We start from the raw sequence: 115,343 nt of genomic DNA on the forward strand, positions 1-115,343 counted from the left end.
ACCTACACAGAGGCAGAGCTCAAACGTATGGGCAACACAAGAGAGTGGATGGAGCAAGTAACGGAAGATAAAAAGTTGGAGCTTGAACGCATACGCGAAACGGTTCCTTCAGGGGGGCAGTTTCTCTATATCGACAATACGGAGCATTTGAATTTCACCGACGTACAGTTCATTTCTCCGATATTTAATTTGCTGGGTATTACAGGAAAGATTTCGCCCGAAAGAGCGGACTCCGTGATCAATGCCTATATGCTTGATTTCTTCGGTAGGTATCTGAAGAATCAAGGCGGAACTTTAATCGATGGATCAAATAGCCGCTATCCGGAGGCGAAGTTCGTAACCTCGCTTTTGGAAAAATAATCACTTTATTCAACAAGCCCGAGTTCTTCATATACTTTGAAAGAAACTACTCCGTTGGGCGCAAGATGGCGGTCCCTTTGGAACTTTTTGAGTGCTATAGTGGTATCCGAGCGAAACTTGCCATTACTTATTCCTGTAAAATACCCAGCGCTTTTCAATCGGGATTGGATCAATTGAACGTCTCCGCCAACGTCACCCTCCGCCAGGGTTCTTGGGTCATGATCAGGATCACCCAGGACATGACCGTAGATCGTTACCTTTGTACCGATCGGGACCATATTGAATAATTCCATGACGTCACTGTTGCGCATACGAATACAACCGTGACTGAGGTGCTGCCCAATTGAATACGGCCTGTTCGTCCCATGTATGCCATAAGTTCCCCAAGGGACGTTCAATCCCAACCATCGCGGCCCGAACGCAGGGCCCCAGTTCTTTCCTTTATACACAATTTGGTATTCCCCAATGGGTGTGGGAGTGGATGGATTCCCGACGGCGACCCTATATTTCTTAATGTTGCGGTCTTTCGTCCGTACTACTAAAAGGTGATCCGAAGGATAAACTTCGACAGAGAGACCCCCCTGATCTGCCACTATGGGCAGTGTGGGCTCGGCAAATGTGAGTTTGGTCTCAAATGAAACCAATGTAAGTAAAATTAAAATGGAGTAGAGAGGGGAGGAGAATAGGAATCGTTTCATTAATTTGAACTCTTTTCCGTTAGCGTAGTTTTGGCTATTGTGTGACAACGGAATCCATTTTATACGACAAAAGATAAACACTTCATTTAACATGATTTCATAATGTATTTGTGAAAATTTGTTGACATAAAGCGCCGCCCTTCTGTAGAATAAAAAGCTGAGTAATTAACTCGGCTTTTTGTTAGACAGAAAGGATGATCTCTCTTCTTATGTTTCTGCGCTCACTGGTGATATGCAGCTATTTGGCAATTATATATTGCGCATCCAATCAAATTCCGTCGCTAAAGATGGTATTTTTTCCGACACTCGGCGCATTCAGTTTCTTGTTTATACACCGTGTAGGTCCTATTAAAGATATAGGAAGGATTATAATAGGTGCGATTATTGCGGCAACACTAGGCAGCCTATTTTATGCAATCGATACGGGGGTAGTTTCATTTTTTGCCACTGCGATTATTACAATCTCGCTTATAAAGTTATTCCGATGGAACGCCGCTCCAATCTTAGCCGTGTCATTGATTCCCTACTTCTCCCATCCAGTTTCAATATGGGCGTTACCCGCTGCTGTTATGGCTTCTCTGATCGGTCTGGTACTAACTCTTTGGTTCATCGGTAAGATAGAACAGTTGGCCTGGATTACAAAACTAGACCCAACCCTGCGTAAAATAACGTCGGTATTAGGGTTAACGGATAGACGCCAGCCAGTTACTGGGATGACACAGGAATCAAGGAATTAGCTTGTGTTCATACATAAATCTAATATTCAACAGCAATAAATGAACATATTGTAGAAGAAGCCGTTCCTTATAGGATCGGCTTTTTTAATTAAATCTTGGTTGCAAAGTTGCACTCTACATCAACGAAGGAAACCCGACCTTGCTGATGGTAAATCTATGAAGTGATCAGTAACCCCTCGTAACGTGCTGATTTCCCCAATGTCATATTCGTTCTCGCCTAGCAAATGATTTAAGAGTTATTCTGAATCTACTCCCGTTTTCGTCGGAGTGTTCTAGCTCCAGTTGCCCACCCATCATCTCGGCCAGATGCCTCGCGATGGAGAGTCCGAGCCCTGAGCCGCCTTGGTTGCGATTACGCGAAGATTCTACTCGATAGAACCGTTCAAAAATGAGATCTCTCTGGTGAGCACGAATGCCTATACCCGTGTCCTTCACACGCACTACCAAGTTCTCGGCCTCCGAAGTTATAAGAATGTTGACGTCACCGCCCTGTCGGTTGTAGCGAACTGCATTCTCGATCACATTATGAAAAACATGGAACCATAGATGTCGACTGCCGACCACGTTGTCCATAGGTTGTTGCAAAAGGACATCCAGCCGTATAGAAACCCCAAGCGTTCGTGAGATCGGTTTAATTTCCACTATGATATCATGCAGCAACTGCCGCAAATCGAAAGTCTCGTCATCTCCCGGGGCATATCTGCCGTCCGACAAAAGAAGCAAGTCCTCAACAAGCGATTCCAGACGGCTTAACATGCGATCCGCAGCAAGTCGGAAGTCTTCCCGATCTCCAGGATCATCCGGAGATAGAACAAGCACATCCAGCTGCGTTCTCAGTATGGCCAACGGAGTTCGCAACTCGTGCGACGCATCGCCAATGAATCGGCTCTGTTGACGGAATGCAGCCTCCAACCGATCGAGCATAGAGTTGAATGACAGGGCGAGGTCGCGCAGTTCTTCTTCCCATTCTTCCAAACGTAACCGGGTATGAAGGGTGCGGCTATCGATTCCGGCAACAGCTTCGCTCATTTCGCGAACAGGTCTTAAAGCAAGCCCTGAGACCCAATACGAGCTAACCATCCCCGCAATTACAGTGAAAGCAAAGCTGAACAGCATGTTCGACAAGGTCGGAGTGGAGTGAGAAAAGATAGCAAGCAAGCCGGCAAAAATCAAACATAACATCATAAGAACGGAGGTGGTGTAGAGCGCTAATCGAGTACGCAAAGAAAGGCGGTATCTCTTCATTCGAAGCACACCGCCTCAACATAAGCCCCCGAATGCAGACGATATCCCTCACCTTGAACCGTTATGATATAGGGTTCCGTATGCTCGGCAAGTCTTCCGCTGGCAAGCTTCCGTCGTAATGAATTTATATGAACACGTACGGTCGTAGTAAACGGGTCGGCATGGGCATCCCAGATGTGCTCAAGTAAAGTTTCCGCTGATATCGTTGCCTCTGCGTTCAATAACAGATATTCCAAGATCGCAAATTCCTTGCGGGTCAGCGGCAAGTACCTCCCCGCTTGCATGACAGTTCGAGCAGCCGAGTCCAGTAACAGATCCCGATAAGCAAGGCGAGAAACCTTAAGTGGAGTTTCCCGCCGAAGTTGCACGCGAATCCGGGCCAACAACTCGTGGTAATGAAAGGGCTTTCTGATATAATCGTCTGCTCCTATGTCAAGCCCATTGATCATGTTATGTGACCCGTGACGAGCAGTTAACATGACGATAGAAAGACGGGGTTGTGATTGGCGGAGTCTCTTGCAGACCTCAACGCCATCCATTACAGGAAGATTAAGATCCAGCAGCACAAGATTATAGCGATTCGCTTCCGCCATCTCCCACCCGGCCGCGCCATCCTCTGCGATATCCACTGCATATCCTTCCCGGCGCAAGCCCTTGGCCAGCGCCTGCGCCATATCTACTTCATCCTCTACCAGTAAAATCCGTATCATCACCACCCCCTTGTCGAGCAATTTGAATGTTATTTCTATTTTAGCAGGCTGGATGACTTCTTAATAGGGATACTACAGGTCGCTGTACGAAGCTTGCGGAATCCATACCATGTTCCACCCCCCCAGACAAGCGTCACCACCACGCCAGCGAGGACAAGATGCTCCCGAAGCATTATGCCCATTGCCGAACCCCCAAGCAAGCTGAGTCCCAGAGTTAGGGTAAATGGCAAGTGGCATGGACATATGAGAAAAGAAACTGCAATCCAGAGAATACCTTTGCGCTTCTGCTGCACTACTTGATGCTCCATTGTAAATAACTCCCTTCATGTGTACTATAAGGCGTTCGATAGATCTTTGATTGAATTCACTAGTCTAGAGCATGTCCTTTATGACCTTTTCTTACGAACGAAATAAATAATTCCTGCAACCAGCACAATCACAGCACCTACGCAATAAATAATGGGGTTCATGTTGTCGCCTCCTTCTTCGATTCGGATAGTTTCATTGTACGAAAGGAGATGTTAAAAGTTCGTTAAGTCCCCATGCTGTGACGGCGGCGGAAAATGTAGGACATGTAGTAGCCGAGCAGGGAGAAAATATAGTCGTTCATCTCACATTAGAACGCCAGTTAGTTTTCTTCTATTTACAAATAGATTTCTCCTATTATCCATAAACATCCAGTTAAGGTATTCTGTTAAATATAAATAGTTTACTAAGTTGATAGGAATTGTAAGGAAAAGCTATCAACTAAGTTATAAGGGATTCAATCCTTTATAATACATGTTCTTAAAATCAATAGGAGGTGCAAGAAGAATGGCAGAGCTTAGCTGTCTTGTATGCAAGTCAGACATTGAGGTAGAAGAACGTGCAACCACGGGAGAAATTGTGGAGTGCGACTCCTGCGGCCAGGAGCACGAAGTCCAGGTTGAAGCGAGCCGTGTCACCATCGCTTTGGCTCCCGAAATCGAAGAAACTTGGGGAGAGTAGGTATTAATCCATGGAGAACTCTAGCTCCATTCTAATGTGTGTCACGAAGCTAAGGGAAGAAGAGAAGCTTATTGTAGAACATCTTCGCCAGCTCGGCATCCGTGTTCAAGTGAATTTGGACTCCATGGATTTGCCCATTGGAGAAGATGACGTCTCGACATACGGACAGGCCCTCATTCGGTGCCTGTCTCAGAAAAATGCGCTCAGCCGCGCTCAGTTACTGGAGCTTGCCGGATTTGAGACGTTAAATTCGGCCAAAGCTATCACCATTTGCACGAATAAAATCCATCAGGCGATTGTGTTTGAGAGACAAGGTATTCCTCAGCCTCGTTATCAAGTTGCATTCACACCCGCGAAGCTGTACGACGCGCTTTCTAGCTTCGGAAATTTATGCGTCATCAAGCCCGCTACCTCCTCATGGGGTCGGGGAATAGCCAGGATAACGGGCAAGGAGTGCCTAGATGGATGGATCGCCGCGAGGGAGTCGATCGATCCGAGCCACCAATCTTTTCCCGTCCTCGTGCAGGAATACGTGGAGAAAGGCGATTACGACATTCGTGTCGTCATTGTCGGGCGCAAGCCGATCGCTGCTTTTCGCCGGGTATCAGCCGAAAATTGGAAGACGAATACGCATCTGGGCGCGGAAATTGAACCCATCGAGATCAACGCCGAGATTGCTGCAATTTGTGGGGATTTGGTCACCGTATTAGGTGAAGGTATTTACGGCGCTGATTTATTTTTCGATTACCAACAGCTTCGTTATGTCGTATGCGAAGTGAATCAGAATCCGGAATTCGCAAAATCATGGAAGGTGCATGGCGTTGATGTCGCCTATCATATCGCCAAGTACGTGAAGGAGAAGATTGACAGAACAAATAAGGTAAACCTTACGGTTAATTCATAGTATGTGGGGAGGAACAATAGCGGATGGGAGACACCATAACGAAACCAGCGGCTCCAATTGAGAAGGAGCACTATTTTTCATTATCATTTGTTTTGTCCAGAGTGTTGAACTCGGGCGTCATTATGAGCATCGAAAAAAACGACCAAGAGTTAAAAGGACTGGCCAAGACGATAGCCAAGCTTACGAATACCAAATATGTTTCTCTATTTAATAGCTTTACGGGAGCGGTGCATGGAGCATTCTGGGGGCAGGACATCGGCTACGGTATGGCCGCACGTCTCGAACATGCCAGCGAGCAGGAAAGGAAGTTTGCGAAATGGCTGGGTATCCAGCTCAGTGCGGATTCCTATTCGGGAATCGCTTACTCCAAGATAGTGATTGATAGTCATAATCTTCACCGGTTAGAGCAAGAGGCACGGAGCATCGGTACGCAGTCGCCCGTCCTTGTCCTCGATTTCACGGGACTTGGCTTTGGCCCGGTTGCTGCAGTCGCGTCGAATGACGAGCTCATCTGGAAGAAGGCCGAGCGGCTCAAAATATTCGGAGCCTTCGATCTGCAGACGATGTGGACGCAGGAGGAGAGCGAGCCAGAGCTTCAGCCCGCTGTGCAATTCAACTATAGGCTGAGCCCGCTCGTGGCGGCCTGCATTAAGATTTCGTTATTAAGGAGGAATTCATCCTCATGAGAACTGACTTTATCCGCAAACCGCTGGATCTGCCCAATGAGGAATCGGTCTGGTCTGGGCTCGCTGTAGACGGAGGACCGGCCATCATTCCCGAAGATGTCCGCAGGACTAACTTTCCCATCATCACCAAAGAAGACGTTATTCAAATGTTTGTCTCCATTCAACAGGACGGAGAAAGCGTCGTTGAGGAGTTCCAGGAAGCGTACCGCAGCTACGTGGGCGCTAACTACGCGATCGCCACGTCCAGCGGCACATCGAGTCTGCACTTAGCTCTTGTCGGAGTTGGCGTGGAGCCGGGCGATGAGGTCATTGTACCGGCCTTCACATTTATCGCGACTGCTCAAGCGGTCGTTGCTGCCAAAGCGATTCCGATATTCGTGGATATCGATCCCGTCACGTATTGCCTGGATCCTTCAAAGGTGGAGCAGGCCATCACCAGCAAGACGAAAGCCATCATGCCCGTTCATGTGCACGGCTTACCTGCCGATCTGCATGCCTTGCGCCAACTGGCGGACAAACATTCGCTGCGGCTAGTCGAAGATGCTTCACATGCCCATTCCGCCTCCATTGACGGCCGCGTAGCCGGCTCGATCGGAGATGGCGCGGGACAGAGTCTGATGGCCGACAAGAACTTCCCTGTTGGGGGTGAAGGAGGAATTGCGTTCTTCCGGGAGAAGGAAGACTACCAGCGTGCGCTCACGTTCTTGAATGAATCAGGCATCGATTATCGTATGTCCTGGATCGCCGCGGCGTTTGGAATAAGCCAGTTGGACCGGCTGCCTTATTACGATGCGATCCGTGCGCGTAACGCCGATTATTTGACGAATGCACTTAAGGAGACGAAGCTCTTCAGCGGACCGTTCGTCCCGGAAGGCTATAAGCACAGCTACAATATGTACCGAGTTAAGCTGTCACCGGAACAGCTTGGGCTTGGAGATCTGGAGGATTACCGGGTCAAGCATGCGGTAGAGCAGCTGATTCATGCGGAGGGTGTCTTCGCGAGAGAATGGCAGAACGTACCGATTCCCGGCCATCTTCCGTTCAAGAACAGAAGAGGCTTTGGCAACGGCTATCCGTTCTCGCTGTCGGATCGGGAAGATTTCGGCTACGATCTGAACCGGTTCCCCGTAACGTTGAACATGCTTCGCAGCACGCTCACCATCTGCAGGGAGCTTCGGACGCCGATCGAATACGAGCGGATTCAGGCTTACGCTTTGGCATTCAAGAAGGTCGACGCGAACCCGGACAAGATACGCGAACTCGCGGAACGAAGCGGCGACCTCAAAGTCGTCTACGAAAGAGATGCGAGGTTAGGATGAGCGGCGCGGCTCAATTGAAGAAAGTAGCCATTCTAGGCGGCAGCGGGTTCACAGGTGCCGAGTTGTACAGGCTGCTCCGTAGGCATCCCGGCTTCGAGGTGACATTTATTTCATCCGAGTCCAATGCCGGCCTGTCAGTGGACAAATATTACACGGCTTCGATCCATAGGAAGAAGCCAGGGGGACTCAAGTTCAGCCGGGTCTCTGAGCTGGATGGGCATTACGATGCGGTGTTCTCATGCCTGCCAACGGGTGAATTGCCGAAGCTTATCGGTCAGCTTGCCGAGCACGCGGACTACATCTTTAACGTGAGTGGCGATTATCGGATTAAGGACACCGCATTGTTGCAGCGTTATTATCCGGAGACGCTGAAGCATGACTTTGAAGGTGGATGGCATTATTTCGTGCCCGAATTCAGCGAGATTGACCGGAGCAAGAAGGTTGTGAATTTGCCGGGATGCATGGCGGTGGCAACGATCTATACTTTGTATCCCCTCGTAGCGCATGACCTGATTGAGGAACGTGTTATTACGGACGCCAAGACGGGCTCAAGCGGTGGAGGTAAGTCGACGAGCGAGCATCATGCCGAACGCACGAATAACTTCCGGGCATACAAAGTTCACGGCCACCGGCACAAGCCGGAGATCGAACAGGCGCTGACCTACCATTTGGCACGCACGGTCGATCTTCAATTTTCGGTATACAGTCTTGATTTACCACGGGGTATTATGGCGACCTCATATTCCTTGCTCAAGGAGGGCGTTACCGCGGTCGATGTGCGAAAAGCATTCTATAGCACATATGCGTCCAAGCCGTTCCTTCATTTTATCCCTGCCGGCAACGGCACCCCTATGATCAAGACGGTAAACGGGACGAATTACGCGGAGATTGGAGCTTATGTGGAAGGCAGAAACTGCGTGTCCTTGGCGACGATCGATAACCTGCTTAAAGGAGCGGCAGGACAAGCTATCCAGGCGGCCAATCTGTATTTCGGATTCCCTGAGGAAGAAGGACTGCCTCAAGAAGGCGAAGGAGCGTGGCCATAATGAGCAGAGGCAGTCTATACGTTATTAAGCTTGGCAGCAGCACCATCGTCAATTATCCTCGCATCTTCGAGGAGATTGGACGTATCTCACGAAGAGGGAACCAAGTGCTGCTCATCGCAGGCGGAGCGGAAGCGATTCGCCGGAAATACGAAGACCTATCGCGGCCGATGCCCTTCCTAACGCTGCCATCCGGTGACGAAGTGCGCTATTGCTCCCCGGAGGAATTGCCCTATATCCGCGACGCCTATTATGAGAATATTTTGGCTCCGGTCCGGGAGCGATTGAAGGAACAAGGGCTCAGCACGTTCGCGCAGCTTGGCGGCGACAACGGGCTTGTGCTCGGTAGGAAGGCGAAACCGATCAAGGCGATTCAAGGTGAGAAAACCGTGATCGTCCGGGATTCATTCTTCGGACAATATACGGGCAGCCATTCTTCGTTCCTGCAAGATGCACTGAATCATTTCGATGTTGTATGCTTGACGCCTCCAATCTGGGATCCTGAACTCTCATCGTATATTAATATCGATGCCGATGTTTTGGCGGCAGAGCTTGCCGTAGAACTCGAAGCGCATCATCTGCGCTTCGTGACTGGCACGGCGGGGCTGCTGCAGGATTTAGAAGATGAAACCTCGACCATTCCGGATGTATACGGGGACGAAGAACTCCAATCTGTCCAGGGACGCATGAAGCAGAAGGTAAGAGCGGCAAGGCTGGCCGCCGAACGCGGAATTTGCGACGTGAATATATCGGGTCCGCATTCGCTGGAGCACGGCGGCCGAACGTGGTTCTGGCAAGGAGAGCGCGGTCCAGCCGCCTTCGAGCTGCTGAACAAGGTTACTCGCATACCCTCCGTTTCCCAAGACGAACACGAGCTTGCCCGGTTCTTGCTTGAGGAGATCCAAGATCCATTGGTGACCGGCCATGTTGACGATGCCGGCAACATCGTGTTCCGCAAAGGCACCGGTCCACACACGCTGCTGCTCCTGGGCCATCTCGACACGGTGCCTTACGTGTGGCCGGTTCGATCGAACGCTGAAGGTCTTGCCGGACGAGGCGTCGTGGACGCCAAAGGCTGCTTCGTCAATTTCGTCCATATGCTGAGGGAAGCGGATGTGCCAGAGAACGGTTCGCTGCTCGTCATCGGCGCTGTGGAGGAAGAGATCTCGTCTTCCAAAGGCGCCTACTTCATCCGGGACCACTACCAGGCGGACGCGGTCATCATCGGCGAACCGAGCGGCGATGACAGCTTGACTCTAGGGTATTACGGATTGTTCAAGCTTCGGATAACCATTAGGCGAGCCCAAGAGCATACGGCGGCGAAAGATACCGTGAGCGCCATTGACGAGTTATATCAAGTCGCGGCCGACATCCGCGGTAGAGTGAGGGATATCGATCCGCAGAGCTTGTCGTCCTTAATCGATATCGAGCATAGTAACGAACGCGGTTATATCACGGTTACCGCCATCTTAAATTTCAGAATATCGCCTGAAGCCGGCAGCGGCTATAAGGACAAAGTCGATCTTTCCTTCGGTGATGCGATTAATGTCGAGGTGCTTCGCGCGACTCCGGGTTATGCTAATCCGCGTTCGGATACGCTGGTGAAAGCTTTTGTCCGAAGCTTCGCCAAGCAGGGAAAGTCGATCCGCTACTTGAAGAAGCGGGGAACGAGTGACATGAACACGCTGGCGTCGGCTTGGTCTACCGTTCCAATGGTAGCTTATGGCCCGGGCGATTCCAGCCTGGATCATACGAACGACGAGTATTTGCACTACGCGGAAGTAGAATCTTCGAGAGCCATTCTGAGAGAAGCCGTTAATGAATGGTTCCGACTACGAACGGAGGATTAGATGGAACAGTCGATATCTGTGTTCAGGGAGCAGGAATTTGCGATTCCGTTACCAACCGATCTGGCCGATCTAGCGAGAGAAGCGAGGAAGCTAATCATCGACATGGCGGCCACGCCAACAGGCTGCCACATTGGAGGGAGTCTATCAGCTATCGATCTGCTAGTCACAGCTTTGGCGAAATACGGGCATGACGAGCATAGCACCGTCATCTTAAGCAAAGGGCATGCGGCGGCGGCCCTATATGCAGCGCTGTACGTTCACGGAAAGTTACCCTCCAATCCGGCGGAGAGCTACGGCAGGCAAGGCTCGCTCTATACGGGGCACCCGAACCATAAGCTGCCGGGTATCCCTTTTGCAACGGGGAGCCTGGGGCATGGCGTCGCTTACGCAGCGGGCTGGGCTCTGGCACAACAGCTGCAGGGAACCAGGGGACTCGGCATCGTGATCGGCGGGGACGGTGAGCTGCAGGAAGGTTTGATCTGGGAAACAGCTCAAATCGTACAGGCGAGGTCGCTTTCGAATTTCATCTATATCGTTGATTGCAACGGCGGGCAGAACGACGGGTACGTCGAAGATATTTCGCCGATCCGCAATCTGAGAGAGCGCTTTGAGGCGTTCGGGTTCGCGGTTCGGGAGATTGATGGACACCGGCATGATGCTATCTTCAACGCTCTCACACCGGACAGCGAGAAGCCGCTTGCCGTTCTAGCCCTGACGGTCAAAGGAAAAGGCGTTGCCGCGCTTGAGGGAAATCCGGATGCCCATTACGCCAAAATCCCTGCCAATCTGGCGAAAAGATGGAAGGTGACTCTATCATGACTACGTTGTTGTCAGGGCGGGATGCGTACAAAGACGAGCTCGCCAAGCTCGCGGAGACCGAACAACGAATTATTTGCCTTGAGGCGGATCTAGGGGGAAAAAACCATCCTTTTCAGATCCGTCATCCGAAACGGTTTGTTAATCTTGGCATCGCGGAACTAGCGGGCGTTGATATCGCGGCCGGACTTGCTGAAGCGGGGTATGTCCCGTTCATCTCGACCTTCGCCGCATTCGCGGCATTGCGCGCATCGGAGAGCGTGAAGCTGTCGATGGGCTATATGGCGAAAAATGTGAAACTCGTCGCTCCGTACGGCGGCGTGTCCGGCGGATGGTTCGGAACAACGCATCATGCCCTCGAGGACATCGCGGTCATCCAGTCCTTCCAAAATATCCGGATTGCCTGTCCGCATGGGGAAGAGGAGACAAGGAGAGTTATCCGCGAAGCGGCTGCATCCTCGGAACCATATTATATTCGTCTATCTCGCAATGATGCGTTCGATAGCATGCCGCGCTCTTCGGATATATCTTGCAAGGACCTGCTTGTGGAAGAGAGGGAAAAGGATTTCCGGGCTAGACTGTGCCTGATTTCAGTCGGGGAACAAGCAACGGAACTGTGCAAGACGCTAACTGAGGAATACGAAGATGTCGCGCACGCTCATGCATGTTACATCGATAGTCAAAGTTTGAAAGCTTACGTAGAGCCATTAAAAGCGTTAGCCGATCGTTTCCTCGTCGTCGAGGAGCATCGGGCAACCGGCGGAACCGCGTCCTATCTGGCATTATTAATGCCCGAGCACTCGGTATATTCCCATGACAGCGGAGAACAGTGGCCGACTTATGGGGGGACGCATGCGGAAGTGCTTGCCGATTTAGGTTTTGGCTTGGAGCCACTGCGTGAGCAAATCGTGTCTCTATTAGGAGGTCCGAATGGTATTTAGCGTGTTAAAGACTAACAGGTTTCGAAACTATTTTATCTCGGACATCATATCTGGCTTCGGCGTTGGCATGAGCACGATCGGGGCCAATTGGTATCTAATGGACCGGACGGGTTCGATAACCGCTGTTGGGCTAATGCTTTCACTTAACGTGATTGCCGGATTTCTTATATCAGCGTTCGCGGGGACGTTCGTCGATAAGTGGAACCGGAAGACGATTCTGCTGTGGGCGAACGTTGTAAGAGCTGCCGCTCTTCTGCTGATTGCCAGCGCCTTCTTTGGAACCGGATTCCATGTCGAATATTTGTACGCCTTTGCCGTGGTGAACGGCATGGGATGGGCGCTCTACATGTCGGCTTCGCGCAGCCTCGTGCAGGAGTTGTTGCCTGAGAATGAGCTGATCCAGGGCAATTCCTTAATTGAGATCAGCCTGCAGGTCGGCATGTTCATGGCTGGGGGGCTATCCGGCTTCCTATACAAATATATCGGCTTTGAAGCGATCCTGTTGTTGAATGCAGCCGCTTTTCTCGTGAGCAGCCTCTTTCTTAGCCGGATCTCCTATTCGGCCTTGGCAGCCGAGGAAGCGGAGGCCTCATTTTTTGAATCGTTTAAGGCCGGCATTGGGTACTTGGCGAAGAGGCCTTCTGTATTCGTATTGGGCATCGTGTCCATCATCCCACTTGTGTCGACAATGGTGTTCAATGTGGTACTGCCGGGTTATGTCAGCACGTCGGTTCGAGGAGACTCCGTCGTATTCGGGCTGTCGGATATGTGCTACGGATTAGGAGGCTTGCTATCCGGTTTCGTGGCTGCTCCACTAGCGAGAAAGCTGACGCAGCATGGGACGATTCTGATTATTTTCCTTGTATCTGTGTTGAATCTCGTGGCCATTGCCTTTAATTCAACCGTTATTCTACTTTATATCGGAAGCGTACTCATCGGTCTAACGAATTCCTCGCTGCGCATTCTGATCACAACTGCACTCATGGAGTCGGTCTCAAAATCGTATATGGGGCGAGCGACTTCAGTATGGATGGGCATTTCCTTGCTGCTGCAGACCGTCTCGGCCACGGGACTAGGCGTTGTCATCGACCGATACTCGCCAGGACTCGGCTTTATTCTCATGGCAGGCTTGATGTTCGTTGGACTCATCGTTTATTACATTCTGAACAGCCAGTCGCCGCAGAAACAAACGATAGAGGCATAATTTCTCTTTAATAATAAATGTAAGGAGTGAATAACATGTCTACGGTTAAAACGGTTGCGTTTGTCGAGCCGAGCTTTTATGGCGTCAGCTTCGCCAAAGCAGCCTACGAACAGGGGCATCAGGTCATATCGATCGTGTCGTCCAAGGACAATCCGGAAAAATACGGGTATGAAGGCATCTACCATGACCTCATTATTGCGGATATAAGGGACGAGGATTCGCTCTTCCAGGCGATAGCCGAATCGCCCTATGCGGGTAAGCTGGATGCGCTTATTCCGGCTACGGATTACGCTTCCCACTTGACGGCGAAAGTCGCGCAGCGGCTGGGTCTGCGGAGTGTGCCGTATGAGGCGGCGCTAAAATCGCGGAACAAGGATCTCGCTAGGGAAGCTTTTGCTGAACACGGCGTGCCAAGCGCGGAATTCCGCAAAGTAAAAACATTCGAAGAAGCGGCCAAAGCGGCTGACGAGATCGGATATCCCGTAGTCCTAAAGCCAACCAATTGCGCCAGCAGCCAAAATGTCTATTTTATTAACGACGAGGCGGAGCTGCAGAGGGCCATGGACGTCATTGTTGATTTCAAAGTAACGTATATGGATTTCAAAGTGCGAGAGGAGTATTTGGTCGAACAATATTTACAGGGACCGGAATTCAGTGTGGAGTTGTTCCTGCAGGGAGGCGATCCATTATTCGCGGCTGTGACCGAAAAGTTAACGACACCTCTGCCATATTTCGTGGAAACGCTCCATACGCTGCCATCTCCGTCATATACCGACCGACAGGAAGATATCATCAGAACGGCGGTCGATGCTCTTAAAGCAATCGGGCTTACGAATGGACCTAGTCATGTCGAGGTAAAGCTTACGGCGTCCGGTCCTCGAATTATCGAAGTGAACGGCAGACCTGGTGGGGATAACATTTCATCGGATCTGCTAGTGCTGGCTTTCGGGATCGATATTTTTGAAGCGACGGTTAATTATTATCTGGATCGTCCGGTCGAGATTGAGAAGAAGCATGTCCGGGCGGCATCAATCGCTTACGTCACCGCGGAGCGTGATGGCGTGCTCGAACGGATTGAAGGATTCGAGCTGCTGCCAGAGCATCCGGCTGTCGTACGCGCGCATGTCTCAGCGGTGCCCGGCGATCATATTGCCCACGCCAAGAGCTCAGATGACCGGCTCGCTTATTTCATCGTCGCAGGCGATACACCGCAAGAAGCCAAGCAAACAGCGCTTTCCTTGCTTGAAGGTTTGAATGTTGTCTATCGGAATCAAGCGGTGATCGCTTAGCTTAAGGAAGAAGTTTGTAATTAATTTTAAAATACAGAAGGTGAGAACTTACTTATGGGAATAGCCGTAATTTACGGAAGCTCGAGAAGAAATGGCAACTCAGAACAGCTAGCCAAGCGGTTAACGGAAGGATTCGAAACCGATCATATTTATTTGGCCGATTACCAAATTGAGCCGATTAAGGATTACCGTCATACCGATAAAGAACCGTATCCTGAAGACGATTACCGGGCGGTCATTGATCGGGTGCTGGCCAAGGACAAGCTTGTGTTCGCAACGCCCATCTATTGGTATGGGGCATCCGGGCTTACAAAAACGTTCATTGACCGCTGGTCGCAGTCCCTCCGGGAAGACAGGGACGGTTTTCTTGCGAAGCTTGGGGGCAAATCAGCATGGGTGATCGGCATCGGTGATGACGAGCCACATCTTAAGGGAATTCCGCTGGTCCAGCAATTTCAGTACATTTTTGATTTTACGGGCACGAAGTATGAAGGATATATATTAGGCAGGGCAAATCGGCCGGGCGACATCCTGGAAGATGAAGATGCTTTGGCCGCTGTGGAGCAAATTCGGAAAAAGTGGCACGCGGAGCATCGGTTAACGGCTGAGCATTAATAACGGCAAGCAAAAGCAGAAAGGTTTCACTAGATCGCGTGGCCGCTGAGAAAATTCTTGTCCTAAGTAAAGGTACAGACCTTCAAGAAAATTGAAGAGGGCTGTACTTTTTTTGTTCTTTAACATTTATGGCTGTATAAATGATTACATATATTTTCTTTTAAGAGAAAAGAATGGTTTGACAAGATAATCTCGCCCTGTTATTCTCTTATCGTAAACATTACGATTAAGAAATGGAGACAATTCATAATCACAATAGTGTAAAAACTAATGGTGATTAGTCATTTTACGCTCCAATATCGTAATTATTACGATTAATTCGAAAGGGCTGATGTAATGAAACAAGAAATCGATTTTGTGAAAGTTAACCCCACACAGAATATGACCATTCTTGTTATATCAAGTCATCCTATGGACGAGAGCATTCCCATTGCCTCACGATTAATGTCCTACGATAGCGTGCATGCCGAACAAGTAGGTTTTATTCGAAAGCCGAGTAAACAAGGCGCTGATGCGAAACTGCATATGGCAGCAGGAGAATTTTGCGGTAACGCGTGTATGGCGGCATCAACTTATTTGGCTATCGAAAAGGGAGTTCAACCTGACACAAAATTAGACATTTTATTAGAAAGCTCAGGGTCTGATCATTTAATCGCTTGCCAGGTGAGTAAAGTAAATGATCAATATGCTTGTCAGGTAACAATGCCTCTTCCTAATCAGATCGTACAAAGATCCATTCAGTACGAGGGGGAAGATTTGAGCATTGCGATCGTTAAGTACGATAACTTTTTCCATATCGTTATTGAGGTTGAATTATTCAGTCCGGCATGCAGGAAGAGAGCTGAAGGGCTTGCAAGGCTATTAGGTATAACATTAGGGTCTAACTTGATCGGGGTTATGTTGTTTGAACCGAAATCTAATATGATGGCCCCGCTCATTTATCTTCCGGACCTGGATAGTATGGTTTGGGAAAAGGGTTGTGGGTCCGGCACAGCCTCGGTAGGTGCCTATTTATCTTGGAAAAAGAAGAGTGCCGTAACTGTTCGAATTGCACAGCCTGGCGGTACGATTCTCGTTAACGCAGAATATAGCCAACATAAGGTAACCAACCTTATTGTCGAAGGGATGGTAGGGATCGTTGCAAAAGGAAAAGCCTATATTGAGATGGGAGGGTGTGAAGGAAGTGCAAACAGTTACCCAGCTTCAGCAACACTTGTGTGAATTTCATAAAAGGTTCTCCGAACTTGCTACTACATACGAAGGAATTCTACCCAACAGCTTGGAATTAGAGGAGACCCTTAACGAATATTCCGACTTCATTATCAATGAAAGCAATCATATCGAGTGGGAGGAGTGGGAGAAACAACAAGCCTCCTCGGAGTACACCAATCTTCTGGATGAGTTAAGAATAAAATCGGCTCTATGCGTGACGTTGATGGAAAAGTATCGTGGGCGAAGATTATTAAGCGGCCAGACGGACAGCACCGAATACTTCCGTAATATTGAATCCAGCATTAGAGAAGAACTCGGAGGGTTCCGAGTTCAATCAGACTCCAAGGTTTTGTTAGTAGGTTCTGGTTCGTTTCCGATGACTCCACTTTACATAGCGAAGCAAACCGGTGCCGAGGTGATAGGCATAGATATTGATGACGAGGCAATCGACTTGGGTAGAAAAGTTATCAATAAGCTTGGGAAAGGATTGAAAATCAAGCTGGAAAACAAATTCATCGAGCAGCTTGAAGACATTAGGGGAGTGTCACATATCATCTTCAGTTCAACAGTTGCCATGAAATATGATCTGCTTAATCAATTACATCCCCTGACCAATGAGCAAGTGGTCGTGGCAATGAGATATGGTAATCAACTGAAATCCATATTCAACTATCCGAAGCAGGAAACGGATCCCAGGAAGTGGGAACTTACCGATACGATCATTCACCCCAAGCATGTATTCGATGTCGCCATATACAAGAAAGCATTAACTAGTACAAGGGCTGGTGAGCTGAATGGGTGAATTCAAGCGTGTATTAGTTCTAGGTACGGGACCCGTCAGCATTCAAATGAGCATTTTGTTCAAGAACTATTTAAAAAGCTACGTTGGGATCGCAGGCAGGGAATCGGTTCATTCTGCTGCTCTATTCTCTGCATTGAATGAGAACAATCAATTCATTCAGGCTTTCGTTCAAAATGAACAGCATCGGCTTATGGAGGGCAGATGTCAAATTGATCAAGTCTTTCATGGTTATTCAGGTATAACAGGAGAATGGGATACGTTAATCATGGGGGTTACGACAGATGCTTACATCGAGATTATGGGAAAAATCAATGAAAAGATTCTAGAAAAGGTTAAATGTATCGTATTAATCTCACCTACTCTCGGTTCAAACAATATGGTGAGACATTACTTAAAAGAAAAGAAATTCGATATTGAGGTGGTCAGCTTCTCCACATACCTGGGTGATACGCGCTGGATGGATGGCACACCGTCCAATCAAGTGATGACAACCGGGGTCAAGAAGAAGCTATATGCTGGCTCCTCGTTCTCCTCATCCGCCAATATGAGGATACTTAGCGAATTATATGCCCAGTTGGGGATTGGGCTGAATGTCATGAATTCGCCAATTGAGGCAGAATCGAGGAACATTTCCCTGTATGTACACCCGCCTCTGTTCATGAATGAATTTTCGTTGAGCGTTGTTTTTAGGGATGAAGATTCGAAGAAATACGTGTATAAGCTTTATCCCGAAGGACCTATTACCATGCAACTCATAAGGGATATGCGTTCTTATTGGGAAGAGATTTCACTCGTTCTGGATAAGATGAACGTGATCCCCGTCAACCTGCTCAAATTTATGACGGATGATAATTATCCAGTACTACCTGGGAGCTTATCCCGCCATAGTATTGATCATTTCACCAGCTTTCCTCCTATTCACCAAGAATATTTATTGTATGTTCGATACGCCTCGTTATTAATAGATCCTTTCTCTCAACCGGATCAAGAAGGAAGATATTTCGATTTCTCCGCCGTCCCAATCAGGCAGATTTATGTGAACAAGGAAGGGAAATGGGATATTCCACGCATGCCCAAGGAGGATTATTACCGTGTGAAAATGATTCAAGGCATGGGAAGGATGACAGGAACTAGCACTCCAACACTCGATAAATTTATAGCTACCTATGAAAGTAAAATTGCAAGCAGTTTGCTGAACTTTAAGAATCAGCAGTTATCAGAAGCATTTAGAGTCCAAAGCTTTGAAGAGGATTGGCTTCGGATCGGCGAAGAAATTATAGACAAGTAAACGGGAGGAACCCTCATGTTAAACAAAAAATTTATTTCATTAGCGCTGTTGTTAGCCATAGCTCTGGCCGGCTGCAGCTCTAACAGCAGTGATAGATCTGATAATACGAATACGAAGAAGGCTGGCGAGCCGACTCAGGAGCTGGTTTATGCGACAGCCAAGGATATCAATGATATGAACCCACATCTTTACCAAGGATCGATGCCCGCTCAGGGAATGGTATATGAATCCCTGGTTGAGAATACGGCAGACGGGATTAAACCCGCGTTGGCGGAATCATGGGAAATTTCGAAGGATGGGAAAACCTACACTTTCCATCTCAGAAAAAACGTAACTTTCCATGACGGTGCTCCCTTTAATGCGCAAGCCGTAAAGAAAAACATCGATGCCGTACAGAATAACGCATCGAAACATACCTGGATTAAGCTGTCTTCTAAGCTCGCAGTAACGAAAGTTATGGATGAGCATACCGTACAGTTGGTATTATCCGAGCCTTACTATCCGACCTTACTTGAACTGTCCATGACTAGACCCTACGTCTTCCTATCTCCAAACGATTTTAGGAATGGCCAGACAAAAAATGGCGTTAACGGTTATCATGGCACAGGTCCTTACAAATTAACGGAGCATAAGACCGATCAATATGCGATTTTTGAAGCGAACGAGAATTATTGGAAAGGCGCTCCACGTATAAAGAAAATAACGGCAAAGGTGCTTCCGACAGGAGAAACGACTTATTTAGCCCTGCAAAAAGGCGAAGTCAACTTTGTGTTTACAGACGATCGGGGAACGGACAGTGTAGATGTCGAAGCTATGAATACACTGGCCGATAGTGGAAAATATCAGATTGTCCGAAGCGAGCCGATGAATACGAAAATGATCGTTGCCAATAGCAGCAGATCGGTAAGCCCTGTAGCTGATAAAGCTGTTCGTGAGGCCATCTGGTATTCGATTGATAGAGGAACAATTAGCAAGGAACTCTTCAATGGAAAGGAGTCTCCTGCGGAAAGTTTGTTCTCCTCTAATGTCCATTATGCGAATGTCGACTTGAAGAAGAGAGGATATAACTTGGAAGAAGCCAAGAAGCTGCTAGATCATGCCGGCTGGATTTTGAACAAAGGAGACGAGATCAGGAAGAAAGACAATCATGAATTAAAAATAAGTCTCTACTATGACGTCAACTCCTCCTCACAGAAAGCAGAAGCAGAAATGCTTCAGAACACGTTAACGAACATAGGTATCCATTTGGAGTTGTTTGGTGAGGAATCCACTTCAGTCGCAAAAAGAAGAGCAACGGGGGATTATGATTTACTGTTAAATCAAACCTGGGGTCTTGCCTACGATCCGCAAAGCACGATTGCCTCCTTTACCTCCCAAGCGGCATACTACCATACAACTAGCGGAGTCACGAAAGCCGATGAGCTCTACAAAAAAATCGATGAAGTTATGATCATCTCTAATGAAGAGACACTCAGGTCTCTATATAAGGATATTCTAACGATCGTACATGATGAGGCCGTCTTTATTCCGATTACCAACGGTAGCGTGACGATTATCGCCCCGTCAAATTTAAAGGGTATTTCCTTCAAGCATACGCAATTCGAGCTTCCGTTCGAGAAGATGTATTTTGAATAAAATGAGTAGGTATATTCTCAGAAGATCTTTACTCGCAATTCCACTATTGCTCGTTATTTCTTTTATAACGTTTGTTCTAAATATTCTTTCCCCTATGGATCCGGCTGAGGTTGTGCTTCACGCGCAAGGCGTTCCCCAAATTACGGAAGATTTGCTGGCAGAGACAAGAACGGCTCTTGGAATGGATCAACCGCTATTTATTCGATATTTGAATTGGATGCTCTCGTGTTTGCAGCTGGATTTCGGCAACTCGTATGTCACGGGCAAGCCGGTGTGGTCCATGCTTGGGCCCGCATTCTTGAATTCGCTTAAGCTCACCGTCATTTCAGCCGTTACGGTTATCGTACTTTCCATTGGTCTTGGTATCATTTGCGCGCTGACAGAAGGGAGATGGGTAGACAAGTCGATTAGAGGGATTGCCTTTTTCCTGACTTCCATGCCTTCCTATTTGCTTGCAGCCCTTTTAGTCTGGTACTTCTCTGTTAAACTCGACTGGCTTCCCACAAACGGGATAGACTCCGTTCAAAGTTATATTTTACCCGTTAGCGTCATCACAATAAGCTACGCGGGAATCTATTTCCGGATTGTCAGAAGCTCAATGCTTAATCATTTGAATGAGGATTATGTTCTATACGGTAGAGCCTGCGGGTTGCCCGAAATCCGAATCACGATGCGCCTTTTGAGAAATTCTTTACAGGTAGCTGTCTCTATCTTTTTCATGGCCATTCCAATTATTCTGGGGAGCACGGTCGTTATAGAGAATCTATTTGCTTGGCCCGGTCTAGGCATGCTTAGCGTCAAAAGCATTCTAAGCAGAGACTTCTCAATCATCCAAGCGTACGTGCTTGTATTGGCGGCGGCCTTTATTGCAGTCAACACTTTTTCGGACGTGATCAATACATTGTTAAATCCTAAATTAAGGGAAGATTCCTAATGAACCGAATCCATTATCTTTTTAAAGACAGGCTGGCTTTATTCTCTTTCCTCCTTATAACAACTACTTTATTAGTTGGGATATTCGCGCCATGGGTAGCCCCAAACGATCCGCAAGAGGTTCATATGAATCTGAGGTTCGCCTCTGTGTCCTGGAAATATCTGCTTGGCAATGATCACTTAGGACGCTGTGTTCTATCACGATTAATATACGGAATCAGGCCAAGCGTGCTCTGGGTACTGATTACGCTCGCGATCTCGGTAGGAATTGGCGCGGTGGTGGGCTTTGTAGCAGGGTATTTCAAAGAAAAAACCGATGCTTTTCTAATGAGGATCTGCGATATCATGTTTTCTTTTCCGGGATATGTCATGACCCTGGCGATTATCGGTGTACTCGGTGTAGGGATTGAGAATATTCTTCTTGCCTTTGTGCTGATAAAGTGGGCTTGGTTTGCACGTATCATTCGTACATCGGTTATACAGCACTCTAATGCAGAATATGTAAAGTTCTCCAAGGCTCTCGGTACAAGCAGCTTCAAAATTATGCGGATGCATATCCTACCCGTAACACTACCCGACATCATAGTAACGTCCAGCAGTTCCTTTAGTTCCATGGTGCTGCAAATATCAGGTTTTTCTTTTCTTGGATTAGGGGTTCAAGCGCCCCATGCGGAATGGGGGATGATGTTGAATGAAGCTAGACAAGTTATGTTCTCAAGACCCGAAGTCATGTTGGCACCCGGGATAACAACCATTATTTTCGTATCCGCCGTCAATTTCTTTACCGATGCCCTTCAAATTGCATTGGATCCTAAACTAACGCCCATTGGGAGAGAGCACAGAAAAGGACTAAAGCAGAGAGCAAATCTGCATAGGGGAGAGGTGGCGTAAGTCGAACATGAGCATTCTACTGATATCGAAATTACGAATTTGGGATGGCAGCACCGGAAAGGTAATCATTCCGGCTATTTCATTCGAGCTTAACTCGGGAAGCTGCTTGGCTATCGTTGGCGAAAGCGGCAGCGGCAAGTCCCTAACATGCAGAGCGATATTGAGATTAAACCAAAGGAACATTCGCCAATCCGGCGAGATTGTATTTCAAGGTGAACGTATAGATCGGTTAGCAGAAAATGAAATGAGGCGAAGAAGAGGAAAGCAGCTTTACATGATTCCTCAGAACGGAATGCGTGCCTTCGATCCAACAAGTGTAATCGGCGTTCATTTAAGGGATACGCTGGTTCACCATTTTGGCTGGAACCGAAGTGAAATCGTTGAGAAAATGAAGTTGGCCATGCAAAGCGTAAGACTTAAGGACCCCGTTGGAATCATGAACAAGTATCCTCATCAGATGTCAGGGGGAATGCTTCAGCGGGTTATGATCAGTTTGGCTATCGTATTAGAACCGGACATTATCATCGCGGATGAACCAACATCAGCCTTGGATACCGTCTCCAAATATGAGGTGATAGAACAGTTCTGTCGATTAAGAGAGAAGATGGGATGCTCCATGATTTTTGTTTCCCATGATTTAGGTGTTGTCAGAAAGATAGCTGATGAGATTGTTGTAATGAGAGACGGCAACATTGTCGAACGTGGAGAAGCATCGGTTTTGTTCGCTAAACCCCAGCATGAATATACCCGGCATTTAGTAGCTTCGCATGCAGGGATTCATGAACATTTCAATAGAGTAATAGGAGGGCCTGCCTATGTTAGTCGTTGATCAGGTCAATAAATACTACAGAAAAGGCGGTATGTTCTCTCGCGAAAGGCAGCAAGTTCTAAATAACATTAACTTTCAATACAACCTAGGCGAATGCCTGGGTATCATTGGGGAAAGCGGTTGTGGCAAGTCCACGCTAGGCAGACTGCTGCTTGGAATTGAGAAGCCCGAGAGCGGGTCTATCTTGTTGCACGGCGAGGAGCTAGTAAAGAAAGGTACTGGAAAAGTAGCGATGAGCGCTGTTTTTCAGGATTATACCTCATCGATAAATCCATTTTTCACAGTTGAACAGGCCATAATGGAAGCTTTAAATATGAAACCAGGCAAGCGAAAGTTAAAGGCAAGCAAGGTCGATTATTACTTGCAGCATGTAGGTTTGGAGCTGTCTTGCCGCAATAAATATCCGCATGAGTTATCTGGAGGCCAAGTTCAGAGAGTGTGCATAGCAAGAGCGATCGCGACGGAGTCTCCCTGTATTCTTCTGGATGAAGCAATTAGTTCCCTGGATGGATCGGTGCAGATACAAATCCTGGAACTACTCAAAAAACTAAAGGATAGGGACAAGCTCGGTTATATATTTATAACCCATGATATCCAGTCAGCAGCTTATCTATGTAATAGAGTCATGATTATGAGAAACGGTGAAATTGAAGAAATAGTTAATATCGAACACTTAAAGGATGTTCAATCCCCGTATGCCAGGAAGATGTTAGAGATGATTATGGCTTAACGCGGTATTACTGGGAGGAGGATAAGGATTGAAAGGTGCTTTAGCTTGGCCATTTATGCGACTATATCTACTAACCCTTTTGTATTTCAGCGCAAATTCTATACTTAACGTTTATATCCCCTTAAAGGGAGATTCTTTAGGAGCCAGCAATACCGAAATCGGAATCATCATGGGAGCTTACTTATTTACAACAATGTTGTTCCGGCCGTGGGCAGGTTACATGATTCAACGAAAAGGTCCTGTTCCGGTGCTGCGAGCAATTATCGCTATTAACGGACTGGCACTTCTTTTATATACTTTTACCGGCATGGAGGGCTATTTTTTCGCAAGAGTGATGCAGGGGGGATGTACGGCTTTCTTCTCGATGGCTTTACAATTGGGCATTATCGATGCTTTGTCGGACAAGGAACGCTCGCAAGGAATATCTCTGTATTCTTTATTTGCTACCATTCCCAATATAATTGGACCCTTAATAGCAATAGGAATTTGGCAGTCCGGGGAAATGAATTTTTTTGCCATTGCGATGCTTACCGTCGTAATATTTACGACAATTGCTGGCTTTAGCATTCGAATAGACCACTCTAAACCTTCGACACCCGGAACAGAATTGCAGAGGCAATCGTTTTTACAATCTTTTAGTAAGCTGTATAAGAACCCTGATTTATTCAGATGCAGCCTCCTTATGTTACTCGCATCCCTGGTATTTGGAGCTATGTCCACCTTTCTTCCTCTATATGCCGCAGAAATTCCTGATAGCAACGCAGCGATCTACCTCTCCATCCAGGCATGCACACTTGTGGCAGCAAGATTTTTTCTACGTAAAAAGATCCCTTCGAATGGAAAATGGCATTCTGGATATGTCATGACGATCATGCTATTTATAGCTCTTTCATCGCTTAGTATCAGCTTAAGCGGTTATGTCTGGGGAGGGCTCGTCTTGTTTTATTTTAGTTCGTGTTTATTGGGAATCGCTCAAGGTCTGCTATACCCCACGTTAACGACCTATCTATCCTTCGTACTTCCACAACAAGGTCGTAATGTTCTTCTGGGTTTATTCATTGCAACGGCGGATTTGGGAGTTTCTATGGGAGGAGCTATTATGGGCCCGGTAGCGGATATTACCTCTTATTCCGTTATGTATTTGATTTGTGCCTTTCTCGGCATAGTTACTACAGCACTTGCCTATGATCGCCGGGAAATTGTTGTGCTTAGAAATTCAAATATGGAATAATGTAATGGGAACTAAAAGAGGAAAATAATTCTATAAATGCGAAATGAGTTGAAAAATATGGACATAAGAAACTTCTCAAAAGCAGACTTACATTTATGTGTTGACCTATTTATTAGTGTGTTCAACCAGGAACCATGGAATGATGAATGGTCTAGAGAATATGCCGAGCAGTACTTAAATGACTATATTAAAGCTTCTGGCTTTAGGGGTTACATTGCTGAAGATGCAGCTGGTATTAAAGGGTTTATTGTTGGAGTTCGCAAGAAATGGTGGAGCGGGGATGAATTCTTTATAAATGAAATGTGTGTGGATACCACTTGTCAAAGAAGTGGGGTTGGGACACAACTGATAAATTATTTGCAAGAGAATATGAAATCAGAAGGCATTGATCGCATAACCTTGCTAACCAATAGAGGGATAGCAGCAGAACAATTTTATAAGAAGAATGGCTTTATTGAAATAGAAAGATTGATATTTATGAATAAGGAGTTATGAGTAGATTTCTACCAATTTGTCCTATATTGTAGTTAATATACATATCCCTCATGAACAAAGGAGAACTGTTGAAAATGAGAAAACTTGTTCTATTCTTGCACGCATCGCTAGACGGTTTTGTAGAAGGACCGAACGGTGAAATGGACATTGGCTGGGTTGCCTACGATGCTGATTTAGAGAAACACGCGAAAGAAATTCTGAGTACTGCCGACACTGTCATTTGGGGACGCGGAACTTATCAGATGATGCACAGTTACTGGCCGTCTGTACCTTCGGACCCATCAGCTTCGCAGCATGAAAGGGATCATGCCGAGTGGATCGAAAAGACAACCAAAATCGTTTTCTCCACGACGCTGGAGAAAGTCGAATGGAACAACTCCAGACTGGTGAAAGAAGATGTAGAGGAAGAGATTAAGAAGCTCAAACAGCAGCCAGGCAAGGATATGGTCATTCTGGGCAGCCCTAGGCTCGCACACTACCTGATGCAGCTTGATTTAATAGATGAGTATAAAATTACCGTATCTCCCGTCCTGATCGGCAGCGGATTGCCATTATTCCAAGGTATCAAGGAGAAGATCAGTCTTAAACTTATCGACAATAAGACGTTTGATTCTGGAGCCATTGGCCTCGTGTACCAGACGGTTAGATGACCTTGTCTCAATCCATCAATTTATTTCTGGAGGATATTTATGAACCAACGCTTTCGAATTACGAGATCCATGCAGCCAAAAGCTGGTGTTCAAGGGATTACATTGGAGGAATGCCAAGCTTACTTCTCATCTAAAGCTAATTTTGCTTACCAGACGGTGCTGACCGTGAAGGGGAAGGAGAGCACCATGTCTATAGATGGGGATTTCTTTATGTGGAAACATGGAGAGGCTCTCATTCCATTCAGACACTATATGGGGGATTTGTATGTAGCCGTCTCCCATCAAGAAATCGTGCCCCTCATGATGGAAATTGCAACTGATCTTCGGGCAGATATGGTAGAAGGGTAATGGGCTATTTCGGAAGTTTCATGTGACAATATACTAACTTAATGCTGCGCAGCTGTGCGGCTTTTTGTGTTGTTAAAGAGAGAATATGGGTAAAGATTATTTAGGAGAAGCCCCGTTTTAACGGGCTTATTCTATATACTCCCGTGGTCCAAGGGAAATACGAGTCACTTTGAAGGGCGTTGTTGTTCTGTTGACAGTAGAATTTCAACGTAATATATTTAGCCAGCTAAATATTATTCGTGACTACTGAGGAGAAATATTAATGACAGATACGGTGGACTGCGATATTCGCCAGTCGTTAGATCGAATTTCCTCCCAAATGCGTCGAGATTATAGCGAGTCTCTTAGGGAACTTAATATTTATGTTGGCCAAGAGAATTTACTTTACCGCTTGTGGTTAGGCGATGGGGTTACACAGATGCAACTGTGTGAACACCTAAAATGCGAGCCACCTACGGTAACCAATATGGTTAAATCCCTTGAGCAGAACGGATTTATTTACCGTGAACGTGATACACATGATGCAAGGATTATGCGAATTTTTCTAACTGACAAAGGTAAGGAACTTGAGAAACCAGTGGAAATCAAGTGGAAGCAGCAGCAAGAAAAACTACTGGATTCCATTTTACCCGAAGAGCGATTATTATTAAGGCGGCTTTTGAAGCAAATAGAGAGCAACTTATTATAAAGTTTCTCTCACCTATATACTTAGCAGGCTAATATTTAGCCCGCTAAGTATACATCGAGTATTTATCGCAATAATCGATTATTTCATATACGAGGAGATATAGAAATGAAAAGGCAATACAATACGCGTGCTATTATGGCATCACTGCTGATCTGCGGTTTTGTTGGCATGTTTAGTGAGACCGCTCTAAACATAGCCATGACTAATATAATGGAAGTGTTCCAAATTTCGGCTGCAACCGCACAGTGGTTAACAACCGGGTTCTTGCTGACTCTTGGTATTATAATGCCCATAAGCGGGTTGCTGCTACAGATGTTTACGACGAGACAGCTGTTCACAGGTTCACTTATAAGCTTAATTACAGGTACTCTCATTGCAGCGCTCGCATTTAATTTTGAGATGTTGATGTTCGCTCGAGTTTTACAAGCGACAGGTATGGCATTATTGCTGCCACTTATGTTCAACACCATCCTTGTCATATACCCACCGGAAAAGCGAGGGGCGGCGATGGGGTTCGTCGGGCTAGTTATCATGTTCGCTCCAGCGACCGGACCGACCGTAGGCGGTTTATTGATAGAATTTCTATCATGGCATTACATTTTCTGGTTCTCACTGCCACTTTTGGTCATAGGGCTATTGATAGGGCTGAAGTATTTGGAGAACGTTACGGATGTCACAAAGCCTCGGATAGATTTACTATCTGTATTTTTATCAACGGTCGGCTTCGGAGGGGTGGTCTTTGGCTTCAGTAAGGCGGGCGAGGGGGCTGAGGGTTGGACCAGTATGGGTGTGATCACGCCAATCGTCGTTGGGCTCGTTGCTCTAGTATTATTCATATTACGGCAAAACTTTATGAACGATCCTATGATGAATATGAGTGTTTTCAAGTATCCAATGTACGTCGTGGGACTGCTTCTGGTACTGTCATGTATGTTGATTATTATGTCGAGTATGATTATTCTGCCGATGTTTTTGCAGACCGGAGCAAGATTGTCCGTCTTCACCGCGGGACTCATGCTTTTGCCTGGCAGTGCGCTGAATGGAATCCTCTCGCCACGAATGGGAAGCTTGTTCGATAAATATGGGCCAAAATGGCTCGTTATTCCCGGACTCGTAATCGTATCAGCCATGTTATGGTTCTTTACTTCCCTATCACCGGCTTCTTCAGTGGCCTTTATCGTGGCCTTGCATATCGGGCTCATGGTTGGGGTAGGTATGATTTGGATGCCTGCTCAAACGAATGCGCTAAATCAATTGCCACCGGAATTATACCCGCATGGTACGGCGGTTATGAATACATTGCAGCAAGTTATAGGCGCGATTGGAACAGCGGTCGCAATTAGTATTCTTACTAGTGGTATGGAGAGATACTTGCATGGTTCCTCCTCTCCGACCAAGCAGACAGAAATTGCAAATGCGATGACGGCTGGATCTCAAAATGTGTTCCTATTTTCGATGATTATCGCATTGATTGGCTTAGTTATGGCGTTCTTCATCCGTCGTGTCGTAGTAAATGGCGAGACGAGGAAATCAATACATTAATATAAAATACGGCAGACGACCAGCTTTGGTTGTGCCTGCAAACAGCCGAGCGGTAGACTTGACATTAAATGTCCAGTCTACCGCTCCTTTATTTATGCTGCTTGTCTAATGACACAAAGTTACCAACATGCACGTCGGCAAGACCTTACTAGGGAAAATATGTCATAGACGTGCTACTTGAATAAATAATACATAGGGTGAAACTTCTCATCACATACTACAACGTGAGGAAACAGTGGTTTTCTCAAACCGTTCGAGTAGTTACCGATTCTCGCGACATGGGGAGGTGTAAGGTGATGAAGAATAAAAATGCGAAACATAGCTCTAAGCAGGTAGGGAAGAAAAATGGCGTTCCAAATCTAGATGCGGAATTTGCTTCAGAAACAGGCGCTATTGTTGCTGGTGCAAATGCTAAAGCCCCTAAAGGAGCGTCCCAAAAGACGAACCAATAGGCTGCCTGAAATTTTGTTAGGTTAGGAGCAGCTGCTATTTTGTCAGCAGAAAGAGTATAAGACCACTGAAGATAGTGGTCTTTTTTATGTGTGAGGCTTTCAAAATATCAGATTGAGGCTGCCCGCTTCATTGCATATAATGAAGGTACAACCCTTCGGGGGAGATCGTTAAGGGAGGCCGTAATGCACGAGACCGTATTTGACGAAACATTATTTGCAAGCTTGAAGCCGGGCTTAACCTCGTTCTGTTACCGAATGCTAGGCTCCATGGACGATGCGGACGATGCGGTTCAGGAGACGAGTATTCGGGTCTGGCAGAGCTGGAGCACGTTCAGACAAGATTCCTCGTTCAAAACTTGGGTCTATCGGATTGCCTCCAACCTGTGCTTGGATAAGCTGAGACAATCCAAACGCCGTGCGCTTCCCGTTGACTTGCAGGGCCCGGCCGTCGCCATCGCCACGCCGCGCGAAACATTGCCGGACTCTGCCTGGATCTGGCCGTCTCCCGACTTTGGGGGTAATCCGGAGGATCGGCTCGTCCGCAGAGATACCCTTCAATTGTGCTTCATCGCTCTCCTGCAGACCTTGCCTCCGCGGCAGCGCGCGGTACTCATCTTGAAGGATGTATTTGAATGGTCCTCCAAGCAGATCGCTGAGATGCTTTCGATATCGCCGGCAGCTGTGAACAGCGCCTTGCAAAGAGCCCGAGAGACGATGGGCCGGGCGCAGCTTCGCTCGGATGAGCTCAGCAGCATGGACGTTCAACCGGAACAGGAGCTGCTGTCCCGGTATGTGGAGGCTTTCGAGAAGTTCGATATTTCTGCGCTCGTCGCGTTATTCCACGAGGAAGGCTGCATGTCGATGCCACCCTTCGAGATGTGGATCCGCGGCAAAGAAGATTTGTCCGCCTTCTTTTCGCTTACTCGCTGGCATTGCGAAGGTTCGCGATTTGTACCCGTTAAGGTGAATGGCGGTTACCCGGCGCTTGCCCAGTACATGCTGGACAAAGACGGTTCTGGTCTGGTACCCTGGGGCATCCATGTCATCGTAACCAAAGAAAATCAAATCCTGCACGTTCAAAACTTCATTCATACGCCATTATTTTCCCGATTTGGGCTGCCTGAGCGAATGGACCGATGAATTTCGTCATTGGCTTACGTCTATATTATTGAGAACAACCAAATGACGAATATCATGAGAGAGGTGTCTATTTAAAATGGAAACGAATCACCCGACGAAAGTAACCGTGCAAGCTGTTATTCAATCCCCTGTCGAGAAGGTATGGCGCTATTGGACCGAGCCGGATCACATCACGAAGTGGAATCAAGCATCCGAGGACTGGCATGCGCCGAGAGCCGAGAACGATCTACGGGTCGGCGGCAAGTTTCAGACACGTATGGAAGCGAAGGATGGCAGCATGGGCTTTGATTTTGGCGGCGTCTACGATGTCGTGAAACATCATGAGGCGATCGGCTACACCATGGAAGACGGAAGAAGAGTGGATATTTCTTTCATCGATCTAGGGAATGAGACGAAGGTCATTGAAACGTTCGACGCGGAAAGCTCAAATCCCGTCGAGTTCCAGCAAGCAGGCTGGCAAGCCATCATGGACAATTTCAAATCCTATACCGAACAAAACTAATCATAGCGAAGAAGACGCCGGGGAAGATGCCCGGCGTCTATCTTTTTGATCCCTAGTACGAATGTGCTCTCCGTTAGCGTTAACCTTGTGTTGCATCCATGTTCATGTAATTAATAGCCCACAGATGGCCGTCCAGGTCCACAAAGCCCCAATGATACATGGAACCATGATCTTCAGGTTCAGCATGCAATTTCCCGCCCAAAGAGACCGCGGTATTCACGATTTCATCAACCTTTTCCCTGCTCTCAAAGGCCAATGCGATCGTCATCTGAGCATACTTGCTCGTATCGACGGACTCCCTCTCCGTGAGCGTATTAAAGAATGCATGATTGATCAGCATGACCTGCAGGTTGTCGCCGATTACAATAGCTACCGTATTCTCACTGTCAGGGAATTGTGGGTTGAGTTCGAATCCGAGTCCGGTGAAGAACGCTTTCGATTGTTCTACGTTTTTTACAGGAAGGTTTAAACTTGTGAATGTGGACGTTAATGCCATCTTCAAAACACCTCTTCGTCAAATTAGTTTGTGTTCATTATGCCTTCTTTTATATAGACGACAGCCAATCCGGAAATTCATCGGTCTTATGGATTCGGAAGCGTAAATTTTGAAAAGTAACTTGATATTGAGTTTGGATTTCGGAAACTATGAAAATTAAATGTTGGGTTGGGACACAATATATATCGATGCACGATGATAAATTACTTCTTGCTTTAACAAGACCGATTTGTGTAAAGATGAACGGCATTCGGTAGCTGTAGCTTGGTGCTACTACCCAAAAAGAGCGATGTTGCGAGAAGCCAGCGTGCGGTTAATGGTGGCATAGATGATTTTTCGTCCGTATGAGAAGGTTGAGTTATTCATAATATCCTTCAGTAGATTTTCTCAAAGTTTTGAATTGATCCGTATCATGCCCGAACCACACTTGGGAATTCGTGCGGGCAGCCAAAGTGCGAATTTTCTCTACTGTGTTTCGATAGCCGATCAAATCATAAATAATACCAGGCGGCTTGACCGGAGGACCAAAACTTTCCGCGGTGTATATGGCATCGGAAGCTAAAATAATTCCACCGGTTTCTGGCATTTCGATCTGGAGACCTAACATTCCCCAAGCATGACCGCTTCCGAAATTCAAGATTTTGATACCATCCACCAGATCCAAATTGTCTTCTCCCGGTTTGATCGTTTTCCATTGCAGCTGGTTTTTGATCCATGCATCAATATCAGCCCATACATAGGCTCCTTCTTTTTCATTGCGGGCGTAGGTCTGCAGTGCTCCATTAAACTCATTCTCATGGACGATAATGGTCGCGTTCGTGAACAATTCGAGGCATCCTGCATGGTCTAGATGCAAGTGGGAGGCAACAACATACTTGATTTCCTCGGGTCTAACCTTAAGCTGCTCCAATCGGTTATGCAGGTAACATTCCTCGCTTGCCACCCATGGAGACGACAGTTGGGTCGATTGTGCCCAGCGCCCTTGAACGCCCATTGAGTTTGGGTTGCAGGCTGTATCAAACAAGATTTTCCCCTCAGGATGATCAATCAATACCGTATAAATTGGAAACTCCACAAATTGTGTCTGGGCATTCGGGTTATTAATTGTTGCTGGATTATGCATGGAGATGATCCAATTTTTATCCATGCTCATTCGACCGTTATCCAATACATATAGCTTGGGATGCATTTTTATAATATTTGTCATGTTTTTTACCTACCCATCGTAGTAATCCAGTGCAAGGTAACCCTTTTCGGGAGCGCATTTTCTTGCTCTTGGAAGACTCGGATTCGCCCTTAAGAGGTTTCTTTGCTATGGCAGATTAAGCTTAAGCTGCTCAGTACTGGTATAGACATACAGTAATACAAAAAATAGAATGATATAAGTAGGCACTTTAAAGTGTCCTGGAAACTTCATAGTGCATAGGAGGGGAATTGTTTGGCGCATTCATCTACAACTAAACAATCTGATATTTCGTTATCCAATTGCGGCTATAGCAAAGTTCTTGACATTATCTCTAACAAGTGGTCAGCACTTGTTATATATGCCATGGAAGACGGTAAAATCAGATATGGAGAAATGCTTCGGAGGGTTGCGGGGGTTTCTAAAAAAATGCTTACCCAGACGGTACGCAAGCTAGAACGTGATGGAGTGGTTCAACGACATATTACTCCTACTGTACCTCTAAGTGTCGAGTATTCACTAACAATATTAGGGGAAACATTGCTTCAGCCGATGAAAGAGTTAAGGCAGTGGGGAAGAGAAAATTACACTCAAGTTGTAGAGGCGCGAGTTAAGTATGACTCTGCTTATACTCCTGGTTCACATGAAACCGGCAGCATAAATTGATGAACTTTAGGGTACATGAAATATCACGTCGATCCGAAATACCTGGGTTTAATGTTAATTTTCCAGCGGATCTTAGAACGAATGAGTTAACTTCATTTTATGATGAATTAGTTCATATGTATGGAAAGATGTCAGGCTCTGCGTCATTAGTTGGACTAGAAAGCAATGTGGATATACGTGTATAAATGGATAAGTCAAGAAACTTGACTGAAAAACTTGACTTACATTCCCTAGCGGAGATGGTGCAACATTAGAATTAACCCAGTCTCATTTAAACAAGATGGAATAACAAGATATGATTGGAGTTTTTATAAATACCCTGCCCAGATTGAATACTTAAGCTATGAAGACGACGAAGGATGGACAATGAAATCGATTGTGAATGATAAAGATGAGATAGATTTTATATTTCAACAGATGAAAAAATATAAAGAAGACATTCGCTCTCATTCAGAGTTTGACATTCGTAAAGACAGAGGTAAGAAAAAATCAGTCGTTATTAGACGTCTGGATGGTACGGGAACGATCATGTTCCAGTTTAGTTATTACGAAAATGGTAAATTCGCTGATTTAGGAAATGGTGTTGAATTTGTTCGATTATCTGATCACTTAGTTGAACTTTTACATGAAAGAATCCACTGAAGGCGGGGGGAATCGTTCTATGCTGTTCCGCGATCCCGATGGCAACTTTCTTAACATCAGTGAGCCAGTGACTGAGGATGCAATTAAACGGATTAGAGGTAGACCTTAACGAGTAGTAAAGCGAATTATAAGTCATCCCGGGCGGGAAATGTTAGCTCAATACAATAGCGACAGTCAATTTTGTCGTCCTTGGCTGTCGCTGTTTCTTTTTCAAATTTAGTCTAAAACATACCCAGCTTTCAATCTTCAACTTTAGAAAACTGAGATTTAAAGAATTCCTTAAATGTCATAGGTTTTCGGCCAATCAGACGTTCAAGATCCCCGGATGTCTCCGAAAATTCTCCAGTGTTGACTCCTCGCACCCAGCCTAATAAGAAATCAGTCATGAATACAGGCAAGCCATTCGCTACCATAGAGTCTATATACTCTTTTTCGCTAACTGCCTCATAAGGGATATTCATCTCACTAATCTCCGAGAGGGCTTCAGCGATGTCTGCAAAAGAGCTTCCCTCGCTGCCACTTAGAGTGTATGACTTATTTTCGTGCCCGTGTTGAGTGAGAACGGCTACGTTAGCTGCCGCTAAATCATCCAGAGATGCAGCGGCAACTTTGCCGGAACCTTCTGGTACTCGCACGCCGGATTTAAGCGCATCTCCGAAATACATATGCATGACTTCAAGATACGGTGGATTCCGCAGAATGGTATAAGCTAGTCCGGATGCTTTAAGCGTTTGTTCAGCAAATAAGTCTGACATCGACACTTCGGGCACAATAAGATTTGAATTTTCTCTTCGTATGATCGACGTGAAGATCACTTGTTTAACCCCAGCCTGCTTTGCAGCTGCAATGACATTGAAATGTTGCGTATTACGGTCGGTAAATGCTTGCGCGGAGATAAGCATGACTTTGTCAACACCATTAAAAGCTCGCAAAAGGGAGTTATAATCAAAATAGTCGCCCTGATGGGCCTCTACACCTTCTTTAACAAATCTTTCGATTTTTTCGGATTGCGGATCACGTACCAATACAGCGACCTGATTTGCAGGAATCTTTTTAAGAAGAAGGTTTAGTGTCCTGCTGCCAAGATTACCCGTTGCTCCAGTAATAAGTATTTTACCCATATTAGTAACCCCTTTGAACTTGTATTGATAAACCAGTTGCAATATAGAATAACGTTATCAAACAGTGTATTGATCCAGCAGATTTAAATTCAATCCGGCGAGTGGTCCTCCCATTTGTTGCAGAAGACCGCCCTGGCTCAAGGATCCAAGATCAATACAGGCAAAGCCAATCTTGTCCCAAATTTCTTTCAAGACTTGTTTTACCTGGATGTCGTCACCGGACATGAACAGGACAGTCTTCGGCTTCTCTTCCGTGTAATCTTAATCCATTCCATCGGAACACTATTAAAAGCTTTAATTACATGAGCACCCGGAGCATATTGGGCTATGATTTCACTTGAATTCTTTCCTGACCATTCACCAAGTAGAGGTTCCGTATTTTCAAAACGGTTGGTAGCATCAATAAGAACGCGGCCTGTCCAGTCAGGAACCATTGACAAAGCAGCAGGCATTTGCGCCCACGTCACGCATAATATCTTTGATTTTCTTCATGGCCACAAGTCTTATTATGTTCCATCTATAACTTTTAAAATAGTACGTACTTTTGGGTTACATAGTAACTAAAATGTGATAATTGTGATGAAGTGCAGAATAAATGGGTCAATGAAAGTACTCTATTCTACATTTAATCTCCGATATTCATCCTTGCTCAAGTTCTTCTCTGCATAATTTTGGCCCCAATCACAAAGAGCTCGCAAAGTGGGTTCAAGTGACATACCCATTTCTGATATTGAATATTCCACTTTTGGTGGTACCTGATTGTACATTTTTCTTATAATCAAATTAGCACTCTCCAATTCCCGTAACGACTGGACTAACATTTTCTGAGATATTGTGGGTATGAGCCTTTTCAATTCACCGGTCCGTTTAGGACCTTTTATTAAATAATACAGAATAAGAGGCCTCCACTTCCCGCCAATGACATTTAAAGTGATTTCCAGATCACAATAAAAAGTTTTCAATAAAAAAACACTACCCTTCATTTAATTTCCATTAATATAATACATGATAAATCTATTACTTGTTGATCTAAGGGAAACGATAGTTGAATAAAGGAAGTTAACGAGGCTGCTGTCGTAGGACAAGAACATGAGCCTTTAGATACGTATCCTACAACTGTATATCTTGGAGTCATAGAACGGTACCGAGTAAAATTTGAGAATAATTAAGAAGAGGATAGAGGGGGATTATCGTACCAAAGAATCTTCCAAGTGAAGGAATTCATTGAACGAGCACAACAAGATGCTGAATCAATCAAAGGAGCTTCTAACTAGCAGAAGCTCCTTTTTTTCATGCCAAGCCAGAAGAGAGACACCAGGTTACCAAAAGATGAATCATTCAGTTAAAAATTAAAGTAATGAGGTTTGCTTCTATAACCTTCTTTTCTTATGATGGAAATAGAGAAAATCTGCTAAAAATGGTTCGGTTGTACGTGTGATGTTTAGTAGGTTACAAGTTCTCTTATGCATGGATTCGTATATCTATTTAGGAGGTTTCTGCATGGTGAAAGTACAAGAACGTCGGCATCTAGTCTTGATTGGCAACGGGATGGCGGGCATCAACACGGTGGAGCAGATATTAAAACTGGCGCCCAGCACCTACAGGATCACCGTATTTGGAAGCGAGCCTTATCCCAACTACAATCGTATTCAGTTATCGTATGTGCTAGAGAAGAGTAAAGCAGTAGAAGACATCATTCTGAACGACTGGGATTGGTACTTAGAGAACGGAATAGAACTCTATACGGGCACGACGGTAACGCATATTGATACGGAACAGAAAATCGTGAAGGCAGACAATGGGATGGAAGTTCCCTATGACACCCTCATCATTGCAACCGGTTCAACCCCGTTTATACTTCCTGTTCCAGGAGCGGATAAAGAAGGAATTGTAGGTTTCAGAGATATCGCAGATTGCCAGAACATGCTACATGCAGCAGATCAGTACAAGAAGGCTGCTGTTATTGGCGGTGGCTTGCTAGGACTCGAGGCGGCCAAAGGGCTGCTTAAACTTGGGATGGATGTGACAGTGGTCCATCTGTTCGAAGAGATTATGGAACGTCAGCTCGATCATACCGCCTCACTGATGCTTCAGGCAGAGCTGGAAAGCCAGGGTCTGAAATTTGCTACCGGCAAACAGACTGAGGAGTTTCTGGGAGATGATCGGGTCAGCGGTATTCGGTTCTCAGACGGAACAACGCTAGATGCAGAATTCGTAGTCATGGCAGTGGGGATCAGGCCAAACACGGCATTAGCCAAGGAAAGCGGCATTGAGGTAAATCGCGGGATTCTTGTGGATGATTTCATGCGTACTTCAGTACCGGATATCTATGCGGTAGGGGAGTGTAACGAGCATCGCGGTATTAGCTATGGGCTCGTAGCTCCGCTATTTGAGCAGGGGGCTGTACTTGCTAAGCATCTATGTGGAGTGGATACGAAGCCGTATGAAGGATCTGTAGTATCTACTCAACTCAAAATATCTGGCGTAGACGTGTTCTCCGCTGGTGAATTTATGGATGCGGAAGGGCTGTCTATTGTGCGGGTGCATGATGACTGGCGGCGTATTTACAAAAAAGTGCTGCTGCGCAACGGACGGATTGTCGGCGGTGTCCTGGTTGGAGACGGAAAGGAATCCTCCAGGCTGCAGCAGTGGATTCGAACAGGCACCGTAATGACAGAAGCCATTCATAATGCGATTGTGGGACAAGCTTCGGCCGAAACAGTGAATACAGTCGCAGATCTGGCGGATGAGGAAATCGTATGTGGTTGTAATGGGGTAACGAAAAAGCACATTGTGGATGCCATTAACGAAAAAGGATTAACCACGGTGGAAGAGATCAAGGTAGCAACAAGTGCTTCGCGTTCTTGTGGAGGCTGCCGGCCTGTTGTAGAGCAGATTCTTCAATACGTGCTTGGGGACAAATATGATTCAGCGGCGGCAAAACAGGAAGCCATCTGTACCTGTACCACACTGAGCAGAGATGAGGTCGTGACAGCGATCAAGGAAAAGGGGCTGATCACCTCCAAGGAGGTAAGGTATGCGCTGGAATGGGATAACCCGGAGGGCTGCTCCAAATGTCGTCCTGCGCTGAACTACTATTTGGGTATGATCTGGCCGGCTGAGCATGTGGACGAGAAGGACTCACGTTTTGTGAATGAACGGATGCATGCGAACATCCAGAAGGACGGAACTTTTGGCGTTGTGCCGCGGATGTACGGCGGAGTAACCACACCGGAGGATCTCAGACTCATTGCCGATATTGCCGTGAAATACAACATCAAGCTCGTTAAGGTAACCGGTGGTCAGCGGCTTGACCTGCTTGGGGTCAAGAAGGAGGACCTGCCGAAGATCTGGCAAGACCTTGGCATGCCGTCCGGATATGCGTATGCGAAGGCGCTGCGTACGGTGAAGACCTGCGTGGGATCACAGTTCTGCCGTTTTGGCACGAAAGATTCGATGGGTATGGGAATCATACTGGAGAAGAAGTTCGAGCGGTTAGATATGCCAGCCAAGTTCAAGCTTGCTGTTAACGGCTGTCCGCGTAACTGTGCGGAATCATCAACCAAGGATATCGGCATCGTCGGCAATGAGGGCGCTTGGGAGATCTACGTTGGTGGTAATGGCGGGATTAAGGCCCGGCTTGCTGAACTGCTGTGCAAGGTGCGAACAGATGAAGAGCTTCTTGAGATTGTCTCCGCATTCATGCAGCATTACCGGGAGACAGGCAAGTATCTGGAGCGAACCTCGGAATGGATCGAAAGGAGGGGACTTAAATCCGTCACCGAAGCCGTAGTCAATGATCTGGATAACCGCAGGGCTTTGGCTGAGCGTATGGAGGTCGCTTTGGCGCAGGTGAAGGAACCTTGGAGTGAAATCCTGAATAATTCAAATTTAAGGGAACGGATGTTTGAAGAGATCAGTGTCTCTACGAAACAGGACTAGTAATTAGGAAGGGGTTGCAAGATGGAACCGATAGTAGACGGAAATGAATACACATATTACCTGGTTGGCCATGTAGATGATTTCACGGAGAGACTGGGACGGGTTGTCCACTTGGGTAAGGAAGAGATTGCGGTATTCAAGACAACGGACGGACAAATCTATGCACTTGAAAATAAAAGCCCTGGGCCGCGTGGAGGCACCATTGCAGAAGGAATTATATCCGGGCAAGTCCTGTTCGACCCGATCTGTGACTGGCAAATTTCGTTGGCGGATGGTCATGTGCTTGATCCTGATACGGGACAGGTCCGGACATATCCGGTTGATGTTCTCGGAGATGAAGTGCGAATTGGATTATTTAAGAATGAAGGAGGGGAGTTCCATGAGTAAAGACCTTCAGAACAAGAAAATTGTCATTGCCGGGTCGCGGAAAACGGAAGAAATGAGTGAAATTATTGAACGAAGAGGCGGGGTCCCCCTTGTCCGGTCACTTCAGGGATTAACGTACTCGGATCCGGTTGAAGTGGAAGAGGATGTAAAGCGTTTTATCCAGCAGGGAGCAGACTGGTTTATTTTCACGACAGGGATTGGATTTGAAGCTATGATTCAAGCTGCGGAGAGGCTTAATGCTGTCTCTGATTTCGAAGAGAGATTGAAAGAAACCAAGATTGCCTGCCGCGGTTACAAAACAAACGCTTTTCTCAAGAAATCTGGTATTCATCCGGTCGTCTGTGATGACGATGGAACGATTGCCAGTATGATCGAAAAGCTTGAGGTGTTCGATTTTAACGATCAGAAGGTGTGGATTCAGCTTCATGGCGAGTTATCGTCGGAGTTATATCAGTTTATCAAAAACAAGGGTGGCATGGATGTTCAGGCCATACTGCCTTATCATTATCAAGCCCCTGAACAGCAGACCCTTGCATCGATTCTGAATGAACTGATTCAGCGGGAAGTGGATGCCGTCTGCTTCACGACGAGAGTTCAAGTCGGATATTTATTTGATTATGCAAGAGAACATGGACATGAAGAAGAGCTGAAATCCGTCTTTGAAAAGGATGTACTGGCTGCCGCTGTCGGCAAAGTAACGGCTGAAGCCCTTCGAGATCGAGGGATAAGCCGGATTATCGTGCCGGAGAAAGAACGAATGGGTGCTTTAATCGTGGAGATCGCGCAATACTATGAAGGTGTAGAGGGCCAATAACATGGTCCATAGAAAGTCGCTAATTTTTAGCGGCTTTTTTGTTTTATCGGTACAAGTTCTTGTCCCATGCATCTTTATCATAGGCGCAGCCAATCATTATCATAAGAAATTTGGAATTGTTTGGTAATCTCAACTCGATTACGATATAAATGTAGCAAGGCTACATAATATATATTAGAGGAGAGATGCAGCATGGCAAAAGGAGTATTTTATCACGCGGGTTGTCCGGTATGTGTAGAGGCAGAGCAGGTATTTCTAGAATACCTAGATCCGACGAAGGTAGCGGTAGAGGTCGTACATCTGGGCACAGACCGTTCCCGGATCGAGGAGGCAGAGCAGGCTGGGGTGAAATCTGTTCCGGCAATCGTGATCAATCAGGTAGTATACCACATCAATTACGGTGCGAGCTTGGACGATGTAAAAGGAAGCTAACTAAGGGGAAGAGGCTGCCCAGTGCGGCTTCTTTTCGCTTTTGCCAAAGTTCGTATGCCCGTACGAGAGGTGTGATGCCGGATGTTCTTCCATGCAGCCGACCGGGAGAAGCAACCCTCAGCCCGGGTGAGTATGACTCTATTTCGCGTAAGCCAATCTGTGAAGAAAATTACCCAGATGGAAAGCGATGCGGTGGGGTTAAGTCCGGTACAGGTGCATGCGCTGCTCTTTGCGGGTCAAACCAGAGAGGACATGGCTACGGTTGGTCATTTCGCCAGGGCGATTGGCGCAAGCCATGTCACCGCTGTGAAGATCGTGAATGGGCTGGTGGTGAAGGGATTGCTCGACAAGCTGCAGCACCCGGGTGATCGTCGGAGCACGATCATTCGCTTGACAGCGGCAGGCAAGCAGCAAGTGGAGGCACTGGAACGATGGGGGGAAGCGCTAGAGCGTACGATCGCTTCGTTACCTGCGGAAGCACTTTCTATGCTGGAATTGGGGCTGGGAGCGGTCATTACAGCCTTACAGCGGGAGGGCTACCTGACGGTCGCGGAACCATGCAGAGGCTGCGTTAACTTTAGGCCGAACACTGGAAGCGATGATAAGCCGCACTACTGCACTGCGCTGCAAAATTACTTGTCCCACGAAGCCTCTTTGAAGGAGTGTCCGGAGCACCAATCGCCGACTGACTAGTCTCTATAAGCGGTGACGAATCTTTCCAGGAAGACCCTGCTCGCCGCGCATAAAAACTTGTGCTTCCGGTATACCATCCCTACCTCAAGCTGGAAACCGTCTTGCTCTAAAGGAATGGCGGTAACTCTACTATAATGACTTTCTTGCAACAGACTGGAAGGTACGATGGCCAAACCCAAGCCCTCGCGCACCATGGCTAAAATTCCTTCGAGGCTGTCTATCTCCAAAGCTGGGGAGATTCTGGTCTCTGATGACTCACAAGCCTTTAGGATGACACGGCGAAGGAAGGGCTCTGCCGGTAGTAAGCACGGGAAGCTGGCTATAGCACTAAGGGGAGGGGCATCCACGTTCGCTAACGGGTGCTGCAAGGGAGTAATCAGTACAAGGCGTTCGGTGTAAAGCGGAATGCACTCGAGCTGATCCCGCTGGGCATGCTCCGGCTGAAGATAACAGAGCCCGACATCGATAAGATTCTGAAGCACGGCATCATAAATTTCTTCGCTTAATAGGTTGCGTACAGTCACTTTGATCGATGGGAACTCCCGGTGAAAAGCCATAAGCACACTCGGAAGTTTTGCTGTGGCAAGCGTGGACAGGGCACCGATATCCATTGAGCCCCTTTGCAGTCCTTGCAGTGAACGAATGGCGACTCTTGCTTGCTGAAGTTCATGCATAATATGATAGCAATGCTGCAAAAGGATCGCTCCCGCTTCGGTGAGAGCGGTCTTTTTGCCAATACGGTCAAAGAGTGAAGTACCGAATTCGTCCTCAAGCAGCCGGATTTGCTGGCTGAGCGACGGTTGTGTAATGCCAACTCTTTCTGCGGCGCGAGTGAAGTGCAGCTCCTCCGCAAGTGCAGTGAAATACTCCATATGTCTAAATTCCATATCTTCCCTCCAAGCGGTAATTAGTTCCATTGTAAGCTTGTAGGGTAGGGATGACAACATCTACGCTTAGATGATTTTTTTTCGGACTCGACTTGAACTGACTGCATTGAAAATTACTTATTAAGGACAGTAATGAAGAACCACCGGGTGAAGAATTCCCACCTATTTGTCCTTGTGCATAGGCTTATATCGAGTGGGTTAAATCCCTTTTTATTAGGCAGATTACACTGAATTGATATGTTATAATTTGGATTAAAGGACCGATATAAGGGCTGTAATGCATGTAATCTGCACAATGAGTTTAAGACTTTTTGAGGAGTTGATTAAAATGAACAGGCGCCTACTTCAAATCGCTACAGCAGTCCTAGCTTGCGTGCCTACGGCCACTGGCCTGTTGGCCATGACTGGTCTAGATGATCCACTTTACAATACGCTGCATTTACCGCGGGACGCTTCCCTCGACAGCAACCTGCGATTTTACGCCGGAGTCTGGCTTGGGCTAGGTGCAGCCGCCTTCTGGCTGCTTCCACGAATCGAACGCGAAACGGTGTTATTTCGCTTCCTATGGCTGATGATTTTCATCGGCGGCATTGGGCGTCTAATATCGCTGGCGCTGGCTGGTATGCCGCTCCCACCCTATATTGGCTTTACTATTCTAGAAGTAATAGGAGCGCCTCTGTTCATCTGGTGGCAGTCACGAGTAGCCCAGGCCGCAATCAAAAGTTGAATGGAATTGATCATTGTAAAAATTTAAAGTTAAAGATAAATATTGAGGTGGAAATTATGGGGATTTGTGCGGATGTTTTAATAGTCGTCGATTTACAGAATGGTGTTTGTTACAGCAAAGAGCATTTGTTTGGATTAGAAAAATTACTTACTAAAGTAAATGAAAGAATCTCCTTGTACAGAAAGCTGCATAAACCAATTGTTTTTGTTCAACACTGTGATGAGGAATTAGTACCTGGAGAAGAACAGTGGGCTATTAATGCTAAACTCGATGTTCAAACCCAAGACTTTTTGGTAAATAAAATACATGCAAACTCTTTTTACAGAACAAACTTAAAAGAAATTTTAGATCAATTAAATGTACATAGTATAGAATTTTGTGGTGCCCAAACTGAATACTGTATGGATGCTACTATTAAATTTGCTCATGGACTGGGTTACAAAAACCTTATGATAAAACACGCAACCTCCACATTAAATAATTCATCTATGTCTGCAAAAGAGACTATTAATTTTTACGAAAATATGTGGAATCATAGATATGTAGAGTTCATATAAGATAAAAACCAAAATGAACGCTAATAGCTGACGAAATCCCAAGATGGGAAAACGATATCACTCACTTAGGGAGAGGGCTATGCTCGAGTTCCAATATAGTACCGGTTGTCGAATTGGGGAAGTTGTAAAAATAGACAGCGAGGACTTGAAGTGGGAGAACTGTTCTGCGATTGCGACTACGCTGTTATATGTTCAACTCCGTGGGGAACGCCGGCGAGAACTATACCGTGTGATCAACAAGCTTTATCTTTCCATCGGAATCTCTCTTTGCATATGGAATGAGGCGGCTTCTTCGAACATAAAGTGTGAAGTAAGGAAGGAGAGCTGACTTATGGAAATCAAAATAAAACATAGCGTGGCCGGGGCTGCAGTTGCTTTTATAGCGCTTAATGTATATTTGATCAAGACATTGAAGAAGACTACGGGTACCCTGGGTGAAGTGGATAAAACCTTGGCTGAAGTAAGGGGGACGCTGGGCGGATTGTCTGAAGAGGCCAAACACCTCATCCGCAATGCCAATCAAATTACAGTCGATGTGAAGGGGAAGATAAATGCGGTTGATCCTCTGCTGGAGACAGCTTATGATGTGGGGGAAGTCATCCATCAAGTCACGGATTCGGTACTGGGGAACAACGATACATCTGAGATAAGATCGACTTCACCCGTTTACAGCACCTCTCCTAATCTACATTTAAAGGTGAAGTAGGATCTGAAATAACGATTTACAAATTATGGAATAGTGTGTATCATTAACTATTATTATGGAGAGGAGGCCGATGAAGATGATGAATCCAATAGGTGCATATTCTATCTCTCATCGACCTCACCCGGAATACCTGCCGGATATTTAAGTACCTGAAATAGCACTTGGATGTTTAAGCGACTAAACAAAACACTTGGCATGAACCACAGGACTAAACCTTATGACTTTAACAATCCTCAAGATGTGATTCAATCAATATCTATGATAACCGCTGAGTCTTTCGACTTGACTCATTATTGGGGTACAATTTCAACGTAAATGAAGAATTCGACGAGAGTTTGGAATATTACTATCCAGCTGCTTGGATGATATATTCGCTTACAAGTAAAACGTGTTTACCGCGATAGTTGTGTCGAGGGACAAGAACTTGATCCCATTTCCATTGAAAGTCGCTAAATTAGCGGCTTTTTTGTTTTTCAGTACAAGTTTTTGTCCCGAGTCAAGGACAAGAAGATGGTCCGATTACCGATTAGATATTTATTTAACTACTTGTCACTACTCTAATTCGTTAAGCTAACGGGCAGGATAGTTTAATTGAACACATCTTTTATATATCGAAATCAATTGATTTCGATTAGAATAAGATCAAATTACATTTGGAGTGTGATCGAGGGACTATTGAGAAGAATATTACAGAAGTTCAAAAATGGCCCTAGGAGAACCCTCAAAAAAGTCACTTTGAAACATTTCTAGTAGGAGCGTGTAAAATGAATTTAAAAGAAAAGTTGATATTAATAAAAGAAAATGGCTACCAAGCACCTCCCGATACATACCAGTTGATACAAGAAATGATAAATAACATCGGTACTTTGGATGCGGGGCTACGTGATGAGCTAATTTATACAACCTTATCACACTGGATTCCCGGTAATTCTCTAACTGAAAACGAGCTAGAACAACTTCTACCAGTTGTTCTGGATAATAACCATTTGCTTTTTAAGCTTGGAGAAACAAAAACAGATTCTGTCTTCACTCGATCTTTCTCTATGCTAGTCATACCGCTCCTCTTCCTGAGGCATAGAGAGTCACCATTTCTCTCAAGAGAGAAAATTCATCAGATAAAAGAGAAAGTATTTTACAATGTACAAGAAGAGCGAGATTACCGTGGGTATGACGAAGAAAAAGGCTGGGCGCATGCCATAGCTCATGCAGCAGATGCTTTAGATGATTTGGCTCAATGTTCCGAACTGGATAAAAACGACCTCATAACCATCCTCGATTTGGCATACGAAAAGATGACCATAACAGATCGGATTTACTCCGATGGTGAAGATGAGAGAATGGTAGGAACCATAATTAGTGTTTTAAAAAGAAAAATACTTAGTAAGACATATGTAGAGCAATGGATTCAAAGTTTTGGTGATGTGGAGAAAAGTTCAGAATTTCTTCCTGCCTTTAAGCAAAAAAATAATATAAAGAACTTTTAAAAAGTTTATACTTTCGAATTAAATTTTACAAAATATATGCCGATCTTTGCCCAACTATCGAGTATACATTATATAAAGTAGAAAAAGTATACTATTCCTAATTAAGAAAAAAGTGAGGGAGGAAGCACCTACACTTGCCCGTCTCCACTTCAAATGCGGTACAGGCAAAACATTAGCCCTAAGGGGATATTTTCCTTCCACACTTTCCCTGATATTTTGATTTACGGGGGTTCAGATGGACTCCTTTTTTCGCAAGATAATTTAGCATATAATCTTTTTCAAAAATTTGGTTAAAAATTGGTGATATGATTAAACTAACGGAGACGATAGTTCAATGAAAAGCGAAGGGAAATTTGCAGTGAATATTGTAAAAGAAATCAGGGCTCAAGGTCCTTATATTCGTTTTGAACTTGGACTCGAAAATTTAATAAATGAGGCGTATCGGTACGAAAGTATTCAACGCGCTAGTGCCATCTATCGTTCAATTTTCGATCCTAAAGACGATGTGATATTTATGCATCGCACCAGCTATGGTACGAATGAAAAACGAATCAGTAAGATTCGATTAAAGCGTTTCTTCCAAACGCGATTGAAGCAAATGAGATCGTGTACTTTGCCATATGAGTTTGATGAGTCGGATGATGAGATCTACACTAAAGAATGGACAGTTGAAGTTATAGCGAAAGATATCCGAATGCTGTATGTACTTGAATCCATTGAAAATGCCAACTTCATGCGTAAACCTAGCGCCGGAGGCCAGATTTACCTGTATAACAAAACAAAAGGTATTTTGTTTCATATGTATGACGATCGCGGCTGTGATGTCTACAGTTTCGACATAGGCGCTCTTTTGCCTTTATACCATTTACATCGAAAATGGATTTTGGATTATAACCGATACGAAATTGACAACCTATTCGGCGAAGGACTTGCCGGTATAATTGAAACGGATGAAGAACGAAAGATTCGATGTGAATTTAACGACAAAAAAGTAACTGATTCCGGAATTAATCTTAGGGAAGTTAATACCTGTCACATATCACATCATTTCGAGATTCCGTTCGTAAACGCCAAAGAATTTGAAAAAGAAATCGCGCTATCGTCATTTTCCATTCAGCAGATTTCCAAAATGGATGACAAAGTCAGGTTTATAGCTACCAAAACGCAAGCCTTAGCGCTTATTGATTATCAAACGCACCTCATGAGTATGTACGGTAAAAAATATGGGACTTATGCCGGTTGGAACTTTGAAAAAACATTTTGATTCAGGAAGTAGGTCTAATAAAGAATCGTTTGTTAAATACTTTGTTCATTCAACTAACTTGGAGGTTACCGTGAAAACTAATGAAGCGATGTCTACACTATTGCTTAAAACCAAACCTTCAGGGGTTAATAATAATGATGAATACGCCCATTTTGTTGAATGGGATGGCTGTATTTTGATTAGCTGTTTTGCAAGAGATTTACCGAGTAGTTTCGATAAAACAACTTACTCAGACCGTACTGAGTGAGAGACATCGATAAACCATTTGCACTTGGAGAACCTCTCTATAGCTTTAAAATTAACTGACGTATGGGAAAAGAAGAAACTCCGTCGTAACTTCCCAGGCAAAGAATTAAATATTGTAGTTACTTGTGAACTTGATGGTAAAGAAGCTGTTGCTCGTTTTTATCAGCTAAGACCGGTGGAAGTTGCCTGGGTGAATGAAGAAAATGATTTCGAAAATTATAAGCATGAAGCAATACTTCTTCTAAAGGTTCATTAACCTAACGGGGAAACAATAGTTGAATTAAACAAAGAGCAGTTTGCCTCGGCAGATTTGCTCTTTGTTTCGTTAAGCAAAAGGGTAGTAGAGTTCAAAGCACAAGAGAAAAATTATTGTTGCCATTAAATCACGATTTGGATATAATTTCTAAAAACCATCTCGATAATGAAGATAGTAGTTACAGTCAGGTGTGACTTAGCGAGTCGGGCAAAAAAGAGGGCCGATTACGGTCAAATTAGAGTGGTACCACGGGAAGTGATCTCGTCTCTATAGAGACGGGATTTTTTGTTATATAAATTTTAATGAGGGGGATTCTGCAAATGAATAACGTCGCCAACTATTATCAAATGATTGACGAAGCTTCAAGATTCTCAAGAAACTCCAGGAAAATTGAGTTTTTGACAACTAACTTTGTCTTGGAAAAGATTCTACCTCCTCATGCAAAAATATTAGACGTCGGTGCCGGCACTGGCGTTTATTCTTTTCACTACGCAGAACGACAGCACGAGGTTGTAGCTGTGGACATTACGCCGAAGCATATTAAAGCGATTAAAGAGAAGTGCCGTAAAAGTGACTTGAATATGGAAGCGTATGTTGAGAATGCCATCGATTTAATCAGATTCGGTTCCGAAACTTTTGACGCTGTGATGTGTTTCGGACCGATGTATCACTTAACGAATGCTGCTGATAGAGATCGCTGCGTTCGAGAAAGCTTACGTGTTTTAAAAAGAGGCGGACTGCTGGCTGTTGCATATATCAATAAATACTCATGCATACCGATGTTGGCTACGAGAGACCGACGATTTATACGCGATAGTGTGATTGAGAAGGTCATTAACGAAGGTGTGATCGTCGAAGGAGATGAAGACTGTTTTTGGACGGATGCTTATTTTACAAGTCCAGAGGAGATCGAGGCACTCTTAGCTGAGTTCAAAGTTACAGGTGTTGATCATGTGGGTACTGACGGGATCAGTCACACTATACAGGAATATGTTGATGCTCTGGGCGAGAAAGAGTTTGAATCGTGGATGAAGTATCATTTCCAAACATGCAGAGAGAGAAGCGTCTTAGGGATGAGTACTCACGGTTTATACATCTGTAAGAAAGAGTAAAGGTTACGGTGGTTATGAAGAAGGCTACCGATTGCCAATTAGATAAGTATCTAACTGGTCTTCCATCAAATTTGATTAAGCTAACGGGAAGGTTAACGTGGAGACAAATTTCTCACGAATTCCAGTTTATTGTAATATATAGTTATATTTATGAAAGAATGTTTTAGCGTTATGATTGGAAGAATTTAAATTGTACATACGGAGGTAATAAAGTTTGAATACTCACTACTACTTCAGTTGGTTTAATCATTTTTTTCCAGAGAAGCTGGTCCAATGTTTGCATGAGGATATTAAAGACAGAAAATCATTGGTATTGATTAGCGCTAATCCGTTTATTGATCAAGATGAGCAAGTTAACGTGGATGATACTTCTGAATGGACATGGTTGAATCAGGCTAAAATTGTTTTCGATGAATATCATTTCATTGATTATCGCATGCAGAAGGAAGATGCCCAGCAATTCATTCAACACGCTTCAGTCATTTTTCTATGCGGCGGCTACCCGGTTTTGCAGAAAGAATTTTTAATAGATTATGAATTATCGGATGTGATTAAGAACAGCAATGCCGTTATACTGGGTGCTAGTGCTGGCTCGTTAAACATGGCTGCCCAGTGGTTAAGCTTGAACGATACTGGCAATGAAGTTGAAACAACTACAATTTATGATGGTATTGGCATTGATCAATTTGCCTATGAATCTCACTCTCAACGTGACTACGCTACGTTTGTTCAAGGTTACCTGTTCCTTTTGTCTGAAGAGATTGATGTATATGCGGCAGAACAGGAAAGCACTATACGTGTAAAGGACGGCAAAATAGAAATATTGGGCCCTGTATATTTAATTTCCCACTCAAAGATTCAGAAATTGGTTGAGACGCTCTAATTAGGGTGATCAGCTACTTTGTTCAACTAACGGGCAGTGTAGTTTAATCGCTTCACGAATACCTATATATGAAAATAATAAAAATGGGGTGGGTTATATATGGCTAATGATGTTCAAGATTTTTATTGTGACGAAGTATTAAGTGGTAAAACAGAAGTACAAAAAGTTTTGGAGATGGAGAACACCTTAGCTTTTCATCATAGTCGTCCTTATTATGAAGTACATATCGTAGTGATTCCTAAAAAACACATAGCTTCACTATACGAAAATATGTGGAATCATAGATTTTTAGAGTTCATATAAGATGAAAACCAAAATGAACGCTAATAGTTGACGAAATCCCAAGATGGAAAAACGAATCCCGAAGCTCTTGATCGAAGAAGCTGTAATTCATTTTAAGATTCCTATCACTCACTTAGGGAGAGAGCTATGTTCGAGTTCCTATATAGTACCGGTTGTCGAATTGGGGAAGTTGTAAAAATAGACAGTGAGGAGTTGAAGTGGGAGAACTGTTCTGCGATTGCGACTACGCAGATATATGCTCAACTCTGTGGGGAACGGCGGCGAGAACTATACCGTGGTTATTTCTAAAGGAATTTATGAACAGCTCTCAACTAAAGGGCAGTTATGTTACATAGACCGAAACAGGAGGATGAGTGTATGGCTATTGTACGATTAGCGACATTAGACGATGTAGATGAACTTGTTGGAATGCGTTGGGATTTTTCTACGGAGGATTATGGGGTTAGTACGGTTAGTTTTGAGGAGTTTCACCAGATTTGTAGCGAGTTTTTAGTTAGAGCGATTGAAAACGGAGATTGGTATATTTGGGTGGCAGAAGTTGAAAAAAACATAGTTTCACATATGTACTTACAGTTGATACATAAAGTACCGAGACCGGGGCAAACTCGTGACCTTATTACGGATATGTTACTAATGTCTATACTCGCCCAGCTTTTAGAAGCCAAGGTTTAGGAGCCGAAATTCACATGGCAATGGAAAAATGGTCCAAAGAAAATGATGTTGAATTTCTTATTCTTTGGCCAAGTAGCACTAGTGTTCAGTTTTATACAAGAAATGGATTTGCTCGATGTGATGAAGCAATGGAAAAACATTGGTGATGACATACCAAGAAGGCATTGAAATAACGGGATAAGTTATTTGAATAAAGGAAACTGACGAGGCTGCCATGAATATATATGGCAGCCTCGTTGCGCTAACGGGCAGGTTAACCCAATAAGAATAGTTATGGAAGAGGGGAGTATGATATGCAAATTCGTAAAATGAAACCAAATGATTTGAGCCTAATCGCAAGAGTGAACATTAACACCTTTAGAGAAACACAACGAGGAATCGTTCCTGATGCGTTTATTGAAGAGTTGTCCTATGAAGGAGCCGAAGAGCGATTCCAACGAATGCTTAATAAAAATGAGCAGTTATCAACCATCTTTGTTGCAGAAGATGATGATTCGGTAATTGGATACGCCATGGGAGGTTTAGCAAGAGAGAAAGTACAGAGTTATCAAGGTGAACTATATGGAATCTATATCTTACCGAATTATCATGGCAAGGGAATTGGTCGCAGTTTAATGAGTTCGGTCGCTAATTATCTGGGAGAGGAAGATGTTCATTCTATGTTTGTCGTGGTGTTCTCGTCATCAGAAAATCAAAGTACGTGTGTAGATTCAATTGGTCCTGTTGAACTCTTAAAGAACGAAAAGCCAATAGCGGTAGCTCCCGGAGCAGTTATTAAGTTCGTTATGAATTACGAACCTCTCCCGAATAAATCTTCTGTTGAGCAATTCACCAAAGACCAACAAATAACTCAAGTAGCTGTTAATAATGATGCATTTCAGGCACCTATCCAAAAAGGAACTTATTACTATTCATTCGGCGTGTGGTGGATGGATGAGAAAAAAACGAATGTCGCTCATGGTGATGCTTTTTACAATTTTGTTTTGGAAGTTATCTAAAAGGATTCAACAAACGGAGAACGTTAGTTGATTGATCCTGGAGCAATTTGCCGCCGCGGCAGCTGCTCCTTTTGTCGGGGCAGTATGCATAATCAAATACAGTGGCCGAGGAGGAATACATTTCCTGATATGAAGAAAGGAGGGGTGTTGATGTGTTATAAAAATGTGTTGACACAAAAGTAATTAGGAACCATACTATATATATGAATAACAAGAATAAAATAATAAATGACATTGACGCTATTCCCTCACTTGCACAATCCAAGCGTCAGATTGATCGCTATAACCTAGACATAGACGCACAGGCTATACTCGTCGCATCTAGGCTAATGGCAGCGGGGGCCAAGCTTGCACATGCCTCGGAGATTCATTTCTCTAGATTCGGTTTATCAACAGGTCGATATCGTTTATTGGCAGACCTTGAAGATAACGAAGGAGAAGAGTTGCCTTCACAATTAGCGGAGCATCTAGGCGTTACACGTGCTACAGTGACAGGTCTTATCGACATTCTTGAACGAGATGGGCTAGTATCTCGGCGAGCAAGCTCAGACGATGGCCGTCAGAGATCGGTCATTTTGACGGAAGAAGGAGCGAAGAAGCTCCGTGAAATGGCTCCTGAGCATTTCGCTCGGCTGGAAGCAATGGTGGGCTTACTCAATATCGATGAGCGCAGCGTATTTCTTGACTTGCTAGGTCGAGTTACACAAGGTATCTCAGCACTTACGGGCGAACTAGGCTCGAAAGAAACCAAAGGGAAACATCAGTAATGAGTAGAATAGGCTAGTGAAGCTAGCCTATTTTTATTCTTATATAGTTAGGCAGCTAATTATATCTCACTGAAAGCAATCATTGAACTATTTCAAAGAAGAAGGGAGCAACTAAATGAACAAAATGAAATACCCGAATCAGACAGATGATGTTTACGGCATCAAGGTTGCTGGTTTCAAGAAAAAGACTTTTGTACTATGGCGTGAAGTTGTAATGGCCTATGCTGCTCCTGCCATCATGGCAGGTATCGGGGGATTGGCTACTGCCGATAGGGGTCTTCAATTAGGGGCATTGACCACAATCGGCGGTACATCGGCCTTGATGGCCTTGATGATTGGCCTTTTGTTGCGCAGCCGAGTGGGCCATATACGATGGGTCATTGGTGCACCTCACTTGGTTGTGGTAGGAGTGTTCGCATTGGCCGGGTCCTCGTTTGGCCTATTCGCCGCATGGGTGACATCTGGTTTACTAGAAATTACGATTCCGAGCAATCACTTGGCCTGGTTCGATCGTGTCTGGATTGATTTTCCGTTGTCTGGATTCATAGCAAGCACGATAGTGACATGGCGGTGGCGTCTTGCCGTCACAACTAATTTTTCATCCAAAAGGAGAAGAAAAAAATGATAGTTATTATGGGAGCAACAGGTACGATAGGCAGTGCGCTTTTAGAACGTTTGGTTGATCTTGGCGTACCCGCCAGGGCGCTGAGCAGAGAGCCTGAGAAGTTACGTGATCAGATTGGAGAAAAAGGCCGGTCGACTATCGAGGTCGCATTTGCTGATGCTTCCGACCCCGAATCCCTGCGCCGCGCGTTTACAGGAGCTAGCCAAGTCTTCCTTGCCATGACCAATAGTCCAAGACAAGTCGAATTGGAAACTTCGATCATTCAGATTGCATCCGAAGCTGGAATCAAACACATCGTAAAAATATCCAGTCCTGCCTTTGAGCAGAGCTCTCCAGTGGCAGTGGCGAGCTGGCATCAAGAGATCGAGAAAACACTGAGCGAATCGGGTCTCGCCCACACCGTGTTGCGTCCTTATGCGTTCATGCAAAACTTACTACGTCTTGCACCAACGATCACTACTCAAAATGTTTTCTATGGCTGCATGGGCGATTCACCCTGTAACTTCATTGACTGTCGCGATATCGCAGATGTTGCCGCAAAAGTTCTGACCAACCGCGAGGTATCAGGCCAAATATACACGCTTACTGGTTCGGAGATTTTCAGTTATCCCCAGATCGCGAGTAAACTATCCGCCCTTCTTAATCGGCCGATAAGCTACATCAACATGGAACCCCAAATCCTACTCCGCAATCTTATAGAGCACGGGCATATGCCTCCTTGGCTCGCGAACCACGTTGTGGAAATTCAAACCATGTCTACGGTGGTGCCAGAAAGTCCAAATGATACTGTGAAGCGCTTGCTCGGCAGAGAGCCACGCACGTTAGACGCCTTTCTGCATGAGTATTTCCGATAGAGGCGGAGTCCACCTATTTTGAAATTTGTGTCGGTGGCAGCATTTTGTTCCGATCTCAGACAAGACATTAAGCTAACGGGATACGTTAGTTGATCCAGAACAGGGAGCAGGCCGCATCGGCCTTGCTCCCATTTTCATTGAATTAATTTAATAGGATAAGGTAGAAGTGTTGTATATGGAACGATGAAAAGGGGATGAATATAATTTTGAAACTTTGACAGGACAGCTTACTGTTGTAATTACATTTGGGTTCGAGGCTTTGTAAAATGCAGCCTTTCCTTTGATATATAAGGAAAATTGATGTTTTGCTTGGTTTAGCTTAATCATTGGAGTTATTGTTTGGTTGCTCTTATTATGGATTGTCGGACGACAAGTACTTCAATACAATGGAAGTCGCATAAACTGCGGCTTTTTTATTTTTGTATAGAAGTGCTTTTCATTTGCTCAAGACTAGTACTTATATACAAAGCCAATCCTCTCCGTCTTATTTGATATAAAATAAACAGGGTTCTAGTTAATATTTTGTTAATAAGTTATTTAGAAAAATGCAATTGTCCTCATTTATAATGAATGATGAGGAAACGTTTCCCAATATGAAATAAAGGAGTTCCAAAAATGAAACTTAGTAAAAAAGGGATTACCGCACTTTCATTTACCCTTGGAGCCTGTCTTTTTGTATCGACAGCCTTCGCCGATACGCTGCTGGGATCTGGTTACGACCAGCTGAAAGGTTCTGCAAAAAACACTGCGTCCCAAATGGAGAAGGGACTGGACAGCTACACGATAGAGGCGTTGTATGCACTAAAGGATAACGGTCAAACTTTGTATGAGGAATCCAATACTAATAAATTCGATGCGCAAAAGCAGGCAAGTGAGAATACGAGTGTGACTCAAGTCTCCAGTGGCAATACAACAACGAATTACTCGTACACCGACCAAAAGCATTCGATTTGGAAAAACGGAACGGATGATAAGTATTATGTGACAGAATTTCCGGAAGATGAAGTGAGGGGAAAAATGTTCGCCAGCCCGTTCAACGCAAAGGGGGCTCCTGAGATCGAAAAAATCGTTGACGCCCTGGTGGGTAATTTGAAAGATTATGTACAGGCGGAAGAAAGGGCTGACGGCGGAAGAGTCTACTCGGGCAGTCTATCCGAGGCACAGGTTCCCGCGGTAGTGAATGCCGTTTCATCTTTTGGCATCAAGCAGATGATTAATGAGCAGGGACGCATGCAAAGGGATGCGAAAATGCCGGAAATCGAGAGCGATATTTTTGTTAAGAAGGTTGTGGGCACGGCCGCTGAGAACAAATCGGGATTACTCGAGAATGTTACTGGCGAGGTAATCTTGTCCGGTAAGGATAAAAACGGCACGCAGCATGATTTAACGTTAAATATCGTTTTGAAACTATCCAATATCGGAAATACGAAGATTACCATGCCTGACCTGACCGGAGCAAACGTAGAAAATGTAACCGATTCAGGCGGCTTTAGCAGTAAGTTTGTCGGAAAATACAAAAATAATATTATTACTGAGAAAGACGGCAAATTTATCAAAATCGGCGAGAGAAACCTTGAAATTACAAGTATGGATAAGGACAAAGTAACGGGCAAGTATCACGAAACCGTGAAACCCGGGTTTGAAGCGGAGTACGGCGACAAGTATAACTTTACCTTTGAATACAATCCTAAGCGTTCCAATTCCATGTCTACATTCACTTACACCAATTCAAAGGGTGAACAGGAAAATGGGCAGCTCTATCCGGGCGGTTCTGGAAAGATCTATCTCGAACTGAACATTAAGATGATCGACAGCAATTCGTATCAGTCCAACAACCAACAATATTATGATGGGGAATTTAGCCGTGTTTTTGAGGATTAATCGGTTAAGGGAAGCCGCTGATGCGGCTTCCTGACCATTATGGGGGAGATGTTGAAACACATGCATAAAGCTATCGAAATTACCGAACTTACCAAGGTGTATAGCAATGGCAGAGGAATCAGTAATATGAACTTAACAATAGATCAAGGTGATATTTTCGGCTTTTTGGGACCCAATGGTGCAGGAAAGACGACGGCTATGAAAGTGATGGCGGGACTAATGAGACCGGACCGAGGCGATGTGAAGATATTCGGCGCCAGTGTTATAGATGACTATGTCAATGCGATGAAGCATGTAGGCTGTATTATCGAGACAGCGGAGTCTTACCCTTATTTGTCGGCCAATGAAAACTTGAAGCTGTTTGCACGGTTCTACCCGCACGTGGATCAGAAGAGAATCGATGAATGTCTTGAAATCACCGGCTTGCTGAAATATAAAAATGAAAAATCCAGAAAGTTCTCATTAGGGATGAAGCAACGTTTGGGTGTGGCAGCTGCTATTTTGTCAAAACCCAAGCTGTTAATTTTGGACGAGCCGCTTAACGGACTTGATGTTGAGGGGATAATAGAGATGCGGAAGCTGATTAAACAACTTGTTCACGAGTCAGGTACAACCTTCTTTATCTCCAGCCATTTGATTCATGATGTGGAGTTAACCTGTACAAGAATCGGTGTTGTGTATGGGGGACAGCTTATCAATGTCGACTATACCCATAACATTCTCTCGAATTATTCTTCTCTTGAAAATTATTTCATTAGTGAGGTGGACAGGAATGGCCGGGTTTAAAGCTGCATTCATTATTGAAGCCATCAAGCTGTTGAAAAAGAAAAAAATAATTGCGGCCGCCATTTTGTCAATATTCGCAGTCGTAATTGGACAAATTGCGGTTACAGCGATTAAACATGGGCTTGGACTTCGGGTTGCAGGCAGCACCGAATTTCCGTTCTTGGTTCTATCGATTTTCAGTTATACGATATTACCTCTATTTGCTACGTTTGTGGCAATTGATATGTTTAGCGGTGAATTTTCGTCCAATACGATGAAAATAACGCTCACCAGACCTGTATCCAGGTTCGGCGTTTTTAGCGCAAAGGTTCTGAATTTAGCATTATTCATTTGTTCAAACTTAGTGTTTGTTATGATTCTCTCGTTGTTGGCCGGTTTCCTGTTTAATATGTCCTCTGTCAGCCTGTTAGGATTCGTTAGAGTTGTATTATCCTATATGGCGACGTTCTTTCCTGTCTTTGTATTTTCTCTTCTGGTTGTATTACTGTCTAATTTGCTCCGCGGGGGTTTGGCCGTTTTTTTTCTGGCAATTATTGCTTTTATCGCCTTTAACTTTTTGGATATCGTGTTCTCGAGTTATTCCAGTTTCTTTATTACGTCGATGTTCGACTGGTACACGCTCTGGATCTCCGAATCAATCAACGTGTATAAAATATTACGCCAGGTCTTAATCATGTTGGGCTGTGGTATAATGTTATTTACTGCTGGATACTACTTGTTTGATAGAAAGGATATATAGAAGGGGAAATGCATGTAACGAAACGCTTTTTCATGATGAATGCGCTGACTGTACTGCTTTCTATCGGTTTCACCGTTTTGGCTGCCTTCATTTTTGCTGCTGTGTATACCAAAGTTTTTGGCCAAGAGGTGTATGTCCATGAAATGCAAAGAGTCATTGAGGTCAGGACAGGAATCAGTGAGATCAAACGCGAAGCCATGAACTCTAAGTTCGAACAGCTTTTGGATAAGCAGTATCAGCAAGAATTGTCTGCGCGGGTTAAGTCTTTGGGCGCAAGTGCCATCCTTCTAAAAAACAGGGAGGTATTATACTCCACGAAAAAATTCAGCGAACTTGATATCGAAAGAAGCCTAATGCTAACCAGCGGTATGCCCGATCAAGATACTGTGGAGCTGGACGGCACAACTTATATGTTTGCTCGAGCGACATACAAGCTTCCGACTGGCGAAGACGGGGTTTTACTACTGTTGGCGCCCGTAACGCTGAATTCGGACTTTTACATACTGCTTGGCATTTTTGCGATCAGCTTTTTCATTTTGACTTTTCTGCTGATGAATTTTTGGGTTTCTTATCGATTCTCACGCGGGATGCTTAATCCGATCTCCAGATTGAAGGCGGCCGCCGTACGAATAAGTGAAGGCGATTTGAACTTCGGGATTGCGGAGGAAGGCGAAGATGAGGTAAGGGAGCTCTGCAGAACACTGGAACTCATGAGGGTTAAGCTGAAGGAATCGATTTATCTGCAGAACAAATATGATGAGAACCGGAATTTTTTGGTGTCAAGTATCTCACATGACTTAAAAACGCCGGTTACATCCATTATTGGTTATATTGAAGGGATTATCGATGGGGTAGCGAGGACACCGGAGAAGACGGAAGAGTATCTGGAAACGGCCCGTTCCAAGGCGGTATTGGTGAATATGATGATTGATGATCTTATTTTATATTCCAAGCTTGACTTAAAACAGCTCCCTTATCATTTTCAGAGTACGAACCTAGCCGGCTATTTCGAGGATTGCGTGTCAGAATACCAATATGAGTTTGAACAGGCGAACTTCACTTTCGAGCTTATTAATGAGCTGGTTTCGCCCGTCACGGTCTTAATCGATCGCGAAAGGTTCAAGAGGGTCATTCAAAATATTCTGGGCAATGCAGCGAAATACTTGGAAAAGGCTGACGGAAGTATTGTCATAATACTCAGGGAGACGCGGACATCCGCCATTATAGAAATCAAAGACAATGGAAAAGGGATACCGGAGAAGGATCTTCCCCATATTTTTGACAGGTTTTATCGGGTGGACCCTTCTCGAACAAATACCGATGGCAGCGGCCTCGGGCTTGCTATTGCCAAGCAGATTCTGGAAGGGCATGAGGGAGAGATTTGGGCTAGAAGTATTGTGGGAGAAGGAACCCGGATAATGATATCACTGAGAAAAGTGTAGGGCTGTGGAGGTTATGATGAAAAGGCTGCTCATTGTTGAAGATGACCAAAGCATTGCAAATCTGCAAAAGGACTACCTGGAGCTAAGCGGATACTCGGTTAGGATCGTGAACAATGGATCCGAGGGTCTCAAGGCTCTCGAGGAAGAAGAATTTGGACTTGTTATATTAGACATTATGCTTCCTGGTATAGACGGGTTCGAAGTATTAAAAACCATCCGTGAACAGGAAGATATCCCGGTGCTTCTTGTATCCGCCAGAGCAGATGAAATCTATAAAATAAACGGCCTCGGCCTCGGTGCGGATGATTACATCACCAAGCCGTTCAGCTCAGGCGAGCTGGTGGCCCGGGTTAATGCGCATCTGAATAAGTTCGAGCGGATGAAAGAACGTTTTGGTAAGAAGGAAGTGGGCACTGTTCTTAGCGTCCGGGGCCTGGAGATTCAAAAGGATTCTAGAAGGGTGTTTGTGAACGGAATTGAGGTCATGCTGACACAAAGAGAATTCGAGCTGCTCTTATTTCTTTTTCAGCATGCCAATAGGGTGTTCGATAAGGAAGAGCTTTTTGAGCGAATCTGGGGGATGGATGCAATAGGAGATGCTTCTACTGTAACGGTACATATCGCCAGAATTAGAGAGAAAATAGAGAAAACCCCTTCAAAGCCCCAATATATAGGGACGGTTTGGGGAGCAGGGTACAGATTTATGGTCTGACCGTACTCTCACTTGCTTCTGGATATTTGCCGAGTTTTGTTTTTGCCATCAAGCTGATCGGAGACGAGCTTAATTTCTTGTACGAACAATTATTTGAGAAAAATATGCTAAGAGCGTTGCCGATGTATTTGGTAAAGTTGATTTGCTTTTTTGTAGCTCCAGAATATATTACGTGCGTGAGTGAAATAAACATTAATGTATAGAAGTCGCATAAACTGCGGCTTTTTTATTTTGTGTATAGAAGAGAAGTTCTTGAGAAAGTGCTAATTATTTCCCTTCTTGTCTTGAGTGCAAGACAAGAACTTCTATACAATGCCGTATTAGGACAAGACCTTCTATACAGCCCCGAGATGAACGATACCTTATGAAGTTGCTTGTAACTTGGGTAAGGGAGTTCCTAGAATTTACGCGGCTTAGGACACATCGATCGAATTCCTATATCGACATATAAAACAATCCTATAATCGGATTTATTGACGCACGGGAGGCGCGATGATAGATTATGTTCAACTTAATGTTGACTATCCAGATGCGGATTAATGAAATTAGTGAAATGAACTCATAGTTGAGGAGGCTAGTCATGAGCAAGAAGCATATCGTGGAATGGATTGAACAAAATCAAGCAAGCTTCGACCATCTGGCCGATCAAATCTGGGCACATCCTGAGCTCGCGTATGAAGAGCGGTTCGCATCCGAAGCACAAATCGAAGTGCTGCAGGATGCAGGATTTCGCATTACTAAGGAGGTAGGAGGCATTCGAACAGCGTTCATTGCTGAAAACGGTAGCGGATCCCCAGTAATTGGGATCATTGGTGAATTCGACGCCTTGCCAGGGTTGTCGCAACGCGTAGGGGTCAAGCATGAGCCAATCGTACACAATGGAGCTGGGCATGGCTGTGGTCATAATCTGCTTGGAACTGCAGGTGTAGAGGCAGCGATCGCGATTATGGATCGACTGCTAACAGAAGGGCAATCGGGTACAGTGCGTTATTACGGATGCCCCGCTGAGGAGGTGCTGTCAGGTAAGACGTTTATGGCTCGTGATGGGGTGTTCGATGATCTGGACGCAGCTCTTACTTGGCATCCTGGTTCCTCCAATCTAGCTGTATCTGCCGGCACATCAGCGCTAACTTCTATTGAGCTCCATTTCCATGGCCGTGCTGCACACGCAGGAGCTGCTCCTCATCTGGGCAGAAGCGCACTCGATGCAGTAGAGCTTATGAATGTGGGTGCGAATTACTTACGGGAACATGTGCCTGACGGTTCCCGTATTCATTACACCATTACAGATGGAGGGATCGTACCGAATATCGTACCAGACCACGCAAGCGTGTGGTACTTTCTGCGGGGCGTGAATCGCGAGCATGTGGACGGTCTGCTTCAGCGTCTACTCAATATTGCACGAGGTGCCGCTCTAATGACGGAAACAACTGTCAAATGGGAGATTAAGGCTGGCGCCTACGATTTCAAGCCGAATGAGACGCTGAATGATCTGCTCGTGAAGCAGTGGGAGGAAGCAGGACCGCTTGCTTTTACAGAAGAGGAGTTGGAATGGGCGGTTTCGCTAACGGACAGCGTGGATTCTGCTGCGCTGCGCCAAGCTAGGATTCAACAGGAACGGCTGGGGCTTGGAGAGGAAGGACTTCTTCCAACGAGTTTCGCAACATGGAAGCCAGTTGGTGTTACGCTAGGAGGCTCGACCGATCTGGGAGATGTGTCTTGGATTACGCCTGTCGGTACCATTACAACAACATGCGCTCCGGTTGGCGTACAAGTACATACTTGGCAAGCAACGGCATCCTTCGGCTCCTCCATTGGCCGCAAAGGCATGCAGTATGCTGCAAAGCTAATCGCACTCGCTGCTTATGAACTGATTACGAACGAAGAATCATTGTCACGAGCTAAGGAGGAATTCCGCCAGGCGACGCTTCACCACAAATATGTACCTGCGATTCCGTCGGATGTTCTGCCGCCGATCACCCTATCCGAACGAGTCGAGGTCAGTCGATGACGGCGCCGCTGCTGGAGATCGATCGACTGTCAATCGGTTTCAAAACCGATAATGGGCAAGCTGTAACTGTCGTGGAGGACTTGTCTCTGACAGCAGCCGAAGGGGAGACAATCTGCATTGTCGGCGAATCGGGCAGTGGCAAGAGTGTAGCATCACAATCCATTATGCGGCTGCTAGGTGAGAATGCTTTTATACAGCAAGGCGAGATCCGATTCAAGGGTGACAATCTGTTGAATAAGTCCGAGAAGGAGCTGCGGCGTATTCGCGGCAAGGACATCGCGATCATCTTTCAAGAACCGATGGCTGCACTGAATCCGGTATTCACGGTTGGTCATCAATTGCGGGAAGCGATTAAGCTGCATTCGAAACGGAAAGGCAGAGAGGCCAAGGAATATGCGATTGACCTCCTGCGACGGGTAGGCATATCAAGGCCAGAGTCCATCATGAATGGTTACCCGCATACGTTGTCGGGCGGGATGAAACAGCGTGCCGTCATCGCAATGGCGATTGCAAGCAAGCCCCAGCTGCTAATCGCGGATGAGCCAACGACAGCATTGGATGTGACGGTGCAGGCACAAATCTTGCAGCTGCTGAAGAGGTTGCAAGAGGGAAGCGGAACGACAATTGTGCTCATTACCCATGACCTTGGCGTGGTCGCCGAGATGGCGGATAAGGTTGTCGTTATGTATGCCGGTCAGATCGTGGAGCAGGCAGATGCTGAATCATTATTCGATCGTCCGCTGCATCCCTACACACAAGGATTAATGCATGCGATGCCATCGCTTCAAAAAGCTGCAGGGGCGAACGATGAGCGGCTTCTATCCATTCCAGGAACGGTACCCGCGCTGAATCGTCTTCCGCAGGGTTGTCGGTTCCATACGCGATGTGCTTACACACAAGAATGTTGCAAACAAAGCACGCCTCCGCTTGCCGCTGCTGGAGAGAATCGGCTTGTACGCTGTTGGCTCGCAGTGCCGCCGACTGGCATCGAACAGAACGCGACGGCAGGGGGCAATGCCATATGACAACCGAAGTTGTAAACCAAGAGTCTGCCCATAACGCTCATCACGCACTACCGATTGCACGGCTGGACAATGTAAGGACGTATTACCCGATCCGAAGAGGTGTGTTCAGCCGGACAGCTGGATACGTTAGAGCGGTAGATGGCGTAACGTTAAACATTTATCCTGGCGAAACGCTTGGCCTGGTAGGTGAGTCGGGCTGTGGCAAATCGTCGATTGGCCGCACGCTTCTCCGTCTAGAGGATGTGCATGAGGGCCGGATCTGGTTCGAGCAAGAGGAGATCACTCATTTCTCTGAACGCAGGATGAAGCCGTTAAGAACGCAAATGCAATTGATATTTCAAGACCCCTATGCTTCCTTGAATCCTCGACAGCGAGTAGGAGAGCTGCTTGCAGAGCCGCTTCGAGCACACAGACTATCCGTCAATGCTGAAATTGCGGCAGAGGTCGATCGTTTACTGGAGCTTGTCGGCTTGCCCCGATCGAGCAAAGATCGGTTCCCGCACGAATTCTCAGGAGGCCAGCGGCAGCGAATTGGTATCGCACGGGCGCTATCGGTTCAGCCGAAGCTTATTGTATGCGATGAGCCCGTCTCAGCCCTCGACGTGTCGATACAAGCCCAGATTCTAAATCTGTTGCAGGACCTTCAGAAGGAGCTTGGTTTAACGTATCTGTTCATTGCGCACGGACTCGGAGCGGTCAAGTACATAAGCACGCGAATAGCGGTTATGTACCTTGGACAGATCGTTGAGCTCGGCGATAAGAATCGTCTATTCGACTCACCGAGACATCCGTATACGAAGCTGCTGCTGGATGCAAACCCTGTCTCTCATCCACGTTTGCGTGTGCGAGAGAAGGTGGTGCTTGACGGTGAGGCGCCGAATCCGGCAAGTCCCCCTAGAGGCTGCCGCTTCCATACACGTTGTCCCTACGCACAGGCGAAGTGCCGTGAGCAGGAGCCACAGCTAGACGGTAGTATTCATGCTGCAGCTTGCCATTATCCGCTCTGGTAATGATGGAGCGATAAGAAGGGAGGATTGCGAATAACGCATGCTGTTCTATTTAACTCGAAGACTGCTCATCTCATTTCCGGTGCTACTAGGCATTACGGTTATCAGCTTTATCATCATGAAGCTCGCGCCCGGTAATCCCGTCGATATGCTGATCGATCCGAATACGCCACCTGAACTGCTGGACGCGAAGAGAGAGATGCTTGGCCTGAACAGTTCCTTACCCGTCCAATATTGGCATTGGCTGAAAGGGCTTTTGCATGGACAGCTTGGCTATTCCTTCAGTTCATACGCTCCTGTTGCGGGCATGATTGGTCAGCGAATCGGACCTACGCTGCTGCTTGCCCTTACGGCATTGCTAACAGGGCTGCTTACTGCGATCCCGCTCGGTATTGCAAGTGCGGTGCGGCACAATAAAGCATTCGACCATACGATGACTGGCCTGGCATTCATCGGCTTATCGATACCACCATTTTTCCTGGGTCTAAGCTTGATCTATGTGTTCGCATTGAAGTTACATTGGCTGCCGACAGGAGGGATGAGCACGCTCGGCAGAGGGGGCGGCTTCAGCGATACATTGCATCATCTGATTCTGCCGGCCACTGTACTTGCTATCGGCATCGTCGGGAAAAAGATCCGTTATATCCGTGCAAGCATGCTGGATGTGCTTAGTCAGGAATATTTGAGAACTGCACGAGCGAAGGGCGTCAAGGAATCGATGGTGGTCTACAAGCATGCGCTGCGTAATGCACTGCTGCCGATTCTCACCGTATTCGGAACCGAAATTCCTGTTCTGTTGGGAGGAAGCATTCTAGTCGAGCAGATCTTTCAATGGCCAGGTATTGGTCAGTTGACTATGCAATCGATTCTATCGCGTGATTATCCCACATTGATGGCGCTTAATCTCGTCGCTGCGATCGTTGTCATGACCTCTAATCTCATAACCGACATTCTCTATTCGTTCGCTGATCCGCGAATCCAGTACAGATGAGGAAGGTGCTTATGCGTGTAAATGAAATGGAACCTCAGGATACTGCATTCGTGCCTGCCGATTCGTTACCTGCAGCCTACGCGCATCAGCAGCAGGATACGAGAAAGGAATGGGATACGAATGAGTTGGAATCGATACCAACTGCTGGATTGTTCCGACAGGTTGCAGGCCGGTTCATGAAGCATCGGCTTGCCGTAATTGGTCTGGTTGTTACGTTTCTTTTGTTGATAACCGGTTTGCTCGCACCCCTATTAACGCCGCATTCACCGTATGCGGTAACAACGTCTTTCTCCGCTGCGCCATCCGGCGATCATTGGCTCGGCACGGACCAAGTGGGTCGAGATGTACTGAGCCGTCTGATCATAGCTGCTCGCGTCTCATTGATCGTTGGTTTCTCGACTGTCGGCCTATATGTCTTGTTCGGCACATTGGTCGGACTAATTTCGGCCTATGTCGGCGGTTGGCTGGATATGATCGTCATGCGGGTAACAGATATGTTCATGGCTTTCCCGTTCCTGATGGTCATTCTGGTCGTCGTGAGTGCGCTCGGTGCTAGCCTGAAGACCATTATCGTAGTCTTGGCGCTGTTCTCTTGGCCTGCGGTTGCAAGACTCGTCAGAAGCAGCGTCCTATCTCTGAAGGAGCTGGATTATATTAAAGCTGGCCGTGCTCTGGGCTACAGTGCACCGCGCATTTGGTTCCGGCACCTGCTTCCGAACGCAATTGGTCCAATTATCGTCAACGCAACGTTCGGCATCGCAAGTGCGATTATGAGCGAAGCGGGTCTCAGTTTTCTCGGCATGGGTGTTCAGCCGCCTACAGCCAGCTGGGGCAATATGCTAAGTGACGCGCAATCGCTAACGGTATTGACCGACCAGCCTTGGCTGTGGGTTCCCGCAGGAACGATGCTATTAATTACGGTGCTGGCAATTAATTTCGTTGGTGACGGACTGCGTGATGCGCTCGATCCGAAGAGTTGATTTTGTTAAAAAGGTAGTCTCGCAACCGCTTCTCATTCTAATTTATCCAAGGAGGAATACCATTTGAAATCATCGTTGCGGTTCATTACATTCACGCTACTTGCTGTACTGCTAGTGCTCTTGTCGGCTTGTACTTCAGCTCAGAATTCCAGCACAGATTCAACGAAGGCTGCTGACACTACAAATACCGATAAAACCACTGCGGCATCTGTGAAAGAGAAAGTTGTTACGATCGGCATCGTGAACTCTCCGCCAACCCTTAACCAAATCAACGACCAAGGGGATTCTGCAACCCGGACGGTGCTGCCTCTTATTAACGACTCACTTCTCGATATCAATACGTCGTTTGAGTTTCTACCGAAGCTTGCCGATTCCGTAGAGACGACAGACAATCAGAACTATGTTGTAAAGCTGAATCCGAATGCCAAGTGGAATGACGACCAGCCGTTCACGACTGCCGATGTACGTTTCACGCTCCTTACGGCACTTAATCCAAAGGTAGAGAGCTCGTTTCGTCTGAGCTTCATCGATGGGACGAACGACGCTGGAAAGCTGGAAGAGGGTCAGACAGAGCTGTCGGGTCTTAAAATCGTAGATAAGCATACGTTCAAAGTGAAGACGAAGACGCCAATCGATCCGAATATTTTCAAGGAGACGTTCGCAACGAAGGTATACTTCATTCCGGAGCATGTGTTGAAAGACGTTGTTCCCGATCAGCTAGCGACGAACCCGTATTTTCAGAAACCGGAAGTTACGATCGGCGCCTTCAAGTTTGCGGACTTCAAGAAGGATCAATATACGGAGGTCGTCCGCAACGACAATTACTATCGCCCAGTCGCGAAGCTAGACAAAATTTACGTCAAGGTGCTGCCAGCGACGAATCTCATTGCACAGCTGCAGACAGGTGACATCCAGATGAACTCACTGCCGGTTGGACTCATCCCGATTACCGATTATGACAAGCTGAAAGCATTGCCGAACCTGAATGTTGACTCGAGCGGTCCATCAGAGCCAGCGGAGCTGTTCTTCAACAATAAGACGATTAATGATGTTAAAGTTCGCCAAGCGATTGCATATGCGCTGAATCGTCAGCTCATCGTCGATCAGCTGTTCAAGGGGCAAGCGGAGGTGATCGACGGAAGTGTGCCAAGCGACAACCTTTATTACAACAAGGATATTCAGCTCTTCACATACGATCCGGACAAGGCGAAGGCGCTGCTTAAGGAAGCTGGATGGGACACCAACAAGACGCTGCGGTTCCTCGTGCCTGCAGGCAACAAGATTCGCGAACAAGCATCGGACATTCTCGTTCAGAACTTGAAGGACGTAGGTATCAATGTCGAGGTGCAAAAATTCGACTTCAGCACGCTCATTCAGAAGGTAGACAAGGGAGAGTATGATCTTACGATTTTCAATCGGGATTACTACATTGAGCCTAGCAACTACTTCTCGCTGTTCAAGGGCGATAATGCAAACAACTTTATTTTCTATCATAATCCAAAGGCCGATGAGTTCATCTCGCAAGGGGCGACCGAGTCTGACCCAGCCAAACGGCACGACATCTACAATAAGCTGCAGCAAATTCTGCACGACGATCTCCCGACGCTCAGCATCTACTCGGAGAAACGACTCCAGGCAGTATCAAATGTCGTGGTAGGCGGCAAGCCGCTTAACCTAGGCGCGTTCAATAATGTAAATGAGTGGGATTTGAAAACCAATTAATCAAGGAGCGATTCCAATGAGCAAAAATCTCGTTATTGTCGGTGCAGGTCCAGGCGTTAGTGCAGCAGTGGCACGTAAATTTGGTTCGAACGGCTTCCGAGTTGTACTCGTCGCCCGTAATCCATTATCGCTGGAGGTGCTCGCGAACGAGCTTCGCGACCAATCGATTGAAGCCTACACAGTAGCAGCCGATGCATCTAAACCGGAGTCGATTTCGGAGGCGTTCCAGACGATCCGTGAGCAGCATGGAACACCAGATGTGCTGCTGTATAACGCAGCGTTTATCTCTAAAGCCGCTATCTCGACATTAGAAGAGCAGCAGCTGATCGACGAATTCAAAGTGAATGTTGTAGGAGCACTGTCGAGTGTGAAAGAGGTTATTCCAGCATTCCGCGAACGCAAAGAAGGAACGATTCTGATTACGGGCGGTGGCTTCGCACTCTCGCCAAGTCCGGATTACGCATCCTTGTCGATTGGCAAAGCTGGAGTACGCTCGCTTGCATTATCGCTTGCCCAAGAATTGCAGCCTGACAACATTTATGTTGGCACGGTTACGATTGGCGGCTATGTTACGAAAGGTACCGCTTATGATCCAGATGCAATAGCTGAGAAGTATTGGGAGCTGTATCAGAAGCGCGATCAGGCGGAATTCGTATACGCATGATGAGATAGCGCCAGCTGGATGAGAGGGGAGAGTGAACTCTGGAGCAGTGGAAACTAAATCTATAGCATCCTGTGGATCGGCTTGTTTCTTAATCATATGGCTTACACACTGTCCGTTCCGTTCTTCCCCTTATTTCTGCATTAGGAGCTTGGGATAAATAGCGGCTTTGGAGGCGTGGTCTGGCGTATCGATATCGATGTGGAGGTTGTGAAGGGCTTATAGGACTCATAGGAGGACGATGGAACTAAGCCAGTATGTATGTACTGAACAAAGGGAAACTTTAGCACAACAAGACACACAGCAGCCGGTCAAAGCCGGCTTTTTTGTGCCTGGTCGACCAGAGGAGAAACATATATTTTAAATGTGAAAAACAATAGCCTTTTAATGTATGACACTAAATGGCGAGAGACGAAAATATGGTCGCATTGAAGTCGCTATTTTAGCGGCTTTTTTATTTTATCGGTACAAGTTCTTGTCCCTAGCCAAGGACAAGAACTTGTACCGATTACCGGAATGGACAAGAATAAGTCCGATTACTGATTAGATGTTTATCTAAACGCAGCATCCAGCGACATACGATACACTCTTTAAAAATGGTACAGCCTAAGAAATTGACCCATCCGATCCAACAACGTAAATTTTTTCCGTATTATGATACGGGTGCGTGCATTGATTGAACCCCGTCTTCTTCCCCGATCGCATCGATCAGCATTTTACGCTTGGTGGGTTTACACAAAATTATTGACAGACCCTTACATCACAGGATGATGTGTTCTATCCAGAGCATGCTACAAGACCGTTTCAGCAAGTCGATACATCCCTTCCTCAATAAGCCTTTCGTCTACCTTGGCAAAGCCCAATACCCATCCTTTACGTCTACTCTCCAAACAATAGGAATGAAGCTGGTGTACCCGAACTCCGCCCTGAAGCGCCCGAAGGGTCATCGTATCCTCGTCAAACGATTCATCCGCTTCCAATAGTACATGCAAGCCGGTTTCAATCCCTTGCAACGTGAACTTGTTTCCGAGACCACTGGCGGTAATCGCCTTTTGCATGACTTCATGACGACGTCTATAAATATTTCTGGCTCGTCGCATAAGGCGCATAAAATACCCATGCTCGATGAAATGTGCAAGTGCCACTTGTTCCATGATCGGGAGGTGGCGATAGGTGAACGCTTGCACGCGAGCCAGTTGTGCAATAGCTTCGGCAGGTCCAACAATTGCGGATATGCGAATGCCCGGCATGGTCAATTTCGAGAAACTCATTAAATAGAGACAATTTTGTGGAAGTTGGCTAAATAAAGTGAGCATCGGATCTCCACGGTACCGGAATTCACTGTCATAATCATCCTCGACAATCCATGCACGTTGCTGAGCGGCTCTATGCAAAAGCTGTTGCCTGCGTGGTTCTGATAACATTACACCTACGGCACACTGATGAGCAGGGGTCACAAGTATGAGCTTCGCTTCAGCGGGCACCTTCTCTATGACAAGGCCGTGCTCATCAACAGGAACTGGAGTAACCTTCATTTGCCGGTATTTCATCGTCATCCAAGCAACGGGATAGCCTGGGTCCTCGACGGTTACGATATCTCCTTTGGTCAAAAGTGTTTGTGCGATGAGATCAATACTCTGCTGGGCTCCGGATGTTAGCAAGATTTGATCCGTTTGTACATGAATCCCGCGTTCTAGCGATAAATATCGTTGGATTTGTCGGCGTAAACGCTCAAAGCCATAAGCATCTCCGTAAAACCAGGAAGAAACATTGAATTGGGAAGAGGCATTCAAATACGATTTGCGCCACGCTTTTAACAACTGCGTATCTACAAAAGGTTGATAGGGACTAAAATCAATGACCGATTCCTGATTATCCTTACTTCTAAACCAGTGTTGGGACTGTTCGACTAGCAACGGCAGTTCAGGAAGCTGTGGCGGATCAAGCGAGGGAGCACATTTGGCAATGATCTGAATCCAATCATTAACGCGTGTCCCCCCGCGTCCTGATGTTACCGTATAACCACGGGTTAGCAGTTCATCATACACAATTTGGATGGTGGAGCGGGACACTCCCAACTGCTGAGCGAGCTCTCGAGTGGGCATCAAGAGCTGTCCTGGCTTCTAGACACCATTGGTAATATGATCGATGGCTTGACCGAGCAATTGCTGCCATAGGGGTCTTTTATCGTCCCTGTTTACTTCCAGCAATTTGATCCCCCCGTATAGAATGAAGTGAATTCATACCTCTTTTGGATTGCTTAGATACAGACATATTGGACGTATGTAACCAATCCACTTATTGATATACTAGCATAGTGTTTTTCTTCTTTGCAATGCTGTACGGTTTTCGCATTGTGAACGGTCTATGGAGATTCACCGTGAACCAATGCAGGAACGCGGTATATAGTCACATCAGCAAACTTGTTGATTAAAATCTTTGAGCGAGGTGATTTAAATGGCATCTATCGAAATTCTTTCACTAAATGTGGGCATGCCAAGGGAGGTCCAGTTTCAGCAGAAGGACGTTTCCACAGGGATATTCAAAACGGCTACAGACGAAACTTTATATCTATCTTATCTAAACTTTGAAGGGGATGGGCAAGCGGATCTTGTTCATCATGGAGGCAAGGAGAAGGCTGTATGTGTCTATCCTCACGAACATTATCCATTTTGGGAGAATGAATTGAAAAGACCGTTAGAGTGCGGCGCCTTAGGGGAAAATTTAACGATAAGAGGTTTGTTGGAAACTGATGTCTGCATAGGGGACGTATTTGAGCTTGGTAAAGCAATCGTTCAAGTTAGTCAGCCAAGACAGCCTTGTTACAAGTTGACGATCAGGCACGGTGTACCGGATATGCTCTTAAAGGTACAACAAACGGGCTACACGGGATTTTACTTCCGCGTTCTGGAAGAGGGGGTTGTCTCTAAAGACGACGGACTATCGCTTCTTCATCGTCATCCTAAGGAAATTACAGTTTCATTTGCCAATCGGATTATGCACCGAGAGAAGGATAATATCGAGGGCATCAAACAAGTCCTCGAAGTGGAAGAATTGTCCTTGAATTGGAGAAATACGTTTCTTAAACGTTTGACGGGAACAGAGACGGATTCTCGAGAAAGACTGACCGGCAACACGTAAGGCAATGAATCTGGAATGTCGTATCGGAAGTTTTGAGAGGAACAAGCAATTCGTAAGAGGAGTGATCCAATGAATCTGCAAGATCGTCTGTCCATGGTCGAACATCGCATCCGCGAAGCTTGCGAGCGATGCGGTAGAAGCGAAGAGGAGATCCAGATCATAGCTGTAACGAAATATACGACGATGAAAACCGTGGAGCAAGTATTGTTATCTGGTATAGGCCATGTCGGGGAAAGCCGTACGCAAGAAGCTCAGTCTAAATATGAGACCTTCCATCCACTAGGAACGTGGCATTTTATCGGTCATTTGCAAACTAATAAAGTAAAAGATGTTATCGGTAAATTCGAGTATATACATTCATTAGACCGCTTATCTTTAATGAAAGAAATAGAGAAGAAGGCTGCTGATTTGAATGCCGTCGTAAATTGTTTTATTCAGGTTAACGTTTCGGGGGAGAAGAGCAAACAAGGGCTTTCTCCGGAAGCTTTATTTTCATTTGCGCAGGAAGTTTCGCGGATGAAACAGATTCGAGTCGTGGGGCTGATGACGATGGCCCCGTACGAGCTTGATGCTGAAGCGACTAGACCGGTTTTTAGAGAATTGAGACGATTACGCGATGAACTTAATGCAAAAGATATTTTTTCCTATCCCGTGCAACATCTTTCTATGGGGATGTCCAATGATTTCGAAGTTGCGATCGAAGAAGGGGCTACCTGGTTGAGGCTTGGATCGGTATTAGTTGGAGAGAAATGATTCAGGGAGTGGATGGAATATGGATTTGAAATAGACTACCAATCTAAATCGATTGATCTACCGGGTATTGCTGACGAGATAGCTTATCAAAACCGCCTTTCACCAAGGCGGTTTTATTTTGGTCAATTATCAACATTAGAATTTATGGGATAACAGGACTTGAAAATCAACTTTGTTTATGGATTGCTCAATTACACCATTTTTGGATATATAGATACAAACCATAATTTGATAAACTGACGTTGTGTTTCACTAATACGCATGGGTATACAGACACAAACCCGCATTTCCTATCGAGTTATGGTGTCAGATCAGCAGCTAATATGACCTTGCTTGGTGTCGGCGGCACTTTTTGGAGACTTGTCGCAGGGTTAGCTGCCCATGTATAAGAACAACAGGAGGCGAGAATATGCACACGAACATGAATACAGGTACAGAGCGGGTAAAGAGAGGGATGGCGGAAATGCAAAAAGGCGGCGTCATCATGGACGTGATGAATGCCGAGCAGGCCAAGATTGCGGAAGCGGCCGGAGCAACAGCCGTTATGGCACTTGAGCGTGTGCCTTCCGATATCCGCACAGCTGGCGGAGTAGCCCGCATGGCTGATCCAACCATTGTGGAAGAGGTCATGAAGGTTGTATCGATACCGGTGATGGCCAAAGCTCGCATCGGACATTATGTAGAAGCCAAAGTACTCGAATCGTTAGGCGTAGATTATATTGACGAGAGCGAAGTGCTGACACCTGCAGACGAGGTGTTCCATATTAGCAAAAGCGAATTCACCGTTCCTTTTGTCTGCGGTGCCAGAGATCTTGGCGAAGCACTGCGCCGCATTCAGGAAGGAGCCGCCATGCTTCGCACGAAGGGCGAACCAGGGACAGGCAACATTGTGGAAGCGGTACGTCACATGCGCTTGATCAATGGTCAGATTCGCAAAGTGCAAGGTCTATCTAAAGACGAATTGTACCACGAAGCGAAGTTGCACGGCGTGTCATATGATCTGCTGTTGCAGGTTCACGAATCCGGCAAGCTGCCGGTTGTCAACTTTGCGGCAGGTGGGGTGGCTACGCCAGCCGATGCAGCCCTAATGATGCATCTGGGCGCGGACGGCGTCTTTGTAGGATCGGGTATTTTTAAGTCGGATAGCCCCGAAAAGTTTGCACTCGCGATTGTTGAAGCCACGACACACTACGAAGATTATGTATTACTTGCAGACGTTTCGAAAAACTTGGGAACGCCAATGAAAGGAATTGAAATATCCAGTTTGCGGGAGCATGAACGGATGCAGGAACGCGGTCAGTAACAGTGTATAAGAAAGCGGTGGTTAATCTGAAAAAGAGTTATTTATTTCCTACCTATAATAAGTTCCCGCTCACACTGGTGAGAGGACATCAAACCACCTTGTGGGATGATGAAGGGGAATCGTATTTGGACTTTATGGCTGGACTTGCCGTTTGTAATTTGGGTCATGTTCCGGAGCGGGTAAAAACACGGATTCAAGAGCAACTGGAGCAATTATGGCATGTATCCAATTTGTTTCATATCCCGATTCAGGAAGAGTTTGCCGAGAAGCTTGTGACAATCAGCTGTGCGGAACTTGTGTTTTTCTGCAATAGCGGCGCTGAGGCAAACGAAGCGGCGATCAAATGCGCTCGCCGGTATCACCAGCGCGTGCTGGGAAATAATCGCTACGAGATTATTACGTTTGAACAATCGTTCCATGGCCGTACAATGACTACTTTGACAGCAACCGGACAAGAAAAGGTTAAGGATGGGTTTCTTCCTTTGCCGGAAGGGTTTGTGCATGCTCGCTTTAACGATATTCAGAGCGTAAGAAACAGCATTACGAACAAAACGGCAGCTGTCATGCTCGAACTGGTGCAGGGAGAGAGCGGCGTTCATCTTGCCGAACCCAAATTCGTATTTGAGCTGACTAAGCTATGCAAAGAGGAAGGAATTCTTATGATCGTCGATGAAGTGCAAACCGGAATCGGGAGAACGGGAAGCCTGTTCGCCTATGAGCAGTATGGCATCGATCCGGATATGATCACACTGGCGAAGGGATTGGCCAGCGGTTTGCCGATCGGGGCGATGCTGGGGAAGGAGAAGCTAAAAGAGGCCTTTTCAGTCGGCAGCCACGCTTCCACGTTTGGCGGTTCGCCTCTTCCTATGGCAGCAGGGCTGGCAACGATTGAAATATTGCTGGAGGACGGATTGTCAAAGCAAGCGCAACAGACGGGAGCATATGCGCTGGATAAGCTGCGCAAGGAATTGAAAGCTTATCCAGTCATCCGTGCCGTTCGAGGACTAGGACTGTTGATAGGCATTGAATTTGCCGAAGCTGTTGCGCCTATCATTCAGAAGCTGCACCAGAATGGACTGCTTGTTCTAGCGGGAGGAACCCACGTCATCCGTTTTATGCCAAGCTTGTACGTAACTTTCGATGAGATCGATCAAGCGATCGACATTTTGAACAAGGTGCTGAAAGAACGTAATGGCAGCGCAAGCGGGGCTGCCATATAAGCAAGCCTCTGGCAGGGCTACTTGTGCAAAAGGATCTCTGCCAGACGCTCAATCCCTTCTTTAATGGCGGCTTCGTCAACTTTAGCGAAACCCAGTACCCAGCCTTTTCGCTTGCTTTCCAAACCATACTGGCTGAGCGGATAGATGCGGATTCCTCTTTGCAGCGCAAGGCTCGTCACGGTTACCTCGTCAAACGATGGCTCAGCTTCAAGCAGCATATGCAGCCCTGTTTCTGCGCCGCTTAACGTGAAGCGTTCGCTCAAACTTGTCGCGAAGATGGCTTTCGTCATGGCTGCGTGTCTTCGCCGGTATATATTCCGCACTTTTCTCATATGGCGCATGAAGTGACCGTGTTCGATAAAATGGGTGAGCGTTATTTGCTCCATAATCGGAAGATGACGATAGGTTAGTTCATGGATGCGAGCGAGCTGACGAATGGCTTCTTTGGGGCCAACGAGGGCCGACATCCGAATACCGGGAGCGATCATTTTGGAAAAACTCAACATATATAACGTGTTCTGAGGCCGCTGGCTGAACAAAGTGGGAAGCGGGTCGCCGCGATAGCGAAATTCACTGTCGTAATCATCCTCAACGATCCAAAATCGCTGATCCGCAGCCAAATGCAGCAATTGTTGCCTGCGAGGCTCCGACATAATAACGCCAACCGCGCACTGATGCGATGGCGTAACATACACAAGTCTGGATTCAGGGTGAATGCCGTCTACGCATAGCCCGTGCTCGTCGACCGGGACGGATACAACTTGCATACGTCGGTACTTCATCGCCATCCAGGCAGCAGGGAAGCCGGGATCTTCAACCGAAACGGTTGCTCCTTCATGCAGCAGGGATTGGGCGATTAAATCGAGGCTATGTTGTGCGCCTGAGGTCAGCAGAATTTGATCGACCTCCACATGAACGCCTCGTTCAAGCGACAAATAACGCTGAATCTGTTTTCGCAGCGGCAGATATCCATAGGCGTCACCGTAGGCCCAACTGTCCAGGTCTGTTTCTGTAGAAGCCTGCAAAAAGGATTGCCGCCAATTATTTAGAAAGTGGTCATCTAAATACGGTTCATGGGGACTGAAATCGATCTCATCTTTACCCTTTTCTTTGTTTCCGAACCAGCTATGCAAATGGCCGATGGCGGTGTTTAATAGCGGCAATTCTGGCGCAGCAGGCCCTAGGGCTGGCACCTCGTCTGCAGAATGGGGCTTATACGTCCATTCACTAACTCTTGTTCCGCCGCGGCGAGAGGTTACGGTGTATCCGCGACTGAATAGCTCCTCATACACACTTTGGATGGTTGAACGGGAAACTCCAATCAGTTGCGCGAGCTCGCGGGACGGGAGCAGCAATTCGCCAGGCGGCCATTTTCCGGTCGTAATATTGTGGATCGCTTGGTCAAGCAACTGCTGCCAAATGGGACGTTCATCATCTCGGTTCACTTTGAGCATCGGATTCACCTCCAATATTTATTTTGGAATTATGGATTGTTCAGATTAACGGTTTATGGATAGTTATTTATAATCCATTGATTGCTATACTATCATGAAAATCGTTGCTATTGCAACGCGTTGGTGGGAAGGAAGACGTCTATGAAATTATTGGAACAACAGGACAAAATCATTGCAAACGCCATTTGGCAAGAAGCAGCACGACAGCGAAATAAAATAGAGTTGATTGCTTCGGAAAATTTTGTGAGCCGAGCCGTTATGGAAGCAACGGGTACGGTACTGACCAATAAGTATGCCGAAGGATACCCGGGAAGAAGATATTATGGCGGTTGTGAATATGTGGATCGGGTCGAGGAACTGGCTATAGAGCGTGCGAAAACCCTATTTGGTGCAGAACATGTCAATGTGCAGCCTCACTCCGGCGCTCAGGCAAATATGGCGGTTTATTTTGCCTCCGTTGAACCGGGGGATACGATTCTAGGCATGAATTTATCTCATGGCGGCCATCTGACACATGGGAGCCCGGTTAATTTTTCCGGAAGATTCTACAATTTTGTGCCTTATGGTGTTGATGAAAAATCGGGTTGCATTGACATTGATCTTGTGCGACAACTTGCGCTTAAGCACCGCCCGCGTATGATCGTTGCTGGTGCCAGCGCTTATCCGCGGACGATCGATTTTGAGCCATTTGCTCAAATCGCAGCCGAAGTAGGAGCACTTTTCTTTGTAGATATGGCGCATATTGCAGGAATTGTCGCGGCAGGGTTCCATCCTAGCCCCATTCCGCACGCGCACTTTGTTACGACGACGACGCATAAAACGCTGCGAGGTCCAAGAGGCGGTATCATCATGTGCCGCAAGCCGTGGGCGCAAGCCATGGATAAAGCGATCTTTCCTGGAGTCCAAGGCGGTCCTCTTATGCATACCATCGCGGCAAAAGCGGTTGCGTTCGGCGAAGCGTTGCAACCGGAATTCAAATCTTATATCGAAAAAGTGCTGGATAACGCCAAAGTATTGGCTGAGGCATTATTAAATGAAGGGTTAACCGTTGTATCGGGAGGTACCGACAATCATATTATTTTGCTCGACCTGCGCCCGATCGGATTAACCGGGATAGAAGCTGAAAGCATACTTGATGAGGTGGGGATCACGGGGAATAAAAATGCGATTCCTCATGATACGGCAAGCCCGCTTGTGACGAGCGGCATTCGCTTCGGGACTCCAGCTATGACAACAAGAGGATTGGGACACCAAGAAATGAAAGAAATTGCCCGGCTTATTGGACTAACACTTAAAAATACTGAGAGTTCAGTCGCCAAGAAGCAAATTCGAAGAAGTGTGCAGGAAATCACGTCGCAATTCCCTTTATATGAAGGTCTACAGGAGGGATGAGCTATGGCTAATACCTATAATTTTAATGCCGGTCCGGGGGCGTTGCCGGCGGAAGTATTGCAGGAAGCGCAAGAAGATTTGCGAAATTTTCGAGGGATTGGCACATCCATTCTGGAAATCTCCCATCGAAGCAAAGCATACGAAGCCATTCATCATGAAGCACAACAGTTAATTAAAGAATTGATGGGCCTCTCTTCAGATTATGAGGTTTTATTTCTTCCCGGAGGGGCAAGCCTGCAATTTTCGATGGTGCCGATCAACTTTTTGACAGATGGAAAAGTTGCGGGGTATATACACTGCGGGACATGGTCGGGAAAAGCATGGCAAGAAGCGCAGAAAACAGGGCAGACCCTCGTGTTGGCAAGCGGGGAGAAACAAAATTTCAAACAGATGCCCGATCTAAGCAACTTGAATATTCCGAAGGAGATGGCGTATGTCCATCTCACATCCAACGAAACGATTGACGGCCTACAATGCCGAAGCTTCCCTGATACCGGACATGTCCCCTTAGTGGTGGATATGTCTAGCGATATTTTTTCCCGTCCCGTTGAAGCATCTGGGTTTTCATTGATATACGCAGGCGCTCAGAAAAATTTGGGACCTGCGGGCGTCACGATCGTCATTGTCCGACGCTCTTTGCTGGAGCGCATTCCGGAAGCGATTCCCGATATATTAAGTTATCGCACACATGTCAACCATCATTCGCTCTACAATACACCGCCAGTTTTTTCTGTATATATGGTGAACCTTGTGCTCAGGTGGATTATGAAACAAGGGGGCGTACAAGGGATGGCTGACCGCAACCAGCAGAAAGCGGATCTTCTTTATCATGTGCTCGACAACAGCGGCGGATTTTATAAAGGATTGGCTTATAAGGACAGCAGATCGATGATGAACGTTACCTTTCGTGCATCCAGTCCAGAAATTGAAAACAAGTTACTTGTTGAACTGGAGCAGGAAGGGTTCATGGGACTGAAAGGCCATCGGGATGCAGGACATTTGCGTGCTTCTATTTATAATGCAGTTCCTTATGATCATTGCAAAGCTTTAGCGGATTTTTTGTCTGATTTCCAAAAAAGGAACGGCTGAATATATAGGGTCTGGTTCAACTTTAAATTACAATATCTTTATCTTGCTATCTCGTTTTGAAAGGAATTGAACAACAATAATGGATCATCATCGTACACCATTGTTTACTGCCTTGCTCGAGCATGCGGATCGAAACCCGATTCCATTTCATATACCGGGCCATAAAAAAGGAGAAGGGATGGAAGCCGGGTTTAAAACATTTCTAGGCGAAAATGCCCTGTCCATTGACTTGATCAATATTGCGCCATTGGATGATTTGCACCAGCCTACTGGCGTGATTGACGAAGCCCAACGCTTGGCTGCCCATGCTTTTGACGCCGACTATACATTGTTTTCCGTGCAAGGAACGAGTAGTGCGATTATCACGATGATTACGTCTGTGTGTGGGCCGGGCGATAAAATTATTGTGCCGCGCAACCTACATAAGTCGATTTTATCTGCCATCATCTTTGCTGGAGCTAAACCTGTATTCGTCACACCCGAGAGAGACCGACGATGGGGGATCGATCATGGCGTTTCTGTTCGTTCAGTGAAGAAGGCGATTGAAAGACATACGGATGCCAAAGCGGTACTCGTGATCAATCCAACCTATTTCGGTGTATGTACCGATCTGAAAGCCATCGTTGATTTAGCTCATGATTACGGCATACCGGTACTTGTTGACGAGGCGCATGGGGCATTGCTCCACTTTAATAACATACTTCCGTTATCAGCTATGCAGGCTGGGGCAGATATGGCTGCAACAAGCATGCACAAGCTTGGCGGATCGTTGACACAAGGGTGGGCTCTATGTTTACAGCTTTTTTTTGCAGAGCAGGAGGTTGTTAACTACGATACCGCCAAACGTTCGAATATGCAGTTATTTAAAGCGTATTATGCAACCATGCTGGAGCTCGGTATTTTAACTGCCCCTACACCTTACGAGGTGAATTTCGTCTCGGCAGCTCATTCCGACGAGGATATCGAAAGGACGATCAGCGCTTATCAAGCATTGATTAGGATCAGCAATAAGGGGTGATCATTCTGGATACTTCTAATATAAGAAAACTGTTCCCCATATTGGGCCAAAAAGTTAACGGTCATCCGCTCACCTACCTAGATAGCGCAGCATCGGCTCAAAAACCGATTCAGGTCATTGAGACCTTGAAACACTATTATGAACGAGATAACGCGAACGTCCATCGAGGGGTTCACACGTTAGGTTCGCGCGCAACAGATGCTTATGAAGGAGCGCGGGCGAAAGCAGCTCGTTTTATCCATGCAGAACGGGCTCTGGAAATTATTTTTACGCGGGGGACAACTTCATCAATAAACCTTGTGGCCAGCAGTTATGCACGAGCGGTATGCAAAGAGGGCGATGAGATTGTCGTCTCCGCTATGGAGCACCACAGCAATCTCCTTCCGTGGCAGCAAGCAGCAAAGGCGACAGGTGCAGTGTTGAAATATATACCGTTGCAAGCCGATGGGACATTTTCGATCGAAGCGGCGGAAAAAACGATCACAGATCGCACGAAAGTCGTATCTGTTTCACATATTTCCAATGTATTGGGTGTTACCAATCCAGTGAAGCAAATCGCGGCAATCGCCCATAAGCATGGGGCAGTCGTCATGGTAGATGGGGCTCAAAGTATTCCTCATATCAAGGTGGATGTGCAAGAGCTGGATTGCGATTTTTATGCCTTCTCGGGACATAAAATGTGCGGGCCAACCGGCATCGGAGTGTTATACGGAAAAAGAGCTTATCTCGAGCAAATGGAGCCGATCGAATTTGGTGGAGAAATGATCGATTATGTCGGTCTACACGACTCATCCTGGAAGGAGCTGCCGTGGAAATTCGAAGGGGGGACGCCAATTATCGCGGGAGCAATTGGCTTGGGTGCGGCCATTGATTTTCTTGAACAAATCGGATTGGATGTCATCGAAGCGCATGACAAGCAATTAACCAGCTATGCGGTAGAACGAATGAAACAAATCGATCATTTAACGATGTATGGAACGGAGGAAGGTCGGTTTGGCTTGGTGACGTTTAATTTGGACACGATCCATCCGCATGATCTGGCTACGGTACTGGACACATATGGCGTAGCGATTCGTGCCGGGCATCATTGCTGTCAACCGTTGATGAAACATTTTGGAGCCAGTGCTACGGCCCGTGCCAGCTTTTATTTATATAATACGGAAGAGGATGTAGAGCAGCTTCTACTTGCACTGAACAAAACGAAAAAATACTTTAGGGAAGTGGAATAATATGAGAATTCATTACTTGCAGCATGTTCCATTCGAATCGCCTGAACGAATATCGGATTGGGTTAAGGACAAAGGCTATGAGTTAACGGGCACTTTATTATACGAAAGCACGCATTTCCCACTTCAGTCGGAGTTCGATATGCTCGTCATTCTGGGCGGCCCGATGGGGGTTTACGATGAGGAGAAGTTTCCATGGCTGGTTCACGAGAAGGCATTTATTAAAGAAACAATCCGGCAGTCGAAGATGGTACTCGGCATATGCTTGGGCGCACAACTGATTGCTGAAGCGCTTGGCGGAAAAGTATACAGAAATCAGTACAAGGAGATTGGCTGGCATCCTGTAAAAATGACGGAAGAGTCTCAGAACTCTGTAGTTTTTAAACAGTTTCCACAGGAGTATGTTCCTTTTCACTGGCATGGAGATACGTTTGAATTACCTGATGAAGTTAAGACGGCTGCAATCAGTCTTGGCTGCGCTAATCAGGCGTTCGAATACAACGGCCACGTGATCGGGCTGCAATTTCACCTGGAGAGCAGCAATGACAGCATCTTAAAGCTGATTGAACACTGCGGCGATGAAATTGAACCAGGCACGTATGTCCAACTTCCGGATCAAATGATGGATCAGACGTCTTACCTGGCTCATTCGAATACCATTTTGGTCCATTTACTCGATACATTGGATAAGAACAATCGGGCTCCTAATAAGGGGCAAGATTTGGTTTGAAAACAAGCAGCTGGTCCAATGGGTGATTAATAATACGTATAGAACTGATATAACTGAATCGCTGAAAATATTGTCCGCGCAAGCGGACTTTTTGTTACTAATGGGACCATTACAAGGGACACATCGTTGAAGAGATCAAGGTTACCCAGAACCTCAGAAAACAAAAAAGTTCTTACGCCGACAGAGGTTTAAATTGCAGGATGTACAATAGAGAGAACAATTTGTGATATGATTTAAAGCAGAAAGTAAAGAGAGGTTTATCTAAGAAAGTTTAGACAATTATCAAGTCATCATCAAGCTAAGTAAGGAGATTTAACTATGAGTGAAAATAAACATAAGAAGAATAAAAAATTCCCATTTCAGAAGACAGTGTTGGGACTTGTGGTTTATACAGTGTTATATTTTACTGTAATATCTCTAGTACATAAGGAATTCTCTTGGGTAGTTTTATAGTGGCAGGTGTGGCTGGTTATATCTGTCTGACTCTGGATAATATAAAATTTCGAGTAATAGCTAAGTTAAAAGCAAAACAAAATAATGAAGAGGAATAGAAAAAAACACTCATAAAAAATGTGGGTGGTGGGAAAAGAGTTGTTCAAACTTCCATGACATATGTACAAAATACGGGTTTTGTGAAAAAGTATTGACGATTCACTATTGCACAACTTTATGGCCTAGTTTCCCATTCAAGCAATGTTTTTTGTTCAGGTGCTTCTTCGATAATCAAGCCATTTACCTAATATCTTTTTTAGCTTCTCTGCTCCCGGCTTATTAATAACGGTTACCACGTAGGAATTTATCCCTTTGTGACTTTCTTTTGTTTCGGGGTTATAAGTAGGTAACCAGTCCAAGAAGTCCGTCATGTAGTGAATAATCTCATCAGACACTTCAGACTTTTCAGCCCATGAAGAAAATAAAAAAGCCGCATTTTATGCGACTTCCGTTTTACAGATGTTCTTGTCCCTCGATATCGTAAAATAAACTAACTGTTCTTTATTGCACCTTTACGGATTACCCGTACTTATTCACAGTCAAATCCTCAATATTAATACCTGCTAATTCAGATAAAACCGCTCTTAGCGCGGATTTCAAAAGGCGCTTGAAAAGCGCTGTCAACTAAGCGAAGATCAGAATGTTCTCAAAAAATCATATTGCTTATAATTCGCTTTAATATAATCATTTGATCCAGATGACCACAAAATAAAGTCTCCCATATCAATTTTATAAAAAGTTTTTACCGTTGATGTATCTTTCTCCGTTAAAATAACCTCATTTTTCCCTAAGATACTCTTTCCATCATAATAAATTAATAAATTATTTAAAGAATCCTTTTCTTCCTGGCTCATTTCTTTCATTTTGCTCATTTTAAAATAATAGCCGTTTACGTCTTTATCTTTACCATAACTTCTTTCAACAACCATCAAATAAGGCTCATCATTTTCCGATTTAATTAAATACCCGTATAAAGATGGAGAGGATACATTGATAAGATTCGAACTAAAGGTACCGAGTTCCTCAATGTTTTCAGAATGAGTCAGTGAACGTATTGAATAATTAGAAGGTTCAGGAGGTTTTTTAGTAAAATCATATACTAAAAAACCTCCAATAATTAAAAATATGACTAAACAAATGGTGAATATCCCTCTAAAATCTTTCAATCTATTTCTCCTTCCGCTCTAACACCCCTAGTTTTTCTTAATAGCAGTCCAATAAGGGGTATTTCCAAGTGATGGAATATACATAAAAGCATCAGTTGCAGTAACAGCCCAATGATCATTAACACGAATAAAACTTGTGGTTCCTGAAGTTTTAACTAGAGTTGTGTTATCTGTAACAGTAGCATCGTATTTAAGAATACCTTTAACTGTCAATGTATGATTAGGATAAGGATCCTGATTTAAACTTAAGTAAATAGGCCCATAATTTACAAGCATCCTTCTAATATTGTCATAGCCATCAGCAAAAAAATAATTTTCCTCATCATCAGATGTATCTTGATTGCCAAGTTTTAGAGACTCAACTGCCACTTTAAATAATTGATTATTATCATTAAACATTACACCATTATCAGGCTTATTAAAATAAGTTGAATTAATCATTGCATTATAAGCGATCTTTTTTTGTGCATTAGTTAAACTTGGATAATAATAACTCATAATTTCAATAGTTGCTACAATTGCACAGTCATTCGAATAACTTTCTGTAATAAAAGGCAAGTTGCTCTGATTTAATTCAGGAACATTTAAAATAATATTTTCAACTGTTGCTAAACTGGTAACTGTTTTATTACGTATTGCCCAATATTTTTTATAGAATGTTATTGGTTCTGTAATATAACTACTTGTGCTCCCATCGTTAGTGGAGCCAGTTAAAAAACTTTCAGCAATCTCCTGTTTTGTTTTCTCGTCTAATGTGGAGATAATTGAATTATCAGAAACATAACTCTGATTATTTAAATTTTTTTTATTGCGCTTATATTCTTCTTTTACTGTTGCTAATTCAAAACCTTTCTTATTACCATCCACCACTTTATTATCTTTAACACCAAAATGTTCTTGACCATTAACATAAAGGAGATCGTTCTCTACTAAATAACTATCATTTATAGCACCATATGAGAACTGTTTAAGTTGGCCTGAAGCAATATCAACTATTACATATCCCCCATTTTTAAAGGTAACCATTGCTTCAATTAATTGATTATCTAGGTCATAAACAGGAACTACTCTTTTTACTTTAAACTTACCTTGTTTTATTTCATTAGTCCACTCTTCTCCCGACCCAGCATTCACAAGGGTCATTACATTTATTATTGCTGCCGAGGTTGCATCAAGCAACTCCTCAGATTCTCCTTCACTTAAATTGTTAATAGCTTTGTTAGGCAAGAGCTGTTTTAAAGATTTAAGAGAATTGACTTTTATACTTGTACTCGATGTAACTCCCTCTGCTGCAAAGGATGAAACAGGTGAAATACTCATTAGCAAAGAACTCGCTATCAAACTAATTAGCAATTTGGATTTCATAAAATCACTCTTTTCATATATTTTATAATTATTCTTAATTATAGATTATTTTACAAATAATTACTATGCTTTTAAAGGGAGTCTTAAAATAGTATATTTCAGCGAACTCTTACTTTTGCTTCAAAAGCTAATTTATGTGATATTCAGTATTCCTGATCCCGATCGATCCTCAAAGTCAGCTTCCTTTGTGATTTTTTGTTCAAAAGTCCTTTTCCATTTAAACAACTCACTCGTAAAAAAAATCACCTTCAGCTAGTATAGCGCTACTCTCTCCTCATTCTTACTACAACTATCAGGGATTTGGCTATCATGGTGTTTAGTTAATTCCTATATAATATTGCTATAAGAAGTCGAATAACAAACCAGGAGGTTATTAGATGGATCAAAGCGGATGGAAATCTGAAAGGATTACGAGTCAAGATGGGAAAATAATTATTATTACAGGCGCTAACAGTGGGCTTGGACTTGAGGCCTCTTCTATTTTGAGTGCAAAAGGTGCAAAAGTTATCATGGCAGTTCGTAATCTTGCAAAGGGAAATGATGCAGTTTCAAAGACATTACATAAGAATAAAAATGCAGATGTGGAATTGATGCAATTAGACTTGTCTGATTTCAACTCCATTCATAGGTTTTCGGAAGAATTTCATGCTAAGTATTCAAAATTAAATGTTTTGATCAACAATGCTGGTATTATGTATCCTAAAGCCCGCGAAATAACAAAGCAAGGTTTCGAAACCCACTTGGGTACGAACCATTTGGGACACTTTTTATTGACTGGATTGGTTCTGGACTTACTCAAGAACACACCTCATTCCAGAGTGGTTACCCAGAGCAGCGCTCTCCATAAGTATGGCGGCGATATTCATTTGGATGACCTGAACTTGGAAAAGAATTATGATAAAGCCAAGGCGTATGCACAAAGTAAATTAGCTAATCTGTTATTTACATATGAATTAGATCGGCGTTTCAAAAAGCATAAACTAAACTGCATTTCTGTAGCAGCACACCCTGGGTATACGGCTACAAGTCTTCAAAGGTCACAAGGCCTGCTCGTGGCACTTGCCAACCAATTCATTGCACAAAAGATTGAAATGGGCACTTTACCCGTTTTGAGAGCATCGACAGAAGATGGCTTAGCAGGAGCTGAGTATTTTGGACCAACGAAATGGTTTGAGATCCGCGGCTATCCTGAACAAGTGAATTCAAGTGATAAATCCTACGACACCGAGCTGGCTAAGAAACTTTGGGATGTTTCTGAGACACTGGTAGGTTTCAAGTACAATTTCTAAATTAGCGCAGTTTGAAAATGGAGATAATAATATGTACAATGATAAATTCCAAACTATAAATATAGGATCTATTTCAGAACTCCATCAAGTACTTGGTATTCAGAAGCCGGAACATCCTTTGATTAGTGTTATTAATATAGAGAACATTCCACCTACCCACTATGAATCCATACGAATATCGTTTGACCTCTATAATATTTCCTTTAAAAAAAATGTAAAAAACAAAATCAGATATGGCCAAAACTATTATGATTTTGACGAAGGTCTGATGGCCTTAATGTCACCCGGACAGATCGTGTATATCGATAACATTGATATTTCTGAAGCTGCAGGTTGGTGGTTATTTTTCCATCCCGATTTTATTAGGAACTACCCGCTTGGTAAAAAGATTAAAGATTATGGCTTCTTCTCATACGAAGTCAATGAGGCTTTACATCTATCCGATCACGAGGAACACATGATTGTGGACATAATGAATCATATCCAGAGGGAATACCATTCGCCAATAGATAGGTACAGTCAGGATGTGATGGTCTCCCATCTTGATGTGCTGCTCAATTACACCAATCGATTCTATAACAGACAGTTTATCACTCGTCAGACGGCGAGCCTGGATCTGTTGGTCACAATTGACGACCTGCTAACTGAATATTTTAACGGGGAATTAGTGCAGCAAATAGGACTACCAACGGTTCATTATCTCTCCAGCCAACTAAATGTATCTCCAAACTATTTAAGCGATATGCTGCGAAAAGTTACGGGACAGAGCGCCCAGAAGCACATTCACAATAAGCTTATTGAGAAGGCAAAAGATTACTTGGTAACGTCAACCCTATCGGTTAGTGAAATTGCATACCTTATGGGATTTGAACACCCTCAATCTTTTAGTAAGCTTTTTAAAAGCAAGACCCATCGATCTCCCTTAGATTATAGGAACTCGTTTAATTGACCTTATGCCTCCCTCCAACTTAACAAGAAAAGAACGAAAGGATCTTGAGAACCTTTCGTTCCTTTTTGTGACTGTCTTATTCAGCTGGCCTGAACTTTGACATGGAATAGCTTTTGTAGCCACCTGTTATGTTCTTTATCTGGAAACCTTTTTGTCCAAGAATCCTTGAAGCTATATATCCTCTCATCCCTACTGCACAGTAAGCGTATATCTCCTTGTTATGATCCAGTTCCCCATGTCTTGACCGAAGCTCGTCGACTGGAATGTGCAGGGCTCCTTCCATATGCCCTTGGTCGTACTCCGCTTTAGTCCTAACATCCAATAGAATCTGCTGGCTGGGATCGAAGTTCTCTAAATCTTTGAGCGTCGCTACCTCGCTCCGTCCGCTTAATACATTCTGCGCCAAATAACCTGCCATGTTGACCGGGTCTTTAGCAGATGAGAACGGTGGCGCATACGTAAGTTCTAACTCTGCAAGATCATCTACTGTACCCTTCAGACGAAGAACGGTGGCAATAACGTCGATTCGCTTATCTACCCCTTCCTGACCAAATGCTTGTGCCCCGAGGATCTTTCCCTCTTCGTTAAATAAGAGCTTCAGTGCAATCGGTGTTGCTCCGGGATAATAAGTTGCGTGGGAACTCGGGTGAACATAGACCGAACGATACGGAATATTTGCTTTCGCAAGTGTTCGTTCGTTGCTTCCTGTACTCGCACCCGTCAGGTCGAAAATCTTGATAATGGCGGTCCCCTGCGTTCCTTTGTAGACGGATGGAAGTCCGCAAATGTGATCGGCTGCGATTCGGCCCTGCTTGTTGGCCGGTCCAGCTAGTGGAATCGCCGTTTGTTGTCCGGACACATAGTCTGTGATCTCCACGGCATCCCCAACTGCATATACGCCATCACAGTTCGTCTGCATCGCTTCATTCACCAAGATATGACCTTTCGGCCCAAGCTTAATTCCTGACTCTTTCAAAAAGCCGGAATCAGGCACTACTCCAATAGCGAGGATGACCATATCCCCATGAATTTCCCTTCCGCTTTCCATAGCAACGGTAATTCCTCGGTCCTGCTCTGAGAACGATTTAACGCCGTCTCCAAGAAGAAGGCGAACCCCGTTGTCTTGGAGTTCCTTCTCAGCGAAAGTTACCATATCCGAATCAAAGGGTGCCAGAATATGCGGAGCTGCTTCTACCATAGTCACTTCAAGTCCCCGGTGCCGAAGGTTCTCTGCCATTTCTACGCCGATATAACCGCCGCCTATGACAATCACACTTTGGATACCTTCCCGGTCAACCTGAGCTTTAATACGATCTGTATCCGGAACATTTCGAAGTGTAAAGATTAAGCTGCTATCCATCCCTGGGATCGGAGGTCTCAGCGGCTTTGCACCCGGAGACAAGATCAAGTAATCGTAGCTCTCCTGGTAGATGCCCTTCTCTTTGCTGTTAATGGTAACCTTCTTGTCTCTAGTGTTGATGCTTGTAACTTCACTATGAACACGAACATCGATGTTGAACCGAGCTTTCATGCTCTCCGGAGTCTGCACCATCAGCTTGGAGCGGTCATGTATAGTCTCTCCAATGTAATAGGGTAGACCACAGTTCGCAAAAGATATGTGAGCATCCCGTTCAAACATGATAATTTCCGCATTTTCGTCAAGGCGTCGAAGCCTGGCAGCAGCCGATGCACCGCCGGCAACACCGCCAACGATAAGAACTTTCTTTTTCATTGGAGTCACCCTTCTAATGTTGATGCTTAATTTTTGGTTGGACCGTTCCAGGACATCATTCCGCCCTTTAGCTCCGCGATATTGGCATAACCGTTTCGCCCTAGGATCTTGGCGGCTTGTCTGCTCCGCATTCCACTTTGACAATAGAGATATACCGTATAATCTTTGGAGATCTCCTCCATGCGCTGCTGAAGCTGGCTGAGCGGGATATTTACGGCTCCCTTAATATGGCCCCGCTTATATTCATGAATCTCCCGAATATCAATGACTTTGCTGCCATTCGATTCACTTATGAATTGCTCTGCGGATAAGGAACGCAGTCCTTTCACAGAAGCAAACTGTCTGTACAGCATCCACAGAAAGAATAACAATAGGACAAGATAAAAACCGTAATTCATTTACCCTTCACCTGCCGAATATTTATTAACAATCAATCTCGAACCAGAGCGCTGTTCCATTCATTTAATCCACCTGTCATGTTAACCACCTTAAAACCTCTTTCATGCAGCAGTTCACATGCAAGTCCGCTGCGATTTCCACTGCGGCACATTACTATAATCTCCTGTTCAGAGTCTAATTCCGTGAGTCGCTCGATCAACTGGCTAACCGGAATATGTTTGGCACCTTCAACGTGTCCCTCTGACCATTCTGTCAGCTCGCGGACATCCAATAGATTCAGTGCTTTGCCCTGCTGTAATTGCTTGGCTACTTCTTGCGGTGGAATAGCTTTAGGAATTTGGAATGCCATTTATAATCTCTCCTTAGTTCATAATATCGAGGACCAAACCTTTACAGCGGTTAGGGAAATTAATATTACCAAGCCATATCTAAGCAGCTTTACATTTATCTTGGCACTTATCCTTGAGCCCAATGGGGCTCCAATCAAACTTCCTATCACGGTGAATATAGTGGGCCATACCGGAACGGCTCCACCTGTTATTTTGCCAACTACTCCACCGATGGCTGATATAAAGACAATAGCAAGTGATGAAGCGATGGTTGTACGGGTTGGAATATGAAGCACGGTGAGCATAATCGGAATTAGAATAAAAGCACCTCCAGCCCCGACAATACCGGAGACAATCCCAACGAGAAATGCAGAAATGATGGCTACCACGGTTCTGAATCGAAGATCCTTACCATTCTCCTCCGAACCTTGGCCGGGAAGCAGCATGAGAATCACGGCAATAACCGCTAAGACTCCGTAAATCAGATTAATCGTGTTCTCCTTCAGCAATCCGGATACGAGCCCTCCAATCAAGCTGCTGACCAAGATGCTGCTTCCCATATAGAGAACGAGTCTTTTATTAACTAAGGATGGGGCAGCTTTACTCTTTTTACGGAAGGCTAGTACACCAGCAAGTGAAGCAAAAAAAACCTGAAACATACTGATCGATGATACTTCATGTGCACTAAATTCGGCTGCTCCCAATAGAGATGGCACATATAGCAGCAGAGGATAGTTAATGATGGCTCCTCCAATCCCGAGCAAGCCCGAAAAGAAAGAGCCGATCAGGCCAAGTATGATCATAACGAACATTAGCAAGGGATCCATAATCTACGTCCCTTCTATATGAATTGGAAATCCCTACACTTTTTTTACGAAAAATTTATACACACCGTTGTCTTCTTCGTGTTTCACGAGTTCGTGATTCGTCTGCTTTACCCAGGCTTGAAAATCGCTCACTGAACCTTTGTCAGTCGAATGCACTTCCATTACTTGACCGGGTTCAAGTCCGTTTAGTGCTTTTTTAGCTTTGACGATAGGCATTGGGCATGCCAAACCTTTAGTATCTACTACAATATCTGTCTTCATAGAGTGAAGCCTCCTCTTATTTATCGTGAACAGCGCAGCGATTCGGACCCATCTCCATATCACGCTGTTCTTCCACGCTTGGTGTTATTTTTCCCATATTGGTTTGACGGATTTCCTGATAGGCGTTCGGCTGAGGGGGCAGATTTTCAGTAATGACACGGCGGAATTCATCCTCCTGCTTAATGTTCAAGCCAGGATTATTGTGATACAGATCCGCGAGCTTCGCCATAACCCTGCCGTCATCACCCAGCTCAGTTACTTTCCCGAAGTGGGCTGGAAGAACAATTAGATCCGGCGAAAGTACTTGGTAACGGTTATAGAGCGTATTCCGCAAATCTTCTACCCAATCCTCCGCCTTGCCGGCCAGATCAGGGCGTCCAATGGATTCTATGAACAGGATGTCCCCTGTAAGCAAGTACTGATCATCAATGATAAAAGAAGTGCTTCCGATTGTATGTCCTGGTGAGTAGATCGGCTGAATCCGAATGGTCGTAGTCCCTACGGAAATATCATGGCCTTCTTCCAGCTTTTCATAGTCGAATGTCACTTCATCTGCATCCTTTGGCGGGAGCCAATAAGTTGCGCCTGTTCTGACCGCCAGTGTACGACCGCCTGAGATATGATCAGCGTGCAGGTGCGTATCAAGTGTGTGTTTAATTTGAGCTCCATGCTCTTTGGCAAATTGCTCAAAAACATCGGTCATCCGAAGTGTATCTATTACAGCTGCTTCCCCACTGGAGACTACCATGTAGGACAGGCAACCTTTGCCGATTCGTACAAACTGATACAAGGCTCCGCCGTGATGAAGCTCTCCGATCTTGACGGGTTCCAGATGCTCACTCCAGGCTTTCATACCGCCTTCCAGATAATGCACGTTAGTTCGTCCAGCCTCGGCGATCTGCTCAGCAACAAATTTGGATGAACCTTCTTTTGCACATACGACAAGCAGTTGAGTACCCTCCGGAATTTGCTCCAGAGCCTCATCCACGCCATCCAAAAGATTGAAGTAAGGAATATTGATGATATCTATACTTTCCCCTTCGATTTTCCAATCGCTAAAATCGCTTTCGTTGCGCACATCCAGAATAAACAGCTTTTCTTTGGCCAAAACGATTCGAGTCAGTTCTCTAGCTGTCATGATATCCAAATCAGCTGTTGAGTTCATTGTAATTTACTCCCTCCTTTAGAACGTCAAACTAACGTTCGCATCCTTTGCAAAATCCAGAAAAGTCACGGCACCGCCAACTTCGATTCCATCGATAAAGTCTTCTTTCTTCAGATTCATCACATCCATCGTCATCTGACAGGCAATGATCTTCACACCGAGCTCCTGCGCCATTTCAACAAGTTGGGGAATGGATGGGATATTCGCTTTCTTGAAGCCCTCCGCAAAATGTTCTGCACCTGCTGGGAGAGGTAGACTATGATGGGCCTGCTTGTGGATCAGATTCAATCCTTCGAAGGTGAAGAAAATGGCTACCTCAGCATCTGTTGCTGCTGAAGCAGTTGCGATGTTGAACACTTTATAGGCATCAAACAGACCCCCATTACTTGCAATAATTGCTACTTTCGTACTCATGTGAATGACCTCCGTATATTAGTATTATTTAGAATTATCTTGCTCTGTCGGCCCCGTCCAGCCTGTCATGCCTGTCTCCACGTTCTTTACTTTCTTGAAGCCTTTCTCGGTAAGCAGCTGGCAAGCTAGGTCGCTGCGGCTGCCTGTTCGGCAGATGACAAAGATCTCATCATCTGGGTTTAGCTCCTTTATACGATCCTCCAGCTCTCCAAGAGGAATGGATATGGCACCTTTAATCCGGTTGAAAGCATATTCCGCAGGCTCACGTACATCAATTAAAGTAATCTTGCCTTCCCCTGTCATCTTCGTCGCCAGCTCTTCATGACATATGGTATAAGGGTGTTGTTTCTCTTCCTTTGTTTCACTGAGTTTGGATTTGCGGATGTAATGTTTAAGCAGATTCCCTTCCTCAACCGTCCCTAGATAATGATGACCTGTATTCTTGGCCCAACCTTGCATGTCTGCAAGAGAACCTTTATCCGTAGCTTGAACTTCAATCACATGACCAGCTTTTAACTGGTCTATTGCTTTTTTTGTTCTCACAATCGGCATAGGACATGCCAGTCCTTTACAATCAAGCGTCACATTGGCTCTAATCTCCGGCAACACAAGAACCTCCCTAGAAAATAATTATTAATGTTAATCTGCCCGGCAACGGGTTATCTTACGGCTAATGGATCTCAATGAATTAAAAGATGTTAGGGATAATTTCGTGTTATACGTATACCCCTATAGGTATATTATAAGCTGTCCGTTCCTTTGTCAACATCTGATCGGTAATGCTCTTCTAATACATGGCCAGCAGTTGGCTCATGTGCTTACTGCTATACGCAAAAACCCCTCCGGTCAACAGTATGGGCTCACTATGAAATGAGCTCTATCCTACTGTCTTTCCAGAGGGGTTAAGGTTTGTCTATATATTTTGGGCAGCCAAATATTTAATCACTGCATCTTCGGCTTCGTCCAAGTTGTTCACGGTAAAAGTTACCTTGCTGCCTTCTTCATACTGCTGCGAGGTATAGTCATATTTCGGATCGTAATAATACTCCAGCATCAGCCTCACTGCATCGGCGAATTGATCAGCATGTAAGCATCGGTCAATCTCCGCTGCAATCGGTACATGAATACGTGACTTAATCCTTTGAAATGAAGCAATATACTGGGCTTTGAACTGCTCTGGCTGATAATCCTGCAAAATTTGCTGAACTCTCGCTTCAATCGGCATTTCGATCCAGATCTGTGTTCCGGTCTCCTTCTCATGAGCCAGGAAATTCGGCATAACCACCTTGCCAATTCGCTTGCTTTCGGCTTCGAACAGCACATAAGGTGAGTCGTTCAGCCGAATAAGCTCCTCAAGCAGCAGACTATCAAAGGTCTTCTGGTTGTTCGATTTAAGACCGATATGTCCAAATATGGAACCCCGGTGTCCTGCCAGTCCCTCCAGATCGAGCACCGGATAACTTTTGTTCTTAAGACGGTGAAGCAGGTTGGTTTTGCCGGTTCCGGTATTTCCATGGATCACAAATGATTTTGGCTTAAAATCAAAGGACTCAAGCTCATCCATTACCCATTTGCGATAAGCTTTATATCCGCCTTCCAGTCGGTAAGCATGAATGTCCATCAATGAAAGAACCGTAGCGGTAGTACGGCTGCGCATACCTCCACGCCAGCAGAATACGGCCTTGTCTCCCTCAATTGCTCCAAATTCTTTAATAAAACTTGGCAGCTTGGACGAAATAATCTGAAGTCCACGATCTTTCGCGGCTTGAACGCTAGTCTGCTTGTATAAAGTACCTACCTCAGCCCGTTCCTCATCATTGAAAAAAGGAATATTCAGACTATCCGGATATGTGGAATCTTCATATTCAGAAGGTGAACGCACATCGATAACCGTCAGTTGTTTCTTTGTCTTAAGCTCTCTTAACTGCTCTAATGTAATATCCTGAAACACTGTTACTCCCACCTCTTATTCTTCGCTGCTTAATTCAGGACTTAGGGTACGTCCTTGGCAGATTCATGCAGTTACTTTGATTTGACCCGGATGATCCTCAGTGACTTCTCCAATTAATGAAGCCTCTACTCCTGCGGAGATAAGCTCGCCCAGCAGTGCATCACTTTCTTCTGCGGCAACAGAGATCAAGAGACCGCCGGAAGTAACAGCATCACAAAGAATATAACGGTCAATCTGATCCATGTGCTCAGGATACAGAATGCTGCCTTCCAGATGAGCGAAGTTATTCTTGGTTCCGCCAGGTACGAAGCCGTTCTCAGCAAGCTCTCTAACCCTCGGCAGCACAGGAACTGCTTCTTTGTGAATGAGGAGACCAAGATTGCTGCCCTTAGCCATTTCAGAGGCATGTCCCAGCAGACCGAAGCCCGTTACATCGGTACAAGCATGGACCTGGTAGGGTTCCATAATTTCTGCTGCAGTCTTGTTCAGCGTAGACATAACGGAGACTAGCCGCGCGGTCTCATCTTCGGATAACTGGTCTTTCTTGATCGATGTTGTCAGGACGCCCACCCCAATGGGTTTCGTCAGGATCAGCTTGTCTCCAGCCCGCGCTCCAGCATTCGTTCTTACTTTGTCTGGGTGAACAGTCCCGGTTACGGATAGACCGAACTTTGGCTCTTTATCATCAATGGAATGCCCGCCAACTAGCGTTGCACCGGCTTCCTTCACTTTATCACCTGCGCCGCGCAAGATATCCGCAAGAATGCTTTTATCCAGAACGGAAATAGGAAAAGCTACAATATTAAGAACAGTCAGCGGCTTTCCGCCCATGGCATAAATATCACTGAGTGCATTTGCAGCCGCAATTTGACCGAATGAATAAGGATCGTCCACAATCGGCGTGAAGAAATCCAGAGTCTGCACCAAGGCAAGATCCTCCGTGAGTTGGTATACTCCCGCGTCATCACTCGTATCGGTTCCGACTAACAAATTCGGATTGGGCACAGCGGGCGGCAGTGTACGAAGAACCTGCGCCAAATCGGCGGGACCAATTTTGCATCCACAACCTCCTTTGGAGGATAGTGAGGTTAACTTTATATTACCAGCTTGAGACATAATGAACTCAGCTCCTTAATCAAATTAATAATTTAGGTAAAACACCGATCATACAATACCATTTATTTTACACCAAACATCAACTATTGTACAAAAAACAAGTTACTTTATATATCTCTCATGCTATAATTGTAACCTTATTAATAACTTCAACCTGGAGGTCATTCAGACTTATGTCAACACATACGAACGATCATTTACTTGGAGGTAAGAGATCAACAAGTTCCAGAACCATTCTGTATGTTGTCCTCTTCCTCATCATTGCAATTGCCGGCCTCACTTATGTCAAATGGTGGCCCTATTATTTCAAGGCATTTAAAGCGGCAGCCGAACACAGTATCGGCTCTTCTATATTAACGGGCGATCAGGGAACGGCGCCTGCTCCGTCTTTACAGTCTGCCTGGGATTATGGAGTGGTATACTTTAAATCGGTGTGGAAGGCTGCAGTTCTTGGAATACTGCTTGGTTCTCTGGTACAGGTTCTGATTCCTTCCAGATGGCTGCTCAAGATGCTCGGACGAACCAGCTTCAAAAGCACAGCCCTCGGCGGGATCGCTTCTCTCCCAGGAATGATGTGCACCTGCTGCGCAGCTCCGATTGCTGTGGGCTTACGGAAGAAAAATGTATCCATAGGTGCAAGCTTGGCCTTCTGGATTGGGAATCCCGTCCTTAATCCGGCTACCTTGATCTTCATGACCTTTGTACTTTCATGGAAATTCACGCTGCTCCGAATCGTATTTGGTATTCTGCTTACCTTCGCAGTGAGCTATTTCGCAAATAAATTCGCTGGCAGATCACCTGTTCCAGATGTGGTTGACGAGGTAGTTAACCAGCCGGAAGATCAACAAGGATCTTTCTTTACCCTTTGGCTGAAAAGCATGGGCACTATGCTTCTAACTATCGTACCCGCATACCTCATAACAGTTCTTCTGCTCGGCGCGGCACGTGCCTGGATGTTCCCGGCACTTGGAGCTGGAACGATGAACGGCATTCTTGCTGTAATCATTTTCGCAATTGCGGGTACCCTGTTTGTTATCCCAACAGCTGCTGAAATTCCTATAATTGCAACCTTCTTATCCATTGGATTTGGAACGGGAGCAGCCGGAGCGCTTCTTATCACTCTTCCGGCAGTCAGTCTGCCATCGCTGTTGATGGTGTCACGCTCATTCCCGCGAAAGGTCATTTGGTTCGTCCTGGTCTCTGTTATTTGCCTAGGCATAATATGCGGTGCCTTGAGTGCCGTAGTCTTATAAGAAAAGCAAAAACCCACAACCATCAGGTTGTGGGTTTTCTTGTCAAGCTGAGCTATAAGAATTGGGTTATGACTGACTTAAGGCTTTAGCGATTTCCAATACTCATACGCATGTACCGCTATGCCGGAATAGGATTTATAATTGGTGAGCAGGGCAGGCAGCTTCGCAAGCTCTCTTTCAAGTATTGCACTACCTAGCTGATAAAAGCTGACATATGGCCCTTCTGAACTTACTTTGGTCTCAATGGCCAGAATGATTGGCTTGCCGAGCTCGTTACCGAAGGCAAGTTCTTCTTTAGCCATATCTGCAATTCCACCTGTACCGGACGCATAATTCCGGAAGTCCATGATGGTTACATGATCCATCTTCTGAATGAACCACTTGCTGATCGAGATCCCTCCATCATTATTCACCTTATAACGATCCACCCATGCGGCCAGATCAACACTGGTCTGCAGCTTGGAGTCTTTCTTTACTTCTCCGATAAAATAATTCATGTTACCTGTCCACTCGCTGATAACTCTGTCTGTGGCCGAATACCACAATGGCAATACCCAAGGTTCAATATCGTAATGGATTCCGAAGAATCTCTCTTCGGGCTCAGCCTGCCGATTATAATCCTTCACGTAGTTAATTAACTTCGTGATTTGCGGACGATTCTCAGTAAAGGCCAGGCTCCCATTACCTCCCATTGCATGCACTTCAATCCCTGCATTCCAGGCTCCCTTCATAAAAGGGCGATATGCGGCTAGCTTATAGTCCGTATTAATGTGCAGATAGAGCACATTAATACGCTTGCTCTTGGCGAAGGCAAGAACCTCGTCCGGACGGTTCACTGCATCTCCCGCTTCCCAGATATAGGTCGCTCTGACTTCAGGACTCCGGTTCAGCGGCTTGGCTACCGGAACCATGGTGCTTGGCGCCTCTGGTGCTGGTGCAGGCGCCGGGGTTGGTTCCGGTGCAGGAGCTGGTGTCGGCGCTGGTGTCGGCGCTGGAGCCGGTGTTGGTTCCGGAGCTGGAGCCGGGGTTGGCGCAGGAACCGGTGCTGGAGCAGGAGCTGGTGCTGGTGTCGGCGCCGGAGTTCCGATATCTACCTTCATCAGCTTGGCCCAGCTCTCTGCATCATTGATCGCTGATCCAGCATAAGAGCTTTCGGAGCTGAATTGATCATTGACTTCCCACAAAGCATCATCGACTAGTTGAGGGTCCTTCCCGTAGAAGGAAGAATCCGCGCTGCTTGGATCCTCTTTCGTGTTCACAGCGACTACGATCTGTTTGCTCAAGGAATTGGCTAATTGAATATGTGGACGTACACTATCAATTATTCCATTCTTATCATAGACACTTGTCTTATAATCGAGAATCGTTACATGATTAAACGACTTGATGAACCACTGCAGCGTGGTATCTCCCCCGGGAAGCTTATCTCCTCTTAACCAGTAAGGAAGATCAATTCCCAGTTCCAACCCAGGCAGCTTAGCAGCTGAAGCTGTGATGAAACTTTGAAGGTTAGCTCGCCATGATGTGGTGACAGCACCTGGATTGGTGCTCCACTGTGCTAGGGAGTATGGTTCTATACGAAAGTGAACCCCCTTCAGCTTCTGATCCGCCGATGCCTGAAGATTGTATGCACTCACCCAATTAAGGAGATCTGTATATTTTGACTTATTCTCCTCAAGGGCCCAATCCGGGCTTCCATCCAGGGCGTGAACTGCAATACCTCTCTTGCTGGCATTTGCAATAAATTGCCCATACACATTGTTAGGCAGTGTTTTGTTAATCTGCAGATAGACAACATTCACTCCTTGTGACATGAAAAAATCTATCAGCTTACCACCGCCATTCTCGATCAGCTCCGTCTGCTTTATCCAAGTTGCCTTGACATCATGCCTGGGTGCAAACCCCGTTAGCAGTGATACAGTACAAATTAGAATGACAAGAGCTGTCCAAGAATACAGTCGTTTCATTATTCTCCCCCACTTCCAAAGTATAAAATGTATGAACCGCGTTAATTATCGGCTCATGTCTATTTTTATCGGAATTTGGCGAGTGGAACTTAACAATTTCTACTATGAAAACCTAAAATTTATTAAAATCTTTCATTTTTATGTACTACGCATTTCTATTCTAACTTGGTTTGCAAGCAAAATACAAATAAACCGATCAAAAGGATCGGCTTATTTGACAAAATATTAGGTTAATCTACGATTTCTTCCACCTTTTCTGAAAGGAACAATTTATAGATTCTTACCGCAATAATCTTAATGATCATGTATACCGGAATGACAAGAATCATTCCTAGTATGCCTGCATATTCTCCACCAATTAGGAGCAGGATGACGGTGGTAAGAGGGTGGATATTAATGGTTTTTCCGTAGATATATGGAGCAATGAGATTCCCTTCGACCTGCTGGGCGATTATGATAATAATAAGTACCCATAACGCCATAGATGGAGAGACCGTATAGGCCACAATCAGACAAGGAATGGCACCCAGGAAAGCCCCCACATAAGGAATGAAATTAAATAGAGCGCCAATAATAGCTAGCAGGAGCGGATAAGGAAGTCCCACAATCCAGAAACCGATAAAACTCATCACCGCGAGAATCAATGCACTAATAATGCGTCCCGAGATAAAGCCGCTAAGAGCCGCATCAATGTCGCTTACGACCTGTGCACCGTCTCGTGCAAAACGCTTGGGCATCACTCTCACAACAGTTGGTGAGATTCGGTTATCCTCTTTCAGCATATAGTAGAGAATAATAGGAACGGTACCAATAATCACAATGAAATCACTAATAAAGTTAATGAAATGAGTCATGTAGCCGGTAACCATCTCAACCGCGCCGTTGATATATTCCGTGATCTTCGTGGAGATTTGCGAGTTGCCGGCATCAATCATCGAGAAGAAACGACTCTTCTGAATAGCTGAAATATGTGATTTCACACCTTCCAGCAGGATTGGCAGATTGCTGATGAACTCCTGGACCTGCCGAGTAAGCGGCGGCCATACCACGAAGAAGAAGATCGTAATTATACCGGCGATAGAGAGATAGATAAGCAGAACCGAGAGCATTCTGTTCACATTTCTAGTGTCCAAATAATGCACAATCGGACGCAGCAGATAATAGAGAAACCCGGAAATCGTCATGGGTACGATAAGAATCTCTACCAAGGTTACAACAGGGTTAAAGATAAATCTGACTTGATGCAGAAGAAAAACTATAGTAAGAAGCATGATAATTCCCAGACATGTCCGGAAGAACGAATTTTGCAGCAAACAAGCGCCCCCTTTATCTTTTAGTCTACACGATTGGAATTATTTAGCCTTCTTCAGGCATAGTATCCAGTGCAGCATCCAGCAGCGTATCGAACCATTCATCGTCTTCTTCAATTCTTGTATCTACAGCAAGGAGCTGGTCCTCATCACCTGACTCATTCGCAAAATGCAGGCTGTAATCCCAGTCCTTCCCCCGCTTACTGAAGAACGTGATTTCGTATTCCTCCTTATGTCCGCTGACTTTAAATATGGTCTTGCCCAGGTAGGTGAGATCCTCCTGTCTTTCCATTACTGCACTGACTAGTTCAAGTTCCAATGTTCATTCTCTCCTTCACTTGTTTAAACACCACTATAATATTGTATATCCAATGTCTTACTGGCATAATCAGAGACAGCAGCCGTAGTAGACAATGAATGTGTTCCCATTTCCAAATTCAAAGAAAAATTGAAGTGTGTTCACACTTTATCGTATCATGTTTTAAGTAGTCATACATGCTTTTTGTATGATTCCCTGGAGGCTATATCATTCAATAATTAATGAGGTGCTTAGATTTGAGAACAGATGCGAGAGTTCGCCGTACACTATCACCACCCAAGGTGCTCTCATTTGGCTTTGCGCTCATTATAGTGACTGGAACATTTCTGTTATCGCTTCCAATTTCGTCAGATGGTCGGCATCTTCCCCTGCTCGATGCATTCTTTATGGCAACCTCCGCGACTTGTGTCACTGGCCTTACAGTCCTTGATCCAGGAACAGAGTTATCGCTATTTGGGCAGCTTGTTCTACTCGTTCTTACTCAGCTTGGCGGACTGGGCTTTATGACGATGGGAACTCTGATTGCTCTTGCCTTTAATCGGCGTATCTCCTTAAGGGAGAGACTCATCCTTCAAGAAGCTATGAATTATAACTCCATGGAGGGTCTGTTGTCACTGATCAGGCGTGTAATACTATATTCCTTCGTTATCGAGATGACGGGTGCCCTGCTGCTCTCAATCCGCTGGTCGATGGATATGTCCCTGCCAAGGGCCATCTATTTTGGTATCTACCATAGCATAACTATGTTTAACAACGCGGGCTTTGATCTGTTTGGAGCGATCCATGGTCCGTTCTCGGGTCTAAGCGGATATGTTCGAGATCCCTTTGTTAATGTAGTCATTATGAGCTTGATTTTTCTTGGCGGGATTGGGTTCGTGGTCTTGTCAGATCTAATCGAATTTCCATCCAAAAGAAAACTGAGCCTGCATTCCAAAGTAGTGCTGTCTTACTCAGCTGTTCTGGTCGTTGGCGGTGCCTTCCTCATCTATATCATGGAGCGCAGTAATAAGCTAACGATGCAGCCGCTCGGAGAGGGCGGGAGCATTCTAAGCTCCTTATTCCAATCGATCAGTTCGCGTTCGGGTGGAGTAAGCACCTTGAATGTAACCGATATGGAGCATTCCACCCAGTTTTTGTTGATCATTCTTATGTTCATCGGAGCAGCTCCTGGTTCAACCGGAGGGGGGATCAAGGTAACAGTATTCGCTGTTCTAATTGGGGCCATGTGGGCTATGATCAAGGGAAAAGATGACATCGTGCTCTTCCAGAGAAGGCTGGCGAAGGATTCCATTATCAAGGCCGTTACCCAGACATGGCTAGCCTTATTTCTGGTCATCTTCGTGGCCATGGTGTTATCTGTCCTTGAGGACCGCGGATTTTTACCCTTATTGTTTGAGACGACCTCCGCATTTGGCACGACAGGGATGAGCTTGGGGCTTACATCAACTTTAACTCCCATAAGCAAAATCATCATCTGTCTGGTCATGTTCCTAGGACGGGTGGGTCCCTTGACTTTGGCCTATGCTCTTGCACCCAGATCTACAAAAGATTTGTACCGATATCCAGAGGGTAGAATTACCATCGGTTGAACGGTAGATCATTTATGTCAAATAATCATATTGTTTAGGAGGTATGACCCTTGAACAGCCTAGCTTATGCCCTGCTCGCCATGCTGGTACGCAAGCCCTGCTCCGGATATGAACTGGCAGAGATGTTGGAAGTATTCTGGCAGGCCAAGCATAGCCAAATTTACCCCCTCTTAGCCAAGCTTGAGAATGACGGCTATTTAACCCCAGAGAATATTGAACAGACAGGAAGACCGAACAAGAAGCTGTATCACATTACACCAGAGGGTAAAGAAACTCTGAAACTATGGATGGACAAGGCTCCTTCAGTTCCGGTGAGCCGAGATGAATTTCTTATTAAGGCCTACTCCATTTCACTGACTGATGCAGCGACTGCTAACAGGCTGTTTGCAGACCGGCTTTCCTTTTATAAAGATAAGGTTCAGCGCCGCGAGAAGTTAATACAGGAGATGGAAGCCGAATATGGTTCACATTTGAAAGACCAGGAGCATCAAATTTTCGGCAGATATATTGTCCACCAGCGCAAGCTGCTTATGGAGCAGCAGGAAATTGCTTGGTGCCAATGGGTCCTTACGATGATCAACTAGGTCCTAATAGAATTAGGTTTACAATTTTCTTTATCTTCTATTTTCCTGTAATATAGTACCTGTAACTTAATTGAATGGAGGTCAATTCCATGTCTGATTTTCAAGAGAAATTACACAAATATGCTGAACTCGCCGTAAAAGTGGGCGTGAATGTTCAACCTGGACAAACCTTGGTTGTCAACTCGACGCTTGATGGTGCAGAACTAGTACGTCTCATTGTAGAGAAAGCCTATGAGGCAGGTGCAAGAACCGTTAAAGTGAACTGGAGTGACGACACGGTAACCCGTCTACGCTATCAGCTTGCTGCTGAAGATTCATTCCTCGACGAGCCTAAATGGTATGCCGGTGAACTTCTTGAGCTGGTTGAGAACGGTGCAGCTATCCTTCATGTCATCTCCTCTGACCCTGATCTGCTTAAGGGAGTGTCAAGCGAGCGTCTGACCAATCATCAGAAAACTTATGGTAAAGCCATGAGCAAATTCCGTCAGTACCAGCAGGCTGATAAATTCAGCTGGTCCATTGTCGCTGTTCCTTCCGTGGCATGGGCGGCAAAGGTATTCCCTGATGTACCCGCTGATCAACAAGTCGACAAGCTGTGGGAGGCAATCTTCCGCACCGTCCGCGTAGATCAACCAGACACGATTACAGCTTGGGAACAGCACATTGCTAATTTGACCCAGAAATCGGATTATCTGAATAACAAGAACTTCAAGAAGCTTCATTACATAGCACCGGGTACGGATCTTACCATCGAGCTTCCTGAAGGCCACCTCTGGGTTGCGGCAGACAGTGTGAATGAACAAGGACACACTTTCCTGGCCAACCTGCCAACTGAAGAGGTGTTCACAGCACCGCTTAGAACCGGTGTGAATGGTACAGTATCCAGCACCAAGCCGCTTAGCCACGCCGGGAACATTATTGACGAGTTCACCATTACTTTTGAGCAGGGACGCATTGTGGATGTCAAAGCCACACAAGGTGAAGAAACGCTCAAGCAGCTGGTTGAATTGGATGAAGGCTCCCACTATTTGGGCGAAGTTGCCTTGGTTCCTCACGGGTCCCCGATCTCACAGTCCAACATCTTGTTCTACAACACCTTGTTCGATGAGAATGCCTCCAACCACTTGGCCATCGGTAGTGCCTATGCCTTCAACCTGAAGGATGGCAAGGGTCTTTCTCAGGACCAGCTGTTGGAGCGTGGACTTAACACCAGCATTACCCACGTAGACTTCATGGTCGGTTCCGGCGAGATGGATATCTTCGGAATTACCGGTGACGGTGAGAAGATTCAGCTGTTCGATAAAGGGAACTGGGCCATTTAATCCAGTGACCTAAGCAACAATAGGATGCCTCTGAGTACTGCTGTGCGGCAGATCTCGGAGGCATCCTTTTGTCTATATTGCTAGATCGGTAAGGTATACCGTTGTTTGTTCTTGAAATACACAATTTCTTCATACCCGATCGATTTGGCCATAATGATCGCTTCATCCAGCAGCGTCCCGATATCGTCCGGGAAATGAGCGTCTGAACTTAAGGTCACAGGCACTCCATGCCGGTGGAGCACCCTTAGGAAATTCGGACTTGGGCACATTTCCTTAACCGGGTAACGATAAGCTAGGCCTGTATTGATCTCGGAGGCCACTCCGGCGTTTGCAAGAGCCGAGGCCACGGCATCATACCAGCCCAGCAAATCTCCTTCGGAAGGGCGATAGCCAAATACCTTGAGATTATCCAGGTGGGCAATGAACTGGAATAAACCACAGTTCACTGCCCTTATCACATTCTCATAATGCTGGGCATACAAATCCTTTAGCTGATAGCTCTTAAAAAGATGCTGGGTCTCCGGGTTATCAAACCCCCAGCCGTCAACGAAATGTACAGAACCTATCACATAATCAAAGTTATATTTAGAGAGAAGTTGCCCAAGCTCCTCTTCCCCATTTTCGAAATAATCTGCTTCAATTCCGATTGAGAGATTTCCATAGAATCGTGCGATATTCTGGACTCCATCCAGATATTCCTGAATAGAATATACACATACTTTATCCAGCCAAGCCTGCTGAAGCTGCCCAAGTGGACTATCCCCAGTCAACATATGCTTCTCGTAATAAGGCTTGAATTCGGTGAATCTATATAGATGATCGACTACGCCGAAGCGGTCAATGCCCTGCTTCGTTCCCTGTTCAATATATTTCGTTATCCAGCGCTCTGAGAAGCAGCCTTCTTCCATCCGTCTGGATAGTCCTCTGACCACGGACTCAATCGATTCCAGACTATCCAAGTTCCTAGAAGCTTCTGGTGTTCTCCGCGTTCGCTGCAGTGCAAGACTTGTTCGCTGAAGCCAGTTCAGCGTATACGGTCCTTCTTCCAAATGAAAATGAAAATCCACCTTCACATCAGTTCCCTCCCGGATGCTGAATATTTAGATATTTAGCTTGAAGCCTGGCACTTGGACGAAGTTCATAGCCTCAGAAAGCGGCAGGGACAGCATTTGACAAAGCAGCGGCGCAACAACAAGCTGCGGAATCTCGTCTGGATATTCACCAGGACTGAACATGGAGCCAATGGCATAGAAAGGAACATCCCTCTCTTCATCCCCTGTCCCACCATGATGACCGTCCGAATTCATGCCGTGATCTGAAGTTACGATGATCTCATACCCGGAGGACATCCACAGCGGAACGAAAGTGGCGAGAATCATATCGGCTTCCAAAGCCTTCCCCCTATATTCCTTTGAATCTGAAGTGAATTTATGTCCAATATCGTCTATTCCCATAGGGTGAATATATAGGAAGTCCGGGTCGTACTGCTGGCGAAGCACTTCAGCATCAACGAACAAATGAGAATCAGGGTATACATCGTCAAAATAGAATTTACCGTGCTGGATGGGCAGAGCCTCATTATGCTGCTCCCTGTCTTCGATCCGCTCGAAGGGAGCCCGGTTATACAGCTCACTCACCCAATAATACGCTGCAGCTGCAGTCTTCAGACCCTGCTCCACGGCCAAATGGAACACACTCTTCTGATGGGAGAGTCTGACAATATGATTGGCAGTAATCCCATTAACGGAGCAAGGCGTTCCTGTCAGTAGCACCTCATAGAGGGGCCGCGATAAGCTCGGGAGCTCGGAGCGCACCTTATAGCATGCGGCCTGGGATACCTCAACCAAATGATTCAGATAACCCATGGATGCTCTAGCTGTCTCGTACTTAAGACCGTCGAGTACAATCATAATCACTTTAGACATCACTTCAATCCTCCCTGATATTTGTGAGTGCAGAACTTTCTGAGGCCTCTACCGCGGCTGTAATCCATTCGACCTTTCGCTTCCTGAGGTGCTCCTGCCACTGAAGGGAAGGTGCCTGATCGGACACAATGAAATCACACTTCTCAATCGGCATGATTGGAGCAAAGGTATTGATTCCAAACTTCGAGTGATCTGCCAGTACAATCACTTCCTGTGCGGCTTCAGCAAGGGCGTTTGACATAGAAGCTTCGCTGAGATCGAAATCCGTAAAGCCATGCGTTAGGGAGACTCCCCCTATGGAAATGAACGCCTGATCTATACTGAAGCCGCGCATCATCCGTTCACCCAGTATCCCCGTGATCGAACGCTGTCTTGGACTTATTTCCCCTCCTAGCATAATGACTTTACCCGAGAACTGTTCTCTGTTCAGAGATTCAAGGAGACACGCTGCCAGGGGAAGCGAATTGGTCAGAATCGTGAGTCCTCTCCGGCCTGAAATGGCCTGAGCCAGCTCAAGGGTCGTTGTACCACCATCAATGACGACGGTTCCACCGTCCTTGACTAGTAAGGCCGCACGCTCTCCGATAGCTCTTTTCTCCGCAGCATACATCTTTTGCCGCAGGGTATAGGGAGCCTCGTCACTACGGAAGGAGGACTTGATCGCTCCACCATAGACACGTCTCAAATGTCCTTCCTTCTCCAATACCTGCAGATCTCTGCGAATGGTCTCGGTAGATACATCGAACTGGCGGGCCAGCGGCACTACCAGGACTTTGCCTTCCCGTTCAAGCTCGCTCAAGATACGGATCTTGCGTCCTTCTGCCAGAACAGACATCGCTTACGTACCTGAAGGAGCAAGAGGCAAGCATGCCTGCCTGTCAAACTGGATCTGCACAGCGTCACCCTCATGGAACTTCATCGCCTGGTCTCCGTTCAGCACATCTGCAAGCAGCCTCACCCCATTCGCCTCGATGCGGTAGCGAATAATGTTGCCGAGCATAACGGCTTCCTCAACGAGACCAAGACAGATATGGGCTGCAGCATCTGAACCGCTGCTTGTTGAGGTTGGCTGGAGTCCCAGACTATTCTGCTTGACATGAATGGCTTCAGGCCGAAGTGCATATTTACCAGCGGATTTCGAATAGGCAGGCTCTGCAAGCAGCATGGACAGCTCCTCGCCAGAGAGTACGTTGTAGCTCCCGATGAACCGAGCTGCGAATTCATCCTTCGGCTTGGAGTACACTTCGTCAGGCGAGCCCGTCTGGACAATACGTCCTTGATTCATCAGACAGATTTTATCGGAGATCGTTAAAGCCTCCTCCTGATCGTGGGTCACAAACAGCATCGTCATGCCTACCCGCTTCTGGATCTGTCTCAGCTCGGTCCGAAGGTGCTTGCGGATCTTGGCATCGAGTGCACTTAAAGGTTCATCCATCAGCATCAGCTTAGGCTCAACGGCCAAAGATCTTGCCAAGGAGACACGCTGCTGCTGCCCTCCGGACAGCTCATGCGGATAAGATTTCGCCTTCTCCGTCAAATCAATCAGCTGAAGCATCTCTTCCACTCGTGACTTGATCTGCTGGCTGGATTTCTTCTTCATGGACAGCCCAAAGGCAATGTTGTCATAGACATTCATGTTTGGAAAGAGCGCATAGGATTGAAATACCATCCCTACATTCCTGTCTTTTGGAGCGAGTGGTGTAATATTACGGCCTTCAAGATGTACCGATCCTTTATCCATGTCCGTCAGGCCAGAAATACATCTTAAGAGAGTGCTCTTTCCACATCCGCTTGGACCGAGCAGAGTTACCATTTCCCCTTCCATAACCTCAAGATTAAGTTCATGCAGTACAGAAGTAGAATTGTATGTTTTGTTCACATTTTCTATCAGTAAATAGCTCATTGTCCCGATCCTTTCTTGGAGGCTGCAGTAGATTGACGTCCAAGAATACCGCTAAGGGCTAACAGTATTCCTGAGAGTATAAGAATAACCAGGAAATAACAGATCACAACCGCACTGGCTAAATGACCACTCTCGCTTAACCGGTGGTACAAGTAGATCTGAATGGTCTCAAATTGGCCGCCAACGAGCAGATTGGCCAGTACGAACTCTCCGAACAAGATAGAGAAGGACAACAGTACAGATACCCGGATACCGGGAAGCACATTAGGGACGATGATCCGGCGAAAAGCCATGAGTTTACTCGCTCCCAGCAGCTCAGCCGCTTCGATCAGATCGATCGTACGGATCGTGCGCATGCTGTTGCGGATACCCTGGTACATGTACGGCAGCACAGCAACGAAGTAGACTCCGACCAGTATCCACATGGTGCCGGCAATCGCAACCGGTCCGGAGGAATAAAGCTTGATGAGTCCTACAGCCATCACCACACCGGGTGCCGCATAGGGAATCAGCACCAATACATTCAGTAGCTTCTCCAGACGCGGAAGGTACACCACGACGATGAAGATGGTCGGCAGCATAACAACCACACTTAAGCCTACACTCAAGAAGCAGATCCAGAGCGTTCTCCATAATGAAAGAGTAAATCTGGGATCCATGAATAAATCGCGGAACCATCCAAGTGTCCAAGATTCAGGCAGAATCGTATTCTGCCAGGATTTCGCAACAGAATAGAGCAAGGTTGCCAGAAGAGGAATCAGCAAATAGATCAGGGTTGCAGTTAGGATCACTCTGGGGAAAGCGCGGCCTTTCTTCATCCGAGATCCCTCCTCACTCTGCGCATCAGACGCTCATTAATCCATAGAGACAGCACCATCGTAAGACCAAGAACCATGGCAAGCGCGCTTCCGAGCTGGGGTCTAGTAAAGACATCCCCTGCCACAAGCGATCCGATCCGAATCACCAGCAGATTATAATTGCCCCCAAGAAGTGCATAAGCCGTTGCATAGGCACCCATTGCATTTGCGAATAGAATGGTGAATGTACCTGCAGCAGCAGGAAGCAGAATGGGCAGCGCGATGCGGCGCCAGAAATGATAGGTGCTTGCTCCTAGCAGAGCTGAAGCCTCCCTCCACTCTTCCCGAATGCCATAAAAGGTCGGATACAGAAGCAGAGCAGCGAGCGGAATCTGAAAATAGACATACACAAGAATGAGCCCTGACCACGAATAGAGATTGAACCCCGAGAAAATAGGCAGGCCCCACTGCTCGAACAGAATAGTGAAGATGCCATTGCTTCCAAGCAGGATAATATAGGCAAAGGCCAGCGGAATACCTGCAAAATTCGAGGTCATATTCGAGATCATCAGAACGCGGGTTCTCGTCTGCTCAGATACCTTGGTGATGGCATAGGCAATGAACAGCCCTGCGATAATCCCGATGCAGCTTGAGACGGCCGAGATCATTAGACTGTTCTTGATCGACTGCAAATAGAACATCTTGGTGAACGCAGAGACGTATTGTTCCAGGGAGAATCCTCCTTCGTTCCCCGTGAAGCTCTCCATCACTACAGAAACAGCGGGAAGAAGCTCAAAACCGATAATCAATATGCAAAAAGGAATCAGAGCCAGAATCAGCTTGATGTCCATACGCTTTTTCAACATTAGGAGTCTCCTTCTTAGCCGAAACAGTTACTTCCCGGGCGAGGGAAGTAACTGTAAAGGTGTACAGCTATGATTGATAGATAGCACAGCATTCAATACGAATTCAAATCCTAGTTCAAATGTACAAGAACTCTTTCCTGCCAAAGCTCAGGGATTTGTTTGGAGGTTTCCTCCCAAGCTTTGAAATCTTTAATCGGCTTGGCCGTCTTGTAATCCTCCGTAGGAAGCAGCTTGGCAGCTACATCATCTGGAAGCTTGACATTATCCCGGATCGGACGGGCGAACCCTTTAGCGAGATTGATCTGGCCTTCATCGCTTAGAATATATTCACGAGTCAGCTTGGCTGCGTTCGGATGCGGTGCATATTTATTAATAATGGTTGCGTAACCGCTCACTACGCTACCTTCTGAAGGGATGGATACAGAATATTGATCTTGTCCCAGCTGGGCGCGATAACCAAGGGCGTTAAAGTCCCACAGGAAGGCGACATCAATTTCACCCTTCTCCAGGTTTGCCAGTGAAAGTTCAGTCTTGGAAAGACGGCCGGCTTTAGCCAGCTTTTCAAAGAAAGCAATACCTGGCTCGATATTGGTTTCGTCACCACCAAAAGCAATGGCAGCCGCCAATACAGCGCTTTGGGCTTGCGCAGCCTTGGATACATCGCCGACGGAGATTTTGTAATCTCCTTTAAGAAGATCATCGAAACTCTTAGGCGGATTAGCCACCTTCTTGGTATTAGTCAGAATGGAGATCGTTCCTTGATAACCGACGATCCAGTTCCCGTCCTTATCCTTGGCCCAATCCGGAATCTCGTCCCAGTGAGAAGTTTTGTATGGCTGTGTAACGCCTTTATCTACCGCTACAGGTCCGAAAGCCATTCCTACATCCCCAATATCTGCAGTTGGCTTATCCTTCTCGGAATCAAATTTAGCGATCTCTTCGGCGCTGGACATATCGGTATCCGTGTGCTTCAAGCTGTATTTCGTTTGAATGTCATTCCAGGTGTCCTTCCAGTTGGCCCAGGAATCAGGCATCCCAACACTTACAATAGAGCCTTCACCCTTAGCACTTTTCTGCAGCTCATCAAGACTGATGGCTGCACCTGCATTCGCTGTAGCATTTGCGGTGGTAGTTTCTGTCTTTCCGCATCCGGACAACATGGTACCGGCAAGGACCACAGCAGTTAACCCCATAATCGCTTTTCTCACTGACCTTACTCCTCCTTAAGCCTTCATGTGATTTGTTGTGACTTTTTGTTGTTTCCGTATGAGTTCATTGTAGGAGCCGTTCATCAGCAGCATTTCTGATAGAGGTAAATAGGATGTAAATTTTCAAATGCTTGCAAAAAACTGTTCAAACAAATCACGCGAACAGGGTTAACAATTACTGTCTAATGATGGAATGTGTCACTCCGCCCAAGTAAGGGGTAAGAATGCATAAGAAAAGCTGAGGAGGAAACACACAATGAGCCATTTAACGAAATCACAGTTGAGTAAGCTTGAACATAGCCTTTTAGAAGAAAAAGAGGGTTTGGAGCAGCATTTCTCTGAGAATGAAAATGAGAACGAAGGTACAGATTCACTTCGCGTGTCAACCGGGGAATTAACCGCAGTGGATAACCATCCTGCGGATGTGGGAACCGAAACCTTTGAACGCAGCCGGGATATGGCTATCGATGAGAATTTGGACAACCAGCTTGATCAGGTTAATCAGGCTCTTGAACGTATCAAGTCAGGTGAGTACGGTGTATGTGTTACCTGTGGCTCGGATATTCCATTCGAACGCCTGGAAGCCATTCCTTATACCGCCTATTGTATTGATCACACACCGGAACGTACAGTCTCAGATGACCGCCCAGTTGAAGAAGAGGTCATGACCCTTCCGCCAAAAGGAGCTGGGGAGCATCGCCAGCAAAATGCCGGCCGCTTTGATGACGCCGATGCTTGGCATACAGTTGAGGAATTTGGAAATTCCGACTCTCCGGCTATGGCTGCTAAGCGGGATGCGAAGGATTATAACTCATTAACACTGGATGATGAATAAGTGTTTGTATCTTAGCCTGAACAACCTGCTGTGTAAGGGTTCTTCTCAATAGAAGAGCCCTTTTATTGCGGTGTATAAGTGTATATATTTATGTAATACATATCATTATTAGGAAAAATGAGGTAAAATATCAACAGAACACCACCTTTTCTGCTATGAATCCTACTAACTATTACCGGTGGTTTTTTTCATTTGGGAGCGTTGCTAGTAGAGAGGAGATTATCATGCCGGAGAGGTTGCATTACCTTCTGGCTGCCAATTTTCATGATCTCAGCGAGATCATTCAAGAGCAGATTTACTATGACTTTTACGATCTGGTGTACAGCATAATTGTATACATAGTGAAGGATCATTCGGCAGCAGAGGATATTATCCAGGAAGCTTTCTTAAAGGTCATCCGTAAGAAGCCCACGTTCGAGAACGAGCAGAAGATGAAGTCTTGGCTAAAGGTCGTAACCCGAAATACCGCAATTAATTATTTGAGAAAAAGTAAAAATTACCGTAACCACTTTGATTCGGACAGTGTTTTTATAAATATAGAACCCCATAATCCCGAACCCTCTGTAGAACAGACGGTCGAGACCAAGATGTTAGAAGAAGCCATCATATCTTATTTGGACCGGTTGAAGCCAGAATACAAGCTGCTCATTGAATACCGTTGGAAGCTTGGACTTTCTTACAGGGAAATTGCAGACGAGCTGAATACCGAAGAGAATGTAGTAAGACAAAGGCTGTATCGTGCCCGGGAAAGTATCAAAAAAATGCTGAATAAGGAGTGGGGCGATATTCATGCGAAGAAAATCACCAAAGTGGGATCCCGAATATGAAGATGAACTCGATGAGCTCATACGCGAAGTGTTCATCACATCGCCGAATTCTTCGCTCCCTTCCGAGGAGCTAAGACGTGCTTCCTGGCTAAAAGTCAGGCATAACATTCAGAAAGAAAAGCGGCTTCGTATAATAATGCGAAGATTCAAGTTATTCGGTATCCTCTCTGCTTCTTTCGCCCTTGGCATACTATTAATCTCCCCTCCCACCTTCACGCAAGCCGTGGCACCGATTTATCAGAATGTACAGCAGCTTAGAATGGGAATCGCACAAGTGGTATTCGGGAAGAAGGCTTGTATGGAAACTAGCCTAGCTAGGTCAAGCTTCCCTCTTAATAAAGATAAAGAGGAACCTCATGGAAGAGTAATGTCAAATGGATTGATTAAGCGTCAGGCTGTTACACTAGAAGAAGCTTTTAATAACATATCATTTGTCCTTCCAATTCTCCCCACTCCACCTCACAGATTCAAATAGGGTCATAATATGGGAATGTATTGGATAAGGAGCTTTTATAGTCGCAAATCATGTGAAATAGCAAAAAGGCATTCCAGTCGGAATGCCTTTTTGAATCTTCATTTAGATTAGAACTACTGAATAACACATCAGGCAGGCGCCTGAAAAATGTTACACAGTGTCGCTTATTTACTGCTTTGACTCCTATAGTAGCTATGGGACAAGAGTACAGGCCACTCTTCGAGTAAAATTATGCTAAATGACAAGCTACAAAGTGGTTCCCTCCTGCATCGCGGAATTCGGGAACTTCTTCCTTGCAACGCCCAATCGCAAATGGACATCTTGTGTGGAATTTGCAGCCCAGCGGTGGGTTTGCCGGACTTGGAATATCCCCCTTAAGTACAATTCTCTCCCTTTTTAATTTCGGGATGGGGATCGGTACTGCTGACAGAAGCGCCTTCGTATAAGGATGTAGCGGGTTCTGGAATAACTCGTCCCTCGAAGACGTCTCGACCATGGAGCCCAGGTACATGACACCAATCCGATTACATAGGTGTTCCACAACACTAAGATCATGGGAAATGAACAAGTACGCCAGCCCACGCGTCTCCTGAAGATTACGGAATAAGTTAATAATCTGCGCCTGAATAGAGACATCAAGCGCCGATACGGGCTCATCCGCGATAATTAAGTCCGGGTTCAAGATGAGTGCCCTTGCAATCCCTATCCGCTGACGTTGACCGCCAGAGAACTCATGCGGGAATCGGTCAATATGGTACGATGACAGTCCGCAAGAACGAAGCACTTCTTCTACGTGATCCCGAATCTCCCCTCGGGTGGCGAGCCCATGATCAAGAAGTGCCTCACCGATCGCGTCACCTACGCGTACACGTGGATTTAGTGAACTATAGGGATCCTGGAAGATTAGCTGCATCTGAGGGCGGAGCTTTCGAAGCTCCTCTGGACCTAAATCGTATACATTGATCCCTTTAAATTTTACCTCACCCTCAGTTTTCTCGATCAACCTTACAATGGAACGCCCTACTGTGCTCTTCCCACTGCCAGATTCCCCAACAAGGCCGAAGGTCTCCCCAACTCTAATCTGAATACTGATATCATCGACAGCTTTAACATATCCTGTGGTTCGGTTCAATAGACCGGACTTTATGGGAAAGTACTTCTTCAAATGATTAACCTCAAGCAAGTCCTCAGCTATGGACATGTAAAGCACCCTCCTCATAAAGCCAACAAGCCACTTTCTGGTGAATGGTAATCTCTTTTAGAGCAGGCTCATCAGTCCGGCAGATCGCCATACAGTTGTCACAACGGTCATGGAAATAACAAGAACTTTCCAGTTCGAGCGGATTAGGTACCTGTCCCGGGATCGAATACAGTTCATCTTGACGCTGATTAATAATCGGTTTGGATTTGAGTAGTCCCCTTGTATAGGGATGCTTAGGGTTGGAGAATAGCTCTACAACTTCGCCTTCTTCTACAATTTTACCGGAATACATAACAATCACATAATCCGCCATTTCAGCAACAACACCGAGATCATGGGTAATCAAGAGAATAGACATCCCTGATTCCTGTTTGAATTTACGGAGCATGTCGAGAATCTGTGCCTGAATGGTCACATCCAGTGCTGTAGTTGGCTCATCTGCAATGAGCAGCTTTGGATTACAGGATATGGCAATGGCAATCATAATTCTCTGCAGCATACCTCCACTTAACTCATGCGGGTAACTTCGGGCAATCTGCTCCGCTCTTGAAATCCCGACCTGCTCAATCAGACGTATTGCTTGCTTTTGAGCTTCTCGCTTCCCCATGTTCATGTGAACCATCAACGGTTCAATAATCTGTTCACCTATTGTAATGACCGGATTGAGTGATGACATAGGCTCTTGGAAAATCATAGCGATTTCATTCCCTCGGATGGCACGAAGTTCGTTCTTGCCAAGCTTCAGAAGATCCTTATCCCCGAAATGTATTGAACCTTCAACAACTTTGCCGGATGGTTCTTCGATAAGACCCATTACAGACAATGCGGTAATGCTTTTTCCACAGCCAGATTCGCCTACAATACATACGGTTTCGCCTGAGCGGATTCGAAGACTAATATTATCAACGGCCCTCACCGTTCCTTCTTCTGTTGTAAAGTGAGTGCTCAGGTGTTCGATTTCAAGTAAATTCTTCAACGGGCTGTCCACCTACCTCTTCTTTTTCGGGTCAAGTACATCTCTCAGACCGTCACCAAAAATATTAATTGCAATCACTGTGACAAATATAGAGAACCCGGGTGGAATCCAGAGCCAGGGACGATTCTGAAAATCTAGCATATTGTTCGCGGCATCGATCATATTCCCCCAAGTTGCTGTCGGCGGCATAACACCCAGTCCGAAGAAGCTGAGGACGGATTCAGTGAGGATAGATCCCCCGATATTTAAGGTAGCAATTACAATCAGCAAAGGGACGATATTGGGCAGCAGGTGGTGAAAGAGCTTGCGTCTGCTGCTTAGTCCTAAGACGGTCGCTGCTTGCATAAATTCCCGCTCACGCAGACTCAGCATTTGTCCTCTAACCATTCGAGCAAGTGATGGCCAACCGATTAAACTAAGCATGACCATTACGATGTACATCCTGTAGTCCGTTGGCACTTTCCACTCAGATAGAAGTGCACCGAATATAAATAGAAGTGGAAGACTTGGAATGGTGAGCAGCAAATCTGCAGCACGCATAATGATTTGATCAATAATTCCTCTGAAATACCCGGCGATAGCTCCCAAAAGTGTACCGATGAAGACAGAGAGTATCATCGAAGCAAGTCCTACGGTAAGCGATATTCGCCCAGCCTGGAGAACACGGGTAAGCACATCCCTGCCGAGCCCGTCTGTACCCAGCCAATGTCTCATATTCGGCGGGTGGTTCATTATATTCATATGAATCTTGTTAGCTGAATACGGAGAGAAGATTGGCCCGATAAAACATGCAATGAACATAATAATTACAACTATGAGCCCGGTAACGGCCAGCTTATCCTTGAACAAACGATGCATGGATTGCTTCCAGATGGAGGATTTCAACGGTGTTCTCTTTGGAACTTTACCTGTAGAAATCTCGCTCATGGATGACATAATGACGACCTCCTTATTACAGTTTGACGCGTGGATCGGCTATATGGTACAAGATATCCGACAACAGGGTGCCTATTACCGTCAAGACGGCAATCAGCATAGTAAAACCGACCAAGAGAGGATAGTCCCGCAATCCAAATGACTGCATATACAGCTGACCAATACCAGGCCAATTAAAGATTTTTTCAATAATCAATGATCCTCCAAATAATGCCGGAAGCTCGAATCCGACCAGCGTGATTGCAGGAAGAAGTGCATTTCGGAGCGCATGAGTGAACAGCACCTTTCTCTCAGTGAGGCCTTTGGCCCTAGCGGTCCGTATATAATCTTGCTTGATTACATCAATCATATTGCTGCGGAAATACCTAGTAAGAGATCCAAGCCCAAGCAGGGTCATGACAATAACTGGGAGAGTCATATGATGAACAACTTCACGTAGATAAGCCAGCCCCGTTGCATTACTGCCCGTAGCCAACATCCCTCCTGGAGGCAGCCATTTAAGATCAACAGCCAAGACTTTAATTAAGAACAATCCGATGAAGAAAGAAGGAATTGACATCGCAGCAAAGGTTCCGACCATAACCAGCGTATCAAACCAGGAGTACTGCTTATAGGCGGCATTGACACCAATAATGACAGCGATCAACCAGGTCATGAATGTAGATACGATCGCAAGCAGAAATGAATTCCAAATGTATTGATTAAACAGGGTAAGAACTGGTGTCTGCTGTGCCAGAGAGTATCCAAAATCACCATGAAGAGCATTCTTCATCCATATGAAATAGCGTTCAAGTAAGGGTTGGTTCAGTCCATATATTTCCCT

Annotated in this window: 115 protein-coding genes and 4 pseudogenes (2 of these 119 only partly in view); 82 read left to right on the forward strand and 37 right to left on the reverse strand. The window is 45.6% G+C overall.

Features of this window, described 5'->3' with window-relative positions; all coding sequences use genetic code 11:
* Window positions 1-360 carry the end of an alpha/beta hydrolase family protein gene (locus EJP77_RS01825; RefSeq protein WP_127197479.1) on the forward strand. 1,149 nt of this gene lie to the left of the window's left edge, so 360 of the gene's 1,509 nt are visible here — the last part of the coding sequence; the start codon falls outside the window, past its left edge; its stop codon occupies window positions 358-360.
* A gap of 5 nt (window positions 361-365) precedes the next feature.
* On the opposite strand, the gene EJP77_RS01830 is transcribed toward EJP77_RS01825, so the two are convergent.
* The 4 genes from EJP77_RS01830 to EJP77_RS01850 form a co-directional block, all read right to left on the reverse strand.
* Window positions 366-1,058, reverse strand: coding sequence for a L,D-transpeptidase family protein (locus tag EJP77_RS01830; RefSeq protein WP_127197480.1), 693 nt, complete (start codon window positions 1,056-1,058; stop codon window positions 366-368).
* 938 nt (window positions 1,059-1,996) lie between these two features.
* Window positions 1,997-3,040, reverse strand: a complete 1,044-nt coding sequence (locus EJP77_RS01840; RefSeq protein ID WP_127197482.1) for a sensor histidine kinase — start codon at window positions 3,038-3,040, stop codon at window positions 1,997-1,999.
* Entirely contained in the window at window positions 3,037-3,750 is a 714-nt protein-coding gene (locus tag EJP77_RS01845; RefSeq protein WP_127197483.1) for a response regulator transcription factor, read from the reverse strand. The genes EJP77_RS01840 and EJP77_RS01845 overlap by 4 nt, the downstream gene beginning before the upstream one ends.
* Window positions 3,751-3,785: 35 nt before the next feature.
* Window positions 3,786-4,058 carry a hypothetical protein gene (locus EJP77_RS01850; protein WP_127197484.1) on the reverse strand — a complete coding sequence of 91 codons (273 nt, stop codon included), beginning with the start codon at window positions 4,056-4,058 and terminating at the stop codon, window positions 3,786-3,788.
* A gap of 505 nt (window positions 4,059-4,563) precedes the next feature.
* Here EJP77_RS01850 and EJP77_RS01855 point away from each other — a divergent pair.
* The 28 genes from EJP77_RS01855 to EJP77_RS01985 all read left to right on the forward strand — a co-directional run bounded on the left by EJP77_RS01855 (window position 4,564) and on the right by EJP77_RS01985 (window position 30,772).
* The gene (locus tag EJP77_RS01855; protein WP_119598416.1) at window positions 4,564-4,737 is read left to right on the forward strand and encodes a lysine biosynthesis protein LysW; all 174 of its coding nucleotides are present in this window, start codon (window positions 4,564-4,566) and stop codon (window positions 4,735-4,737) included.
* 10 nt (window positions 4,738-4,747) lie between these two features.
* Window positions 4,748-5,641: an ATP-grasp domain-containing protein gene (locus EJP77_RS01860; RefSeq protein WP_127197485.1), complete on the forward strand. Its 894-nt coding sequence runs from the start codon at window positions 4,748-4,750 to the stop codon at window positions 5,639-5,641.
* Between the two features lie 23 nt (window positions 5,642-5,664).
* A complete protein-coding gene (locus EJP77_RS01865; RefSeq protein WP_127197486.1) occupies window positions 5,665-6,327 on the forward strand; it encodes a degT/DnrJ/EryC1/StrS aminotransferase in 663 nt (220 codons plus the stop codon).
* The gene (locus EJP77_RS01870; protein WP_127197487.1) at window positions 6,324-7,646 is read left to right on the forward strand and encodes a DegT/DnrJ/EryC1/StrS aminotransferase family protein; all 1,323 of its coding nucleotides are present in this window, start codon (window positions 6,324-6,326) and stop codon (window positions 7,644-7,646) included. Before EJP77_RS01865 ends, EJP77_RS01870 begins: the two co-directional genes overlap by 4 nt.
* Window positions 7,643-8,692: an N-acetyl-gamma-glutamyl-phosphate reductase gene (argC, locus tag EJP77_RS01875; RefSeq protein WP_127197488.1), complete on the forward strand. Its 1,050-nt coding sequence runs from the start codon at window positions 7,643-7,645 to the stop codon at window positions 8,690-8,692. The genes EJP77_RS01870 and argC overlap by 4 nt, the downstream gene beginning before the upstream one ends.
* Window positions 8,692-10,539: a M20/M25/M40 family metallo-hydrolase gene (locus tag EJP77_RS01880; protein ID WP_127197489.1), complete on the forward strand. Its 1,848-nt coding sequence runs from the start codon at window positions 8,692-8,694 to the stop codon at window positions 10,537-10,539. Before argC ends, EJP77_RS01880 begins: the two co-directional genes overlap by 1 nt.
* On the forward strand, window positions 10,540-11,358 hold the full coding sequence (locus tag EJP77_RS01885; protein ID WP_127197490.1) for a 1-deoxy-D-xylulose-5-phosphate synthase N-terminal domain-containing protein: 819 nt from the start codon (window positions 10,540-10,542) through the stop codon (window positions 11,356-11,358).
* Complete coding sequence (locus tag EJP77_RS01890) at window positions 11,355-12,296, forward strand: transketolase family protein (protein WP_246021617.1); 942 nt, start codon at window positions 11,355-11,357, stop codon at window positions 12,294-12,296. Before EJP77_RS01885 ends, EJP77_RS01890 begins: the two co-directional genes overlap by 4 nt.
* Window positions 12,286-13,500: an MFS transporter gene (locus tag EJP77_RS01895; RefSeq protein ID WP_127197492.1), complete on the forward strand. Its 1,215-nt coding sequence runs from the start codon at window positions 12,286-12,288 to the stop codon at window positions 13,498-13,500. Before EJP77_RS01890 ends, EJP77_RS01895 begins: the two co-directional genes overlap by 11 nt.
* Window positions 13,501-13,535: 35 nt before the next feature.
* The gene (locus tag EJP77_RS01900; RefSeq protein WP_127197493.1) at window positions 13,536-14,789 is read left to right on the forward strand and encodes an ATP-grasp domain-containing protein; all 1,254 of its coding nucleotides are present in this window, start codon (window positions 13,536-13,538) and stop codon (window positions 14,787-14,789) included.
* A 54-nt stretch (window positions 14,790-14,843) separates the two neighbouring features.
* Window positions 14,844-15,404, forward strand: a complete 561-nt coding sequence (locus EJP77_RS01905) for a flavodoxin family protein (RefSeq protein WP_127197494.1) — start codon at window positions 14,844-14,846, stop codon at window positions 15,402-15,404.
* A gap of 336 nt (window positions 15,405-15,740) precedes the next feature.
* A complete protein-coding gene (locus EJP77_RS01910; protein WP_127197495.1) occupies window positions 15,741-16,625 on the forward strand; it encodes a histidine racemase CntK family protein in 885 nt (294 codons plus the stop codon).
* The gene (locus EJP77_RS01915; protein ID WP_127197496.1) at window positions 16,588-17,418 is read left to right on the forward strand and encodes a class I SAM-dependent methyltransferase; all 831 of its coding nucleotides are present in this window, start codon (window positions 16,588-16,590) and stop codon (window positions 17,416-17,418) included. Before EJP77_RS01910 ends, EJP77_RS01915 begins: the two co-directional genes overlap by 38 nt.
* On the forward strand, window positions 17,411-18,706 hold the full coding sequence (locus tag EJP77_RS01920) for an opine metallophore biosynthesis dehydrogenase (RefSeq protein WP_127197497.1): 1,296 nt from the start codon (window positions 17,411-17,413) through the stop codon (window positions 18,704-18,706). The genes EJP77_RS01915 and EJP77_RS01920 overlap by 8 nt, the downstream gene beginning before the upstream one ends.
* A 15-nt stretch (window positions 18,707-18,721) precedes the next feature.
* The gene (cntA, locus tag EJP77_RS01925) at window positions 18,722-20,341 is read left to right on the forward strand and encodes a staphylopine-dependent metal ABC transporter substrate-binding lipoprotein (RefSeq protein ID WP_127197498.1); all 1,620 of its coding nucleotides are present in this window, start codon (window positions 18,722-18,724) and stop codon (window positions 20,339-20,341) included.
* A 1-nt stretch (window position 20,342) separates the two neighbouring features.
* Window positions 20,343-21,275 (forward strand): nickel/cobalt ABC transporter permease, encoded by a 933-nt coding sequence (gene opp1B / locus EJP77_RS01930; protein ID WP_127198261.1) that lies wholly within the window; start codon window positions 20,343-20,345, stop codon window positions 21,273-21,275.
* Window positions 21,275-22,165 carry a staphylopine uptake ABC transporter permease subunit CntC gene (gene cntC, locus EJP77_RS01935; RefSeq protein ID WP_127197499.1) on the forward strand — a complete coding sequence of 297 codons (891 nt, stop codon included), beginning with the start codon at window positions 21,275-21,277 and terminating at the stop codon, window positions 22,163-22,165. Before opp1B ends, cntC begins: the two co-directional genes overlap by 1 nt.
* 7 nt (window positions 22,166-22,172) lie before the next feature.
* Window positions 22,173-22,994 (forward strand): staphylopine uptake ABC transporter ATP-binding protein CntD, encoded by an 822-nt coding sequence (gene cntD, locus EJP77_RS01940; RefSeq protein WP_127197500.1) that lies wholly within the window; start codon window positions 22,173-22,175, stop codon window positions 22,992-22,994.
* Window positions 22,981-23,724: an ABC transporter ATP-binding protein gene (locus EJP77_RS01945; protein WP_127197501.1), complete on the forward strand. Its 744-nt coding sequence runs from the start codon at window positions 22,981-22,983 to the stop codon at window positions 23,722-23,724. The genes cntD and EJP77_RS01945 overlap by 14 nt, the downstream gene beginning before the upstream one ends.
* Window positions 23,725-23,752: 28 nt before the next feature.
* A complete protein-coding gene (cntE, locus tag EJP77_RS01950) occupies window positions 23,753-24,955 on the forward strand; it encodes a staphylopine family metallophore export MFS transporter CntE (protein WP_127197502.1) in 1,203 nt (400 codons plus the stop codon).
* Between the two features lie 57 nt (window positions 24,956-25,012).
* The gene (locus EJP77_RS01955) at window positions 25,013-25,450 is read left to right on the forward strand and encodes a GNAT family N-acetyltransferase (RefSeq protein ID WP_127197503.1); all 438 of its coding nucleotides are present in this window, start codon (window positions 25,013-25,015) and stop codon (window positions 25,448-25,450) included.
* 74 nt (window positions 25,451-25,524) lie between these two features.
* The gene (locus EJP77_RS01960; RefSeq protein ID WP_127197504.1) at window positions 25,525-26,100 is read left to right on the forward strand and encodes a dihydrofolate reductase family protein; all 576 of its coding nucleotides are present in this window, start codon (window positions 25,525-25,527) and stop codon (window positions 26,098-26,100) included.
* 39 nt (window positions 26,101-26,139) lie between these two features.
* Window positions 26,140-26,448, forward strand: coding sequence for a hypothetical protein (locus tag EJP77_RS01965; RefSeq protein ID WP_127197505.1), 309 nt, complete (start codon window positions 26,140-26,142; stop codon window positions 26,446-26,448).
* 262 nt (window positions 26,449-26,710) lie between these two features.
* Window positions 26,711-27,136: a MarR family winged helix-turn-helix transcriptional regulator gene (locus tag EJP77_RS01970; protein WP_127197506.1), complete on the forward strand. Its 426-nt coding sequence runs from the start codon at window positions 26,711-26,713 to the stop codon at window positions 27,134-27,136.
* Between the two features lie 105 nt (window positions 27,137-27,241).
* Window positions 27,242-28,678, forward strand: a complete 1,437-nt coding sequence (locus EJP77_RS01975) for a DHA2 family efflux MFS transporter permease subunit (RefSeq protein ID WP_127197507.1) — start codon at window positions 27,242-27,244, stop codon at window positions 28,676-28,678.
* Between the two features lie 296 nt (window positions 28,679-28,974).
* Complete coding sequence (locus tag EJP77_RS20540) at window positions 28,975-29,130, forward strand: hypothetical protein (protein WP_185897105.1); 156 nt, start codon at window positions 28,975-28,977, stop codon at window positions 29,128-29,130.
* Between the two features lie 183 nt (window positions 29,131-29,313).
* Entirely contained in the window at window positions 29,314-30,270 is a 957-nt protein-coding gene (locus EJP77_RS01980; protein ID WP_127197508.1) for a sigma-70 family RNA polymerase sigma factor, read from the forward strand.
* Between the two features lie 76 nt (window positions 30,271-30,346).
* Window positions 30,347-30,772: an SRPBCC family protein gene (locus tag EJP77_RS01985; RefSeq protein ID WP_127197509.1), complete on the forward strand. Its 426-nt coding sequence runs from the start codon at window positions 30,347-30,349 to the stop codon at window positions 30,770-30,772.
* Between the two features lie 79 nt (window positions 30,773-30,851).
* Here EJP77_RS01985 and EJP77_RS01990 read toward each other — a convergent pair whose 3' ends face one another.
* Window positions 30,852-31,268 carry a VOC family protein gene (locus EJP77_RS01990; protein ID WP_127197510.1) on the reverse strand — a complete coding sequence of 139 codons (417 nt, stop codon included), beginning with the start codon at window positions 31,266-31,268 and terminating at the stop codon, window positions 30,852-30,854.
* Window positions 31,269-31,626: 358 nt separating this feature from the next.
* Entirely contained in the window at window positions 31,627-32,475 is an 849-nt protein-coding gene (gene ahlS, locus EJP77_RS02000; protein WP_127197511.1) for an AhlS family quorum-quenching N-acyl homoserine lactonase, read from the reverse strand.
* Window positions 32,476-32,706: 231 nt separating this feature from the next.
* Between ahlS and EJP77_RS02005 the strand changes: the two genes are divergently transcribed.
* Window positions 32,707-33,117: a winged helix-turn-helix transcriptional regulator gene (locus EJP77_RS02005; RefSeq protein ID WP_246021619.1), complete on the forward strand. Its 411-nt coding sequence runs from the start codon at window positions 32,707-32,709 to the stop codon at window positions 33,115-33,117.
* Between the two features lie 366 nt (window positions 33,118-33,483).
* Complete coding sequence (locus tag EJP77_RS02010; RefSeq protein WP_127197512.1) at window positions 33,484-33,759, forward strand: hypothetical protein; 276 nt, start codon at window positions 33,484-33,486, stop codon at window positions 33,757-33,759.
* Window positions 33,760-33,998: 239 nt separating this feature from the next.
* On the opposite strand, the gene EJP77_RS02015 is transcribed toward EJP77_RS02010, so the two are convergent.
* Together EJP77_RS02015 and EJP77_RS02020 are read right to left on the reverse strand one after the other, a co-directional pair.
* Window positions 33,999-34,880, reverse strand: coding sequence for an SDR family oxidoreductase (locus EJP77_RS02015; protein WP_127197513.1), 882 nt, complete (start codon window positions 34,878-34,880; stop codon window positions 33,999-34,001).
* Window positions 34,881-35,494: 614 nt separating this feature from the next.
* On the reverse strand, window positions 35,495-35,842 hold the full coding sequence (locus EJP77_RS02020) for a winged helix-turn-helix transcriptional regulator (protein WP_108465545.1): 348 nt from the start codon (window positions 35,840-35,842) through the stop codon (window positions 35,495-35,497).
* A 538-nt stretch (window positions 35,843-36,380) separates the two neighbouring features.
* On the opposite strand from EJP77_RS02020, the gene nirB reads away from it, so the two are divergent.
* The 5 genes from nirB to EJP77_RS02045 all read left to right on the forward strand — a co-directional run bounded on the left by nirB (window position 36,381) and on the right by EJP77_RS02045 (window position 41,148).
* Window positions 36,381-38,822 carry a nitrite reductase large subunit NirB gene (gene nirB, locus EJP77_RS02025; RefSeq protein ID WP_127197514.1) on the forward strand — a complete coding sequence of 814 codons (2,442 nt, stop codon included), beginning with the start codon at window positions 36,381-36,383 and terminating at the stop codon, window positions 38,820-38,822.
* Between the two features lie 21 nt (window positions 38,823-38,843).
* On the forward strand, window positions 38,844-39,209 hold the full coding sequence (locus EJP77_RS02030) for a nitrite reductase (NAD(P)H) small subunit (protein WP_127197515.1): 366 nt from the start codon (window positions 38,844-38,846) through the stop codon (window positions 39,207-39,209).
* Window positions 39,202-40,023 carry a uroporphyrinogen-III synthase gene (locus EJP77_RS02035; protein ID WP_127197516.1) on the forward strand — a complete coding sequence of 274 codons (822 nt, stop codon included), beginning with the start codon at window positions 39,202-39,204 and terminating at the stop codon, window positions 40,021-40,023. Before EJP77_RS02030 ends, EJP77_RS02035 begins: the two co-directional genes overlap by 8 nt.
* A 192-nt stretch (window positions 40,024-40,215) precedes the next feature.
* A complete protein-coding gene (locus EJP77_RS02040; protein WP_127197517.1) occupies window positions 40,216-40,455 on the forward strand; it encodes a thioredoxin family protein in 240 nt (79 codons plus the stop codon).
* An 81-nt stretch (window positions 40,456-40,536) separates the two neighbouring features.
* Window positions 40,537-41,148 carry a MarR family winged helix-turn-helix transcriptional regulator gene (locus EJP77_RS02045; RefSeq protein WP_127197518.1) on the forward strand — a complete coding sequence of 204 codons (612 nt, stop codon included), beginning with the start codon at window positions 40,537-40,539 and terminating at the stop codon, window positions 41,146-41,148.
* Here the strand turns inward: EJP77_RS02045 and EJP77_RS02050 are convergent.
* On the reverse strand, window positions 41,145-42,035 hold the full coding sequence (locus tag EJP77_RS02050; RefSeq protein WP_185897109.1) for a LysR family transcriptional regulator: 891 nt from the start codon (window positions 42,033-42,035) through the stop codon (window positions 41,145-41,147). The two genes, EJP77_RS02045 and EJP77_RS02050, sit on opposite strands and share 4 nt — an antisense overlap.
* 328 nt (window positions 42,036-42,363) lie before the next feature.
* On the opposite strand from EJP77_RS02050, the gene EJP77_RS02055 reads away from it, so the two are divergent.
* The 28 genes and pseudogenes from EJP77_RS02055 to EJP77_RS02190 all read left to right on the forward strand — a co-directional run bounded on the left by EJP77_RS02055 (window position 42,364) and on the right by EJP77_RS02190 (window position 67,449).
* Entirely contained in the window at window positions 42,364-42,762 is a 399-nt protein-coding gene (locus EJP77_RS02055) for a DUF4345 domain-containing protein (RefSeq protein ID WP_127197520.1), read from the forward strand.
* A 56-nt stretch (window positions 42,763-42,818) separates the two neighbouring features.
* A complete protein-coding gene (locus EJP77_RS02060; protein ID WP_127198263.1) occupies window positions 42,819-43,319 on the forward strand; it encodes a cysteine hydrolase family protein in 501 nt (166 codons plus the stop codon).
* Window positions 43,320-43,650: 331 nt separating this feature from the next.
* Window positions 43,651-44,025, forward strand: a complete 375-nt coding sequence (locus tag EJP77_RS02070) for a DUF948 domain-containing protein (RefSeq protein ID WP_127197522.1) — start codon at window positions 43,651-43,653, stop codon at window positions 44,023-44,025.
* A 764-nt stretch (window positions 44,026-44,789) separates the two neighbouring features.
* A complete protein-coding gene (locus EJP77_RS02075) occupies window positions 44,790-45,509 on the forward strand; it encodes a DUF2785 domain-containing protein (RefSeq protein ID WP_246021622.1) in 720 nt (239 codons plus the stop codon).
* Window positions 45,510-45,843: 334 nt separating this feature from the next.
* A complete protein-coding gene (locus EJP77_RS02080) occupies window positions 45,844-46,773 on the forward strand; it encodes a DUF3885 domain-containing protein (RefSeq protein WP_127197523.1) in 930 nt (309 codons plus the stop codon).
* Window positions 46,774-46,843: 70 nt separating this feature from the next.
* Window positions 46,844-47,020 (forward strand): hypothetical protein, encoded by a 177-nt coding sequence (locus EJP77_RS20545; protein WP_185897111.1) that lies wholly within the window; start codon window positions 46,844-46,846, stop codon window positions 47,018-47,020.
* An 18-nt stretch (window positions 47,021-47,038) separates the two neighbouring features.
* On the forward strand, window positions 47,039-47,275 hold the full coding sequence (locus tag EJP77_RS02085; protein WP_127197524.1) for a hypothetical protein: 237 nt from the start codon (window positions 47,039-47,041) through the stop codon (window positions 47,273-47,275).
* A gap of 320 nt (window positions 47,276-47,595) precedes the next feature.
* Entirely contained in the window at window positions 47,596-48,387 is a 792-nt protein-coding gene (locus EJP77_RS02090) for a class I SAM-dependent methyltransferase (protein WP_185897113.1), read from the forward strand.
* Window positions 48,388-48,601: 214 nt separating this feature from the next.
* Window positions 48,602-49,270, forward strand: a complete 669-nt coding sequence (locus tag EJP77_RS02095; protein WP_127197526.1) for a cyanophycinase — start codon at window positions 48,602-48,604, stop codon at window positions 49,268-49,270.
* A gap of 99 nt (window positions 49,271-49,369) precedes the next feature.
* Window positions 49,370-49,531 (forward strand): annotated as a pseudogene (locus tag EJP77_RS02100) (HIT family protein); the annotation flags it as partial.
* A gap of 399 nt (window positions 49,532-49,930) precedes the next feature.
* Window positions 49,931-50,245 (forward strand): hypothetical protein, encoded by a 315-nt coding sequence (locus tag EJP77_RS02110; protein ID WP_246021631.1) that lies wholly within the window; start codon window positions 49,931-49,933, stop codon window positions 50,243-50,245.
* A gap of 5 nt (window positions 50,246-50,250) precedes the next feature.
* A pseudogene (locus tag EJP77_RS20820) lies at window positions 50,251-50,391 on the forward strand (GNAT family N-acetyltransferase); the annotation flags it as partial.
* Between the two features lie 147 nt (window positions 50,392-50,538).
* Window positions 50,539-51,243 (forward strand): GNAT family N-acetyltransferase, encoded by a 705-nt coding sequence (locus EJP77_RS02115; protein WP_127197529.1) that lies wholly within the window; start codon window positions 50,539-50,541, stop codon window positions 51,241-51,243.
* A 203-nt stretch (window positions 51,244-51,446) separates the two neighbouring features.
* Window positions 51,447-52,010 carry a MarR family winged helix-turn-helix transcriptional regulator gene (locus EJP77_RS02120; protein WP_127197530.1) on the forward strand — a complete coding sequence of 188 codons (564 nt, stop codon included), beginning with the start codon at window positions 51,447-51,449 and terminating at the stop codon, window positions 52,008-52,010.
* A 115-nt stretch (window positions 52,011-52,125) separates the two neighbouring features.
* Window positions 52,126-52,635: a hypothetical protein gene (locus tag EJP77_RS02125; protein WP_185897115.1), complete on the forward strand. Its 510-nt coding sequence runs from the start codon at window positions 52,126-52,128 to the stop codon at window positions 52,633-52,635.
* A complete protein-coding gene (locus EJP77_RS02130) occupies window positions 52,632-53,489 on the forward strand; it encodes an SDR family oxidoreductase (protein ID WP_127197531.1) in 858 nt (285 codons plus the stop codon). Before EJP77_RS02125 ends, EJP77_RS02130 begins: the two co-directional genes overlap by 4 nt.
* A 615-nt stretch (window positions 53,490-54,104) precedes the next feature.
* Entirely contained in the window at window positions 54,105-55,370 is a 1,266-nt protein-coding gene (locus EJP77_RS02135; protein WP_127197532.1) for a hypothetical protein, read from the forward strand.
* Window positions 55,371-55,430: 60 nt separating this feature from the next.
* On the forward strand, window positions 55,431-56,156 hold the full coding sequence (locus tag EJP77_RS02140; protein ID WP_127197533.1) for an ABC transporter ATP-binding protein: 726 nt from the start codon (window positions 55,431-55,433) through the stop codon (window positions 56,154-56,156).
* Window positions 56,143-56,895, forward strand: a complete 753-nt coding sequence (locus tag EJP77_RS02145; RefSeq protein WP_127197534.1) for an ABC transporter permease — start codon at window positions 56,143-56,145, stop codon at window positions 56,893-56,895. Before EJP77_RS02140 ends, EJP77_RS02145 begins: the two co-directional genes overlap by 14 nt.
* An 8-nt stretch (window positions 56,896-56,903) precedes the next feature.
* Complete coding sequence (locus EJP77_RS02150; RefSeq protein WP_127197535.1) at window positions 56,904-58,337, forward strand: sensor histidine kinase; 1,434 nt, start codon at window positions 56,904-56,906, stop codon at window positions 58,335-58,337.
* A 16-nt stretch (window positions 58,338-58,353) separates the two neighbouring features.
* Complete coding sequence (locus tag EJP77_RS02155) at window positions 58,354-59,049, forward strand: response regulator transcription factor (RefSeq protein WP_127198265.1); 696 nt, start codon at window positions 58,354-58,356, stop codon at window positions 59,047-59,049.
* Between the two features lie 580 nt (window positions 59,050-59,629).
* Window positions 59,630-61,060 (forward strand): amidohydrolase, encoded by a 1,431-nt coding sequence (locus EJP77_RS02160; protein ID WP_127197536.1) that lies wholly within the window; start codon window positions 59,630-59,632, stop codon window positions 61,058-61,060.
* Window positions 61,057-62,085, forward strand: a complete 1,029-nt coding sequence (locus tag EJP77_RS02165; protein WP_127197537.1) for an ABC transporter ATP-binding protein — start codon at window positions 61,057-61,059, stop codon at window positions 62,083-62,085. Before EJP77_RS02160 ends, EJP77_RS02165 begins: the two co-directional genes overlap by 4 nt.
* Window positions 62,082-63,095, forward strand: a complete 1,014-nt coding sequence (locus EJP77_RS02170) for an ABC transporter ATP-binding protein (RefSeq protein WP_127197538.1) — start codon at window positions 62,082-62,084, stop codon at window positions 63,093-63,095. Before EJP77_RS02165 ends, EJP77_RS02170 begins: the two co-directional genes overlap by 4 nt.
* 37 nt (window positions 63,096-63,132) lie before the next feature.
* Window positions 63,133-64,083 carry an ABC transporter permease gene (locus EJP77_RS02175; RefSeq protein ID WP_127197539.1) on the forward strand — a complete coding sequence of 317 codons (951 nt, stop codon included), beginning with the start codon at window positions 63,133-63,135 and terminating at the stop codon, window positions 64,081-64,083.
* An 11-nt stretch (window positions 64,084-64,094) separates the two neighbouring features.
* Window positions 64,095-65,063 (forward strand): oligopeptide ABC transporter permease, encoded by a 969-nt coding sequence (gene opp4C, locus EJP77_RS02180; protein WP_246021633.1) that lies wholly within the window; start codon window positions 64,095-64,097, stop codon window positions 65,061-65,063.
* A 63-nt stretch (window positions 65,064-65,126) separates the two neighbouring features.
* Window positions 65,127-66,785, forward strand: coding sequence for an ABC transporter substrate-binding protein (locus tag EJP77_RS02185; protein ID WP_246021634.1), 1,659 nt, complete (start codon window positions 65,127-65,129; stop codon window positions 66,783-66,785).
* Between the two features lie 16 nt (window positions 66,786-66,801).
* Window positions 66,802-67,449, forward strand: a complete 648-nt coding sequence (locus EJP77_RS02190; protein WP_127197540.1) for an SDR family NAD(P)-dependent oxidoreductase — start codon at window positions 66,802-66,804, stop codon at window positions 67,447-67,449.
* 788 nt (window positions 67,450-68,237) lie between these two features.
* Here the strand turns inward: EJP77_RS02190 and pdxR (EJP77_RS02195) are convergent.
* Window positions 68,238-69,656, reverse strand: a pseudogene (gene pdxR, locus EJP77_RS02195) (MocR-like pyridoxine biosynthesis transcription factor PdxR).
* Window positions 69,657-69,903: 247 nt separating this feature from the next.
* Between pdxR (EJP77_RS02195) and EJP77_RS02200 the strand changes: the two are divergent.
* The 4 genes from EJP77_RS02200 (at window position 69,904) to EJP77_RS02215 (ending at window position 73,863) form a co-directional block, all read left to right on the forward strand.
* Window positions 69,904-70,587: an MOSC domain-containing protein gene (locus EJP77_RS02200; RefSeq protein ID WP_127197541.1), complete on the forward strand. Its 684-nt coding sequence runs from the start codon at window positions 69,904-69,906 to the stop codon at window positions 70,585-70,587.
* Between the two features lie 69 nt (window positions 70,588-70,656).
* Window positions 70,657-71,340 (forward strand): YggS family pyridoxal phosphate-dependent enzyme, encoded by a 684-nt coding sequence (locus tag EJP77_RS02205; RefSeq protein WP_127197542.1) that lies wholly within the window; start codon window positions 70,657-70,659, stop codon window positions 71,338-71,340.
* A gap of 421 nt (window positions 71,341-71,761) precedes the next feature.
* Window positions 71,762-72,643, forward strand: a complete 882-nt coding sequence (gene pdxS / locus EJP77_RS02210; RefSeq protein WP_127198268.1) for a pyridoxal 5'-phosphate synthase lyase subunit PdxS — start codon at window positions 71,762-71,764, stop codon at window positions 72,641-72,643.
* Window positions 72,644-72,645: 2 nt separating this feature from the next.
* A complete protein-coding gene (locus tag EJP77_RS02215) occupies window positions 72,646-73,863 on the forward strand; it encodes an acetylornithine transaminase (protein WP_425464218.1) in 1,218 nt (405 codons plus the stop codon).
* Between the two features lie 17 nt (window positions 73,864-73,880).
* Here EJP77_RS02215 and pdxR (EJP77_RS02220) read toward each other — a convergent pair whose 3' ends face one another.
* Window positions 73,881-75,317: a MocR-like pyridoxine biosynthesis transcription factor PdxR gene (pdxR, locus tag EJP77_RS02220; RefSeq protein WP_127197543.1), complete on the reverse strand. Its 1,437-nt coding sequence runs from the start codon at window positions 75,315-75,317 to the stop codon at window positions 73,881-73,883.
* 141 nt (window positions 75,318-75,458) lie between these two features.
* On the opposite strand from pdxR (EJP77_RS02220), the gene EJP77_RS02225 reads away from it, so the two are divergent.
* The 5 genes and pseudogenes from EJP77_RS02225 (at window position 75,459) to EJP77_RS02245 (ending at window position 80,772) form a co-directional block, all read left to right on the forward strand.
* Window positions 75,459-76,709 (forward strand): serine hydroxymethyltransferase, encoded by a 1,251-nt coding sequence (locus tag EJP77_RS02225; protein WP_127197544.1) that lies wholly within the window; start codon window positions 75,459-75,461, stop codon window positions 76,707-76,709.
* A gap of 3 nt (window positions 76,710-76,712) precedes the next feature.
* The gene (serC, locus tag EJP77_RS02230) at window positions 76,713-77,798 is read left to right on the forward strand and encodes a 3-phosphoserine/phosphohydroxythreonine transaminase (protein ID WP_127197545.1); all 1,086 of its coding nucleotides are present in this window, start codon (window positions 76,713-76,715) and stop codon (window positions 77,796-77,798) included.
* Window positions 77,799-77,877: 79 nt separating this feature from the next.
* Window positions 77,878-78,588, forward strand: a pseudogene (locus EJP77_RS02235) (aminotransferase class I/II-fold pyridoxal phosphate-dependent enzyme); the annotation flags it as partial.
* 233 nt (window positions 78,589-78,821) lie between these two features.
* The gene (locus EJP77_RS02240) at window positions 78,822-80,045 is read left to right on the forward strand and encodes a cysteine desulfurase (protein WP_127198270.1); all 1,224 of its coding nucleotides are present in this window, start codon (window positions 78,822-78,824) and stop codon (window positions 80,043-80,045) included.
* A 1-nt stretch (window position 80,046) separates the two neighbouring features.
* Window positions 80,047-80,772: a type 1 glutamine amidotransferase gene (locus EJP77_RS02245; protein WP_127197546.1), complete on the forward strand. Its 726-nt coding sequence runs from the start codon at window positions 80,047-80,049 to the stop codon at window positions 80,770-80,772.
* A gap of 1,127 nt (window positions 80,773-81,899) precedes the next feature.
* On the opposite strand, the gene EJP77_RS02250 is transcribed toward EJP77_RS02245, so the two are convergent.
* Both EJP77_RS02250 and EJP77_RS02255 read right to left on the reverse strand, forming a co-directional pair.
* On the reverse strand, window positions 81,900-82,430 hold the full coding sequence (locus tag EJP77_RS02250; protein WP_127197547.1) for a hypothetical protein: 531 nt from the start codon (window positions 82,428-82,430) through the stop codon (window positions 81,900-81,902).
* 27 nt (window positions 82,431-82,457) lie between these two features.
* Window positions 82,458-83,795 carry a hypothetical protein gene (locus EJP77_RS02255; RefSeq protein ID WP_127197548.1) on the reverse strand — a complete coding sequence of 446 codons (1,338 nt, stop codon included), beginning with the start codon at window positions 83,793-83,795 and terminating at the stop codon, window positions 82,458-82,460.
* A 377-nt stretch (window positions 83,796-84,172) separates the two neighbouring features.
* Between EJP77_RS02255 and EJP77_RS02260 the strand changes: the two genes are divergently transcribed.
* Window positions 84,173-85,084 carry an oxidoreductase gene (locus EJP77_RS02260; RefSeq protein ID WP_127197549.1) on the forward strand — a complete coding sequence of 304 codons (912 nt, stop codon included), beginning with the start codon at window positions 84,173-84,175 and terminating at the stop codon, window positions 85,082-85,084.
* Between the two features lie 31 nt (window positions 85,085-85,115).
* On the forward strand, window positions 85,116-86,033 hold the full coding sequence (locus tag EJP77_RS02265) for a helix-turn-helix domain-containing protein (protein WP_127197550.1): 918 nt from the start codon (window positions 85,116-85,118) through the stop codon (window positions 86,031-86,033).
* Window positions 86,034-86,109: 76 nt separating this feature from the next.
* On the opposite strand, the gene EJP77_RS02270 is transcribed toward EJP77_RS02265, so the two are convergent.
* From EJP77_RS02270 to selD, 10 genes are all read right to left on the reverse strand, one after another.
* Complete coding sequence (locus tag EJP77_RS02270) at window positions 86,110-87,765, reverse strand: CoA-disulfide reductase (RefSeq protein WP_127197551.1); 1,656 nt, start codon at window positions 87,763-87,765, stop codon at window positions 86,110-86,112.
* Window positions 87,766-87,791: 26 nt separating this feature from the next.
* Window positions 87,792-88,163, reverse strand: coding sequence for a rhodanese-like domain-containing protein (locus EJP77_RS02275; protein ID WP_127197552.1), 372 nt, complete (start codon window positions 88,161-88,163; stop codon window positions 87,792-87,794).
* Between the two features lie 32 nt (window positions 88,164-88,195).
* Window positions 88,196-88,513 (reverse strand): rhodanese-like domain-containing protein, encoded by a 318-nt coding sequence (locus EJP77_RS02280; protein ID WP_127197553.1) that lies wholly within the window; start codon window positions 88,511-88,513, stop codon window positions 88,196-88,198.
* 18 nt (window positions 88,514-88,531) lie between these two features.
* A complete protein-coding gene (locus EJP77_RS02285) occupies window positions 88,532-89,320 on the reverse strand; it encodes a sulfite exporter TauE/SafE family protein (protein ID WP_127197554.1) in 789 nt (262 codons plus the stop codon).
* A 33-nt stretch (window positions 89,321-89,353) separates the two neighbouring features.
* The gene (locus EJP77_RS02290) at window positions 89,354-89,581 is read right to left on the reverse strand and encodes a sulfurtransferase TusA family protein (protein WP_127197555.1); all 228 of its coding nucleotides are present in this window, start codon (window positions 89,579-89,581) and stop codon (window positions 89,354-89,356) included.
* Between the two features lie 16 nt (window positions 89,582-89,597).
* Window positions 89,598-90,746, reverse strand: a complete 1,149-nt coding sequence (locus tag EJP77_RS02295; protein WP_127197556.1) for an MBL fold metallo-hydrolase — start codon at window positions 90,744-90,746, stop codon at window positions 89,598-89,600.
* Window positions 90,747-90,764: 18 nt separating this feature from the next.
* A complete protein-coding gene (locus EJP77_RS02300; RefSeq protein WP_127197557.1) occupies window positions 90,765-91,160 on the reverse strand; it encodes a DsrE/DsrF/DrsH-like family protein in 396 nt (131 codons plus the stop codon).
* A 24-nt stretch (window positions 91,161-91,184) separates the two neighbouring features.
* A complete protein-coding gene (locus EJP77_RS02305) occupies window positions 91,185-91,766 on the reverse strand; it encodes a sulfurtransferase TusA family protein (protein WP_127197558.1) in 582 nt (193 codons plus the stop codon).
* Between the two features lie 307 nt (window positions 91,767-92,073).
* Window positions 92,074-93,111 carry a tRNA 2-selenouridine(34) synthase MnmH gene (gene mnmH / locus EJP77_RS02310; RefSeq protein ID WP_127197559.1) on the reverse strand — a complete coding sequence of 346 codons (1,038 nt, stop codon included), beginning with the start codon at window positions 93,109-93,111 and terminating at the stop codon, window positions 92,074-92,076.
* A 63-nt stretch (window positions 93,112-93,174) separates the two neighbouring features.
* The gene (gene selD, locus EJP77_RS02315; RefSeq protein WP_127197560.1) at window positions 93,175-94,227 is read right to left on the reverse strand and encodes a selenide, water dikinase SelD; all 1,053 of its coding nucleotides are present in this window, start codon (window positions 94,225-94,227) and stop codon (window positions 93,175-93,177) included.
* A 173-nt stretch (window positions 94,228-94,400) separates the two neighbouring features.
* Between selD and EJP77_RS02320 the strand changes: the two genes are divergently transcribed.
* Window positions 94,401-95,480, forward strand: coding sequence for a permease (locus EJP77_RS02320; protein ID WP_127197561.1), 1,080 nt, complete (start codon window positions 94,401-94,403; stop codon window positions 95,478-95,480).
* A gap of 77 nt (window positions 95,481-95,557) precedes the next feature.
* On the opposite strand, the gene EJP77_RS20550 is transcribed toward EJP77_RS02320, so the two are convergent.
* The 3 genes from EJP77_RS20550 to EJP77_RS02340 form a co-directional block, all read right to left on the reverse strand.
* Window positions 95,558-97,447: a hypothetical protein gene (locus EJP77_RS20550; protein WP_185897117.1), complete on the reverse strand. Its 1,890-nt coding sequence runs from the start codon at window positions 97,445-97,447 to the stop codon at window positions 95,558-95,560.
* 230 nt (window positions 97,448-97,677) lie between these two features.
* A complete protein-coding gene (locus EJP77_RS02335) occupies window positions 97,678-98,760 on the reverse strand; it encodes an AI-2E family transporter (protein ID WP_185897119.1) in 1,083 nt (360 codons plus the stop codon).
* A gap of 43 nt (window positions 98,761-98,803) precedes the next feature.
* Window positions 98,804-99,049: a hypothetical protein gene (locus EJP77_RS02340; protein ID WP_127198272.1), complete on the reverse strand. Its 246-nt coding sequence runs from the start codon at window positions 99,047-99,049 to the stop codon at window positions 98,804-98,806.
* A gap of 263 nt (window positions 99,050-99,312) precedes the next feature.
* Here EJP77_RS02340 and EJP77_RS02345 point away from each other — a divergent pair, with 263 nt between their 5' ends.
* From EJP77_RS02345 to EJP77_RS02355, 3 genes are all read left to right on the forward strand, one after another.
* A complete protein-coding gene (locus tag EJP77_RS02345) occupies window positions 99,313-100,665 on the forward strand; it encodes a TrkH family potassium uptake protein (protein WP_246021636.1) in 1,353 nt (450 codons plus the stop codon).
* Window positions 100,666-100,715: 50 nt separating this feature from the next.
* Complete coding sequence (locus EJP77_RS02350; RefSeq protein ID WP_127197564.1) at window positions 100,716-101,249, forward strand: PadR family transcriptional regulator; 534 nt, start codon at window positions 100,716-100,718, stop codon at window positions 101,247-101,249.
* 89 nt (window positions 101,250-101,338) lie between these two features.
* Entirely contained in the window at window positions 101,339-102,571 is a 1,233-nt protein-coding gene (locus tag EJP77_RS02355) for an aminopeptidase (protein WP_127197565.1), read from the forward strand.
* An 80-nt stretch (window positions 102,572-102,651) separates the two neighbouring features.
* On the opposite strand, the gene EJP77_RS02360 is transcribed toward EJP77_RS02355, so the two are convergent.
* The 7 genes from EJP77_RS02360 to EJP77_RS02390 form a co-directional block, all read right to left on the reverse strand.
* On the reverse strand, window positions 102,652-103,644 hold the full coding sequence (locus EJP77_RS02360) for a histidinol-phosphatase HisJ family protein (protein WP_127197566.1): 993 nt from the start codon (window positions 103,642-103,644) through the stop codon (window positions 102,652-102,654).
* A 27-nt stretch (window positions 103,645-103,671) separates the two neighbouring features.
* On the reverse strand, window positions 103,672-104,496 hold the full coding sequence (locus EJP77_RS02365; protein ID WP_127197567.1) for an alkaline phosphatase family protein: 825 nt from the start codon (window positions 104,494-104,496) through the stop codon (window positions 103,672-103,674).
* 4 nt (window positions 104,497-104,500) lie between these two features.
* Window positions 104,501-105,331, reverse strand: coding sequence for a DeoR/GlpR family DNA-binding transcription regulator (locus EJP77_RS02370; protein ID WP_127197568.1), 831 nt, complete (start codon window positions 105,329-105,331; stop codon window positions 104,501-104,503).
* A 3-nt stretch (window positions 105,332-105,334) separates the two neighbouring features.
* On the reverse strand, window positions 105,335-106,399 hold the full coding sequence (locus EJP77_RS02375) for an ABC transporter ATP-binding protein (protein ID WP_127197569.1): 1,065 nt from the start codon (window positions 106,397-106,399) through the stop codon (window positions 105,335-105,337).
* Window positions 106,396-107,217 carry an ABC transporter permease gene (locus EJP77_RS02380; RefSeq protein ID WP_127197570.1) on the reverse strand — a complete coding sequence of 274 codons (822 nt, stop codon included), beginning with the start codon at window positions 107,215-107,217 and terminating at the stop codon, window positions 106,396-106,398. The genes EJP77_RS02375 and EJP77_RS02380 overlap by 4 nt, the downstream gene beginning before the upstream one ends.
* Complete coding sequence (locus EJP77_RS02385; protein WP_127197571.1) at window positions 107,214-108,062, reverse strand: ABC transporter permease; 849 nt, start codon at window positions 108,060-108,062, stop codon at window positions 107,214-107,216. The genes EJP77_RS02380 and EJP77_RS02385 overlap by 4 nt, the downstream gene beginning before the upstream one ends.
* Window positions 108,063-108,172: 110 nt before the next feature.
* Window positions 108,173-109,255: an ABC transporter substrate-binding protein gene (locus EJP77_RS02390; RefSeq protein ID WP_127198273.1), complete on the reverse strand. Its 1,083-nt coding sequence runs from the start codon at window positions 109,253-109,255 to the stop codon at window positions 108,173-108,175.
* Window positions 109,256-109,526: 271 nt separating this feature from the next.
* Here EJP77_RS02390 and EJP77_RS02395 point away from each other — a divergent pair, with 271 nt between their 5' ends.
* The 3 genes from EJP77_RS02395 (at window position 109,527) to EJP77_RS02405 (ending at window position 111,407) form a co-directional block, all read left to right on the forward strand.
* Window positions 109,527-110,105, forward strand: coding sequence for a TraR/DksA C4-type zinc finger protein (locus tag EJP77_RS02395; protein WP_127197572.1), 579 nt, complete (start codon window positions 109,527-109,529; stop codon window positions 110,103-110,105).
* Window positions 110,106-110,329: 224 nt separating this feature from the next.
* Window positions 110,330-110,932, forward strand: a complete 603-nt coding sequence (locus EJP77_RS02400; protein WP_127197573.1) for an RNA polymerase sigma factor — start codon at window positions 110,330-110,332, stop codon at window positions 110,930-110,932.
* The gene (locus EJP77_RS02405) at window positions 110,895-111,407 is read left to right on the forward strand and encodes a hypothetical protein (RefSeq protein WP_127197574.1); all 513 of its coding nucleotides are present in this window, start codon (window positions 110,895-110,897) and stop codon (window positions 111,405-111,407) included. The genes EJP77_RS02400 and EJP77_RS02405 overlap by 38 nt, the downstream gene beginning before the upstream one ends.
* A gap of 229 nt (window positions 111,408-111,636) precedes the next feature.
* On the opposite strand, the gene EJP77_RS02410 is transcribed toward EJP77_RS02405, so the two are convergent.
* The 4 genes in view from EJP77_RS02410 to EJP77_RS02425 are tightly spaced (at most 16 nt apart) and all read right to left on the reverse strand, a layout consistent with a single transcriptional unit that may run on beyond the window.
* Complete coding sequence (locus EJP77_RS02410; protein WP_127198274.1) at window positions 111,637-112,602, reverse strand: ABC transporter ATP-binding protein; 966 nt, start codon at window positions 112,600-112,602, stop codon at window positions 111,637-111,639.
* Window positions 112,595-113,584, reverse strand: coding sequence for an ABC transporter ATP-binding protein (locus EJP77_RS02415; protein ID WP_127197575.1), 990 nt, complete (start codon window positions 113,582-113,584; stop codon window positions 112,595-112,597). Before EJP77_RS02415 ends, EJP77_RS02410 begins: the two co-directional genes overlap by 8 nt.
* 12 nt (window positions 113,585-113,596) lie before the next feature.
* On the reverse strand, window positions 113,597-114,520 hold the full coding sequence (opp4C, locus tag EJP77_RS02420) for an oligopeptide ABC transporter permease (protein ID WP_127197576.1): 924 nt from the start codon (window positions 114,518-114,520) through the stop codon (window positions 113,597-113,599).
* A gap of 16 nt (window positions 114,521-114,536) precedes the next feature.
* On the reverse strand, window positions 114,537-115,343 hold the 3' portion of the coding sequence (locus tag EJP77_RS02425; protein ID WP_127197577.1) for an ABC transporter permease. It continues 147 nt past the right edge of the window; 807 of the gene's 954 nt are visible here — the last part of the coding sequence; the start codon falls outside the window, past its right edge — the gene reads right to left on this strand; the stop codon is at window positions 114,537-114,539.

It is taken from the genome of Paenibacillus zeisoli (genome assembly GCF_003994465.1).
GTDB classification, from domain to species: domain Bacteria; phylum Bacillota; class Bacilli; order Paenibacillales; family Paenibacillaceae; genus Fontibacillus; species Fontibacillus zeisoli.

Bases quoted from the DNA above. Each gene is read 5' to 3' on its own strand.
- EJP77_RS01830 (WP_127197480.1), bottom strand. From the start codon at position 1,058: ATGAAACGATTCCTATTCTCCTCCCCTCTCTACTCCATTTTAATTTTA.
- EJP77_RS01840 (WP_127197482.1), bottom strand. From the start codon at position 3,040: ATGAAGAGATACCGCCTTTCTTTGCGTACTCGATTAGCGCTCTACACC.
- EJP77_RS01845 (WP_127197483.1), bottom strand. From the start codon at position 3,750: ATGATACGGATTTTACTGGTAGAGGATGAAGTAGATATGGCGCAGGCG.
- EJP77_RS01850 (WP_127197484.1), bottom strand. From the start codon at position 4,058: ATGGAGCATCAAGTAGTGCAGCAGAAGCGCAAAGGTATTCTCTGGATT.
- EJP77_RS01855 (WP_119598416.1), top strand. From the start codon at position 4,564: ATGGCAGAGCTTAGCTGTCTTGTATGCAAGTCAGACATTGAGGTAGAA.
- EJP77_RS01860 (WP_127197485.1), top strand. From the start codon at position 4,748: ATGGAGAACTCTAGCTCCATTCTAATGTGTGTCACGAAGCTAAGGGAA.
- EJP77_RS01865 (WP_127197486.1), top strand. From the start codon at position 5,665: ATGGGAGACACCATAACGAAACCAGCGGCTCCAATTGAGAAGGAGCAC.
- EJP77_RS01870 (WP_127197487.1), top strand. From the start codon at position 6,324: ATGAGAACTGACTTTATCCGCAAACCGCTGGATCTGCCCAATGAGGAA.
- argC (WP_127197488.1), top strand. From the start codon at position 7,643: ATGAGCGGCGCGGCTCAATTGAAGAAAGTAGCCATTCTAGGCGGCAGC.
- EJP77_RS01880 (WP_127197489.1), top strand. From the start codon at position 8,692: ATGAGCAGAGGCAGTCTATACGTTATTAAGCTTGGCAGCAGCACCATC.
- EJP77_RS01885 (WP_127197490.1), top strand. From the start codon at position 10,540: ATGGAACAGTCGATATCTGTGTTCAGGGAGCAGGAATTTGCGATTCCG.
- EJP77_RS01890 (WP_246021617.1), top strand. From the start codon at position 11,355: ATGACTACGTTGTTGTCAGGGCGGGATGCGTACAAAGACGAGCTCGCC.
- EJP77_RS01895 (WP_127197492.1), top strand. From the start codon at position 12,286: ATGGTATTTAGCGTGTTAAAGACTAACAGGTTTCGAAACTATTTTATC.
- EJP77_RS01900 (WP_127197493.1), top strand. From the start codon at position 13,536: ATGTCTACGGTTAAAACGGTTGCGTTTGTCGAGCCGAGCTTTTATGGC.
- EJP77_RS01905 (WP_127197494.1), top strand. From the start codon at position 14,844: ATGGGAATAGCCGTAATTTACGGAAGCTCGAGAAGAAATGGCAACTCA.
- EJP77_RS01910 (WP_127197495.1), top strand. From the start codon at position 15,741: ATGAAACAAGAAATCGATTTTGTGAAAGTTAACCCCACACAGAATATG.
- EJP77_RS01920 (WP_127197497.1), top strand. From the start codon at position 17,411: ATGGGTGAATTCAAGCGTGTATTAGTTCTAGGTACGGGACCCGTCAGC.
- cntA (WP_127197498.1), top strand. From the start codon at position 18,722: ATGTTAAACAAAAAATTTATTTCATTAGCGCTGTTGTTAGCCATAGCT.
- opp1B (WP_127198261.1), top strand. From the start codon at position 20,343: ATGAGTAGGTATATTCTCAGAAGATCTTTACTCGCAATTCCACTATTG.
- cntC (WP_127197499.1), top strand. From the start codon at position 21,275: ATGAACCGAATCCATTATCTTTTTAAAGACAGGCTGGCTTTATTCTCT.
- cntD (WP_127197500.1), top strand. From the start codon at position 22,173: ATGAGCATTCTACTGATATCGAAATTACGAATTTGGGATGGCAGCACC.
- EJP77_RS01945 (WP_127197501.1), top strand. From the start codon at position 22,981: ATGTTAGTCGTTGATCAGGTCAATAAATACTACAGAAAAGGCGGTATG.
- EJP77_RS01955 (WP_127197503.1), top strand. From the start codon at position 25,013: ATGGACATAAGAAACTTCTCAAAAGCAGACTTACATTTATGTGTTGAC.
- EJP77_RS01960 (WP_127197504.1), top strand. From the start codon at position 25,525: ATGAGAAAACTTGTTCTATTCTTGCACGCATCGCTAGACGGTTTTGTA.
- EJP77_RS01965 (WP_127197505.1), top strand. From the start codon at position 26,140: ATGAACCAACGCTTTCGAATTACGAGATCCATGCAGCCAAAAGCTGGT.
- EJP77_RS01970 (WP_127197506.1), top strand. From the start codon at position 26,711: ATGACAGATACGGTGGACTGCGATATTCGCCAGTCGTTAGATCGAATT.
- EJP77_RS01975 (WP_127197507.1), top strand. From the start codon at position 27,242: ATGAAAAGGCAATACAATACGCGTGCTATTATGGCATCACTGCTGATC.
- EJP77_RS20540 (WP_185897105.1), top strand. From the start codon at position 28,975: ATGAAGAATAAAAATGCGAAACATAGCTCTAAGCAGGTAGGGAAGAAA.
- EJP77_RS01980 (WP_127197508.1), top strand. From the start codon at position 29,314: ATGCACGAGACCGTATTTGACGAAACATTATTTGCAAGCTTGAAGCCG.
- EJP77_RS01985 (WP_127197509.1), top strand. From the start codon at position 30,347: ATGGAAACGAATCACCCGACGAAAGTAACCGTGCAAGCTGTTATTCAA.
- EJP77_RS01990 (WP_127197510.1), bottom strand. From the start codon at position 31,268: ATGGCATTAACGTCCACATTCACAAGTTTAAACCTTCCTGTAAAAAAC.
- ahlS (WP_127197511.1), bottom strand. From the start codon at position 32,475: ATGACAAATATTATAAAAATGCATCCCAAGCTATATGTATTGGATAAC.
- EJP77_RS02010 (WP_127197512.1), top strand. From the start codon at position 33,484: ATGAAATCGATTGTGAATGATAAAGATGAGATAGATTTTATATTTCAA.
- EJP77_RS02015 (WP_127197513.1), bottom strand. From the start codon at position 34,880: ATGGGTAAAATACTTATTACTGGAGCAACGGGTAATCTTGGCAGCAGG.
- nirB (WP_127197514.1), top strand. From the start codon at position 36,381: ATGGTGAAAGTACAAGAACGTCGGCATCTAGTCTTGATTGGCAACGGG.
- EJP77_RS02030 (WP_127197515.1), top strand. From the start codon at position 38,844: ATGGAACCGATAGTAGACGGAAATGAATACACATATTACCTGGTTGGC.
- EJP77_RS02035 (WP_127197516.1), top strand. From the start codon at position 39,202: ATGAGTAAAGACCTTCAGAACAAGAAAATTGTCATTGCCGGGTCGCGG.
- EJP77_RS02040 (WP_127197517.1), top strand. From the start codon at position 40,216: ATGGCAAAAGGAGTATTTTATCACGCGGGTTGTCCGGTATGTGTAGAG.
- EJP77_RS02045 (WP_127197518.1), top strand. From the start codon at position 40,537: ATGTTCTTCCATGCAGCCGACCGGGAGAAGCAACCCTCAGCCCGGGTG.
- EJP77_RS02050 (WP_185897109.1), bottom strand. From the start codon at position 42,035: ATGGAATTTAGACATATGGAGTATTTCACTGCACTTGCGGAGGAGCTG.
- EJP77_RS02055 (WP_127197520.1), top strand. From the start codon at position 42,364: ATGAACAGGCGCCTACTTCAAATCGCTACAGCAGTCCTAGCTTGCGTG.
- EJP77_RS02060 (WP_127198263.1), top strand. From the start codon at position 42,819: ATGGGGATTTGTGCGGATGTTTTAATAGTCGTCGATTTACAGAATGGT.
- EJP77_RS02070 (WP_127197522.1), top strand. From the start codon at position 43,651: ATGGAAATCAAAATAAAACATAGCGTGGCCGGGGCTGCAGTTGCTTTT.
- EJP77_RS02075 (WP_246021622.1), top strand. From the start codon at position 44,790: ATGAATTTAAAAGAAAAGTTGATATTAATAAAAGAAAATGGCTACCAA.
- EJP77_RS02080 (WP_127197523.1), top strand. From the start codon at position 45,844: ATGAAAAGCGAAGGGAAATTTGCAGTGAATATTGTAAAAGAAATCAGG.
- EJP77_RS02090 (WP_185897113.1), top strand. From the start codon at position 47,596: ATGAATAACGTCGCCAACTATTATCAAATGATTGACGAAGCTTCAAGA.
- EJP77_RS02110 (WP_246021631.1), top strand. From the start codon at position 49,931: ATGGCTATTGTACGATTAGCGACATTAGACGATGTAGATGAACTTGTT.
- EJP77_RS02115 (WP_127197529.1), top strand. From the start codon at position 50,539: ATGCAAATTCGTAAAATGAAACCAAATGATTTGAGCCTAATCGCAAGA.
- EJP77_RS02120 (WP_127197530.1), top strand. From the start codon at position 51,447: ATGAATAACAAGAATAAAATAATAAATGACATTGACGCTATTCCCTCA.
- EJP77_RS02125 (WP_185897115.1), top strand. From the start codon at position 52,126: ATGAACAAAATGAAATACCCGAATCAGACAGATGATGTTTACGGCATC.
- EJP77_RS02130 (WP_127197531.1), top strand. From the start codon at position 52,632: ATGATAGTTATTATGGGAGCAACAGGTACGATAGGCAGTGCGCTTTTA.
- EJP77_RS02135 (WP_127197532.1), top strand. From the start codon at position 54,105: ATGAAACTTAGTAAAAAAGGGATTACCGCACTTTCATTTACCCTTGGA.
- EJP77_RS02140 (WP_127197533.1), top strand. From the start codon at position 55,431: ATGCATAAAGCTATCGAAATTACCGAACTTACCAAGGTGTATAGCAAT.
- EJP77_RS02145 (WP_127197534.1), top strand. From the start codon at position 56,143: ATGGCCGGGTTTAAAGCTGCATTCATTATTGAAGCCATCAAGCTGTTG.
- EJP77_RS02150 (WP_127197535.1), top strand. From the start codon at position 56,904: ATGCATGTAACGAAACGCTTTTTCATGATGAATGCGCTGACTGTACTG.
- EJP77_RS02155 (WP_127198265.1), top strand. From the start codon at position 58,354: ATGAAAAGGCTGCTCATTGTTGAAGATGACCAAAGCATTGCAAATCTG.
- EJP77_RS02160 (WP_127197536.1), top strand. From the start codon at position 59,630: ATGAGCAAGAAGCATATCGTGGAATGGATTGAACAAAATCAAGCAAGC.
- EJP77_RS02165 (WP_127197537.1), top strand. From the start codon at position 61,057: ATGACGGCGCCGCTGCTGGAGATCGATCGACTGTCAATCGGTTTCAAA.
- EJP77_RS02170 (WP_127197538.1), top strand. From the start codon at position 62,082: ATGACAACCGAAGTTGTAAACCAAGAGTCTGCCCATAACGCTCATCAC.
- EJP77_RS02175 (WP_127197539.1), top strand. From the start codon at position 63,133: ATGCTGTTCTATTTAACTCGAAGACTGCTCATCTCATTTCCGGTGCTA.
- opp4C (WP_246021633.1), top strand. From the start codon at position 64,095: ATGCGTGTAAATGAAATGGAACCTCAGGATACTGCATTCGTGCCTGCC.
- EJP77_RS02190 (WP_127197540.1), top strand. From the start codon at position 66,802: ATGAGCAAAAATCTCGTTATTGTCGGTGCAGGTCCAGGCGTTAGTGCA.
- EJP77_RS02200 (WP_127197541.1), top strand. From the start codon at position 69,904: ATGGCATCTATCGAAATTCTTTCACTAAATGTGGGCATGCCAAGGGAG.
- EJP77_RS02205 (WP_127197542.1), top strand. From the start codon at position 70,657: ATGAATCTGCAAGATCGTCTGTCCATGGTCGAACATCGCATCCGCGAA.
- pdxS (WP_127198268.1), top strand. From the start codon at position 71,762: ATGAATACAGGTACAGAGCGGGTAAAGAGAGGGATGGCGGAAATGCAA.
- pdxR (WP_127197543.1), bottom strand. From the start codon at position 75,317: ATGCTCAAAGTGAACCGAGATGATGAACGTCCCATTTGGCAGCAGTTG.
- EJP77_RS02225 (WP_127197544.1), top strand. From the start codon at position 75,459: ATGAAATTATTGGAACAACAGGACAAAATCATTGCAAACGCCATTTGG.
- serC (WP_127197545.1), top strand. From the start codon at position 76,713: ATGGCTAATACCTATAATTTTAATGCCGGTCCGGGGGCGTTGCCGGCG.
- EJP77_RS02245 (WP_127197546.1), top strand. From the start codon at position 80,047: ATGAGAATTCATTACTTGCAGCATGTTCCATTCGAATCGCCTGAACGA.
- EJP77_RS02255 (WP_127197548.1), bottom strand. From the start codon at position 83,795: ATGAAATCCAAATTGCTAATTAGTTTGATAGCGAGTTCTTTGCTAATG.
- EJP77_RS02260 (WP_127197549.1), top strand. From the start codon at position 84,173: ATGGATCAAAGCGGATGGAAATCTGAAAGGATTACGAGTCAAGATGGG.
- EJP77_RS02265 (WP_127197550.1), top strand. From the start codon at position 85,116: ATGTACAATGATAAATTCCAAACTATAAATATAGGATCTATTTCAGAA.
- EJP77_RS02270 (WP_127197551.1), bottom strand. From the start codon at position 87,765: ATGAAAAAGAAAGTTCTTATCGTTGGCGGTGTTGCCGGCGGTGCATCG.
- EJP77_RS02275 (WP_127197552.1), bottom strand. From the start codon at position 88,163: ATGAATTACGGTTTTTATCTTGTCCTATTGTTATTCTTTCTGTGGATG.
- EJP77_RS02280 (WP_127197553.1), bottom strand. From the start codon at position 88,513: ATGGCATTCCAAATTCCTAAAGCTATTCCACCGCAAGAAGTAGCCAAG.
- EJP77_RS02285 (WP_127197554.1), bottom strand. From the start codon at position 89,320: ATGGATCCCTTGCTAATGTTCGTTATGATCATACTTGGCCTGATCGGC.
- EJP77_RS02290 (WP_127197555.1), bottom strand. From the start codon at position 89,581: ATGAAGACAGATATTGTAGTAGATACTAAAGGTTTGGCATGCCCAATG.
- EJP77_RS02295 (WP_127197556.1), bottom strand. From the start codon at position 90,746: ATGAACTCAACAGCTGATTTGGATATCATGACAGCTAGAGAACTGACT.
- EJP77_RS02300 (WP_127197557.1), bottom strand. From the start codon at position 91,160: ATGAGTACGAAAGTAGCAATTATTGCAAGTAATGGGGGTCTGTTTGAT.
- selD (WP_127197560.1), bottom strand. From the start codon at position 94,227: ATGTCTCAAGCTGGTAATATAAAGTTAACCTCACTATCCTCCAAAGGA.
- EJP77_RS02320 (WP_127197561.1), top strand. From the start codon at position 94,401: ATGTCAACACATACGAACGATCATTTACTTGGAGGTAAGAGATCAACA.
- EJP77_RS20550 (WP_185897117.1), bottom strand. From the start codon at position 97,447: ATGAAACGACTGTATTCTTGGACAGCTCTTGTCATTCTAATTTGTACT.
- EJP77_RS02340 (WP_127198272.1), bottom strand. From the start codon at position 99,049: ATGGAAAGACAGGAGGATCTCACCTACCTGGGCAAGACCATATTTAAA.
- EJP77_RS02355 (WP_127197565.1), top strand. From the start codon at position 101,339: ATGTCTGATTTTCAAGAGAAATTACACAAATATGCTGAACTCGCCGTA.
- EJP77_RS02365 (WP_127197567.1), bottom strand. From the start codon at position 104,496: ATGTCTAAAGTGATTATGATTGTACTCGACGGTCTTAAGTACGAGACA.
- EJP77_RS02370 (WP_127197568.1), bottom strand. From the start codon at position 105,331: ATGTCTGTTCTGGCAGAAGGACGCAAGATCCGTATCTTGAGCGAGCTT.
- EJP77_RS02375 (WP_127197569.1), bottom strand. From the start codon at position 106,399: ATGAGCTATTTACTGATAGAAAATGTGAACAAAACATACAATTCTACT.
- EJP77_RS02380 (WP_127197570.1), bottom strand. From the start codon at position 107,217: ATGAAGAAAGGCCGCGCTTTCCCCAGAGTGATCCTAACTGCAACCCTG.
- EJP77_RS02385 (WP_127197571.1), bottom strand. From the start codon at position 108,062: ATGTTGAAAAAGCGTATGGACATCAAGCTGATTCTGGCTCTGATTCCT.
- EJP77_RS02390 (WP_127198273.1), bottom strand. From the start codon at position 109,255: ATGGGGTTAACTGCTGTGGTCCTTGCCGGTACCATGTTGTCCGGATGC.
- EJP77_RS02395 (WP_127197572.1), top strand. From the start codon at position 109,527: ATGAGCCATTTAACGAAATCACAGTTGAGTAAGCTTGAACATAGCCTT.
- EJP77_RS02400 (WP_127197573.1), top strand. From the start codon at position 110,330: ATGCCGGAGAGGTTGCATTACCTTCTGGCTGCCAATTTTCATGATCTC.
- EJP77_RS02405 (WP_127197574.1), top strand. From the start codon at position 110,895: ATGCGAAGAAAATCACCAAAGTGGGATCCCGAATATGAAGATGAACTC.
- opp4C (WP_127197576.1), bottom strand. From the start codon at position 114,520: ATGTCATCCATGAGCGAGATTTCTACAGGTAAAGTTCCAAAGAGAACA.